Below are 115,343 nucleotides of genomic sequence, written 5' to 3'. Positions count from 1 at the left end.
AAGAATTAGCCAGGTTCCGTACTAATTAAAGTTGGTGTAGAGTGGGCAATGCCCACCCTACTTTTTTCTACTTATGCGCCTCAGAAATTCTGCTAAAATGCTATTCACTCGCTAATTTTTGCGTTATTATCATAAATTATCTAAAAAACAATCATGAAAGCAGAATTGACAGCAATTATTGAAACCGCACAAGAAGGAGGATATTGGGCTATTTGTCCTGAAATTCCTGGTGCCAATGGTCAAGGGGAAACGATTGAAGAAGCCAAAGAAAGCTTAAAAAGTGCGATTCAATTAATTTTTGAAGATCGTTTAGCTGATATTTGATGAAACGAAATAAAGATGATATGTCTAAAACACTTTACGACCAAGATTTTCAAAAGTGGATAGAAACAACTATTTATCAATTACAAAAGGGTGAATTTTCCTCCTTAGATATTGATCACTTAGTTGAGGAATTAACAGACTTGGGAAAATCAGAGAAAAGAGCATTAGAAAGTAATTTGATGATTCTTTTAGCTCATTTACTCAAACTAAAAGTACAACATGATGCACCTTCATCTATGAAAGATAGTTGGTATGGTTCTATTATTGAACATCGTCAACGAGTTCAGAAAAATTTACGGGATACTCCTTCCCTTAAAGCTTATTTTAAAACTGCGATAGAAAATGCTTATTCTGATGCTCGTAAAATTGCCATTAAAGAAGGTAAACTTGCTAAGTTTGGTGTTTCTATTCCTCAAGAAAATGAATATCCTAAAAGTTGTCCTTTTTCTCAAGAACAGATATTAGATGAAGATTTTTATGGTAATTAATAAATTCTGTAGGGGCATGGCATTTTTAAGATTGTGGGTTAACCATTAAATTTGTATTGCTATGGCCATCTAAATCCTTAACTTCATAAATTGTGTCAAATTTACGGTAAGATGATAAATTGTTCTGTGCAGTAACTAACCGCTTAGACAAGACCAGTGAGGAGCCTGTAAACTGGTTGACAGCAACGTTTCCAGACATAAGCAGGAAAAACATCTGCTTATATAGTCTGATTTTATCTAAGTTTTTAGATAAAAGTCGGCAGCTTGTGCCAAAAATCAGCAAGTTGACCAAAAAAATAAGTGATGGCAACATTTCATTGATGACACTGTGTAAAATATTATGACTGATTCGATTCGTATCTTAATGTGCGCTCCCGACCACTATGATGTAGATTATGTGATTAATCCTTGGATGGAGGGGAATATTCATAAATCTTCGAGCGATCGCGCTGTAGAACAATGGAACAAGCTCTATCACACGATTAAAGACCGGGCCATTGTGGAACTCGTGACCCCCCAAAAAGGATGGCCAGACATGGTATTTACAGCCAATGCGGGTCTAGTTTTAGGAGATAATGCGGTGTTAAGTCGCTTTTTCCACAAAGAACGTCAAGGGGAAGAACCCTATTTTAAAGAGTGGTTTGAGGCCAATGGGTTCACGGTTTATGAACTCCCCAAAGATCTTCCCTTTGAAGGGGCCGGAGACGCTTTATTTGATAGAGAAGGCCGCTGGTTATGGGCCGGATATGGGTTTAGATCAGAATTAGATTCCCATCCTTACATCGCTAAATGGTTAGATACAGAGGTTTTATCCTTACGTTTGATCGATGAACGATTCTATCATTTAGATACTTGTTTTTGTCCCCTGACAGGAGGTTATTTACTCTATTATCCCCCTGCTTTTGATTCCTATTCCAACCGCTTAATTGAATTGCGAATTCCCGAAGAAAAACGCATTATTGTAGAAGAACCTGATGCGGTAAAATTTGCTTGTAATGCGGTGAATGTTAACCACACCATCATTATGAACCAGATAAGTGAAAGCTTACAACAACGGTTAACTAATGTTGGATTTGAAGTGGTACAAACCCCCTTATCCGAATTTCTCAAAGCAGGAGGAGCCGCTAAATGTTTAACCCTGCGGGTTAATGAACCTATCTTAGAATCCGTTCATGCAAGTACCCCCGTTGAAAGTCGTACCGTTCAATTACAAGGTCATCTCCTGGATGCAGGGATCATGAATAAGGCCCTGGATATGATCGTTGAGAATGGGGGTAGTTTCAAGGTTCTTAACTTTGAATTAGGGGTTGAAAGACAAAGCACTTCAGCAGCAGAAGTCCGAGTTTCTGCACCTGCTCATGATGTCATGGAAGAAATCATGACACAATTAATTGATATTGGTGCGGTTGCTCCTCCCCAAGAAATCTGTGATATCAATGTAGAATTGGTGCAAAAAGACGGTGTGGCCCCGGATGACTTCTATGTCAGTACCATTTATCCCACAGAAGTACGGGTTAATTGTGAATGGGTATCAGTGCAAAATCAACGCATGGATGCGGCGATTGTGGTTGATCCCAATACTATGACAGCCCATTGTCAGTTATTACGGGATCTTAAAGTCGGCGATCGCGTGATGGTAGGGGTTGATGGTATTCGTACTGTCAGACAAGCAGAAAACCGCGATCAACGCAACGGTAAAAAAGAATTTACCTTTATGGGGTCAGGGGTTTCCAGCGAACGTCGGGTAGAATTGTTGGTGGAACAAATTGCCTGGGAACTTCGCCAAGTAAGGGATCAAGGGGGTAAAGTTATCGTTACCGCAGGCCCTGTGGTCATTCATACGGGTGGGGCCCAACATCTGGCCAAATTAATCCGAGAGGGTTATGTTGATGCCTTATTAGGAGGAAATGCGATCGCGGTTCATGATATTGAACAAGCGATGATGGGGACTTCTTTAGGAGTTGATATGCAACGGGGTATTCCTGTGAGTGGAGGCCACCGTCATCATCTCAAAGTTATTAACACGATTCGTCGTTGTGGTAGCATTGCCCAAGCGGTAGAAGCAGGAATTATTACCAAAGGGGTGATGTATGAATGTGTCAAGAATAATGTTCCCTTTGCCTTAGCGGGTTCTATTCGAGATGATGGCCCCTTACCTGACACGGAAATGGACTTACTTAAGGCTCAAAGTCGCTATTCTGAACTGATACAGGGGACAGACATGATTTTGATGTTGTCTACCATGTTGCACTCTATTGGGGTCGGAAACATGACTCCTGCGGGGGTTAAAATGGTCTGTGTGGACATTAACCCTGCGGTGGTGACGAAATTAAGCGATCGCGGTTCTGTGGAGTCTGTGGGCATTGTAACTGATGTGGGATTATTCCTCAGTTTACTGGTACAACAATTGGATAAATTAACTCATCCTTATCCTTTAGTTGGAGCCGTATAATTTATGTAGGGTGGGCATTGCCCACCTTACTTTTTACCATCTATCATTATTATCCATTTCTTCTTGCAGAAGTCTAACATAACTAATCAGAAATTCCTCAGCATAATAAGGTTGAGGTGTTTTTGTTTGTAAATAGTCAAACCCCCCACTTGCATAGCATTGATTCTATCAATTCCGTAATCAGTTAAATTTGTAATACTACTAGGATCAATTAAGTCTTTTAAAATCTTTTTAGTCTGACTTTTATCATCTAAACTAAGCCCTTTATCTGACAATTCTGCTTGTATTAATAACCCAATAATTAAGTTTTGTTGGCTTTGATAGTCTGAGACAAAATACTCAACAAAATCTGTAGAATTACTAGCAGCTTCCAAGACACCACGACGCACTTCTAAGAACCTTTTAACAGCTTCTTCCTGATGTTGCCAACGGTTATTTTTATTTGATGATTCTGATACTTTGATTATTTTTTGCGGTTTAAATGTATCATCATCAAAAGGATTAAAATTAGGCGCATACGAGCTAATAAAGTTTAGAGATTTTTCAGAAAGATCTACCGTTTTTAACCCGTCTGCTTTCCCTGTCCAAGCATCTTCAAATTCTTCTATTTTATTTACCACTCTCTCTTGATCAGGGATTATCCAATCACGATAGACATCAATTGATTCATAATTAAAATTATCACCGTTTATAGATTCATTAGCTGAACCCGTAAAAGCAATCATGTCTCCCCAAGGAAAATCAAATATCCCAATTTTCTCATGAAATAAACCTATATTGATGACAATATTTTAAACAAGGGCTAAAAAAATCCTTGCCTAAGTGTGCTTTCCCACTGCGATAATGACTGCTGATGTTTCGGATAATTTCCTTTCCTTCAACTGTCAGAGAGGACGGATGATCTATCTCTAGAAGATCTGACATATAATCTGTAATTGTTCTTTTTCCTAGAGTTCCCTAAAATCTCATGATTATTGCAGTGATTAGATAATTTATTTTGTCGTCATTTTTGGGAAAAGTCCTCATAATAAAAAAACAGACCACCACAAGGCAATCAAAAATGGCCACAATTTTAAGACCGTTGAGTTATCGATATCCTTGGTTATACAACACTGTTTCTCGTCTCAGTGCCCTCCCAGTGGGAGGAGAAGAAAAATTCCGTCATTTAGCCCTAGAAGGACTAACTATTACCCCAGACACCAAAATCTTAGATCTCTGCTGCGGTGGGGGGCAAACAACTCGTTTTCTAGTGGAAAAATCCAACGATGTCACGGGACTTGATGCTTCAGCAACCGCTATTAGTCGTGCTAAAAAAAACGTCCCCCAAGCTGACTATGTGGAAGCATTAGCGGAAAAAATGCCCTTTGCCGACCAACAGTTTGATCTGGTTCATACCAGTGTAGCCTTGCATGAAATGGAACCCCAACAGTTAACCCAAATTTTTCAAGAAGTCTATCGTGTCTTGAAACAAGGGGGAATACTTGCTTTAATTGATTTACATCAACCGACTAATTATCTATTTTGGCCGCCTCTAGGGGTTTTTATGTGGTTATTTGAAACAGAAACCGCTTGGCAACTCATAAAAACCGATTTAGTCGCCCAACTCAAGTCAATGGGGTGGACTGAATGTCAACAACGTCTTTATGGCGGAGGAAGTTTGCAAGTAATTCAGGCCAGGAAATAAGATTGATAGTTAGCCCCTCATTATTTAACCAAGTCTATGTCTAAGGCCAAACTCTTACAGCCCGATCTCATTTTAGGTGATACCATCCTCGGTTTAACCCCAAATATCCTGGAATATTATCACATTCAAGGATTAGTCTTAGATGTGGATGAAACCTTAGTCCCCCTTAAAAAAGCCCATGTCTCTGAGGAATTAAGGCTTTGGGTTGACAGTATTCGCCCAAATACCCCGATCTGGTTAGTGAGTAATAATTTAAGTGAAAATCGGATCGGCAGAATTGCTAAGTCTTTAGATTTACCTTACCTATTAGGGGCAGTCAAACCCTCTCGACGTAAGCTTCGTCAGGCAATTCAGGCGATGGAATTGCCTAATTCTCGCGTCGCTATGGTGGGCGATCGCTTGTTTACCGATGTTTTGGCCGGCAACCGTTTAGGAATGTTTACTATCCTGGTTCAACCGATGGTAGATCCGGCGATCGCCACCCGTTCCTATCCTATCCATAATTTTGAAGTCTGGTTGTCCCAAAAGTTAGGGGTGTCCCTGATGTCCCCGAAACATAAGTTCACGAAACATGAAAAACGGAAAAGAAATGAAACATAAAATCTATCTATTTTAGGTAGAAGGGAACAGTTGTAAGATATTATCAACTATCAATCATAGATTTAGCTGAAGCAATGAACGGCGAACCCTTGTTTTGTGTTAACGACTTACGCATTCAATATCCTAATAGTAACCACTGGGCCGTAGATGGGGTATCCTTTACCCTGCAACCAGGGGAGAAATTAGGATTAGTAGGAGAGTCAGGCTGTGGTAAATCGACTTTGGGACGGGCGATCATGAAACTGCTTCCCAACCTAACACAAATTGAAGGAAAGATCCAGTTGGAAGGCCGATCTATTGTTGACCTAAACCCAGAGGCATTGAGACAGTTTCGGGGGGAAGTTGTCGGGTTAGTGTTTCAAGATCCGATGACCCGTCTTGATCCCTTAATGACTATTGGTGATCATTGTATTGAAACCTTGCAAGCTCATCAACCCCAATTATCTCGAAAAGAAGCGAGAAATGTCGCAATTAAGACCTTAGATAAAGTTAAAATCCCCCCGAACCGTTGGGCCCAATATCCCCATGAATTTAGTGGCGGAATGCGTCAACGGGTGGCGATGGCCTTGGCTTTATTATTGAATCCTAAAATGATTATTGCTGATGAACCTACCACCGCTTTAGATGTTACTGTTGCCGCCGAAATTTTGCAAGAATTAACCCGTTTATGTGCGGAAGAAAGTATGGGTTTATTGTTAATTTCCCATGACTTAGCAATGGTAGGAGAATATTGCGATCGCCTGGCGGTTATGAATGAGGGAAAAATTGTGGAAATGGGGAAAATGCAAGACATTTTACACCACCCGCAACACAATTATACCAAATCTTTATTAAAAGCTGCTTTGCACGTTCAAATAGAAGATGAAGAACCCAATTGTCAGGAAATGGGGCAACCTGAGCAAGCAGAGACAACCCCCTTATTAAAAGTTACAAACCTACAACAATATTTTAGTTTAGAAGGAAATTTTATACAACAATTTTTTTCAAAAGAAACAGAAGTTATTAAAGCGGTTGATAAGGTAAGTTTTGAATTATATCGAGGAGAAATTTTAGGTTTAGTGGGGGAGTCCGGTTGTGGAAAGAGTACCCTATCTCGAACCATTTTACAACTTTTAAAAGCCACTGGGGGAAGCATTGAATTTTTAGGGGAAGAATTAACCCAACTTTCGGAAAAAGAAATGCGTCTTAAACGGCGACAAATTCAAATGATTTTTCAAGATCCCCATGCCTGTTTAAACCCGTTAATGACTGTTGGACAAAGCATTGCCGACCCCTTATTTATTCATCAATTAGCAACGACAGAAGAAGCAAAAAATCAAGTTTATCAAATGTTAGAAAGGGTCAAATTAACCCCAGTTGAAGACTATTATCATCGCTATCCAAAACAATTATCAGGGGGACAACAACAGCGAGTTGCTATTGCGCGGGCTTTAATTACCAAACCCAATTTAGTGATTTGTGATGAACCCGTAAGTATGTTAGATGCCAGTGTACAGGCACAAGTTTTAGAATTAATGTCTGAGTTAAAAGATGATTTCCAATTAACCTATTTATTTATTACCCATGATCTTTGGGTTGCCCGCTTTTTCTGTCATCGAATTGCGGTAATGAATCAGGGTAAAATTGTGGAAATTGGAGACACTGAAAGCATTTTTAAACAACCCCAACATCCTTATACTCAAAAATTATTAAATGCTGCCCCTTTATTAGCTATTTAAGCAGTCAGTCGGGGCGAACTTCTGTTCGCCCCGACAACCAATTTGCGGTATAGTTGCCTAATCATGACATAACAACCCCCAAAGCAAAGAACGGGGTTAAAATTGATTAAATCTATTTTGATGGAGCCGGATCAAGCATAATCTCTAATTTTAGCGGTCAATCAGGCTTTAGTATCCGTTATACCATCTAAAAAGTTATCATGAGGAGAATGAACATGAACGCATCAGAAAAAGCCCAAGGCGTAGAAGTGGCGACGAAAATTGCTGTGATCGTCCATTTATTTAAGTCCCATTTTCCTGATGCGAAAGCCGATCTCAAGCCTTGGCGCAATGATCCTGATACCCTAGAGTTAGTTGATCCCCACTCCATCGATATTGGATTTCATTTACCTGGGTGGAGTCCCCGTTTCCAGAGTCGGAGTATGTTAGTACAAATTCGCTTTCATCAAGATCCCCTAGATCAATCTCAACGATTTATCGGGGTAGAAGCCACAGGTTTTAATTATCAGGGACAAGCCTGGCGACTGTCAACCGTAGAAAATTGGCAATTAGAAGGTAATTATCAACCTGCTGCTGATGTTGGGGAAAAGTTAAAATCCTTCTGTCGGCAGGTGTTTGAGGTTTTTAAGTCCCAAACGAATAATCAATTTTCGGCGTAATTCGACTCTTATCGCAATTTTTACCTTTGAATTGCTAAACTTCAGAAAAAGCCAGGACAGTTCCTAGCTTTCTCCAACTTAGGTGTGTTGTGGTCGGAGTTTAATCGTGATGGTAAAGGTTAGCAATCATCTTTATCATCCCCTGGACAGTCTTTGTCATGGACAATAACACTGTCAAGAATTGAGTTAGGGGCGGCAACTGCCATTGTTTCCACACCGAAAACAAGGAGAAGCGCGATCGCCATTCCTGCTGCCAATTTACGTTTCATGGTTAGTTTACGACTCATGGTTAGTTTATCTCCTTTACTCACACCAAAATGAGAAATTTCTCAGTTCCACCGTAATTTGAAATGGTGGAAGTGTAGATCATCCTCTACTCTCAGGATAGGGCCCCTTTCATCGGATGTCAGTCCCATTTTTTAGACCTGATCTGATGTTGTCAGGGGGAGGCGACATGGAAAAAAGTAGAAAAGAGTAGAATGGACAAATAGAATCCATACCCAATCAAATCCTCAAAATCTGTTAACTTAGTCAAGTTTTGTCTTTATCCGTATCATTATTAATGCGATCGCTATGAAACCAAAAGGCTGGGATCAATTCATCAAAGAAGTTGCCAACGAGCAAAATTTAAAAGGGAGACTCAGAGAGATTTTTTTAGTGCGGTTTGCTTACGAAAATTGGCGAAAACCGGATACGGAAGTTTGGGAACTTGCAGAAGCAGCGAGTCACGAAACCTATAAAAAGCAAATGACAGAACTTTATGGTTGTTTTTCGAGTGAACAACCCAATGGCTGTCCCGAATTAGATCCCCGCAGTAAGGGGCCGGGTAAGTTCCAAATCTTACGAGAATGGCTGAAGGATATCAAATATCCTGATTGGAAACAAGCCTCAACCATGCCAACTTTTGGGACGTTTCCTGTCATTGAGACTCAAACCCAGATTAAGGTTGATTCTCCCATTTATATTCCCCGTCCTCCCATTGAATCAGATTGTTGTCAAGGCATTCTCAAACCTGGGGCCCTAATTCGCATTAAAGCTCCTGAAAAAATGGGTAAAACCTCTCTACTAAATACAATTTTAGCTCATGCAGAAGCCAATGATTGTCGCAAAGTTTACCTAAATCTTCGGGCAGCAGAAGGGGCAATGTTTGCGACTTTAGATAAGTTTTTGCGCTGGTTTTGTGCCAATATTAGTCGAGAATTAGGATTAAAACCAGAACTTAATGATTATTGGGATGAGGAATTATTTGGCAGTTTAGTCAGTTGTAAAACCTATTTTCAAAGTTATTTATTAGAAAATATTGATCGCCCTTTGGCTTTAGGATTAGATAATTTAGATCGGGTGTTTGAATATGCTGATATTGCGAAAGATTTTTTACCTATGTTACGCTATTGGCATGAAGAGGCTAACAATTTAGAAATCTGGCAAAATCTACGTTTAGTGATTGCTAATTCAACAGAGGTTTATATAAAATTAGATGCGAATCAATCCCCCTTTAATGTGGGACGACAAGTTAAGTTACCTGGATTTAATTTAGAACAGGTTCTAATTTTAGCTAATTATTATGGATTTGAATGGTCAGAAGATCCGAAAAAACAACAGTTTGCCAAAGATTTAATTGAGATGCTAGGGGGACATCCTTATTTAGTTCGTTTAGCTTTAGATGCCTTGGCTTATAAGAATATTTCCCAAGAAAAATTATTAGAAGAAGCTCCAACTCAAGGGGGAATTTATGGCAGTCATTTACGTCGTCATTGGAATAATTTACAATCTTCTCCTGAGTTAGCAGAAGGGATGAAACAAGTGGTAAAAACTGAAACCGGAGTCCAATTAGAACCCTCTATTGCTTATAAATTAGAGAGCATGGGATTGATCAATTTATTAGGAGATGAAGCTCACCCTAGTTGTGAATTGTATCATCGTTATTTTCAAGATAATCTTTAATCAGTTTATTAATTAATCCTTACTGTTCATCCTCACAAAAACGATAAAACAAATAACTGTCTTTAAAAGCATGTTGATCTAACACATGATGAATAATCCCTCTTTCGACCAAAATTTGACCTAATTCAAGGGCTTCTTCTCTGCTATAGTTTTGATTTTCAACCAGCCAATTAACTGCCTCTGAACCAATAAAACAGGCTGGATAAATATTCAGACGATAACGACGATCTTCAATGCTAACGCCTTCAGGTGAGCGCATGAGTTTAACTAATGTTTGAAGGTCATTATCAGTTAGTCGGTCTTCTAAGGAATCTAATTCATAATTACCCAGGGAATTAACCAAATCTGGCTCAACTTTTTGGTCAGAATTTGATGAAAGTGGAGTGGTCATTTCCGTTGTCGGTAATATTCCTTGAAGCAACTCTTTAAAGTAAGGTGAGCGTAGATTTAGATCTCGTTGGGGAAAGGGAATTTCAATGCCATAATAACGAAGATTCTTTTCAATAGCATAATTAAGTTCACTTTTGATACGAAATTGATGTCTCGGTTCTTGGAGCCATACCCTCAATTCAAAGTTTAAGGCACTCTCTCCAAAGTCTTGAAATAATACCTTGGGGCGAGGGGTTACTAAGATTTCCTGATGCTCCCTAGCGGCTTGTAATAAGGCTAATCTAACTCGTTTAATATCAGAACCATAGGCAACACCAACGGGAATACGAATCGCTGAAGTCGCATCTCCATGAGACCAATTAATGACTTCACTTTCCAAAAAACGGGAATTGGGAATGATAATAGAAACACCATCCCAGGTTTTGATTTGGGTACTTCTAGCCCCCACACTTTGTACTGTTCCTACTAATTCTCCTAACTTAATAAAATCCCCTATCTGAATCGGTCTTTCTAGGATAATAATTAAACCACTAATAAAATTATTGGCAATATTTTGCAGTCCAAATCCAATCCCGACCCCCAACACACTGGCGATAATTGCCACAGCACTGAGGTCAAGTCCCCAAAGTTGTAATAAAATAATGAAGCCTAAAAACAGTAAAATATATTGAACTAAAATAGCCACCATCTCTTGAACGCTTCGATGGGTTCCTAAGCGACTTAAGAGATAGGCTTTTAAGAAAAAAATAACCCCTTTTACAAAAAACCATAAGCCTACTGTTAGGGCCAAAAGTAATAGTAATTGAATCGCCGAATAACTGTTTTTACCTAAACTAAAAATTGGTTGCTCTAACAGCATTCTGATTTGATAGAGTCTACTTCGTGTCATGGGAAATAAATGACATATATAAGTAAAGACACTTAACCAAAGAACGATGGGACTAATTAATAAAAAAATGCGCCAAAAGGGTTGGATCAAGGGTTGTCTTAAATAAACAGTTTCTCTGGGAAGATTCCTCTCACTTTGTTCCTGTCTCTTATTCAACATTCCCAGAAAAATCAACCCAAATTGAATCACACTTGCTCCAAAAACGGCTCCTAAACTCCATAAACCCGCACGACGTAAATAAGAAGATGTTCGCTCAAATTGACCTTGTTTCAAGGCTTTTTCTAGGTGTTTTTTCCAAATAACTGCTTGCTCAAAAGGATTACTCCCGGCAATCACATCCACTTCCGTCACACTGAGTAAATGACGTTTTGTTGTGTGATTGCGAATCACTGTTTGCTGGCGATTTTGAAAAACAATGATATCAACGGGTTCCAGCGATCGCACTTCTTCGGCTAAAATTTCGTTAATTACATTCGCTCGTTGTTGTGCGCTAAAGTTATTGAGAGAGCCAACTTGAAATAATACATGACCATCCACCACAATGGGTGCTTTCTCTGTGGGATTAAGGTTCGGACTTTGGGCGGAAATTGACAGAGGAAGCCAAATAATCATTAAAGTCAATAAAGTCCAGTAAAAATAATTAGTCTTTTTTCTTAAATAAGTAGACATTATCCTTTTCATAAGTTAAAGAAAATTGAGGTATTTGTGCAATTTTTTGTTTAATAGTTTCAATTAATTCTGGGGAACTTGCTCTCCCCGGATGACGTTTATTTAATAAGATATAATCAAATTGGTTTAAATCAAACCCATCTGCCCCATCTTCTGCTAATTTAATCAGAGGACGTTGACTAAGGTGAGGTGCGATATAAGTTGAGGTTAAGACATTCCCTTTGGTCGAAATTTGACTGATAGCTGATTGAGTTGCTTTCCAGGTATCAAGAGACTCTAAATATCGAGAGGTAAAATAGCCAAATTTTGCTAGGGCTAAAAATCCAATGAGTGACCAAATAATTATATATTTTTCTTGTCTAAACCAGGCTTTTTCTGTTGCCATTGTAGCGATTACTGAAACCATTAAAAAGGGAATAATCGGTAAAGAATATTGATGTAATAAATCTTTTTGTAAGAGATCTTGGGATAATAAATTCATGGCTAAAACAGGAATAGCACCCACTAAAGGGGAAAGATGCCTAAAAGATAGACCCCAAATTAAAGGCATTAACAATAAAAGTAAATATTCTAAATTGGCTAAATTAAATAATCCTTGTAATAATAACCAAGGTTTAAAGATAAAGTTGTGAATGATTTCTGCAAAAGAATTGCCTAAATAACTAAATCGAGAAATATGTCGCCCAATATTGGCACTATTATCACTAAAAAAGGGAATAATTACCTGGGTACTAATAATAAACCAAGCAATGCCTAACCCCAAAGCAATAGAACCATATAACTTTTTTTTATTTAAAAATAGTAACCAAATTCCCATAAAAGCAACCGTTAAAGATAAGACCCCTTTACAACTTAAAATAATTATAAGTGCTAAAATGAATATCCCTAATTTATTGGCAAAAGCTGCTAAAATAGCCCACAAAATAGCAGGAATAGCAATTACATCAGGGTGAAAATCAAATAAATTAATATTAAAAAGTAAGGGATACAGTAAATAAACTAAACTAAGGGTTAAAGATTGGTATTTATTTAAACCTTGATGTTTAGCTAAATACCAAATTGGTAAAGCCCCTAAACTTAAAGACAATGCTTGTATAAATAACAACCAATAAACCGACGGATAAAGCTTATAAAATAAGGATAGAGGATAGAAAATCAAAGCCGCATGATCCCCTAAAATATGAATATTTAGAAAAGAAGAAATAGGCGGTTGATTCTGACTAATTAAGTAAATGGCTTGATCAAAAATTGCTAAATCCCAAGCCGTTGACTGAAATAAAATATGTTTTAAAACACTGCAAATAAACAGAATTAATGTATTAATAATAATGAGAAAACTGAGTGGACTAAGGTGGAGTTGAAAAAATTTCATTGAAAAAATCAATATAAAACCGTCATTTTAACCCTTTCAAGTAGCAATTTTCAATTGAGCCACTATCTCTGATGATGGCGATCGCTTACTCGGTGTGTATGGCTTTGGAAAATTTTTAATGATCAACACATAATCATTACATAAACCTTAAACTTAGCATTTTTAACCGAAATTTAACGATATAAAAATCTTTTCTTATTTTAAAGCAAAGATACTAAACATTTGTGAGGATATCTTAGCGATTGTCGTCAAGATAACAAACAAATCTTCATCTGCACACACTGTCCCTAACGAGGAGAAAATGGAAAACTTATTAAAAATTGCTGTTAGCCTAACAACAACAGCTAGTGTGGTTGCTCTGGGGGCAAATGCTGCTCAAGCTCAGTTTACAACCCAATATCCCACTGCTCAAATGCAGGGGTTAAACAGTTGGAATACCGAAGCTATTTTTACGGTAGGCGAAACCATTAATGGTTACACCCCAACCGGGATTTTAGACGGAATTGGAGCCTTTAAAATCAATGATAATACCGTTCGGATTCTGGTTAACAGTGAAATTGCTGCTGGCTTAGGGGCTTCTTACAACCTCAATACCAAAGACGGTAATGCCATCAATGATCTAACCGTTGGCGGTGGTGCTAGAATTCATTATTTTGACATTGATTCTAACACCCGTACCGTTAAAGATGCGGGGTTAGCTTTTGATCAGATTTTTGACCGCGCTGGAAATCTCATTGAAAATGCTAGTCAATTTCCTTCTGGTGCCTCTTTAAACCGTTTTTGCTCTGGTCACAGTTTTGATGCTGGAACTTACGGTTTTGTGGATAATGTGTACTTTGCCGGAGAAGAAACTGGCGGCGGAACCCAGTTTGTCTTAGATGTTGATTCTATTAGCCAAAGTCCCTTGGGTGGAGCCTTATATGCTGCTCCTGCGGTTGGTCGTGGTGCTTGGGAAAATGTCACCGCTCTAGAACCTACCAATGCCAATCAAATCGCCTTACTCTTAGGAGATGATAGATCATCAAGTCCAACGGAAGGGCCAGGCGCACCTCTTTATCTCTATCTTGGAGATAAGAATGCAGTCGGTGATGGTAGTTTCTTAGATCGCAATGGTTTAGCCCAAGGAACCCTCTATGTCTGGGTAGAAGATAGCGGAGATCTTAATCCTTCTACCTTTAATGGAACCGGAAATTCTCGCACTGGCAACTGGGTAGCAGTAGATAATACTGGTACAGATCCTGATGGTTATGCAACACAAGCTGAGTTAGATGCTAACGTCGCTGCTTTAGGTGCTTTCCGCTTCTCTCGCCCTGAAGACCTTTCTACTAACCCCTTCAACGGTTCCCAAGCAGTGTTAGCTTCTACCGGAAGCAGTTCATTTGGCGATCTTTGGGGAACCACCTACACCATTGATAATGACTTAGCTAACCTTACTGCTAGTGTTTCTATTCTTTATGATGGAAACGAGCCAGGAAATCAAGACTTTGGCTTACGTAGTCCTGATAACTTAGACTGGGCTGATGATGGTTATATCTATGTTCAGGAAGACCGCGCATTAGGTGCATTTTGTCAAACCAGTGGAGAAGAAGCTTCTATTTGGCAACTTGACCCCACAACACCTGGAGCAGCAACACGAATTGCTCAAATGGATCGCAGTGTAGTAGCTCCTGCTGGTGTGACTGATCCTTCTCCCAATGATTGTGGTAACTGGGAAAGTTCCGGCATCTTAGATGTTACTAGCCTCTTTAAGACCAAACCTGGAGAAAAACTCTTTATCTTAGACACTCAAGCCCACAGTCTCAGAGATGGAGTTATTGGGTCACAAGGACTTGTAGAAGGTGGTCAATTGGTTTTAGCTTCTCAACAAGTGCCTGAACCGACTGCAACCCTTGGCCTCTTAGCCTTTGGTACTGCTTTGGGTGTTGGTGCTTCTCGTCGCAAACGTAAATAATTGACTGATTACATCAATCTTCTTTAATTGATGATTGTAGGGACGTTGTATACAACGTCTCTACGTTGTTTCTGCCTAAGTTAAGCTTTTTATCATTTTATTCCCCTCAATCTTGATTTTTATTTATAATTTAGAAATACTAAATTTGAAGATTAAGCATTTTTACTGATGAATGAAGAAGCAAATTTGAGTAAAGTGCAAGAACCCATTAATACGGCTCCTCCTCAAGTAAGAGAAATTATTGAACGGGTTTTACAGTTAGAAAAAGAGAAATTATATCAGCGATCGCCTCGTAATATTAATGATGATATCGTCAAAATTGTTAAAGAAGTAATTCAATGAAACTTTTGTCCCTTAAATTATGTAACTTTCGTCAATTTTACGGCAAAACCCCAGAAATATTTTTAGCTTCTGGAACCCACAATACAACAATTATTCATGGCAATAATGGGGCAGGAAAAACCACGTTATTAAATGCCTTTACTTGGGTGTTATATGAAAAATTTACCGCAGCTTTTGCTTCCCCTAACCTGTTAATTAATAAACGGGCGATCATGGAAGCTGAGACAGGTGCATCAGTTGAATGTTGGGCAGAAATTTATTTTGAACATGATCATCAACGCTATCAAGTTAAACGTAAATGTTATGCTTGTTTAGATAAAAATGGCGTAATTCAATACAGTAATAGTCAGTTTTTTATGTTAGTTTCTGGTGAGGATGGTCGCTGGTATCCTCCCCTACAGCAACCGGAAGATATTATTAACCGAATTTTGCCAGAAAGTTTACATCGATATTTCTTTTTTGATGGGGAACATATCGATTATATTTTTCGTGGCAATGATAAAAATAGAATTGCTGAAGATACCAAAGAATTATTAGGCATTAAAGTTTTAGATCGTTCCATTGATCATCTTAAGAAAGTCGAGAAAATCTTTCAAGATGAACTAAAAATTATTGGAGATATCAATATCAAAAAAATACTCAAAGAACAAACAAAATTAGAACAAGAAAAAGAACAACTTATTGAAAAAGAAGACACTATTATCAAGGAAATTGAAGAGCAAGAGTCTCAGCAAAAAGCTGTCTCAACTCGTTTATTAGAATTAAGTGGGGCTGAACAATTAAAACAACTGAAAGAAAAATTAGAAAGACAAGAAAAATTATTAAGAAGTGACTTGTTAGACTCAAAAAAACAGCTTAAACAGTTAATTTCTAGTCAAGGTTATACTATCTTCTTAACTAATATTATCCCGAAATTTAAAGCCATAATTGCTGATTTACGTCAACGGGGAGAATTACCCAGTGGCATTAAACAGCAATTTGTACAACAATTATTAACCAGACAAAGCTGTATTTGTGGTCAAGAATTATTAGAAGGAAGCAGTCATTATGAACTGGTTAAACAATGGATGAATAAAGCGGGAATTGCCGCCGTAGAAGAATCTGCCATTCGCTTAGAATCTCAAGTTTATGATCTAGAACAAAAAGTCATTGATTTTTGGAAAAATGTTGATGATAAACAGACTAAACTTGAACAGTGTCGCTTAGAATTATCTAGGGTAGAGATTGAATTAGATGAGATTAGCCAAAAGTTCCGTAATTATCCTAACGAAGACATCAGAAAATTGCAAGAAAATTTAGATAAAATCAATCAAAAAATTAGAGAATTGCGCTTAGAACAAGGAGGCATTCAACATCAATTAAAAACCTTAGAAAAAAACCTAGAAACCATAGAAAAAGACCTCAGTAAACAGCAGATAAAAGAAGATAAGCAAAGCTTAGCAAAACGGCGCGTTGAAGGAATAAAAGAAGCAAGAGAACGAATTATTGAAGTTAGAAGTCGTTTAGAAAAACAGTTTCGTCTCTCTCTAGAAATACGAGTACAAGAGATTTTTAGTTCGATTTCTTTTACCCCTTATCTTCCTCGTTTAAGTCAAAATTATGAATTAAATTTAATCGAAAATACATCAGGAATAGCAGTTCCTGTGGCAGCATCAACAGGAGAAAATCAAATTTTAAGTCTCTCATTTATTGGGGGAATTATTGATCGGGTTAGAGAATGGAGTCATCGCAATACTTTAATGGGGCCAGATAGTAGTACATTTCCCATTGTTATGGACTCCCCTTTTGGTAGTTTAGATGAAATTTATCGCCGACAAGTTGCAAAATCAATTCCCCAATTAGCGAATCAATTAATTATTTTAGTCACGAAAACCCAATGGCGCGGAGAAGTACAAGAAGAAACTTATAATTATATTGGGAAAGAGTATATTCTAGTCTATTATTCTCCTAAAGTTGACTGTGAAGAAGATACTATTGCTATTAATGGCGTTAATTATGCTTTAGTAAAACAAAGTCCTAACGAATTTGAATACACAGAAATCATTGAAATTTGTAGGGATAATTCATGAATTATCCCTACAGTAAATTAAGTTTTTAATTCAAACTTTTCCGAATATGATTCTCAATTTTTTTCTTCTGATTCTTATCCGTCAGAGAAAAGTCCCCAAAATCCCCACTACTACTGTTAACATGATTCATGATCCGTCGCTTACGATCATCCCCAAGGGGAGTTGGGGTGGGTTGGGGTATGGGAGTCGGGGAAGGAGTCGGAGGGGGTTCGCTAGTCGGTTTTGGTGGAACATATTGCATTCCGTCTGTACTTTGTTTTAAATGTTCGAGAATTCGCTTTTTGCGATCATCAACGGCCATAATTGTTTTGTGTGTGAAGTTTTGTAACTAAATTTGATTGTAAAGGATTTTTCCTGGTGTGACTACTACTGATGATCTTTGCTTACAATAATAAGAGAAGAGCGATCGCCAAAATTAAAACAGCAATATTATGTTGGAAACTATCTTAAAATCAGAAATTATTTATCCGAGTTCAGACGGGGAACCTATGGCAGAAACTTATATCCATTTATACGCTATTTTGACAACTTTGGAGGTATTAAAACAATATTTATCAGGACAAAAAGCAACAGTTTTAGCTAACCAATTTATGTATTATAGTCAAGGGTTTCCTAGAATGCGAGTTGCTCCTGATGTTATGATTATTTTTAATGTGGAACCAGGAGGGAGAGATAATTATAAAATTTGGGAAGAAGGGGAAGTTCCTCAAGTAATTTTTGAGATGACATCCCCAGGAACTCAAGGTCAAGATCAAGAATTTAAAAAGACATTATATGAACAATTAGGGGTCAAAGAATATTGGTTATTTGACCCTAAAGGAGAATGGATCACGGAAAAGTTAAAAGGATATCGTTTGAGAAATGATGTTTATGAAATCATTGAGGATAGTAGCAGCGAACCATTACAATTACAATTAAAAGTTGAAGGTGAATTAATTGGGTTTTATCGAGAAGATACTGGGGAAAAATTATTGATTCCTGAAGAATTAGCCGAAGCATTAACCCAAAAGGAAGCTGAGTTAACCCAAAAAGAAACTGAATTAGAAGAAGAAAGACAAAAGGTTTCCGAAATGGAGTCTATTCTCGAAAAATATCGTCAACAATTTGGCGAACTCCCTGAATAAATTGATCTTGATTATCTGTTATGTTTCCTACAACTGACTATTTTAACGAAATCATCCATCATTGCCAAAATAGTAGCATTGGCAAACAATTACCCAATGCTTTATATGTTCATAGAAGTGCGATTAATTATCTTGAACTGATTTTACAAGAATATGAACAAAAAGCACGAATTACTGATGATATAGAACAAGCAACAATTGTTAAATTTAATACGGATAAACCGAAAATTTCTTATTTGTTTTATCCCAACTTTGATCTTGATCCTCATCCCGAATTAACCTTAAGTATTGTAGTTAATTTAGAGACACAACAAGCAAGTTATTGGGACTATACAGAAACAAATAATCCTCCCATACTCCATCGCAAAGAAACCTTTGTTACTGCTGACTATCCTCACCATGAAATCTTTGAACATCTTACCTATATTGAAGAAAAATTAGGATTATTAAAATTAACCCGTTCCATTGGTACTAAACTAGAATGGGAACAAAGATTAAACCGTTATCGGCTGATTTTTGAAGGTCATTATTTGGCTTGTCTACGTCCTTTAAATTCCAGTGAAATCTTACCCGTAGAAATTGAAAGACATAAAGCAGCAATAGTTAGAAAAAGCTTATCTCGTCCCGTTCGTTTAGCTTTAGAATCATCATTATTTGTCCCAGAAACTAGCTTTTTTGACTATGGATGTGGTCATGGAGGAGATATTGAACGCATTGCAGCAGCAGGATATGAAAGCGCAGGATGGGACCCTTATTATCGTCCAGATGTGCCTAAAAATCCGGCTAATATTGTTAATTTAGGTTATATTATTAATGTTATTGAAGATTTAAAAGAAAGACGAGAAGCATTGATTAAAGCATGGGAACTAACCCGTCGTATTTTAATTGTTTCAGCACAAGTATTAATTGATGATCGAGATCGGGGAGTTGTTGCTTATGGAGATGGGATAATTACCAGTCGTAATACTTTTCAAAAATATTATGAACAAGAAGAATTAAAAGCTTATATTGATCAAGTTTTAAATGTTGATGCTATCCCCGCAGGTTTAGGCATTTATTTTGTATTTAAAGATGAAGCAGAAGCACAAACTTTTAGGGTTTCTCGCTTTCATTCTCGCGCTGCAACCCCTAGAATTATTGTCGAAACTAAACGATTTGAGGACTATGAATTAATTTTACAACCCTTAATGGACTTTCATACAGAAAGGGGTAGACTTCCCATTAATGGAGAATTAGAGTTAGAAAATGAGGTACAATTAAAAGAACACTTTAGAACCTTTAAGCAAGCCTTTAAGGTTATTTTACAAGTAACTAATGAAGAAGACTGGGATATGATTACGCAAAAGCGTCGCCAAGATTTATTATTGTATTTAGCTTTGAGTACCTTTAGTCATCGTCCAAAAATGCGAGAATTATCTCCTAAAGTTAAACAGGATATTAAGTCGTTATTTGGCAGTTATAATAGTGCTTGTCTCTTAGCTGATGCGATGTTGTATCAGGTAGGCAATTTAGAAATTATTGCTGGATTATGTCAAAATAGTTCTGTGGGAAGAAAACTTAAAAATTCCCTACTTATTCATATTAGTGCTTTGGAAAGTTTAGAAACTTTGTTACGTTTATATGAAGGATGTGCAAGTCGAACCGTAGGAAGATTAGAAGAAGCAAATGTTATTCAATTTTCTTGGCGTATTCCTAAGATTACTTATCTATTTTATCCTGATTTTGACACTAATCCTCATCCAACTTTACACACCAAAATGCAAATTGAATTAGGTAATTTACGGGTCAATTATTCCGATTATTCTCAAGATGAAAATCCGCCTATCTTGCATTATAAAGATAGTTTAGTGACTTCTGATTATCCTTTGTATGAAACCTTTGCTAAACTAACACAACAAGAGCAAGATTTAGGGTTATTAGAAGATTATCACAAAATTAATCGGTTACAAGGATGGTTACAATGTTTAGCAGCAAATAGAATAATAATAAATCAGTATGATTTACAACAGCAAAAAGATGATTTAATTGACTAGAAATAATTCATTTTATGGGTTCTAAGGGCGTTTGGTTTAATTCTTCTTTATAAGTTGACCAATGGGGAAGAAATTGATCCATTAATTGTCTAAATTTTTCGTTATGATGTCGCTCAAAAAAATGGGTCATTTCGTGAACAATGACGTATTCTAGGCAATGTTTTGGGGTTTTAATTAATTCTAAGTTTAGCCAAATTCTTTGAGCTTGAATATTACAGGTTCCCCATTTAGTTTTCATCTTTTTAACTCCCCATTCTTTAACCTCAATTTGCATAATTTCTTCCCATTTTCTTATTATAGCAGGAATTTCTGCTTTTAGTTGTTGTCGATACCAATTAATTAAGGTTTGTTCTCGTTGATTTTGTTCGCTTCCTTCTCTTACATAAAGGTCAAGATAAGTATTATTTCTGATTTCTACTTTTGGGATTTTAATATCATAAATTACGTTTAACAAGTAAAGTTTTCCCTGATAATAATGGGTTTCTCCTGATATAAATTTTTTCTTATTTTGACGGGGTTGATTTTTAAATTTTGCTTGATTTTTTTTGATCCAATGAAGTTTAGAAATTGCAAAAAGACGGATGGTTTCATCATTAAGGTGCAATGGTGCTGAAATTCTTACCTCTCCATCAGGGGGATGAACGGTTAAATGGAGGTTTTTGATCTTTTTTCTGGTAACATTGATGATTAGGTCATTTAGGGTTATTTGGTGCATGGGTTTAGGGAATTAATGATTAACTATTAATATTCTGTTTGATTTTTAATAAGTTCAAAAATAAGGTTAATATTGTCTTCGCTTTCTAGATGTTGTTTGATGGCGTTTTTGACTTGACGTTCTTTGATTGTATTGCCTCGCCAACTGTCTTTTTTTGTGGTTATAATGGTGTAATGAATGGCTAAAGCGAGGGCCTCATTTTGTTCTAAATTGTCATATAAGGCTTGTTTAGCAGGGGTGTCAATAATATTAGGATAACGGTTTGAGTGACTGGGTTGGTTAACTTGTTTAGAAAGTTCAATAATCTGTTTTAAATAAGCTTCATAGTCTTGGATAATACCTTGTCTTTCTATGATTATTTGTTCTAAAAGTTGGGACATTTGATCGTAATATTTGGGGTTTGTTGGGTAGGCAGTTGTGATGACTTTTCTTAGGTTATTTTCAATGGTGGCCGCCGTTGTTTGGGGACTGTAACGAATAGTTGGGGGCAACAGATCAATGGCATCTGCTCCCCGTTGTACAATTAATTGAATTAGGGTTAAATCATCAAAAGTGGTGATTTTTTCGCTTTCTTCTGCCCCTATATAGCTGTCTATGAGGTGACGCATGGCGGGTTCATAGGTTTTGAGATCAATATAGTCTCCACTGGCGAGTTTTATGGTTTCTCGTATTTGTTCATATTGTTTGACTTCTGCTTTAATATGGTCTATTTCTTGACTGGTATAGCCCAGGCTTAGCATATCATTGGCTAGGTTAGCATAGGCCCGAACTAAGGAGGCGGTATGTTGATAGAGGGCGTGACGTTTTTGCTCGGTTTCTTGCAATAATTCATAATTTTGGCTATTATCTCCACAAAAATAGTCTATATAGTCATCTATCTCTTTGGGATGGGCTACAGGTTCACATAGGACGTGAATTCTCTCGAATGCTTCTTCTAGCTGTTTTTGTCCTTTTTGAAGGCGATCGCCCATTAACCCGTCGATGTCTTCAGGTTCATAGTCTTCAAAGGCTTCTATTGTATAATCTTTGATGGATTTTTCTAGGCTTTTAAAGAGGTCTTTGTAGTCAATAATATAGCCATATTCTTTGTCTTCTTCATCTAATCTATTGACTCGACAAATGGCTTGAAAAAGTCCATGATCTCTCATACTTTTATCAATATAAAGATAGGTTGCTGAGGGGGCATCAAACCCTGTTAATAGTTTATCTACTACTATTAATAGTTGCATTTGGGCGGGTTCATGAATAAATCTATTTTTAACTTCTTCTTCAAATTTTTCGGGGTCTTTGCCGCCTAACATTTGCCTATAAATTTCGTATTTTCTGAGTTTTTCTGTAAGTTGTTCTTCTCCTGTGGTTTCTCCTTTAATGTCTTTGGGTGATGGTTTATAAGAGGTGATGATTGCACATTTTTTAAAGCCTTTTTGTTGGAATATTTCATAGTATTTACAAGCTTGATAAATGTCGCCAGAGACTAAGATGGCGTTACCATTTCCGCTTTTTAGACGGTCTTTGTTGTTAAAATCAAGAATAATATCAAGAGCAATTTTCTCTAGTCTTGACTGAGAACTTAGCAGGGTTTGTAGGGTTGCCCACCGTTGTTTTAGTTGATTTTTAGCTGTTTCGGTTAATTGGCTAGTTTTGGCTTCAAACCATTCATCAATTTTAGTGGAAGATATTATATATTGTTCTACTTTTCTGGCTTCATATCTGAGGTCAAGAATAACTTTATCTTCGACTGCTTCGTTAAATTTATAGGTATGTATATAAGTTCCAAATATATCAATGCTTTTCTTTTTATCTTTTTTTAATAATGGGGTTCCCGTAAAGCCAATAAATAGGGCATTAGGGAGGATTTTTTTCATGGCTTCATGGAGTTTACCGGACTGGGTTCGATGACATTCATCTACGAATACATAAAACTCTCCTTTGGCATAAAAATCAGGGGGCAAACTATTATTTAATTCTTGGATATAATCATCATAGTCTTGCTCATAGTCTGTTTCTTTTTTAACTTTTTTATTGCCAAATTTATGAATGAGTGAACAAATTAAATTAGGATGAATTTGATTGAGTTTTTTTATTAATTCTCTCCCGTTCTTGGTGCGACAAATTTGTTCATCAACGCCAATAAAATTGCCTTCAATTTGTTTATCTAGTTCGTCTCTATCGGTAATAATTAAAATTCTGGAATTAGGGTTATATTCTTTTATCCATTTACTTAACCAAACCATTGTTAAGCTTTTTCCACTGCCTTGTGTATGCCAAATAATGCCCCCATCTCTATTTTTGATGCGTTGTTGTGCTGCTTTTATTCCAAAATATTGATGATGACGACAAACTTTTTTAATGCCTGTATCAAAAACAATAAAGTTGTAAATTAGTTCAAGAAATCTCTCTTTTTCACAGAGTTGGATGAGATGAGTATCTAATCTATTTCTAACCCCTTGACAAAGGTTAATAATTGTGTTGTTAATTAGTTCTATTTCCTCGGTTTCTTCTTTCCAAGTGAGGTAATATTTTTCTGGGGTTTTGATCGTTCCGTAGCGTATTCCTTGACTATCATTTCCGGCCATTACTAACTGCATTGTGGTAAAAAATGGCTTAATAAAGTGAGATTCTTGGTTATCGAGGTTTTGACGAATACCTTGGGAAACGGAGACGGTACCGCGTTTAAGTTCAATGACTCCTAATGCGATACCATTAATATAAATAACAATATCGGGGCGTTTATTATTCTCTCCTTTGATAGTGACTTCTTCTGCGATCGCAAAGTGATTATTTTCGGGGTTTTCCCAGTCTATTAAGCAAACGGTTTGGGTATTTGTCCCTGCTTCTGGTTTAATTTTAATGCCATAACGCAGCAGACTATAAACATTTTTATTGACATAATATAGGTCAAGACTTTGATCTTTTGCCGTTTTATTTAGTTCGTTAATAGCTTTATCAATTAGGTTATTATCATAGCCTTGTTGTTGTAGAAAAGGACGGAGATAGTCGGGTTCTATATTGCTGTTATTTTGTCTATCTTTCCAGTTACCAAGATAATCATAGTTTAATTTATTTTGGAATAGGTTAATAACACGGTTTTGGGTAACTCGTTCTGTTTCTCCGACCATTTTTTGAGGGGTTGGGTGTTGGGGTAATATTATATCATTGTATCAAATTTCGTAGGCCGATGCACTGCCTACATTATAGTTTATAATTATATTAGGTACAATCAACTATTAAGTCCTATGGGTCAATTTTCACTCTCAGAAGTACAAAAGGATTTTGCTAACATCATAGATAAAGCACAAAAAGAGTCTATTATTGTTAAAAAAAATGATGATAATTATGTTGCTATTATCTCTATGAAAGATTACGAAGATTTAGTTAAACTAAAAAATAGTCGCTTAATAAAACTCGCTCAAGATATGGGCAAAGAAGCACAAGAAAATGGACTAACTCCAGAGATTTTACAGGATATTCTTAATAATGACACTTAATCGTTATGTTCTGGATGCTAATGTCTTAGTCAGTGCTGTGTTATCACCTAATTCTACAAATTTTTCTGGAGGAAGTAATAGAAGCAGTAGAAAAAATTACAATTACAGAGTTTATAACTGACTGTCGAGATGCTAAAGATAATATCTATCTTGATGTCGCAATTAATGGTTTAGCTGATCTCTTAATTACAGGAGATAAAGATTTATTGATTCTTCATCCTTATCGTAAAAAACTACCGATTCTTACCCCATCAAATTTTGTGAAATACGAGTTATAAATCAATTTATTCACGGTCAACTTTGATATTTTTTCCTCTAAAATATTGTCATACTGTAGGGGTTTAACACTGTTAAACCCTTGACTGTTAACCCTGAAATTGACGGGCATAATAGTATTATGCCCCTACAATCAATATGTTAGCATCAATAGGATATTATTTGATTATTGAATTATTTTATCAGTCTAGTCTTTCCTGTTAATAATTCCTGCATCATTCCCTGTTTAATCTGTTTATATTTGTCTCTCTGTTTCTCTATTTTCTCAATCTCTTTATCTATATCACTTAATATATTAGCTATGGCTTTTTGTTCTTTAATAGTAGGAAGCAAGACTATGATTATAGAACAAGCTTTCTTGTTTAATTTTGGCTGTGCTGTTCCTGTATTATACTGTTCATAATTTAAACTTTCTAAATATTCTGTTAAAAATGTTATATCTATATAAGACTTTGGTTTTAACACATGAGCGTGATTATTAACCCATATTTTTCCAGAAACTTGATATACCAATCGACAATTTCTACTTAAAATATTTTCGCCATCTTCTCCTAGTAGTATTAGGTGATCGTCAAAGATATAGTTATTTACATAATCAATTATTCCTGAAGCTCCATAGTAAGGAAAATTACCACGCATTTTTGCTCTATCACTATCTTTTATTGGTCTTCTTTTACCATCAAGAAAATCTACAACATCCCCCAACTTCTTAACCTCCCACTCCCCAGTAAACCCAGGAAGGCGTTTTTTCCCAGTTAGAAGTAGCTGCATTGTCCCCTGTTTAATATTACGCTTCTTGGTTAAAAGTCTCTCTAAAGCTGCTATTCCCTTATCCACATCACTTAATACTTCTGCTATTTTATGCTGTTCAGAAAGTGGTGGGATGGGAATTTTAAATGATTTTATTTGACCAAAATTAAGGCCTTGTCTATTTCCACCTGCTTGAAATGAATCAATTTGTTTCTGCCCTTTTCTTGAAAGTAAAAACAAATTAAGAAAGTGATGATCTAGTTCTTCTTTTATTGTTCTAATTATACAAACGTGCTGATTAACATTTCCATTTTTTACTCTTTTATCTGCTACTGCACTTCTCCCTATAGATGCTCCAGTTATATTTAAAAGGACATCATTTTCCTCAATTTCTGTTCCTGAAAAAGTGGCATGAATTTCATCGTTAATATAGGCAATATCCTCTAATGATAAATATCCCCATCCCACATTTTGACTTCTTACAAAAGGTCTACCACTTTTTTGATAAATTTTTGCTCCACCAGTAGGTGTTATTCCGCTTCCAATTTTACTGGTTTTATCTCCTAAAAATTGAACATCCCAATCATCAGGAATAACCCCAATATCTGTTAACTTATAACCATTTTTAACCCGTTGTTCTTCCATAATAATCAAATAATCGTGTTATAATCAAATCAGTAAAATGCTAAAATTGAAAGAGAGAAGCCATTAATTATGAGATTACAAGTAACCGAACAAGGTCTATTAATTCCCAAAGAAATACTAGGAGAAACGGAAGAAGTAGAAGTTACCCAAGAACAGGAGAAAATCATTATTACTACCATCAAAAAACATAAATCTATTTGGGAATTAGGAACAAATCCCGTAGAATGTGATGTTAAGGATGGGGCAATGAATCATGATCATTCTTGTATAATTAATAATACTACCATGTCTAATAGTAACACAAAACAAGAAGAATTTAACCAAGTACGTCAGGATATGCAAGAAGCTTTTAAACGAGCAGGAATAGAAACCCGTGAGCAGATTTTAGAGTTAATTCATGAGGTAAAATTAGAATTACTTAAAGAACGTAATCAATATTGTAGGGGTCAACGCTTCGACTCCGCTCAGCGTTGACCCCTACGTTTACATCCCATTCTATCAACCATTAATCATCAATTGTAAATGTTTCTCAACCTTATTTGTCAACAAATTAACATCATTTTCTAAGTCATATAATGTTTCCCCATACCTATCAGCTAACTCTATAATACGCTGCGCTAACCGTTGAGAAATACGCTCCATTTCCGAATTAATAGACTCCCATAAACTCGGAAACCATTTATCATCAATAACTAAACTTTTAACCTCATCTGCTGTTAATAACTTATACTGTTTCAAGACCAAATCATTTAACAATTTTTCCCCATCCTTAACCTGTTTATTTAACCCAGACTGTTCATCAATTAACCGTAAATAAACCCTTAACAGCTTCACTTCCTCCTCAAACTCACTATTACCCTTAATCTCCTTTATTCTAGCAGTAATATTCGCCTTAGTAATATTCCCAGAGTCATTAGTCACCTCCTCTAATAACCCCTCTTCACCTCCATATTCCTCCTGTATTTCCTCCATTTCTCTCCCTATTTCATCCCGCTTACTTTCCAACTCCTCTATATTAGCTTTTTCCTCAACAAAATACCGATTAATAATCAACTCCTTGGGAATTAATTCACAAGTATAATCCGTAGCTGTCCCCTTTTTGTTCAAAATAGGAGTTAAGTTTGCAACCCAACCATCCTGAACCAAAATATAGACATCATCCCGCATAGTTTCCAACCAATAAGACATCAAATGCTGATAAACATCATATTTATCTATTAAACTTCTCCCCGCAAACGCTTCTAAAATAGACTCCGATAACTCATCAATAATCTTATTAGGATTATCCCCTTTTTCCAGTCCCCTCAATAACAGTAAATGCTCATTTTTCCAACTATTAAAAATCCCCTCAATCTCCACAGAATAGTGAATAAACTCACCATGATTAAAAATAGTCGGTTTTATCTCATCATTTCCTACCCTTAACCCCAGATAACCCTCCCCAATGACCTCAAATAATTCCCCTTTTAAACCAGGATAAACCTGCCAATATTTCCCCAATGCTTCAATATCATCCTTTGGTATTCCCCCCAACAAATGCGCCCTTATATCCTGTATATCTTCCGACTCCTGAGAATCAATATAACGAGGAATATTGAGATTATAGTCATTATCTTTTATCTCATCAACCGATACAAACCGCGAATATTTAGGAACCTCTAACCCCTTATTAAAGACATCAACAATTTTATGAATATCCTGCTCTCGTAAACGGTTTTTATTGCCATCCTTGACAAACCCCCGACTCCCATCAATCATAAAAATGCCTTGACGTTCCCCAATATTGAACTTGTCTAAAACAATAATACAGGCAGGGATACCTGTCCCATAAAATAGGTTAGCAGGTAAACCAATAATGCCCTTAATAAACCCCTGTTCAATCAAATTTTTTCTGATTTCTGCCTCCGCATTTCCTCGAAACAAAACCCCATGAGGTAAAATTATCGCCCCTTTTCCGTCATTTTTCAAACTACCAATCAAATGTAACAAAAAAGCATAATCACCATTTTTCGCCGGAGGAATACCAAAACCATCAAAACGTTTAAATTCATCATCAAAAGGATTAAAACCATTACTCCAAGCTTTAGCAGAAAAGGGCGGATTAGCTACAGCAAAATCAAACCGTTTTAACCCTTTATTCTCCTCCTTAAATAAGGGATCAGCTAAGGTATTCCCCTGTAAAATAATGCCATCAGCATGACCATGCAGAATCATATTCATCTGGGCTAAGGCACGGGTAGCGTTATCCATTTCCTGACCATAAATACTTAACCCCTTCGGTGCTTGATCCGCCGCTTTTAATAATAAAGAACCACTGCCACAAGTCGGGTCATAAATAGTTTGATCTTGACGCTTTGCTGTATTAATTCCTACCACCTTCGCCATAATACGGGACACCTCCGCAGGGGTATAAAATTGCCCCTTACTTTTGCCTGATTGAGTAGCAAAATTTCGCATTAAATATTCATAAGCATCCCCTAATAAATCATCCCCATCGCTGCGATTTTTCTTAAAATTAAGAGCAGGATTTTCAAAAATAGCAATCAAATTAGTCAATCTTGCTACCATTTCCTTACCCTTTCCTAGCTTATCCTCATCATTAAAATCTGCTACATCAATAACCCCTCTGAGGTCATTTGCTTCCGCTAAATTAGCAATAATATTATTAATTCCTTCCCCAATATTAGGATTACCTTTGAGAGAAATCATAGCCTGAAAACTTCCAGCATCAGGTACTTCAATCGGTGAAAAATCATCCCCTAAATATTTATCAGAGACATATTTAACAAACAATAAAACTAACACATAATCCTTATATTGAGAGGCATCCATTCCCCCCCGTAACTCATCACAACCTTTCCATAAAGAACTATATAACTCACTCTTTTTAATTGCCATATTTGTTAAAATAAACCTACTGAGAAGAATCGCGTCTTAATTATACATCACTAATCTCTAACTTATCAACAACTAGGTTAAATCAACAAAGATCTTCTAGACTAAATATAATAAAAAAGTAATTGTATTAAGAAACAGACAACAGTTTTTTATTGTTTTAACTTATTAATAAGAGAAATGATACAATAATTATTATTCTCTAAAAAAGGAGATTGTAACTTGCTCACTCTTGGTGTTAATATCGATCACGTTGCCACCATTCGCCAAGCCAGACGTACCGTCGAACCCGATCCGATCGCAGCGGCCGTTTTAGCGGAATTAGGGGGAGCAAACGGCATAACTGCCCATTTACGGGAAGATCGCCGCCATATTCAAGATAGAGACGTGCGCTTACTCAGAGAAACCGTCCGCACCCATCTTAACCTGGAAATGGCTGCCACCGACGAAATGGTAGCGATCGCCCTCAACCTCAAACCCGACTATGTTACCCTCGTACCAGAGAAACGGGAAGAAGTAACCACAGAGGGAGGCTTAGACATAGCAGGAAGCCTCGACAAACTCAAAAATGTGGTAGATCGTCTCCAAAGCTCTAATATCCCTGTAAGCCTCTTTATTGATGCAGATGAAGCCCAAATCAAAGCCTCTGCTGCCACCCAAGCCCAATTTATTGAACTCCACACAGGGCAATATGCAGAAGCACATAATGAGTCAGATCGTCAAAAAGAGTTACAAATCTTAAAATTAGGTTGTGAACAAGCCCTAAGCTTAGGATTAAGGGTGAATGCGGGTCATGGGTTAACCTATATTAATGTGTATCCTGTGGCTTGTTTACCAGGCATGGAAGAACTTAATATCGGTCATACTATAGTCAGTCGCGCCGTCTTAGTGGGAATGGAAAGAGCCGTTAAGGAGATGAAACTCGCTATGAGGGGACAACTCTAAAGTTGATAATAATTCTTTAATTGTTGCAAACCCCGATGAGACACATCAAAAACCAGTTGTTTTTCTCCTAAAACAATCTGAGAAAAGGGAATGATTTCAACCACACTATTAGTGTAAGCAATAATTTCCAACTCCTTGACCCATTCTAGAGTCCATTGGCTTTCATTGATCTCAATCTTCTGATTAGATAACCAAGAGATTAACTGCGATCGTCCAATACCTGGTAAGATACCATCTTCTAAGGATGGTGTATACCATTTTCCCGCCTTGTATCCCCATAAATTTCCGGTACTACTTTCTAGCCAATTACCTTGAGAATTCACTAAAATAGCTTCTCTAAAGCCTAAACTTTGCGCTTTTTGTAAAGCCAACCATGGCCCTAAATAATTACCTGTTTTATAGGCATTTAAAGTCCGTTGAAACAGAGAATGATTAGCCACCCATGCCCGAATTCCCTGACGTTGAGAGGCAGCTAAATCTTCCGGTAAAAAACGCCCCATAATCCATTCTCGTCCATCAGGAAAAATCGTCAATCTCAAAACAGGATAATGAGGAATCAGACATTTTGCCCCTTGACGTAATTGAGGCCAAGAAGGTAGAGTCCAAGCAAAGTCCTTAAGACTATGTTCTAAACGATGACAATGAGCTTCCCACTGGGTTAGAGGATGTTCTAGAGACTGCTGATAAACCCGTAAGGTTGTGAATACAGTTGCGCCATAAATCAAACCCGGTTCAGTAAGGGGTAAACAAATCTGATCTTGTTCGATAAGTTGACCATCATACCAATACATTTTAGACAAGAAAGCTAAGATTTTTTTTCTAACTTAAATAAACACACCATCAAGACGACAACCCCCACCTGTAAAGCAAAATTAGGCAAGGCAGTGCTTACATCTCGTCCTGCAGCCAACTGTGCTAAAAATACCACAGCACCAATAAAACCCGATGCACCAAAAGCAACATAAAAAAACTGTCTGAACCCTTTATAGGGGGCTTTAGCCTCTGCTTTTAACCTAGCATATTTTTCAGGATCAAGCTTGGAACGAGACTGAGGAGAGGGGTTAGGAGATTTATTCATTAAAAAATTCTCGGCCGTTGGCTGGTGCTTAGTTTATTTTTTAGGATATACTGAATATTCAGAAAAACCCATCCTACTCTCAAAGTTCCATAGAGCCTTAGGGTTGATTCGGTTTTTCAGGCCACGTTAGCTCAGTTGGTAGAGCACATCACTCGTAATGATGGGGTCGTGAGTTCAAGTCTCATACGTGGCTTAAAAATTAGATATCCTCAAATATAACAGTCTCGTTGGTGTTAAAAACCCTAGGAATATGAATCATTTTTCCCATCAACCGAACCTCGAATGACGGGTTTCACGATAATTTATGACTGTTATCAATTTTACATTTCGTTACAATGTAATTAATGAACAGCAAAAAGATTAAACTTTGCTGATAGCATAGGAGGTTATTCTAATGAATAACAATATAAGAGTTGGTAGTTTATTTGGCATTCCATTTTATATCAATCCCTCTTGGTTTCTCGTTCTTGGATTAGTAACTGTGAGTTATGGGGGACAGCTTGCCTTATTTCCGCAATTAAGTGGTATTGTGCCTTGGATTTTAGGATTAATTGCGGCATTATTATTATTTGCTTCCGTGTTGGCCCATGAATTAGGCCATAGTTTTGTAGCCCTTTCTCAAGGTATTGATGTCAAATCAATTACCCTATTTTTATTTGGGGGATTAGCCAATTTAGAAAAAGAATCTGAGACTCCTTTAGAAGCATTTTTAGTAGCGATCGCCGGGCCGGCTGTTAGCTTATTATTATGTGCTATTCTGTTTTTTATCGTCCTTACTTTTTCCTTTCCTACCCCTATTGAAGCGATTCTTGAGTTACTAGCTTCTATTAACTTATTTCTGGGATTATTTAACTTGATTCCTGGTTTACCTTTAGATGGCGGAAACATTCTTAAATCTCTGGTTTGGAAAATTACAGGCAACCCCAATAAAGGGATTATTTTTGCCAGTCGTGTCGGTCAAGTTTTTGGTTGGTTAGCTGTCGTTATTGGTGGTTTAGCCATCTTAGGAATTAGTCAAGTTGGTAACTTCTGGACTTTATTAATTGGGTTCTTCCTATTACAAAATGCCGGGGTGTCTGCTCAATCTGCTCAAGTGCAAGAAACTCTAAATGGTTATACCGCAGAAGAGGCAGTTATTCCTGATAGTCCGATTGTTTCCGGTGGCTTAACTATTCGTGAATTTGTCAATGATTATATCATCGGTAAGCATCAGTGGAAAAAGTTTCTTGTCATTAATGAAGAAGAAAAATTATCCGGCATTATTGATGTTGACTCCTTGAAAAAGATTGCCACTTCTGCATGGACAGAAATCAAGGTTTCTGACGTGATGCAACCCGTCAAAGATTTGATTACTGTTGAATCTAATAAGTCCTTATTAGAGGTGGCAAAACTTCTGGAAAATGACCCCCTAAAACAACTGACAGTGGTTCGAGAAAATGGCACGGTTGTCGGTTTATTAGAAAAAGGTTCAATCATCAAATTCCTGCAACAAAAAAGTCAAACTCAAACAGCATAACTTTAGGGTGGGCATTGCCCACCTTACTTAATCAATGTTACCCTTTGACACATAAAACCTGCTTCAAAGTAGCCACAACTTCCACTAAATCTGACTGATTATTCATCACTTCTTCAATGGGTTTATATGCCCCAGGAATTTCATCTAATACCCCTGTATCTTTGCGACATTCTACCCCTTGAGTTTGGTCAATTAAATCATCAAGGGTAAAGACTTTTTTCGCTTTACTACGAGACATTAAACGCCCTGCTCCGTGGGAACAAGAACAATAACTATCATGGTTTCCCTTACCTTTTACAATAAAAGATTTCGCTCCCATTGAACCAGGAATAATCCCATAATCTTCTTCTCTTGCTCTCACTGCACCCTTACGAGTTACATAAACTTCTTTATCAAAATGTAACTCTTTTTCAGCATAATTATGATGACAATTAACTGATAACAAAGGTTTTATTTGTTTTCCTCCCACTAAATATTTTTCAACAATCTTTTTAAAGCGATTCATCATCACATCACGGTTAAAACGAGCATAATTTTGGCCCCATTGTAAATCACGCCAGTAAGCTGCAAATTCATCAGTACCCGCTACAAAATAAGCTAAATCTGGATCAGGTAACTTAAGATTTGCTAATTTTGCTAACTCTTTAGCCGTATTAATATGACATTGTGCCAATTGATTACCAATATGACGAGAACCAGAATGTAACATTAACCAAACTTGGTCTTCTGTATCTAAACAAACCTCAATAAAATGATTGCCACCTCCTAAGGAACCCATTTGTCTTAAGGCTTTAGTTTCCAGTCTTTGTACCCCTGGATGTAAGTCTTTAAAATCGCGCCAATTTGACCAATTAGTTACCGCTTTATCAGCTTCTTTATTCTCATTGAAACCCACCGGAATAGCGGCCTCAATTTCTGAGCGAATTTGCTTAAGTTTTCCCTCTAATTGATCAGCCGTAAAAGGGGTTTTTATCGCGGCCATACCACAACCAATATCAACCCCAACAGCCGCCGGAATAATGGCATCTTCAGTCGCAATAACTGACCCTACTAATGCCCCTTTTCCTAAGTGAACATCCGGCATTAAAGCAACGTGTTTATAAACAAAAGGGAGAGAGGCAACATTTTTAGCCATCTGGAGTTCCGCAGAGGCCAAATTGTGATTAGCCCAGGATAAAACTGGCTTAGACGTAGAAACAGGTAAAGGTTCGTAAGGCATAGATTTTTATTTTAAACGCAAACACTACAATTATACTACAAGGTAGAAAAATGAACTTTTCTTGGTGTAAAATTTAGTAAACTTTTTTGGTCAAGACCTCGAATTCTAAAGACTTTTTGATGATTACTAAGCACTTGCCATAAGCTGAGTTATTTTTTAAGGTAGGAACAACCATCTGTGGTTGCTCTGTCACCCCTTCTCACATCTCCTCAACTGTGAACCACCCTACCCCCAACGGCGCGCAACCAAGAAATAATTACCGTCATCCCTTTTTTGAGCGAGCCGATCTCGAACCTTGGCAGCATCCCCCTTTTTACGAACCCCATTTATTATTAGAACCTTGGCAGCAACGACAGGAACAGGGGAGAGCCTTACGTTTAAAGACCCTCAGAGAAGCCCATAGTCACTGGCAACCTGCCTTAAACCGTCCTGATCCCATAGACCTCATTCTGGCAACGAATGAGGGTCGTCAAGCCCATTTAATCCCGATTCGTATGGGTCGGATGTCTGCATCACCCTTCACCTTTCTGCGAGGAGCCGCAGCGATCATGGCTTGGGATCTGGCCCATACCCCAGTCTCAGGGATTCAAGTTTTGGTAGATGGGGATGCTCACCTCAACAACTTTGGGTTATATGGAACGCCACAACGCACCGTAGTCTTTGATTTGGATGACTTTGATGAGGTGACTTATGGCCCCTGGGAATGGGATCTCAAACGGTTGGCCGCTAGTTTTAATGTGGCAGGGAGAGAACAGGGACTTAACCAAAACACGCGCCGTAAAGCGGTGATGGCCTGTGTGGCTGGCTATCGTGCCAATGCGGCCCGGTTGCAAAGTTTACGGGTGTTAGAAGTGTGGTATTTGCATCATTATCCTGGGCAAACAACTCCGGTGTTTAAACCCAATAAAAAAACCCGAAAAATCTTAGAAAAAGCCGTTAAAAAAGCCCAAGCTGCTACCAATATCAACTTACTCAATAAATTAGCTCATCGCACCGTAGGGGGAAATTGGCGTTTTTGCGATGATCCGCCCATCTTAAAACGGACGGACGAAGAAACAGCCCAAAAAGTGATCCAGGGGTTAATATCCTATGCAGAAACCCTATCTCCTGAACGTCGTTTCATGTTTCAGAGGTATCGGGTAGCTGATGTCGCTCATCGCGTTGTGGGAGTTGGTAGTGTGGGGTTACAGGCCTATTTAGTGATGTTGTTTGGCAATGATGATAATGATCCCCTGTTTTTGCAGGTTAAAGAGGCGGTTTCCCCTAGTTTTGCTCCCTATACCCCTCCCTTACCCCCCGCAGCATCTCACCAAGGGCGACGGGTTGTCTTAGGACAACGAGTCCTACAAGCGGCAAGTGATGTATTATTGGGCTGGACTTCTATTGACGGGACTCCTTTTTATGTGCGTCAGATGAAGAATATGAAGGGGTCAATTCCCTTAGAATGGTTGAGTGGCTCAGCTTTTTTGATGTATGCCCGTGCTTGTGGGACTTTATTGGCTCGGGCCCATGCGCGTTCGGGAGATATTGCCAAAATTGCTGGATATTGTGGCAGTTCTTCAATTTTAGATGAGGCGATCGCTGACTTTGCCGAAGCTTACGGTGATCAAAATCAAAAGGACTGGGAAGCGTTGGCTAAAGCGATCAATGAGGGTAAAATTGCCGTAGAAATTGGGATTTAACGATTAATTTTACTCTCAACAAAAATTCTTCCCATTAATCTGTTGATCAAGCAATTCGTGGAAGAGTATGTCAAGCAGCTTGATAAACTAGAAAATAGGAATGTCTCCCTCAAGAGCATAACAACGCCATTTTAAACTGAAACCTTACTCAACCTTGTAAACACCAAGAGAACAGTATTATGGGATTATTTGATCGCCTAAGCCGAGTTGTCCGAGCCAACCTCAACGATCTTGTTAGTAAAGCAGAAGATCCAGAAAAAGTTTTAGAGCAAACCATTATTGACATGGGAGAGGACTTGATTCAACTGAAGCAAGCAGTCGCCCGCACGATGGCCGAGCGCAACCGCTCGGAACAACGCTATAAACAAGATCTCACCGAAGCCAATAAATGGGAACAACGGGCTAAACTTGCCCTCTCAAAAGGAGAAGAAAGCTTAGCCAGAGAAGCGTTAGTGCGGAAAAAATCCCATGGTGATGTCGCCGCTACTCTCAAAGCGCAATTAGAACAACAAAATGCTCAAGTAGAAACCCTGCGCCGTAATTTAGTGGCCTTAGAAAGCAAAATTTCTGAAGCCAAAACCAAGAAAAATATGCTTATTGCCAGAGCTAAAGCAGCAAAAGCTAACGAAGCTCTACAAGGTGCTTTAGGAGGCATCAATACCAGTGGTTCTATGGCAGCCTTTGAGCGCATGGAAGACAAAGTGTTAGAGATGGAAGCTCGCTCTGAAGCAGCTGGGGAATTAACAAGCTCAAGTCTAGATAACCAATTCCTCGAACTCGAAGCAGGTAGTGGCGTTGATGATGAATTAGCCATGCTCAAAGCACAAATTACAGGCTCTGCTCAACCCCAAGGGGCCTTGCCCGAAGCCTCTAGTAACGAGCCATCTTCCCCCAAAGATAAGGTGGTTGATGCTGAATTAGAAGACTTACGTCGTCAGTTAGATAACTTATAAGGTTCAAGTTGGGGTAGGGTATCAGGTGTGGGGACACCTTGGACAACTCTACCCAAAACAAATCTACTGCCATCAAAAGTTAACAAAAACCAGTAGAAGAAATTGAGCAAACTTGTAAGCTAATAACTGAATAACCCATCATTGATAACCAAATTATGAGTAGTGTTCTCGAAATTACCGATCCCAAATTTGAAACCGAAGTATTCGGTGCAGATCAGCCTGTGTTAGTCTATTTTTGGGCAGCTTGGTGTGGCCCCTGTCGTTTGGTATCCCCTTCTATTAGTGCCATTGCTAATACCTATGGCGATCGCCTCAAGGTGGTCAAATTAGAAGTTGATTCTAACCCAGATGCTCGCTCCAAATGCAAAGTTGAAGGGGTTCCTGCTCTGAGACTGTATAAAGATAAGGAGCTTCTCCTCTCCCATGAGGGGGCGATCGGCAAACAACAACTCGAAACGATGCTCTCTGACCATCTTAATTAAACAATGGGGTGATGGGGTAATGGGATCATTAAGACAATTATTCTCCTCACCTCCTCACACCCATAAGGATCATGCACTTTGCCCAACGTCTCCAAGCTTTACAATCTAACGTTTTTGCCGATATGGATCGGGCCAAGTCTCAAGCGGTCCTAAGGGGAAAGACTATTATTGATTTATCTCTGGGATCATCAGATTTACCCTCTGCACCGGAGGCGATCGCCGCCATTGAAACTGCTTTACATGATCCCACCACTCACGGCTATCTGCTTCATCGCGGAACTTTAGAATTTCGGGAGGCAGTGGCTCAATGGTATACCCAACGCTTTAAAATTGCGATCGATCCCCAAACTGAAGTTTTACCCCTCATTGGTTCCCAAGAAGGGACAGCACACCTACCTTTAGCATTACTCGATCCTGGAGATTTTGCCCTATTGCTCGATCCTGGTTATCCTTCTCATGCGGGTGGAGTTTATCTCGCAGGTGGACAAATTTATCCGATGCCGTTGTTAGCTGAAAATGATTTTTTACCGATCTTTACAGATATTCCGAGAAACATTTTAACTCAAGCAAGGTTAATGGTCTTAAGTTATCCCCATAACCCAACAACAGCGACGGCTTCTTTGTCATTTTTTCAGGAAGCAGTGGCATTTTGTCAAGAAAATGGCCTAGTTTTAGTGCATGATTTTCCCTATGTTGATTTGGTTTTTGAGGGAAACACATCACCTCCTTCTATTCTGCAAGCAGATCAAGCAAAATCTATTTCTCTTGAATTATTTACTTTTTCTAAATCCTATAATATGGGGGGTTTTCGGATCGGTTTTGCCATTGGTAATGCTGAACTTATTAAAGCCTTAAAACAGGTGAAAGCAGTCGTCGATTTTAATCAATATCGAGGCATTTTAAACGGTGCGATCGCTGCTTTAAACTCTGCTGATGATACGGTTAAAAAAACTGTCGCTACCTTTCAAAAACGACGAGATGCGTTTATTAATGCTCTGGATAACATTGGTTGGCCGGTGACACCCCCTCAAGCAACTATGTATGTTTGGGCAAAATTACCTGATCCTTGGGCAACCAAATCTATAGAATTTTGTACTGAGTTAGTGGCAGCGACAGGGGTTGCTGTTTCTCCTGGGGCGGGGTTTGGTAAACAGGGAGAAGGTTATGTAAGATTTGCTCTTGTTCATGAACCTGATATTTTAGAATTAGCCGTTAATAAAATAGCCCTCTTTCTTAAGGATACTACTGCCAAATACTAAATTCATAGTAGATATTGCCACGGGTACTATGACGATTTCCTCTTAATTCTTTTAATTTCCGATTCAAATAGTTTTGTGCTTCTTCTGAAGGTAACTGTGTGGCCTGCATAAAGGTTAAAATACTAATCCTTCCCTGACTTTGTTGTAATAATTTATAAAAAATGGTATCGATATCTTTTTTAACTGATTTTAAATAAAAATAAATTGATAAAGCATAAACAAGGGATAAAAATAACCCCAAGAGATGTAAGGGAAAATTGGTAAAAATAGAGTTAATAAAGACATATTCAAAAACCAAAAAGAAAAGCAAAGTAGTCCAAAAAATATAGGCTTCCCTTACCTTTTCTCGTTCAACCTTTCCTCTTAATTTGATCAGGGCTAAAAAATAAACAATAATTGTTAGTCCCAGATAGATGATCCACTTCATTAACAATGCTCTCCCTCTCCTAGAAAAGCAACTATCCCCGACTTTTTTCTGACTGATCTATCTGCTAATCTGCTAGATTAACGAAACGCCCTAACGAGAAACCTTGCTGGCGGAAGTCAATCATCTCCACTAACACTATTATAACCTGATTCCTTGGCTTAACTAGGCAAGAACTGATGTTCTGGTGCTGATGCTGACATAAGCAAGACCAATAACTGATGCCAATTCCAGGTAATTTGTCAAGATATTCTTGACAATCTGTAATATTGTTGTTACATTAGTTTACATCAGGCAGTAAACAAAATCTTAATTTCCAGGGGTATTGTTTGCGATCTAAAATCGTGTGATTATCGGTATCTCCCATTGATATTGAGTTCTCCTAGATTACCTCGGTAGCGCGCCGGGGTTTTTTATTGGGTAAAATACAGGGCAAACCCATCTAATTGTTGTTACGGAAGTCAATGACGATAATTGATAAAAATGCAGAGAATGACTAATAAAACTAGGGGATTTAAGGAAGGCTCATTAATTTTTACCGAAGGAGGAGGTTCGTGAGATTGATTCCCTTCATTATTTTGATCTTCGTTAGATGAAATCAAAAAATCATCTCCAACCTTCAACCAATTATCTTTAAGAGACGAGGAATCAGAATCATCCCCAACCTTCAACCAATTATCTTTAAGAGATAAGGAATTATCTCCAATCTTCAACCAATTATCTTCAAGAGACGAGGAATCATCCCCAACCTTCAACCAATTATCTTCAAGAGATAAGGAATTATCTCCAATCTTCAACCAATTATCTTCAAGAGACGAGGAATCATCTTGAATAACGGAAAAACTCTCATCTGCTATTAAGCTAAGAGGGTTAATTTTTGAAGAGCTACAGCTATCAAGAAAAATTAGAGGAATTAGTGATATTACTAATAATGAAAAAAGTTTGATCATAAAACTTTACAATTAAGAGTGATTATAGCCGTTGAATTGGCACTCTTAAGGTTCCCAATAAAATCATCAAAAATAACATCTTGGGTGATAAATATTTAAAGTCAATGAAAATCCATAAAAATCAATCATCATAGGTAGGCGAAAATTTTTCATTGATGGCCTAGATAATTAATATATATGTTCTATTTTGAATTTGTGATCGTAGATAAGTAAAATGGTTTCATGTTAAGCTAAAATCTCTAATAATTGTGAAACTTATGACCCAATCTTTAAGTGATCCTTCTTCCCTATCTCCCGCAGAAAATGCCATGATTATTGCGGAGGATGTTGAGAAGTGGTATGACAATAACTTTCATGTTTTGCGGGGGGTGAGTCTCAGGGTTCATCAGAGGGAAGTCGTGGTTATTATGGGGCCATCTGGTTCAGGTAAATCTACCTTTATTCGCACCTTTAACGCCCTTGAACCTTATCAAAAAGGCAATATCATCATTGATGGAATTAAGCTTACCCATGACCTCAAAAACATTGACACCATTCGTCGAGAAGTGGGAATGGTTTTTCAACAATTTAATTTATTTCCCCATTTAACAGTATTAAATAATGTTACTTTAGCTCCCATTTGGGTACGTCATTGGAAAAAAGAAAAAGCAGAAGCATTAGCCATGCAATTATTAGAAAAAGTGGGAATTTTGGAACAGGCTTCTAAATATCCAGGTCAATTATCAGGAGGACAACAGCAACGAGTAGCGATCGCCCGTGCATTAGCCATGCAACCCAAAATTATGTTATTTGATGAACCGACATCGGCCCTTGATCCTGAGATGATTAAAGAGGTATTAGATACGATGAGAAGTTTAGCTGATTCTGGGATGACGATGGTTTGTGTGACTCATGAAGTGGGGTTTGCGCGGGAAGTTGCGGATCGGGTGGTATTTATGGACGGGGGTAAAATCATTGAAATTGCCTCACCGGAAGACTTTTTTAATCATCCTCAAGAAGAAAGAACTCAGCAATTTTTATCTCAAATTTTGTAACAAAAAAAAGTTATGCCAAACTAATTTTATATTTTATTCTAGATTGAGTTAATTTCATCAAACTGGCGGCGATCGCTCAAAGAACCCTGTACAGTAATAGAAGTGATTTTTGCCGATCTCATGCCTGATGTAATCTGAATGAGTATATTAACTGCAACCTTGTCTATGACACATTTGTATTCATATTTCCCCCTACTGGCAACAGCCACAGAAGGAGAAACGGCTGACAGTGCCTTGGTGCTGGCCAGCGTTCTCCTAAGTTTAGTCGTGATTTACTTTGCCAGTAAACTAGGGGGTGAAATTTGCTTTCGCATCAATCTTCCTCCCGTATTAGGGGAATTGGTGGGCGGTGTCATCGTTGGGGTATCCGTTTTAGGATTATTAGTCTTTCCTGAAGGGGATTTTCACGCCAATAACTCCCTCTTAATGCAATTTCTACAACTCGGCACAGATACCACCCCAGAAGGCTTAGAAGCGGTATTTGCCGCCCAAGGGGAAGTAATTTCTGTCCTTTCCGAATTAGGGGTTATCATTCTCCTCTTTGAAATTGGGCTAGAATCTGACTTGAAAGAACTAATTCGGGTGGGGCCCCAGGCCGCTGTTGTCGCCGTGGTTGGGGTAGTGACACCCTTTACCTTGGGAACCCTTGGTTTAGTTTATCTATTCCATCTGTCCATTGTTCCCTCCATCTTTGCCGGGGCCGCCTTAACCGCCACCAGTATTGGTATTACTGCCAAAGTGTTAGCAGAAATTGGTCGTCTCAGTTCTTCAGAAGGTCAGATTATTATTGGGGCTGCTGTCTTAGATGATATTTTAGGGATTATTGTTCTGGCCGTGGTGGCCAGTTTAGTGAAAACCGGAGAAATTCAAATTTTCAATATCGTTTACCTGATGATTAGTGCGGCAGCTTTTCTCATTGGTGCAATTTTAATGGGCCGGCTTCTCCGTCCCTTTTACGTCAAATTAGTAGATGAAATGAAGACCAGGGGACAGTTATTATTAGTTTCCCTCTGTTTCGCCTTTGTCCTCTCCTACATTGCCCAAATCATTCAATTAGAAGCCATTCTGGGAGCGTTTGCCGCAGGATTGGTATTAGCAGAAACGGAAAAACGCAAAGAACTCGAAGAACAAATCATCCCGATTGCGGATATTTTCGTTCCCATTTTCTTTGTGTGTGTGGGAGCAAAAACCGACTTAAGCGTCTTAAATCCTGCCATTCCCAGTAACCGAGAGGGCTTAATTGTTGCCGCCTTTTTAGTTATTGTGGCAATTATTGGTAAGGTAGTTACTGGATTCACCGTCTTCGGGAAACCCGAACTCAATAAACTCGCCATTGGGGTAGGGATGATTCCACGGGGAGAAGTGGGGTTAGTCTTTGCCGGAGTCGGTTCAGCCAGTGGGGCCCTTTCCCCATCCACCGATGCCGCTATTATTATCATGGTAATCCTGACAACCTTTATCGCCCCCCCTTGGTTGCGTATTGTTTTTAAAGAACCCACGCCCAAAACTCAAGAACAAGAATCGACCTAAATTCCCTAAAAAATAAAACTTTCTTGACATAACCCAGGATCATCGAAACCTCGGCTTAATTTTTCCGTCTCTTGAAGTTGATGAGTAAGACGGTTGCAATTAACCTTGAATTTGTATCACAACCGTTATTCTCTACAGGAGCAACCATTGTGAGATTTCACTGGCTACTAATCAGTATCCTCAGCACACTATTATTTGCCCTTCCTGCCCAGGCGGGTAAACTTTTATTTTGGCGGTTTGAAACCAATCAAAATCGCCTAACTTTTACCACAGACTCACGGGTTCAACCTCGGGCCCAACTGATTGCCAATCCGACTCGGATTGTTCTAGACTTACCAGGGATTACCCTGGGAAGGCCCAGCGTCGATCAATCGATTGGTGGGGCCATTAGAAGTGTTCGCGCCGGTCAATTTGACTCCCAAACAGCCCGTTTGGTGATTGAATTAGCCCCTGGATACACGGTTGATCCCACACAAGTTAAAGTGCGGGGCCTTTCCCCGACGCAATGGACAGTAGAATTGCCGACTCCCCAACGAATCGGTAGTTCTACCCCAACCCCTAGGACTCCTCCTCCATCTCTACCCTCTCCCAATAACCCAGGGCCCTTACGCCCCCTTGGCCCAACTCCCCCATCAAGTAGGCAATCTAATGACTTTCAAGTCACCCGTAATGGCTTATTTGTTCGCTTAGATAGCATGGGGGAAAATAAGGATATTCAAGCGGAACGGAGTGAGGATCAACAAACCATTGCCTTAACCTTGCCTGGGGCGGTTTTGCCCAAATCCTTAGTGGATCAAACCCTGCCTGTTAATGAATATGGGGTGAGTGATCTCAAATTTGAACAAATCCAAACCTCCCCCCCTGCAGTCCGTTTAACCTTGCGGGTGGCAAAAGATAGTCCAGGTTGGCAAGCTTATTATTCCCGTTTAGGCGGGTTGGTTTTATTGCCCAGAGGCGGCTTATCCCAAGTTGAAGGCTTAAAACCCCCCGCCCCTTCTCCTGAACTCACCGTTAAGCCAACTCAAAACCAAAATCCTACCATATCGGCTATTCAATTAACCAATAACAATGGCCAATTAGTAATTCAGGCTGATGGCCCCATTCAAGGAACGGGAAACTTAGATCGGCGGACAGGAGTCTATGAAATCCGTATTCCTCAAGCCCAACTGGCTGAACCCCTTCAAGGGCCACAATTGGGGAGAAATAGCCCTATCTATAAACTCCAGGTTCGTCAAGCGGATGCGGAAACGGTGGTGATTATGGTTCAGCCTTCTTTGGGCATTCGCTTTGGGGGGTTAAGTCAAACGAGTCAACAAACCTTATCCTTAGAGGTGCGTTCTCTACAGGCTGTTACCCCCCCTGGAAATCCTAGTACCATCCCCGTTCCTCTCCCTTCTAACCCCTCTTTTCCGCCTCCAGATTCTTTTCCCACTAACCCCCCGACGGGGACTCCTAGGGGGCGGGTTTTGGTGGTCATTGATCCGGGCCACGGGGGAAAAGACCCAGGGGCGGTTGGTTTGGGGGGGTTACAGGAAAAAGATGTCATTTTGCCGATTTCCCTTGATGTGACTCAAATGCTGAAACAGCAAGGGATTGAGGTAATGTTGACTCGCAATGCGGATTATTTTGTTAGCCTTCAGGGACGCACTGATATGGCGAACCGGGCCCGAGCGGATATTTTTGTTAGTATTCATGCTAATGCGGTGGGAGGAGGCCGCAGCAATATCAATGGGTTAGAGGTTTTTTATGCAGGGAATCGAGAATTAGCGGATGCCATTCATCGTAGTATCATGCGTAGTATCAATGTCCGCGATCGCGGGGTTAAACAAGCTCGGTTTTATGTGTTAAGAAATTCTCGGATGCCTTCTTCTTTAGTTGAGGTAGGATTTGTTACAGGGGCTGAAGATAATCCCCGTTTGCGAGATCCGGCCTATCGTCGTCAGATGGCTAGTGCGATCGCTCAAGGAATTTTAGATTATATTCAGCAAAAAAGGCTCTAAGTATATTTCTTTCTTTAAAATATATTTACTTCCTTAGTTATTCGTGTTTCAATTGTCAAAAACTTCTTTTACGTGAATTTATTGCAGATGAGAGAGATTCAAAACAGTCCGATTGGTATTTTCGATAGTGGTGTGGGTGGATTGACTGTTTTACGGGAACTTTACCGACAGTTGCCCCAGGAATCCATTCTTTATTTTGCTGATACGGCTAGACTTCCCTATGGTAATCGTCCTTCTGGCGAGATTTTACAATTTGTTCGGGAAATTTTGACTTGGATGGCCCAACAAAATGTTAAAATGGTCATCATGGCCTGCAATACGAGTTCTGCCCTGGCCTTGGAAGCAGTACGTCAAGAGTTTGATTTTCCCATTTTAGGGGTGATTTTACCAGGAGCAAAGGCGGCCGTTAAACAAGGTCAACGCATCGGGGTGATTTCTACACCAGCAACCGCTAAAAGCAATGCTTACCGTCAAGCGATTCAAGAAATTGATCCCAATGCCCAAGTTTGGCAAATCCCTTGTCCTGAGTTTGTGCCACTAATTGAACAAAACCGCATTTGGGAACCCTACACGAAACAGATGGCCCAATTGTATCTTCAACCATTACTGGCTCGGAATATCGATACTTTAGTCTATGGTTGTACCCATTATCGTCATCTGGAAACGGTGATTAAAGGAATTGTTCCCCCCACAGTCAATCTAATCGATCCGGCCCGTTATGTGGTGCAAGCGGCGGAAAAAGAGTTAAAATTAATGGCACTCGGACAAACTCGGCCAGCTTTACCCACTCGCTTCGCTGTCAGTGGTTGCCCCCAAACCTTTTCCCAACTCTCTCAACAATGGTTAGGATATCATCCCACGGTTGAATCCGTGTCTTTGCCGACGATGGTGACGGCGGCGGTCACTTGGGAAGAAGTGGAAATGCTAGAATGAGTTAAGGATTGGCTTTGACGTACACATCCTCACACCTTTACCAATCCTTTAAATTCGTAAATTATTTGCTTATAATGGTTGATCTCAAGGCAAATTGTTTTAGCCAACATCACGGCGGGTGGGGGATAACCACTTACCCGTGCGCTGAGCGAGTATTAACAATCCATAAATCATCAACAGGTAGAGAGCGGCAAGAATCAGAGTGATCAGAGGCATTGTCTTGTCTTCAGGTTTTCATTGCTAAGGTGGACACTAGGTTAAAGTCAACAAATTTAGATTTTTAATAGTTAGCTGAAATCAACAGTCGTTAAAAATAACACTGCTGGAATCTAGCAAGGGAAAAGCTTTCACTCTCCTGAACTTGCCGTTAAACAACCCCGCTTTTAACTGAACCTAAACAGCTTCAGGCTTCTGCTCAATGCCAGCCCCTGCTGTTTACTGTCTACTGCGATCAAAGCTAAGGCACTCCAAATTAAGGCCCTTTGGCGACCCATCAGCAACCAATCATTGCTGACTTTCCCTCTTCTCCTAAAACCGCCTAGATTAAATAGGCATCTGGGGCATTTTAGTTGTGAGGGGGGAAATTCTTAAAACCCTTACTACTAACTTAACATAAGAATTCAGAAATGGAGGATTTTTTTGGGGATTTTACCGAGTTGGTTGGGGGTTGGGGAAAGAAAATAACAAATCAAGTTCCCTTGTCTGGAAAGGTTAGCTTAAAATAAATACAAGGATATGTAAACTTTCGTAACTGAATAACCAGGTTTGGCTAACTGAATGATCTCAACCACCTCTCTATTTTCTCCCGTTGACAACGATTTGCGCCTTCTAACAGAGAACTTAAAACGTTTAGTGGGGGCCCGTCATCCCATTCTAGGAGCGGCTGCTGAACATCTGTTTGATGCTGGGGGTAAGCGGATTCGTCCAGCTATTGTCTTGTTAGTTTCACGGGCCACTATGCTGGAGCGTGAAATTACCCCACGTCATCGTAGATTAGCAGAAATTACGGAAATGATCCATACAGCTAGTCTTGTCCATGATGATGTGGTCGATGAAGCAGAATTACGGCGTAATGTTCCCACAGTCAACAGTTTATTTGATAACCGAATTGCGGTGTTAGCTGGGGATTTTTTATTTGCTCAATCTTCTTGGTATTTAGCTAATTTAGATAATTTAGAAGTAGTGAAACTGCTATCAGAAGTGATTCGAGATTTTGCTGAAGGAGAAATTCTTCAAGGCATTAATCGCTTTGATACCAGTTTAACCTTGGATGCTTATTTAGAAAAAAGCTACTACAAAACTGCTTCTTTAATTGCCAATAGTGCCAAATCAGCAGGGATTTTAAGTGATGTATCCACAGAAGTCATCGATAATCTTTATGCCTACGGACGTTATTTAGGATTAGCATTTCAGATAGTGGATGATATCTTAGATTTTACCTCATCAACTGAGGTTTTAGGCAAACCCGCAGGCTCAGATTTAATCAGTGGAAATATTACTGCCCCTGCTTTATATGCCATGGAGGAAACCCCCTATTTAGAAACATTAATTGAACGAGAATTTAGTGAGCCAGGAGACATTGAAAAGGCGTTATCTATTGTGAAAGAAAGTCACGGCATTGAGCGATCGCGGGAATTAGCCGCTTATCATGCTCAATTGGCTCTCAAACACCTTGATTGTCTGCAACCGTCTGTTTCTGCTCAGTCGTTAACTGATTTAGCGGATTATGCTTTGAGTCGTCTTTATTAAGAGATGGCCAGACGTTCAGTTTAAAAATCCTTGAATAAAATAGGGCAAGGTTGATAATTATCTTGTTCCCATAGTTTACCTTGTCATTTGAGAACATCTTCTGCTATTTTAATAAAATTAGCTATCATTTTGCTGTCTTTTACAACTGTTTAAATCAAAGTGTCCTACGCCATTGACTTCGGTACCAGCAACACCATAATTACCCGTTTAAACCCTGTCACGGCAACCCCAGAAATGGTTAAACTGCCAGGAGTTTGTCAACAATTGGGGAATAATCCCCCTTTAATTCCGAGTTTAGTCTATATTGAAAATGCGGAGCAAGCGCAAATATTAGTGGGTCAAAAAGTACGAGATCGCGGTTTGGATTTATCTAATAATCCGCGATTTTTTCGACAGTTTAAGCGAGGTATTGGGGCAAATATTCAAGGTTTTTTGCCGGAATTAGATGGTCAATCAATTACTTTTGAGCAAGTGGGAGAATGGTTTTTAAGTGATTTAATTAAACAGATAAAGAATGAAAGTGTTACGCCCTTAGATTCTTTGGTTTTAACGGTTCCTGTTGATAGTTTTGAAACCTATCGTCATTGGTTAAGTCAAGTTTGTCTAGGGTGGAATATTGAACAGATTAGACTATTAGATGAACCCACAGCAGCAGCATTAGGCTACGGAAAAACTGAAGAAAGTTTATTATTAGTGGTAGATTTTGGGGGAGGAACAATTGATTTATCTTTGGTGCAGTTAGGGGTAGAAAACAAACAACAAAATCAAGGATTTATTTTAAAGTGGGGGCAAAAATTCTTAGGAGAAAGTTCAGGACAGAAAGCGAAACTTGCCCGTGTTTTAGCGAAAGCTGGCTCAAATTTAGGGGGTTCAGATATTGATGATTGGTTGATTAATTATTTTGCTGATACTCAAAATTTACCCAAATCTTCTTTAACTTTAAGATTAGCAGAACGGCTAAAAGTTAAATTATCTTCTGAAATTGAAGCCAATGAAGTCTATTTTAATGATCAAACCTTTGAGAGTTATGAATTAGCTTTACACCGAGAACAATTTGAAACTATTTTAAAAGAACAGCAATTTTTTGAGAAATTAGATGAATTAATGACTCAAGTTTTGCAACAAGCAAGACGAAATGGTATTGAAAAAACGGATATTGATGGGGTGTTATTAGTGGGGGGAACGGTACAAATTCCCTCAGTACAAACTTGGGTTAAACAATACTTTGAAGAGTCAAAAATTAAATGCGATCGCCCCTTTGAAGCCATTGCCCAAGGAGCCTTACAATTAGCCCAAGGATTTGAGGTCAAAGACTTCTTATATCATAGTTATGGTATCAGATATTGGAACCGTCGTAAAAACTGTCATAGTTGGCATCCTATCATCAAATCAGGGCAAGCTTATCCGATGAGTAACCCCATAGAAATTATGTTAGGAGCATCAATTGAAAATCAACCTAGTATAGAATTAATTATCGGGGAATTAGGGGCAGAAACAGGGGGAACAGAAGTTTATTTTGATGGTGATCGTTTGGTGACTCGTTCTATTAGTAATGGAGAGACAAATGTACAACCGTTAAATGATCGAGATGGGGCGCGAACCATTGCTCAATTAGATCCTTTAGGTTCCCCTGGAAGTGATAGAATTAAGTTACAATTTTGGGTAGATAATCAGGGATTTTTAAGGATTAATGTGGAAGATTTATTGACACAAAATCAGTTAGCCAATAATCAAATTGTTACTCAATTAAGTTAAACAAAAGTGATGCTCAACTCATAAAATTAAGAAACTTTTGGATCACGAAGGAATTGGCAATATCAATAAAAAAGGCTCCCACTAAAGGAAGAATAATAAACGCTTGAGGGGAAGCCCCAAATTGTTCTGTAACAGCAGTCATATTGGCGATCGCCGTTGGGGTTGCACCTAACGTCAATCCAGAATACCCTGCGGAGATAACCGCAGCATTATAATTTTTGCCCATGACAGGAAAGACAATAAAGATGGTATAAAGCGTACTGATCAACAACTGCGCCAACAGTAAGAAGGCGATCGCTCCCCCCATATCTGCTAATGTCCACAACTGCAAACTCATTAATGACATCGCAAGGAACAAACCGAGAGCAAGATCAGAGATTAACGCCAGAGAAGGGGTTTCAGTAGGCCAAGGAAAGCGTTTTAAGATGAGTGGCATGATGTTGGTTAAGATAATTCCCGCCAATAAACAGGCGACGAAATCAGGCAATTTTAACCCTATCAAGGTAGCGAGAACATTGATTTGAAGTCCTAAACCAATAGCGGCAGCAATCACTAAGAAGGAATTCAGCATAGTATTGTAGTCAATTTTGACATTCCTCCGGTTATGCTTGATTCCGATGGCGAGTTCTTGCTCTTGATAATTGGGTCGAAGTCGGTTTCTAATAATCAAAAATTTTGCGGTTGGCCCCCCAATAATTCCCCCCAAGACCAAACCAAAAGTGGCACTAGCAATGCCAATTTCCGAAGCATTGGCAATCCCATAATTGTTCATAAAAATAGGCGACCAAGCGATCGCCGTTCCATGGCCACCACTCAGAGCAACTGAACCCGAAAGCAGGCCAATGGGCAAATCTAGCCCCATTAATGCAGCCATCCCTACCCCAGTAAGATTTTGGATAAATAGATAACTCACCGCAGTTACTAACAAAATTAAGAGGGGTTTTCCTCCTTTTAGAAGGGTTTTCAGCTTGGAGGAAATTCCAATAGTTGTAAAAAAAATAATTAAAAAAGCATCACGGGCATAGAGAGCGAATTCTATTTGAAACTTAAAGACAGCATAAAAAATACCAAAAATTAAGGAGGCTAAAACACCTCCTGACACAGCATCAGGGATGTTGAAATTCCGCAAAAAACTAATCTGTTTTGTTAGATACTTACCAAGATAAAGGACTAAAATAGCTACAATAATGGTTTGGCGTACATCTAATTGAAAGATACTCATCATCTGAAATCATAATTGGTTAGCCAATATTCAAATTGTAGCGCAATTAAGTTAGTTCGTAGTTAGGGGTTTAATCCTATCAATCAGCCTTAAAAGGATTACTAAAACCCTCAAACATAGATAATTATTAATAATTGATATATTTTGCAAATAATTGGGCTTAATAATATTAAGCCCTGGATATGGAATATTTATTTCACCCCGAAGCAATCAACGAATATTTTGAATAATTAACAGCTTACTCATTTATATTTCTCCCAAATATATAAGTCTTCGGGACGATCAATATCGGATAAAACAGGTAAAAGATAATAACTTAAATTGAGTCCATCAGCAATATTTGTCGTCATGGATAAAACTTCAGATGTTCCCCAAAGAATCTCTCTAAATAATTCAGGAATAACTCTTTTTAAGCCAATTAAATAATAACCACCGTCGGCAGCTTCTCCTAACACTAAATCATGATTTTCTAAATAATTAAAAGCATTTTTAAGAATATTTATATTAAGATCAGGACAATCAATACCAATAATGACAGCCTTAGAAAAACCCAATTTGAACGACTCAATAAAAGCCATATTCATGCGATTTCCTAAATCTCCCCTTGCTTGGGAATAGTAACTTAAATTATCCCCTAACCATGCTTGCATTAATTCCTTATTTTTGCCTGTATAATAGATAGAAATTGCAAGATTATTTAACAGTTTTTTGGCTTGTTTTACTGTATGTTCTGTTAATTGTTTTTGTAAATTTGCTGCTCCTTCTGCACCCAAAACAGGAATTAAACGGGTTTTTGTTTTTCCAGGTTCAGGATAGCGAGTAAAGATAATTAGACAATGATTTGATGATAATTTATGCTGAGACATTTTTAAGGATTTTTAACGATAATTATCACACCGTTATAGGGGTCAACGGCCGTTGACCCCTACTTATTTAACTGTGCGGTAGCTAACGGAATTTGTTCCCAAAGGTAAGAAAATTGTAAACACTTCACCTTGTTGCGATCGCTGACGAACAATTAACTTACCACCTAAACGATGAAAGAGATTTTTTGTCACATCTAAATTAAGACTTAGACTGCCTGTTTCTGGTTGAAACATTAACAGTTGTCCTAATGCTTGAAGCGGGTTATTTGGTTGATTAGATTCTGTTTGAAATTGTAACTTTAATTGATGACCAGCAGTGCTAACTTGCACCCGAAGATGTCCCCCACTTGTTAGATTACGAGTACATTTTTCAATCAATCCAGTTAACACTTGATCCAACATTCCTGGATCACTAACCACTTGGGGTAATTTCTTGGGAAGTCCCACATCAAGCACTACATTTCGTCGTTGGGCTAGTTTTTTCCAACGGGGAATACATTGATTTAACAAACCTTCTAAAGACGTTGGTACTAATTCAACCCCTAAGTTGTGATTAGTTTTGCTTTTCAGTTCTGTGGCCCGGAAAATCAATTCCATGCGATTAATTTGTTCCGTACATTCTTGATCAATATTCTCTAATAATTTTCTCATTTTTGGCTCTAATTCTCGACCCCTTAATAATAGCCTTGTCATCGTACGAATACTGGTCAAAGGCGTGCGAATTTCATGGGTTAATGCCTGTAATAAAGCAATATCTGTGGCTTCATCAATTCCTGGAATATGTAAAGGAATATCAGCCACTTTTTTCGCCGTTTTTTTAGATGTTTCTAACTCACAAAAAGAATGAATTTTTCGAGAAGAAAGAGCAGGAAATTGAGGCAAATAATGGAGAAGTAAGCGACTAAATTGGCTAACAATACGATAATTAGGCGCAACTGGGGGAAATTCTTGAAAACACCTATCTAACTGCCGTAATTGAGGATGATGGGTCATGACAAGACGCGATCGCAAGGTTAACCAACCTTCTTCTACCACATCAGGATCAAAGGAAAATTGAAAGGCGGGCAGTCCTAGAGGATCTTCCCCTAAAACCATCATTAAACCAAAATGAGGGGTCAAAACCAGGCAAAATTGTTCAGTAAGCAGAGGATCTTGAGGGGACAAAGGCAGTTCGGTAATTCCTGGGGAATCGGTATTTACACAAGTTGATTGGGCCGCTGGTAACTGAAACCGTTTTCGTACCAAGTTTTGACCCATTTGTAAAGTAAAAATTCCCGTCTGAAGTTGGTTGGTGAGGGTGGTATGACAAAGGATGGGGGTAGGGGCTGATAAAATCAGTCCTTGAGAGGTAAATCCTACCTCCGTTGTCTTCTCAATTTCAGATAACAGTAAGGTTTCTAAAGCGGCGATCGCACTAAACCATTGTCCTTGGGCCTTAAGTCGAAGTTGGTCAATTTCCTCGGTGGTTTGTTGAGACACACAAGGTTGAATCACCGTCTCTTCGTGACGATTAATAATATCGCTTAGTTTCCCTAATACTCCCTCAGACACAATCATGAATTTCTCTCAGTGCAAACAATTGACCTCTAACATCTCTGATGGTAATGGAATCAAGGGATTAAGAATAGTGGTAGAACCGAACCGAATTAGGGGCAATTTCCCCAGGAAGGATTGATGGGTGGTTTCAGTTGAAAAGAAGTCACAACCTGTCAGTGATCTGATTGCCAAAATTCTACTTCAGCATCCCTTAACATTTCATCAATTAATGGTTTTTATAAGGTGACTTGGCTGAGAATATATTGTAAACGATCATAATCATCTTTTAATAAAATGCTTAACGTTCGTCCGACTCTAACTAACCAATCTCTGTCAGCTTTTCGTAACAAGTAAATTTCTCTAATTGCCGCCGCGATTAATGCTTCTGATGGAGCTTCTTTAACTTGCAAAAGAATCCGTAAAAATTCCACTTGCTCACTAAAATAAACGATTTCGATGGGTTGACACCGATGTACAGCTTGATGAATTTGAGGGGGACGAGGAGGCAAAAATTGATAAACTTTTCCTAAATTTTGTCCATTGCCATTGCCCATATTTTGAGGAGATTCAAAGCCAACAATTGCGGCCCGAAACTCAGTTTTGAGCATAGCAAAAATTTGGGGTTGTTGTTCCCGTAAATCGGCTAAAGATAATCCTAATGCTCTCGCACGATGGACGGAATCAATGGGGGTTGTCGTCGCATAGGTAACAATTCCCAAAATCTTATTGCCTGATTCTTCATCTAAGGATTTTACCCAACTGCCAAAAGGTGGCATAATAGGAAAACTTAAGGTTTCTGGTTCCAAACATTGGGCTAAAAATTGCGTGGTTGATGTTTCAATCACTTCCGCAATATGATCGGGATGACGACTATCTGTGGCAAATTGGGGTAAGGGAAGACGCATAATTAAATCAACAACTATAGAGACGCAAAATTTTGCGTCTATCAAAAAATAAAATAATTTAATTCAATCCAATAATCTTACTTTTTCTTGCCTGAAGTTAGATCAACAGCTTCTATTTCAGATAACAGAAAAGTAACGAGTTTATCCCAATTTCCACCTTCAAATAATACAGCAGCTTTTCCGTCACTTACTCGCTGTACCAGTCCTTCAAAACGGTAGTAAGTATCATTAGGATTAGTGATGCGTACTGTTGTGCCTGGTAAAATTAACATGGTCTTGATCTGGATTCAAAAAGTTTCTCCCTCTAGCTTAGCAGTATAATCCCTATTTGTGGACAATGATGTTAAGGATATTTTTTCAAGAATTGCTGACTTTTTGCGTCTTGGTTATTTCAAGATGATTGTAAGAGTTTTTGATAAAAAATTAATAATTGTTGTGCGAGGGCTTTATTGGTATATTTTTCTAAGACTCTTTGATAGCCTTTCTCTGCTAATTCTTGGGCTAACTGTGGCTTTTCTATGAGTTGAGTTAAACAAACTTGTAAGGCGTGATCATCTCCTTCAGGAAAAATCAATCCAGCGTCTTCAATAACATTAGGAATTTCCCCAGAATTAGAGCCAATAACGGGAACTTTACAGGCCATAGCTTCAATTAAAACATGACCAAATTGTTCTTTCCAACCTACAGCAGTTAAGGTTTTAAATTCATAGGTTGTTTCTGAGGGTAAAACTAAAACATTCATCAAGTTAATATAACGAGGGACTTGAGCGTGGGGAACACTTTCAATAATAATTAATCTATCTTTAAGTCCAAGTTCTTGAGCTTGATTAAGAATTGTTTCTTTTAATTCTCCCCTACCCAATAAGAGGAGTTTCCAAGAATAATGAGATAACTTAGCCACGGATTTTAATAAAGTTAAAATTCCTTTCTCTGTTACAAATCTTCCCACAAATCCAATCACGAATTCTTCTGGTTTAATACCTAGTTCATTGGCTAATTCAGGCTGTTTTTGGGGAGAAAACAAAGTTTCGTCTACTCCCAATTGCGGCATTACTTGAACAGCTTTATTATAACCATGATCTTGTAAAATATCAGCCGCATCTTGATTTCCAGCGACTAACCCATCAGTATTTTTGAGGTTATATTGTTCTAACAAAGCAATGGGGAATTTGGAAGCATAGGGAAGATTCCACCAAGTAAAAAATAGATTTTTTGCCTTGAGATTTAACCCGCGATTAAGGGTGATTAATTGAGCATAAGCAAAGGATTTAACTCCTTGTTCAACTTGAATAATTTGGGGCTTAAACTCTTGTAATAAAGAAATAATCTCTAATCCAAATGTTAATAATCCTTGATTATTTTTACTAAAATTAGAAAGCGGAATTACCTTAAAATTTCCCTCAGTGCGAGGTTTTGTCTCAATTAGTTTATTTTGTACCCCACCTGGCCGCCATTGTTTCGGGACAACAATTATGACCTCAATATTCGGTTCAAGATTGGCTAGAGTCCTGAATTTTTCACAGTTGAGATCAACAATATAGGTGTGACTAGCAACTAAAATTTTCATATTAGTGTTAATTAACAATCAAGTTTATTTAAGCTATCTGAGAGAGTTGATTCTGATTCAATTGAGAGTTGTTTAAATCTTCTTGACTATAAATTTGTCCATCACTACCCTTGGCAAGAATAACTGTTTTCATAGCATCCAATAAACCCAAACTATAAAAAAACAAACGTACCAGAATTTTAAGGGGTGAACCACCTTTATTGCAGGGGGGATTTCCTAATACATGACAGTCAAAAAGTTTAGCATATAAACGTAATTGTTGATTAAGGTTTAGATTTTTCAGGGCCATTAAAAAATGATTATGATAGAAAGTGAGTTGATAATTAAAAGAACGGGTACTAATGTCGTGACATCCTCCTGTTTCTTCTCCTAAATGCACTAAATAAGCATCAGGTTCATACCAAATTTTATAACCTGTTTGTCTTAGCCTTAAGCAAAAATCAGACTCTTCTCTAACGGCACTCCCTCGAAATCTTTCATCGAACCAAATATTATATTTAGTAAAAATTTCCTTTCTAAAAGACATATTACAACCACGGGTTGAAATAACTTGTTGTGGTTTCGTTGTATGAACCAAATCAATATGATACCAAGCAATACCAGGATCCATTGCTTCTGGTGGTAAAATCTCAATAGTATAGGGAGATTCAGGGTTAGCAACCTTTTCAGAATCAGCCAATTTCATTCGGTCTAAAACCCGTCCCGCAATAGCTCCAATCCTTGGATCTTTCTGATAAGCTTCTACGTGAGCATATAGATAGTTTGGGGGTAATTGAACATCATCATCAATAAAGAGAATGATCTCCCCTTTAGCCCGTCGAACACCATAATTTCTAGCCCCTGGTAAACTAGCCCAATTAACGCGAAACCACTGGATTTTATGGGTGTTAACTAGCTGTTCTAAATAAGCTTGAATGCTTGGTTCATGGGTAAGAGTTTGATCAACGACGATAATTTCAAGATGGGGATAATCTTGCTTCAGAACATCTTCAAGGGTATCCTTTAAGATTTGTTCTCGGCGGTAGGTAGGAATAATTAAAGAAATCAAGGGATAGGTCATAATTTTAGGTGGCTGATGGAACTTTTTTAGTGGTTTTAACTCTCTTTTTCTTAGCGTCTTCTGCGTCTTTTTGGGCTTTTAACTTCGCTTGTTCCTCTTTATCAATAAGGGGCAATTTTAAAATAATACCAGCAAATAGCCAATAATAGACACAAACTGGATCAGTGTCCAAGGGATACCAATAGGGGAAATAGCTAATAATTAAGATAAACACCCAAAACCCAGAAGCAAAACTTTTTAGGGCTTTATCTTTTAAGGGTTTCATCGCCTTAAAAGTAAGAAAGGATAAATGACTGACAAAAATCATAAAGGCTCCTAAACCTAAAAACCCAATTTCAAATAAAAGTTTAGGATGATAGGTTTCTACTAAAGAAACAGAACCAAAAATTCGAGTAGAGTTTGTTGCTTTACCCAGACCCCTCCCTAAAATTCCTTTTTGGTTATCTAGGGCATATAGGAATTGGTCTTGCATAAAAACATAGGGAGGAGCCGCATTCCACCGAGCCACAAAACTGTCAATTCTTTCTTGAATAAAATCCGGATTTATAAAAGAAAATCCAACAAATAGAACAAAAGCAAGACCAATTCCAATGGGAATAAATCGCTTCAGGTTAGCAACTTGTCCCGTGAGAAATAGTAAAATAACAATTAATGCTGGCACCATCGCTAAGGCTATTCTTTGTCCACAGACAATCGCATTAATAAAAACTAGGGCCATACCCACTAAACCAGTATTGCGCCAAAAGAAAGATGTATCACTAAAAGCAACAGCAAAAGTAATAGCCGCATTTCCTATTAAAAACCATGCCCAGTGCCAAGGAGAGACAAAAGTTCCAGGTAGTCGAATTTGTCCTTGACTGGGACTATAAAGTAAAGAACCTCCTACTAAACATTTAGCCGTTAATTGGGGCTGGAATAATTTGAGTCCTGTTAGGTAATCTGTTCCCCGACATCGACCTGTTTTCAACATCCAATATTGAGCCAAGCCTAACAAACAACAAATAATCGCTAAAACAACCAGCAAGCGACCAAAAAAAAGTAACTTTTTTTTATCTTCAATTAAGTAATAAGCACAAAAAATCAAGGGAACATAACCAAGTAATACTTTTAATCCTATTACCCCTTGTAGAAAGGGAATTCCACTTCGACATGGGGTTCGTATAATGATTCCGTTGCTATCTAAAATAAAGTTTCCATTGGCATCCCGCAAAAATTCTTCATAGTCACTGAGAGAATCACAAGTAGGCAAAAAATGTTGCAATCCATTGACTAAAAATAGTGTGAGCAGGCTACAGGTTAAGATCAAAAGTAAAGTAGGAAGCAATTGTTTGGCCACGATAATGGGTTTTCTTTTGCGGCGACACTCTGTTATGAAGCCAAGTAAAGCAGGAATATAAAACCCATCTTTGGATATTTGAAAAAGGGCATTTCCCCCACCAATCCAGTAGGTTGCCGTACCACTGAATGGCATATAAATGAGAAAGGCCCACATAGCCGTTCGGGGATAATTGTAACAAATAACCATGGTTGGCACTAAAACGCCAACGCTAATACCGACTTTCGGGCTAATACTGAAACTCAAAGTCACTCCCACAATAATCGCAAAGAATAAAGAGAATCCGATCAAACTCATGAGTTTTCTCCTTTTTTCTCTCCCTTGGCGTTTTTGGGCCAGTTTTTCTTTGATATCAATGACTGAAGTCCCTTTTTGACCTTTGGTTGCTTTTCTTTTGCTCTTAGAGCGTACCATTATCTTTAAGCTGTTGTGACTGCCTGTGTAAATTATACATAATATACAAAAATTATTAAATTTTTAGGGCAATTGTTATAAATAACTCTGATATTTCTCTTGAATTAAGTTTTTTTATTAACTGATTATGATATAATATTGTGAATTTTATGTTTAAAATTTTTACTGATGTCTATTCCTCCTATTGCCTTAACATTAGGGATTTTGCTCTTAGCCTTAATTAGCTTTATTTTTGAGTTTTTACCTGTGGATACCACAGCGATAGGGATTGCCATATTATTAATTCTATGTGGTTTAGTGACTCCCGAAGAAGGTATTTCTGGATTTAGTAATTCTGCCACAATTACCGTCATGGCTATGTTTATTTTAAGTGCCGGAATTACCCGAACGGGAGTTTTACAAATTGTTAGAGATTTGTTATTTCAATTAGGGGGAAGAAGTCTCAGTAAACAAATTGTTTCTATGGGATTAATTGTGGGTTTTATCAGTGCTTTTATTAATAACACAGCTGTCGTCGCTGTTTTTCTTCCCATTGTAGAAGCTTGGGGAAAAAAACGCAAAATTTCTCTCTCAAAATTACTCATTCCTCTGTCCTACACCGCTATTTTAGGTGGCGTAATTACTATCATTGGTACATCAACTAATATCCTAGCCAGTGGATTATCAAAAAAGTTGGGTTATGGTGAATTTAGTATTTTTTTAATTACCCCTGTTGGTATTCCTACTTTCTTCATTGGGCTAACTTATTTGACTTTTATTGCTCCTCGATTATTACCGGAACGTAAGTCGACTAATAATCAGGGAGTTAATGTAGATTATGGCATGAAAGATTACGTTAGTGAAATCATTATTACCCCTCGTTCTAATCTCATTGGGCAAACATTGCGTCAAAGTGGAATTCAACGAAAATTTGACATTGATGTCTTAGAAATCATCCATAATGATCTTCATTTTCCTCAACCTTTGGCAGATAAAGTTTTATCATTAGGTGATATTTTATTAGTCAGGGGAAGCAAAGATGATTTACTGCAAATTCGAGATGAAAGAGGAGTAGATATCTTAGCTGATGTTCAATTTGACAAAAATACAATTGAAGAAGAACTCAGTTTTGGAGAAGATAAAGTGGCTGAAGTTTTGATTCTTTCTAATTCCCGTTTAATTGGTTCTACCCTCAAAGATTTACGCTTTCGACAACGGTATAATGCCACAGTTATCGCTATTCGTCGAGGGGAAGAATTACTGCGAGAAAGACTCGGTAAAGTTCGGCTACGCTTTGGGGATTTATTATTAGTTCAAGGGCCTAAAGAAAGTTTTATTGGGTTACAAACAACGAGAGAATTATTAGTGCTTGAAGAAAGAGATATAGAAACCCTACGCCAAGATAAAGCTTATATTTCTCTTGCCATTATTTGTGGTGTTGTTCTGACTGCTGCTTTTAATTTACTCCCGATTTTAGTCAGTAGTTTAGTGGGAGTAATGCTCATGATATTTACCGGATGTCTAAAACCTGGTGAAATTTATGGGGCCGTTCGTTGGGATATTATTTTCCTATTAGCTGGATTAATTCCTCTAGGAATTGCCATGGAAAACTCAGGAGCCAATCAACTTATCGCTCAATATATTGTTGTTTTGGGTAGTCATTTATCCAGTTACTGGGTGTTGGTTCTATTTTATTTAGCCACTGCTTTACTGACGGAAATTCTCTCTAATAATGCCTCGGTTCTTTTGATGTTACCTGTGGCCGCTGAAGTGGCTAAAAATCTCGGTCTTAACCCCTTGGCCTTTATGTTAGCTGTTATGTTTGCTGCTTCTAATAGCTATATGACTCCCATTGGTTATCAAACAAATACCATGGTCTACGGGCCAGGAGGATACCGATTTTTGGATTTTACCCGTGTCGGACTTCCTCTTACTTTGACCTTAACTTTGATTGTTCCCTTACTCATTGCCAAAATTTATGGACTGTCTTAGGAATCAATCATAACCGGGATAATTATTGCCTGGCGAAATATTAGATCGGTTAGGATTATAATATCTTTGATAGCCGCGATTATATTGAGACGGATAAGAATGGTTAGGATAATCACAATTACCGCAATATCCTCGTTGATTCCGTTCAATAATAATCCTTTCTCTCGAATAGGAATTGCCTCCCCCACCATAGTAGGAATTACCTCGATAATAAGATCGACTAGGTTGAGTATTAGGTGCGATGATTGTGCGATGAATGCCTGAATAGGGATTGGTTCTAATCTGGACGGGATAGGCTAAGATATCTTTAGGAAACCCACTCATCAAGAGGGTTATGCCTAACATTAGGCTAAAAGACTTATTGAACATAAGACCACCTCAATTCTGCCGAGAAGCGTCTGAGTCTTTTCTCAGTAGATTCTCCTATCTCCATTGTAAACTTTTCTCTAAGAGTCTCAGATTAAGTTATGTAGCATTAAAATTGAGAATAATGATTATGATGGTTAATATAAGGTACAAGTTTAATCACTAACTGATTAATTTTAGGATCGAGAAGATGAGTGATCGCAAACAAAATTCTATCTCCCGTGAGATGAAAAACCACGCTATGATTCTAGGCGGTTTTGTCGCAATTTTCTGGGTAACAGAATTATTAGATACATTTATGTTGAGGGGAAGCTTAGATCGCTTTGGTATTGTTCCTCACAGTCTTATTGGGTTGAGAGGCATTTTATTTGCCCCTTTTTTACATGGAAATTTTGCCCATTTAATTAGTAATACCATTCCTTTTCTAGTATTAGGATGGTTAGTCATGTTACAAGAAACCAGTGATTTTTGGATTGTTACTTTCTTAACCATGATTATCGGTGGTTTAGGGGTATGGTTTTTTGGCGCACCAGGATCAGTACATATTGGGGCAAGTATTCTGATTTTTGGCTATTTAGGCTTTTTGTTATTGAGAGGCTATTTTCAGCGAAATTTTGCTTCAATTTTTCTCTCAGTTATTGTCGGAGTTCTCTATGGAGGACTAATATTTGGCGTTTTACCGGGTCGTCCTGGAATTTCTTGGCAAGGTCATCTTTTTGGCTTTTTAGGAGGAGTTTTAGCGGCTAAATTGATTGCTAATGAAAAACGATTTTATTCTTAAAAGAAAGCGTGTACCTTCCTGGTTTGCTCTGGAATTAGTGGTACACGCACCATGACTTAATTTAGCATATTTTTTAGATGAACGTTTGATTAAGCTAGGCTTAAGGTAAGAAATAAGGAAAAAAGAGAAGTAATCAATGTAATCCAGATAACTTGCAAGTCTTCAGGCTTCATAAAAATCAACTCAATTTAAAAGTTCAGTATAGGTATTCTTTTTCAGTGTAACCCAAAGCTCTCAAAATAGCATGGGAAAATTTACTCTCTTCAATACGGGGTTTCCCGTACCTAGTTGTCACTGAAAATTTTACCATCATTAACCTTTAAACACCATTGATTTTTTTAATCATTATCATTAGAAAATCTTAGGATTTTTCAGCCATTAATTAACGGCTCTTAACTCAGGCAGTTTGGCTTGACAAAGAGCAATAATCTTATCAGTAACTTCTTGAATCGTTAACCCATCTGTGTTCAGTTCAATGGCATCGATCGCTTGACGAAGGGGGGCAATTAAACGGTGACTATCTCGATAATCTCTTTGTTCAATCTCTTGTTCAAGTTGCGCTAAATTAATCTCGGCTTGTCCTTGAGCCTGAAAATCTAATAAACGTCGTCTGGCCCTTTCCTGTACTGAGGCCGTTAAGAAAATTTTCACCTCTGCATCAGGAAACACATGAGTCCCAATATCTCGCCCTTCGGCCACAATACCGCCTCGTTTTCCCATTTCTTGTTGATACTTAAGCAACTGATTACGCACAGCCCCTTGAGCCGAAATTTGAGAGACGAGAGCCGTCACTTCCGGGGTACGAATGGCCTGGGTAACATCTTCCCCATTAATTATAATTTGGGGGGGATTATGAAATTCTAACCGTGCTTGAGCCACCAATTCGGCGATCGCACTTTCATCTTCTAAGGCAATACCAGACTGTAACAGCAGCCAAGCGATCGCCCGATACATAGCCCCTGTATCTAAATAAGTTAAATTAAGGGCTTGAGCTACCCGACGGGTTACGGTTGATTTCCCTGCTCCGGCGGGCCCATCAATAGCGATAATCGGTTGACGTACCTTAAGCATAACATTATCAATTAAACGGGTTGATCCCACATAAGCGGCGATCGCCAATAACCCTACTTCTTCAACAGTCTCTAAGGAATTCAGGGTTTCAGGGTGAACTAATGACACATACTGCACCTTAAGGAATGGAGTAAACGCCAATTTTTGCTGAACTAAATCAATTAATATTGGCCCTTGTCTTTCTCCTTGCTGAAAAGCTTGTTTTGCTTGCTGAAGACTATGATATAAAACTAAGGCTTGATCTCGTTCTTGAGCCGAAAGATATTGATTGCGAGAACTATAAGCGAGGCCCGATGGTTCCCGAATAATTGGACAACTTTTAATTAAAATTGGTAACTTTAAATCAGTGACTAACTGACGAATGATCGCCAACTGTTGAGCATCTTTTTCCCCAAAATAAGCCACCTGGGGACTGACAATATTCAAAAGTTTGGTGACAATGGTTGCTACCCCTTGAAAATGTCCTGGCCGTAAGGGGCCACACAATTGAGAGAGCATTGAAGGGGGAGGAATTACTCTCGTTGTCATCTCATCAATGCCCATTTCTTCAGGGGTTGGGGCAAAAACAGCCTTTACGCCTAATTCTTCGCAATATTGACAATCTTGAGCCAATTGACGGGGATATTTGTCTAAATCTTCCTGGGGAGCGAATTGCAGGGGGTTAACAAAAATACTAACCACCACCAGATCCATTTCTGTCATAGCCCGACGAATTAAACTAATATGGCCTTCATGTAAAGCCCCCATGGTGGGGACTAGGCCGATGCTTTGGGTGTTTCGTCGGGAAGCTAAATAAGCCCGTAACCCTGCCACAGTTTTAAACAAACGCATTTTTTTATCGATTAAATCAAACAATAAGAGCAATTAGCCCAAATATGATCATAATCAATATATGCTGTTGTTTGTCGGGGTAATTCATCAATTCCCCCTACCTATAGGGTCGATCAGACAGACAACAATGATAAGATCAAGCCTGGTAAGCAAGTTGAATATGATTAATGAGTAAAACAGTTATCCGTACAGAAAATGCACCGGCCCCTGTTGGCCCCTATAATCAAGCGATCGCCGTCCAGGGACAACTCTTATTTATTGCTGGCCAAATTCCCTTAGATCCCCAAACATCACAAATTGTTGGATCGGAAGACATTACGCAACAAACCCAACAAGTTATGAAAAATATCGGAGCCATTTTAGAAGCCGCAGGCACGACTTGGGAAAATGTGATCAAAACAACGGTTTTTCTGAAAAATTTAGCGCATTTTGTCCCAATGAATCAAGTTTATGCCCAATATTTTGACGAAGCAACTGCCCCGGCTCGTGCTTGCGTTGAAGTTTCCCGCTTACCCAAAGATGTGTTAGTAGAAATTGAATGTATTGCTGTGATTAAATAATATCAAATTGATGAAAGATCACCCCACAAATGGCAGCGATCGCAGTGATTCCTAATGCCAGTAAAGGATCTTGTCCTTGTCCAACGGCAAAAGATGTCACAATTCCGGCACCCAAGGCAGCGGTTAAGCCAGCAGCCACTAAGTCTTTATCTGTATTTTTATTGTACATATACCCTTTCCGATAGCAATTTTGAGACGCATTAATTAAGCGTTGCTCAAAAATAACATTCTGTTGGGGTTCTCTGTCAGCAAATCAAGCAAACTGCAATCAAGCTTTAAGTTTAGCTATATTTCTTAACAATAGCCAGGGGTTGCCCAATAAAGATACATTAGATCAAGGAAAGCTTATCGAGTTTTACGGGACTTATGTCAAATATTTATACTGTTGAAATTCATCACGAAGGGGAAACCTACACCATTGAAGTTCCCGACGATAAAACGGTGCTTACTGCTGCCCAAGAGGCTAACATTGACTTGCCCTTTTCTTGTAGTGCGGGAGTTTGTACCACTTGCGCCGCACAATTGTTAGAGGGAGAGGTTGATCAAAGTGAAGGGATGGGGTTATCTCCTGAGTTACAAGGAGAAGGTTATGCCCTATTATGTGTCTCCTATCCTCGTTCTAACCTAAAAGTGGAAACGAAAAAAGAAGACATGGTTTATAATCGACAGTTTCCCCAACCTTAACCTGATTGTAGTAAGTAAGGTGGGCATTGCCCACCCTACTTGATAAGATTAAAAAAGAGACGTTTTATGAAACGTCTCTACACAAAATTGATAAAATTCACTCAATTACAAATATATCTTTTATATCCGTAACCATCAATATAAGGATGGTTTTTGACATCAACAGTACAATTTTTCAAGTCAATAGGTGCTATAAAATTAACTGTCCAAACTTCTAGGGGATGAGACAGCTTTTCTACGGTTTGTTGTAGTTTATCTGTTGTTTCAGGGGAATTATCTTGCTCTTGATGAATTAACAAAAATGAAATATTTTCTAATTCAGATTGTCGATGTAATTCTAAACCTATACCCATCATTTCTCCGGTTTGGACTAAACTTTTATGAGTCGTAGCGATTAAAACAGGTTGAGATGCGGTTTCTTTAATCACAGAAATAAATTGTTCTGGGCGATAATATTTTTGATAACCCAAATTAACCATAACTGTAATTGCCCCTAAAAATCCCATTACCCAAACAGCCGTACAAGCTAACTTCCCATTAGAGTTTAATTTGTCATAAAGTTTGCGGAGTAAAATTAGGGGATTTAATGTTTTTTGCTGTTGTAAAATGATATTTTCCGGTTTAACTTCATTCCACAAAATCCCTAAACTTGCCCCAACTAAAACCATAACAGCAGGGAAGTAAGTAAAACTATAGCGAGCAGCACGAGTTAAATCTTGTCCGATGACATAAGTAATGATGAGAAATAAACTAATTACACCCCCAATAAATGTCATCAAAATCAGCAAAGGTAAGCGAAATTGATTTAACTGCATTCCTGTTTTAATTCCTCTGTTGATATAAGGAATAAACCAAATAAAAAACAACAGTAAGATTAAACCAGACAGAATAACAATGGGAATAGAATCCGATTCTACAGGTAACAAAGAAATCATCGGAACCCATACCGCTAACAATTGGAATGGGGGACTAATGGCGTATAAAATATGACTTAAAGGATGAATCCAAGTAATCATATTATTACCGTATCCTTGGGGAATTACCACAAACATCCAGATTAAACCGGTGGTAGTCGTTCCCACAATTACCAAGAGAATACGGATTAAATTACGTTGTAATGAAGCAGATACATTTTGTTGAAATTTGAAATAACTTAAAATCCCTAATGTAATGGCTTCTGCCACCAGGGTTAAACAAAAAAAGTAATGAACTGATAAACCCAAACTATTGATCAAAATCCAAGAAAAAACCAACCATAATGGGATTAATGTTTGCTGATAAAGATGTCTCAAAGAGACAACTAAACAGCTTAAAGAAAAAATGACAAACAAAATAGCTAAGGTGTAATGACGCGCTTCTTGGGCCAAGAAAATACCATAGGAAGAAACCGCCATTAAAGCCGCACTAATTTGGGCAATGAGACGAGAACGAAAAGCGATTTTTGCTAGAAAATAAACAGCAGGAATCGATAAAACTCCCAATAAAGCAGGCAGCGATCGCATGACCCAAACATCAACATACTCCCCGGAAGAAGGAAACAATTTCACCCATAAATGAACCAAAACAAAATAAAGAGGCGGATGATTATCTTCTCGTAATAATAAAGAAACAACATCCCCGATATTTGCGTCAGGGTTCAAACTAAGTGGTTGCAAAAGGGTATCTAATGAAATAACCTGATTCAGAGGAACGGAGGTAAAATTGTTCCCTAAGCTAAATACCATGGTGGCAAATTCATCTGTCCAAGGGGGTTTAGCTGTCAAATTTGCAAAGCGGAGAATACTACCAAGAAACACCCATAAACACAAAAGTACCCAGTCATTGACTTGAGATACCTGACTCACCCACTGTTTAGACGACTGAAGTTTTAACACTGACTATCCTCACAACCAAACTTTAAATAAAATAACTTAAAATTCAAACTATGCAACCGATTGATTGGATTATTATCGTAATTTATCTCATCGCCACAATGGTGTTAGGGTTATTTTTATCTCACAAAGAAAGCAAACCCTCAACAACAGGGGAGGAAAAAGAACCCAAAAGTCTGGTTGATAACCTCTTGGCCGGAAGAAACCTTCCTTGGTGGTTAGCGGGAACCAGTATGGCCGCCACAACTTTTTCGATTGATACTCCCTTGTACATCTGTGGTGTGGTGGCAACCAGAGGTATTGCAGGGAACTGGGAATGGTGGAGTTTTGGTATTGCCCATATTGTCTTAATTTACATCTTTGCGGGGCTGTGGCGACGTTCTGAAGTGGTAACTGATGCTGAATTAACAGAACTGCGTTATGGTGGGTCAACGGCAGCTATTTTACGGGCAACGAAGGCCTTTTTATTTGCAGTTCCCATCAACTGTATTGGTATTGGATACGCCATGTTAGCGATGGTAAAAGTCGTGGATGCTTTGCAACTATGGCAAAGTTTAGGCCTTAATCCGGGAGAATCAGGCAAACTTTGGACAGTGATTTTTTTGAGTATCTTTGTTCTCATTTACACGGGAGTTTCGGGGCTTTGGGGTGTGGTGATTACAGATTTCTTTCAATTTTTTCTCGGTTTATTAGGGGCAATGATTGTCGCAGGTATTGCCCTTCATGATGTGGGAGGAATCCATCAATTAATTCCCAAAGTGCAAGGGGTAACAGAGTTTGATGTTTTATCTTTTATTCCTATTACCAGTAATGGGGGGTTTGGGTTTACTTGGAATGATGCAGCAGGGATTACAGCGACGACATTTTCAGCTTATTTATTTGTGCAATGGTGGTCATTTCGTCGGAGTGATGGGGGTGGTGAATTTGTGCAAAGATTATTAGCTGTGAAAGGAAATACGGAGGCAGCAGCTAAGAAAGAAGCGGAAAAAGCAACTTGGTTTTTTAATATTTTGCACTATATTGTGAGAACTTGGCCTTGGATTATTACGGCTTTAGCTGCAATAGTTTTATTACCTAATTTAGAAGACCCTGAATTAGCTTATCCAACCCTGATGTTAAAGTATTTACCTTCCGCTTTATTGGGGTTAGTGGTGGCTTCATTAATTGCTGCCTTTATGAGTACCATTTCCACTTCTATTAACTGGGGTGCTTCTTATTTAACTAATGACCTTTATCGTCGTTTTTTCCGTCCTCAAGCCTCTGATTTTGAGTTAACCAATGCTGTGAGAATATCATCAGTTTTGGTGACGGTTTTCGGGTCAATTGCTGCTTTTTATGCAACGGATATTACGACAGTGTTTCGTTTAGTGATTGCCATTGGTACGGGGCCAGGATTAGTCTTAATTTTACGTTGGTTTTGGTGGCGAATCAATGCCGCAGCCGAGTTATCAGCAATGATTGCCGGGTTTATAATTGGTTTAGTTACCACGATCAATCCTGCAATTAATAATATTTTTCCTGACTTTGGTTGGCGATTATTAGGCATTTCTGTAATGACTGCAGTGGTGTGGATAACGGTTATGTTTTTAACGCCCCCTGAAGATGAAGAAACCCTCTTAAATTTTTATACTCTGGTTCGTCCAGGGGGAATCGGTTGGCAATATCAACAATATAAAACGGGGTTAAAATCAGCCCAAGATTTAAGAACAGATATCCTAAGAGTTGTGGCGGCTACTTTATTAATGTTTGGCAGTATGTTTGCGATTGGTGGCTTTTTACTATTACAATCTATGACCGGATTTCTATCATTAACAATTGCAGTTATTGGAGGAATTTGGTTACGTCAATTGAACAAAAAAACTATTGTACCTATGCCTAGACCTGGATTAGATGATGGGTTTTAGGTTAAACTAATAGTAGGTAGGGTGAGCAATACTCACCTGATTCTTAACCATATATATTTTAGAGAATATGGACAATATCACCATTCTAGAAACCTTGTATAATAATATCGTATTTGGCTATTAAAACTAGGATTTCAGCATCACCTGAACAGGAAAAGAAATCAATAGAGGATAACGTTTCTGGACAAATTCACCATAATCAGCTAGATTATCTAATCCTAAACAGTTGAGGATAATTTCAATCATTATCCAAACCGCTAATTTACTAATAAGAATTTTCCATTTAATAGTCATTTTCCTTACCCTTCTCACAGCAGTATTCTTTAATTGTCTTCATGCTGAAGGGTGAAGATTTCGGAAAAATCCTCTTGATTGGTTAACTTAGGATAGAATTTAAGGCTCTACAGCCTTTTTTATTAATTTAAACAATACGCAGTTTAAATGCACAACAGCTTACCCAGGCTTAAAATTAGGCTGTGTAGACAGCCTTTGTGCTTATAGAATAAGGCTTTAGTCTGTATTCATTTATTAATTTTACATGGCAAGTTCAGTTCTACCGAACTTAAGGGATCAATTTATCAACATCTAATAAAAATAAAGGCTCTTGATTAGGAATTTGAATCATGGTAGAACTAATACAATGAATATTCCCTTGGGTTAAATAATTTTCGGGTAATGCCATAAATGCTGATTCAGGAACACGACGAAGAGAGGGGGGAGAATCTATGGGTAATCCGACAATTTTATGGACTTTATTGTGAATAATTAATAAAAAACGTTGTTCAGTAATTTCTTGCTCGGATGGCATTGATGTGATACCAAAGATACAACGATCAACATCAATCACTAATAATTTTTGGTCTTGATAATGGGTTAAACTAATACCTTTCTCTTGAGGATCACCATAGATTTTGCCCATGGGGACTACTTTTTGAACTGCATCAATAGGTAAAGCAAACCCTTCTTTACCCAAGATAAAAGCAATCATTTGTTGAGTTTTTTCTATTTTATTAGCGGCGAGAAGACGAGAACGACGGGGAGAGTAGAGAGTCATGATTTTTACCTTTTAACTTCTTACTTAACTAAAGATGCTTTAATTAACTGTTCTAATGTGGCTAATAATTCAGTTTCCTTAAACGGTTTAGAAAAATAAGCAGACGCGCCTAAATTCATGGCTAGTTGACGATGTTTATCCCCACTACGAGAAGTTAACATCACCACAGGAAGATATTTAAGCATGGAGTCAGATTTTAGATGAGATAATAAGCCATAACCATCCAGACGGGGCATTTCAAGATCACTGATAATTAATTGAATCTTAGATAATAAGCCCCCTTGCAGCTTTTCTAGGGCATCTTGACCATCTTTGGCCTGTTCCACCTGATAACCCGCTTTTTCGAGGGTTAAGGCCAAGAAACGACGCACATTAATCGAATCATCCACAATCATGATGGTAGGGGCGATCGCCTTAGTCTCAGTAAATCTCAGATCTAAATCTGCTAAGGTTGGAGGTTGCGATCGCAATAAGGGACGATTTTCCTCATTGATCCAACGTAACAAAGCAGTTGCATCTATCAAAGGAACCACGCGACCATCTCCTAAAATAGTACAACCAGAAAACCCAGAAGGCATTCCTAAGTTTCCTTCCACCTGACGAATAGTGACTTCTTGTTCGCCCCAATAGCGATCCACCTGAATCCCCACAAAATCATGACCTTGAGCTATCATTAAAACGGTGGGTTGATCAATGACAGCCATTGCTTCTATGGGGGTGATCGGATGAGGACGAGCAAAATCCAATTGTTGCCCTAAAGCAATCAGGGGAACTAACTGACCATCCCAATTAAGTACATTTTGTCCTGTTCCCATCATCATCATTTCAGGGTCAAGACTAATCATTTCTTCAATCACACTATTAGGAAAAGCCAACAGCATTCCGCCACTTTCCACCAATAATACCCGTATCACTGACAAAGTAAAGGGAACTGTCAGGATAAAGCTTGTTCCTTGGCCTGGTTTGGTGGCCACGGCAATTTCTCCCCGAATTTGACGCAGGTTAGTGCGTACCACATCCATACCCACACCCCGGCCTGATAAGTCTGTCACGGCCTCAGCAGTAGTAAACCCTGGCTCAAAAATAAGATCTAATAACTCTTTATTAGTTGCTTCTGCGAGATCAGACTGATTTAACCCCATTTGTAAGGCCTTAACTCTGATTTTATCTAAATTAATCCCCGCCCCATCATCTTGAACCGTAATAATAGTTTTATTTCCCCGATAAGTGGCACTAATTTCAATAGTTCCAGTTTCAGGTTTTCCGGCTGCTTGACGGACTTCGGGGGTTTCAATACCATGATCAAACGCATTGCGTAAAAGATGTAATAAGGGGTCATTTAACGCCTCTAAAATGGTTCGATCCACCAAAGTAGATCCCCCTTTAATCTTCAAATCCACCTGTTTACCGTATTGGAGTTCCATTTGTCGTAACCCCATGGGAAAACGCCCCACCAAATCAGCAATGGGACGCATTCGCAATTGGGTGATGGTGGTTTGCATTAATTTAAAGGTGCGGGAAAAAGCCCGTGAAGATCCTTCTGTTTCGTCTAAGTTGGTCTGAAGATCCCTAGTTACTTCCTGAAGTTGTACCATGGTATCCATCATTTCTTGGGACGCGACATGAAGATCACTATAACGATCCATTTCCAACAGATCGAAGTCTTGAAGGCTTAATTGCCCTGATTTAAGGGTTGAATCTTTGTCAGGCGATCGCTCTCCCACTTGATCATAAGTGTTTTTCAGATGAGCGTTAGATTGTTCTAATGTTTGTACCCTGTCACTTAATAATTCAACGAGATTTCTTAAACGTTTCAGTTGTAAATTTAAGCCATTACGTTCAATGGTAAGTTCCCCAAACAGATCACTGAGGGCTTCTAATTGCTTGATAGGGACACGAATTGTCTCTTGTTCTTCCCCTGTGTCAATATCTTCTGTACTCCTAGGAGAAGGGGAAACAATAAAGTCATTGGCCGTTTCAATTTTATCGGCGTTTAACTGGGCCAAAAATTCCTGGGCCTCTTCTGTAAATTCCTTCGTGGTGACATAGGATTTTAAGGCATCTGGGGTCATGAGAATGTTTAATTCTTCCGTTTCCTGTTCCAATTCCCAAGGTAGAGGTAAAGTCGTCTCTCCTGGAAGTTGTGACGACTCATCGGGAAACAAAGGTTGGGGAGTACCAGAGGAGAGAAAACCAGAAGAAGGAAACCCAAAGGATAAGGGCGTATCTTCTAAATCTACAAAGCTATTATCCCAGATTTCTGATTCTGCATCAGCGAGAGAGAGTGACAGATTATCTTCAATAGCTGGCATAGAGGAAAGATGGGACAAATCGAGTTCTGTGGGCATCATTTCCCTCTGTCCAATGATCACCATGGCCTGCGATCGCCGCCAAGCTTGCAACCCTAAAGGGGCAATAGTTTGAATTTGCTCTTGATAAGTTTCTAACCCCTGGATAATGGATTGACAGAGGGCGGAAAATGCCTCTAATTGTAGCATTTGCCCCAACCCTTCTAATTCTTGGGCCGCAATCACAAATTCTTCCAGTAAACAAGGCTGTTGGGGGTTGTCTAACACTGATTCTAAGCGTTGCAAACAGCCTTCTACTTCCGTTTGAAACATCAACAAGACCATATCTTCCCCTGCTTCTTCTGATAACAGGGTGGTGGCATCTTCCGGTTGAGGATCGCCCAAACGTTCATAAAGAGCAGCCATCAAAGGGTTAACCTGGGTTTCTAACCAAGATCGGTCAATATCTATCCCTTGACGATTCCATTGAGCCACCTGACGCAGATGGTCAATACTCGTTAATAATAGGCTTTCTAAGCTCCGATCAACCGAATGAGAACCCCCCACCTTAAGGACTTTCAAAAAGTCTTCTAAACGGTGGGCTAACTCCGATAGGGTTTGAAATCCCATCATGGCCGCCCCACCTTTGATCGAATGGGCGGCCCGTAATGCTCCGTCCATCTGTTGACGATCAACCCCATGGGTAGCTAACCCTAATAAACCCGATTCTAAAGCATTTAAGTATTCCTGAGCTTCTCCCAGAAATTGCCACCTAATCTCTTGTTCCTTATCCTTAGCCATGATTTTCTCCCTATTGGTAGGGTCAATTCATGAATTGACCCTACAATTAATTTTGTCTAGGTACTTAAGTGTTGCCTCCTAACTCACCTTAAATGTCCCCACAGAGGCTTGTAATTGATTTGCGATCGCAACAGTTTCTTGTAGGGAACCGGAAACTTGACGGGAAGAATCAGAGGTTTTTTGGGACACTTTAGCCACTTCTTCCATTAATTGCGTCACAGACTGGGAGGTGTTGGCCTGGGATACGGTAGCTTGGGAGATGGACTCTAATAATTGATCGATTTGGCGGGAAACTTCCACAATTTGCCCTAAACTTGCCTTGGTTTTCTCTGCCAAACGGGTTCCTTCAACCACCTGGGTTGTCCCTAATTCCATGGCTTCCACCACGGCTGAGGTTTCTTGTCGAATGGTTTCCACAATTTTCTCAATTTCTTTGGTCGCGGCGGCTGACTGGGCCGCTAATTGTCCCACTTCTTCCGCAACCACTGCAAAGCCTCGGCCTTCCTCTCCAGCGCGGGCTGCCTCAATACTGGCATTAATAGCGAGTAAGTTGGTTTGTAGGGCAATTTGGTTAATTAAAGAAACAACTTTAGAAATCTGTTGGGAAGATTCCCCTAACCGCTTCACTTTCTTGGTCGTTTCAGCTACGGTATCCCGTAATTGGAAGATATTGGCTACGGTTTGTTCCATGTCGGCCCCGCCCATTTCTGCGGTAGTTGAGGCGGTTTTTGCTACTGCGGCGGCGGCTTTGGCGTTATCTGCCACCACTTGAATTGATTGGGTCATTTCTTCCACAGAATTCAAGGTTTGGGTGATTTGAGACGCTTGGGCGATCGCTTCAGAGGCTAATTGACGAATTGACCCCTCATTGGTGGTAATAGAACTATTTACCTGGGTTGCTGTCTGTTTTACCTGACTCACAACGTCCCGTAAACTTTCCACAATGGAGTTAAAGAAATCCGCAACAATACCAATTTCCCCTGCACTAATTTCGGCCCGTACTGTTAAATCACCTTCTGAAGCACCTTCTACTTCTGTCAAGAGTTTAATCAGTTCCCGTTGTAGTTTTTCACTCCTTTCTCTTTCTTGTTCTGCTAATTCACCTTGTTGACGGGCAAATGCGGCTTGATCTTCTTTTTCCCGTTGGGCCGCTGCTTGTTGTTCGATTAATAATTCTTGGATCTGTTGCGCCATAGTATTAATATCAGACCCCAGTTGAGCAATTTCATCATCCCCAACTACTTGAACCCGTTGTGCAAAGTCCCCTTCTCCTAATCGTTTAACCACCTGACTTGATTGTAAAATGGGACGGGTGGCACGATTGGCAACAATTACGGCAATTATGCCCACAATTAACGACGTGGCTGCTGTTCCTAACAATAACAACCATCGTAACTGTCTTTGAGAGGCAAACACAATATCCGCATCGGTGGCAATGATAGCACGCCAATTAAGATCCGGTAAGCCTTCAAATTTAATCGGTGGGGCATAGGCCAACAGTTGTTCTGTCTGGGCTTTCAGATTTTGACCAGGGATAACATTAGCCTTGTTTTGTTGTTCAAGTTGTTCAATAATTGGGAAAATTTGGGCAGCGTCAATGGCTTTATATTCATCGGTGCGGTTAGTCATTGCTTTTCCACTGGACAGAGTTTGAACCACATATTCCCCTTCTGGCCCTAAAAAGATTTGTCTATCACCATTAATTAAATAAAAGGTTTGTCCTTCGGTTTTATAGTTATCAATGATTTTTTCTAAGAATTTTACAGGCATACGGGCGCGAATAAAGCCAATGGGTTCGCCTGTGGTGGGATCTTTTAAGGTAGAGGCCGCATAAACATTAAAGGTTCCTTCTGTGGTGGAAATAGAAGGTTGACTTAAGACGGGGCCATTAATTTTTAGGGCCGCTTGAATATAGGTTCGGTCAATATGATTTTTTAAGGGAGTTCCTGCCGTTTGAGCAATGACATTTCCTTTGATATCAAAAACCGCAATACTATCATAAATACCGTAAGCTTTTAACATCTTAGTCAGGGCTGCATCTTTTTCTTCTCTGGTTGCAGTTTCTCGCCATTTCGGGTTCGTAAAAATATCCAAACTAGCCATGGCTTGGATATCTGAAAAACGATCCTTCATATAAACGTGAATCTTATCTTGTAATTGCGTAACATTTGTTTTTTCAAAGGTATCAATTTGTCGATTAATTGACTGATTGGCTAAAGTATAAGCAATTCCCCCAACGGCCATAACGGGTAAGGTTCCTATGGCCATGGCTAACAGGGTTGCTTTGGCCCTAATGCCCCATTTTTTGTGCCTCATCTTGGCATTTGATTCAGCTATCCTAGGCAAACTATTGGGGGTTTCTACACTATTGAAGGTGACTTCTTTTTCGATAATAATCGGTTGGTTATTATCATTGACAGGGGTTAGGTTTCCGTTATTATTATTCGTGGCAGTCATGGGTTAATTCCTTTAATTTAAGAGAGATTGTGCTGTAAAATAGGAGCGTTAAGAATGGCTTCAGGAGATAAAATTAGTAAAATTTGTCTTTCTTGAGCAATACATCCCTGTAAATAAGGGGTTAACTCTGGTTCAACAGTTCCAATGGGAGACTGTATGACTTCTTTGGGAAAACGAATGACCCCTTTAACGGCTTCTACTGCTAATCCTAGGGCATTGTTTCTTGAGCGAATAATGGCGATAGAATACTGTTGAAGTTCCAACCCTAATGGCTGTAAACCGAGTAACAAAGCTAAGTCAATTACCCAAAAAATACGACTTCTTTGATTCAATAATCCCAACAAACAAGGGGGCATATTTGGCATTATTGTTAAACGACTAGCTGAAGTAATTAATACCTCTTGCGTCATGTTCATGGGTAAGGCAACTTGGGTTTGACTGTTGATTTGCAGTTGAAGATAGGGATCGCCAACTGCTTTTTTTGAGCGCAAGGTTTGAGTTTCAAAACTTGGAAGATTCATATAAACTTTCGGGAGGCTTACGATAATCTTAATTGGCTTTATTGGCTTCAATATTATTAGCCAATTAAACCAGAAAAGAGATAGTAAAGTTAGGATAATTTACTCTATTTCTACTCTCTTTTCTTAGGAAAAAATAATGGAAAATTTGTCCTAGCACATAAATTCAATAGGATTGCTAGATTACTTGTTGCATCAGGGATAGGATTATTTATTCAACAGATTTTACAGCCCTAACTAATTGTTCTTTGGTAAAGGGTTTAGTAATATAAACATCTGCCCCTTGTTTCATGGCCCACATTCGATCTAAATCTTGATTTTTTGAAGTACAAACCACAATCGATAAATTCTTTGTCTCAGGATTTTTCTTCAAACTACGGCACAATTCTAAACCACTCATCCCTGGCATCACTAAGTCAGTTACCACAATATCAGGTTTGTGTTGTTCGACTTTTCCTAGGGCATCTTTGGCATCGTTGGTACTGATGACAGTATAACCACTATCCCGCAAGTAATCACTAATTAACTCCATTTCCGAGATGGTATCTTCTACAACTAAAACTTTAGACATCGGTATATATCCTCAAAATATAAAGGTTGAAAAGCGTGGGCTAAATCAGTTGCTTACTCTTAATATTCCCAAGATTTACCGAAAAACTAACAGGTTGGCTAATTTTCTTTTTTCTCTTTAGTTATTTAAGTCAAATAACGAAAAACCATTTTTAATAAATCAGCTTGAGTAAAGGGCTTTGTCAAGTAGTCTGATGCTCCGGCAACTCTTGCTTTTGCCCGATCAATTAAGCTACGATTTCCTGTAACCATGACAATGGGTGTATTTTTAAATAAAGGATGATTTCTAATTAATTGACAAAGCTTATATCCATCGATTCCAGGCATTCCTACATCTAATAAAATAATATCTGGTTTAAATCTAATAATCTCTAATAATGCTTTCTGAGAATCATTAATTGCTTGAATTGATAGGTTTTGATTCTCAAGAAATCGACTAATTTCTCTCAGAATTGTGGGACTATCATCAACACAAAGCAGTTTAGAGGTTTTTTGAGAATCGGAGAAAGATGGTGGGTTATTAAAAGTTATTTGCTCGGTTATGGAAGTCGGTTTTTCTATAGATTTATTAGGGAGTAAAAATTTAGTTTCGCCAATTTGGGGAAGTTTATCAAAGGGAGATTGAGGTTCCCGTAAAACAACAATTTTATCAATAATTAATTGATGAAGATATTGAGCAATCTTGAGGTCATCTTGATTGGTTAAAACTGCTAGTTGTCTAAAACTAAACCCCCTTAAAAATTTGCTGAGCTTTTGAATTCTTTCAGGAGAAATTTGTTTTTTTCCTTGATTTTGACTGAAAAAATAAGGTCTTTGATCTGGGGAAGTAATCACAGGAGCTAAAGCTGCCCAACCCTTTAATCTTTGCTTACATTCTTCAATCAAATCTTTTAAATCAAGCTTCACAAACGGCGGGATTATTTCAGTATTTTTGATAAATTTATATTGACCTTTTTTCAGTAATAAGAATGAATCAAATACCTCTATGCTCAAAGTTTTTACAAGACTAGCAGCTTGATTAGCCTGAAGATATTTTTCGTTAACTAACCAACTAATTGCTTGATATTCAGGGGGACAATCTTCAAGATTTTTGCTATCATGATCAAAGTTTAATCTGGCTTGATTACGCACTATGCCCGTCAGAGAAGAAACTTGATAACTTAACCGACGTAAATGACGTTCTAAGCGATCAAAAGAGTCTAGGGAATGGTTGGCATAAATGAGTTTTCCTCCTTGCACATAAATACGCCAAGTTACTGAATTATCGGACACAATTAAACATCCACTGGCTTGAACTTGGGCAATTCTTCCTAAAAAATTGATCCCAGAGAAACTTGGAGTTTCTTCTATCTGATTTAGAGAAATCTTGTTCACAATTTCTAGATTCATAATGTTGGTTGATTAATGACAAAAAACGAAAATCTTGATCCTGATAAACCTTGTTTATTACATCTAATCAAATAGAGATTTTTAAACTTAAATCTTTTCAGCAACTTATCAGTCAACTAATGTACTTATTTTTTCTATTCTACTATTTTTTATCAGAAAATAAATCTCGTGTTCTTACTGATATTTCTTGTTTTTTTGGAAAATCTTCTTCCTGTCTTTATATTATGCTTTCAATAAATTTATATTTCTGTGAGTGAATCCCTATAGAATCAGTGATATCAATCACAGGTTTTTGGTATAATAAAATGAACAGTCTAAGTATTTTTTGTCAAAATAACCAGTGAATAATTATGGAATTTTAGAAAAATTGGTTTTGTTAATTACTGTATTTATGCTGATTAATCATGATTTGAGTTGGACATACATAAGTAGTCGGACAAAATTAAAGTTAACTGTATAGCATTCTCATACCCTAATTTAATGGTGTCCGACTGCTTAAGGTAGGATAGGCTGCCTCTAAATTTTTATCCGCCCTTCTGCCCTCTGCCTCCTGCCTCCTTCAATAGCAAGGGTTTTAGGCATTTTAAGCGCACCATATAAATTTTTGTGAAAAGTTAGTAAAATTACGGTAAAATCTTGGCAATGGCTTGATAATATATGCTCATATATGAGTTAAAGCTAGTTAAGCGTTCTTCAGGGAAAATCCCTAGGTTTCTTATGCAATTAGGTCAAATCTTACTTCAGAAAAACTGGATTTCTTCCCATCAACTCGAAGAAACCATCAATCTGCAAACGGCTCACAAAGCCAAATTGGGAGAGTTGCTGATTCAAAAAGGTTTAATTATGAATGATCAGCTAGAAATTGCCCTCAAAGAACAATATTGGCGCAAAAATGGCTTCTGGGTTATTGATTAAGACTCAATTTTATTTTTTAATATTTTTCTCGGCAAAACAAGTGATCCCCTATGACACCATAGGGGATCTTCTAATGCTAACTGGTTTTTCCAGCTAAAGTACGACGTTTCGTCACCATTTCGTAGGCTTCGATTAGATCGCCCTCTTGCCAGTTACTGAACTTATCAATGCCAATACCGCATTCGTATCCAGCATTAACTTCTCGTGCATCTTCTTTCATCCGCTTGAGAGAATCAAGGATACCTTGATAAATCACATTGCCACCACGACGCACTCTGATGAAACGGTTACGCACCACTTTGCCCGATTGTACATAACAACCAGCCACAGCCCCCCGTCCCACAGGGAAGACGGCACGGACTTGGGCTTGTCCTAGGGCAGACTCGACTTCTTCGGGTTCCAGTAACCCTTCCATCGCGCCTTGGATATCATCTAGGAGCTTGTAAATAATATCGTACTCCCGAATATCCACCCCTTCTTGATCTGCCGCTGCCCTTGAACCACTGGCCAAGGTCGTATTAAAGCCAACAATCACCGCGCCACTAGCAGCGGCCAAATCAACATCCGTTTCAGTAATTTCCCCGGCTGAAGCCAAGAGAATGCGGATTTGTACCTCATTTTGTGGCAACTGTTCTAAGGCCCCTAAAATCGCCTCAACAGACCCTTGAACATCGGCTTTGAGGATTAAGTTGAGTTCTTTGAGTTCTCCCTCTTGGGCTTGGGCTGATAGGGTACTGAGGGTGATACGACGGGAAGACATGGCCTGTTGTAATCGCGTCTGACGATGGTTTTCAGCATTTTGTTCCGCGATGACACGGGCTTCTCTTTCGTTGGAATAGACATCAAACTCGTCCCCAGCCTCTGGCACGCTGTTGAGTCCTAAAATCTCCACCGCAAAGGATGGAGAAGCAGCCTCAACTTTGTCACCTCGGTCATCAATCATGGCGCGAATCTTGCCAAACACGGAGCCAGCGACGATCGCATCTCCCACCCTTAAGGTGCCATTTTGCACCAGGAGGGTAGCCACAGGGCCGCGGGTCCGATCTAAATTCGCCTCGATCACTGTTCCTTTTGCAAGGCGATCAGGGTTAGCCACTAATTCTTCTACTTCTGAGACGAGCAGTAGCATTTCCAACAAAGTATCCAGATTTTCTCCTTTGAGCGCACTCACGGGAACCATAATGGTGTCTCCGCCCCATTCTTCAGGAACTAAGGCCAAGTCAGAGAGTTCTTGTTTAATGCGATCGGGGTTTGCTTCTGGCTTATCAACTTTATTGATAGCAACCACAATTGGCACTCCAGCCGCTTTGGCGTGACTGATAGCTTCTCTGGTTTGAGGTTGTACCCCATCATCCGCAGCTACGACGAGAATGGCCATATCGGTGACTCTTGCTCCTCTCGCCCGCATAGCAGTGAAGGCTTCGTGACCAGGGGTGTCTAAAAAGACAATTTGCTCTGGGACACCATTATGCTCAATATCCACGTGGTAGGCCCCGATATGTTGGGTAATGCCTCCGGCTTCTCCTTGAGCCACTTTCGTTTTACGGATAGAATCAAGCAAGGTGGTTTTCCCGTGGTCAACGTGACCCATAATAGTCACCACAGGGGGACGACGTTGGAGATATTCCAAGTCTTTCGTCTCGATCATTTCCGTATTCTTGGTTGCGGCGGATTGTACTTGGGGAACTTCCACCAAAACCCCTAATTCCTCTGCCACCATGGTAGCGGTTTCTTGATCAAGGGTTTGGGTAATATTGACCGCAATACCTTTGGAAAAGAGACTCTTAATAATTTCCGTTTCTGCAATTTGCAACCTTTCAGCCAGTTCTCTCAGGGTTAAGTTGCTATCAAGGATAATTTGCTCAGGTCGTTGGCTAACCTCTTGACGTTCCCGACGGTCAGATTTGGTTCGTTCTCCCCCTGTCTCAGCCGTTTTTAGGGTGGGTTTTTTGGGTTTATAGACTGCAGTAACGGGTTGATTCTGAGACTTCGGTTTCGGCGGACGGGCCATCGATAAACTGACACTCAGAGAGACGGGACTGGTGTCTAATTCGGACTCAAAATCTTCGTCCTCTTGATCGAGGCGTTGGGAACGTCGCTTTCCTTTCGCGGCAGCCCCTTTCGCGGCTTTAGCTTTGGTTTCTTGTTCTTCTTCCTCTTCGTCCCAAGTTTTCCGTTTGGAGATTCGTGGGGGGGCCGGACGTTTTAATTGGGGTTTTGGCTTGAGTTCAGTGTCAATGGTGTCATCATCCACATCCGTTTCTTCTGGAGCTTCGGAAACGGGTTTAATGGAAGGTGCTACTAATTTGAGGGTTTCTTCTTCCTCGGACTTCAGAGATAAGGGCCGCTGTAGTTCCGGTTTGGCTTTGCGAGTAATTGATTTGGTTAGGGGTTTTTTCCCGTCAGAAACAGCAACTTTCTCCCCATTGTCAACTTTTTCCCCTCGATCTTTGGGTTTGGGCAGATTCACCTTCACCGGTTTTTGGGGCAGTTGAACCTTACTCGGCCCCTCAGAAGACGGTTTCGGCTGAAGATCTTTGGCTTTTGGACTGTCTGCTTCTGAAGATTTCACCGGAGGCTTAAGCATTTGCGGTGGTTCTGACAAAGTCGCCTCTGGTTCTGGAGGGACTTCTGTTGGGGGGGTTGGCCGCACTGACTGAGGGGTAGGCTGGGGTTTTTCAGCCACAGCACCAACCTGGGGTTTCACTAGGGCAGGGGGAATTGGCTTTTGGGGGGGAGTAATGGTAGCAGATGGCCGAGGCTTAACAGGAGGTCTAGGCGGAGTCACTAAGGCAGAGGAAGATTCTGTCCGGGAATCTTGGTCATTCTGGGTGGGACGAGAGTTAGGTTGCTTATGATGAATGGCCAATATCTGTTGTTTCCGTTCTCCTAATGAGGACGCTTCCTCTGGTTGATGAGTTCCTTGAGTGGCGACATATTTTTCCGCCATTGCCTTAATCCGTTCTGCTTGAGATTCAGTAATAGTGCTACTGTGGCTCTTAACAGCAATGTTAAGCTGTGAGCAAATTTCCAAGATGTCTTTGTTCTCTAAATTCAATTCTTTCGATAAATCGTAAATTCTAACTTTTTGTGCGTTGTTCATCCACTATCCCCCTGACTAGGTTGTTGCTACATTGATTGTTGAGACTCCCGATGGAAGGCACGGGTAAGCTCTTGGTTTGAGCCGTTCCATTTAACTTTTATCATAATGATTTGGAAAACAAGGTTCTCTCCTATGCTAACGATTAAAAGTCTCCTGGGATCTACTTTTTTTGAGAAAGTTATCTGAGGATTCTAACTTGAGGAAGTCTCTGTTTCTATTTTCTCTAAACGCCCCCACAATTGCTGATAAATACTATCGGGGGGCGAGGCTTTGAGGGCCCGTCCTAAGCGATTTTTTTTGCTGGCAAGCCGCAAACAACTTTCTTGAGGACACAAATAGGCAGATCTTCCCATTCCCTGATCTAATTGTACCTGCCGAGATGGATAGACTCGCACAATTCGCCAAAATGCTTCTTTGGGAGCAACTTTACGGCAACTGATACAACGTCGATAATTGGGCTTCATCAGGGACTATTCGGCTTCACTGAGAGATGAGGTTAAGATTTCTGACATTTCTTCGGGTTGTTCCCACTCATCAGTTAATTCCTCCTCTTCCTCTAGGACGCGCTGTTTTTGTTTTTCGAGTTCAGCTTGATAGGCAACGACATCTTTGATATCAATTTTCCATCCGGTTAAACGGGCGGCTAATCTGACGTTTTGTCCTTCTTTACCAATGGCTAAGCTTAACTGATCTTCTGCTACCAACACAATGGCATGACGCTCATCAGGATTAATTAACACGACTTGATCAACTCTGGCGGGACTGAGGGCATTGGCGATGTAGGTGGCTGGATCGGGTGACCAACGAATGACATCGATTTTTTCTCCCCTGAGTTCATTGACTACGGCTTGAATGCGTGATCCCCTAGCCCCAATACAAGCCCCAACCGGATCAACATCTCTCTCTAGGGTATCAACCGCAATTTTGGTTCTGGGGCCGACATGACGAGAGGGGGGGTTTGCTTCACGAGAAACGGCGACTATCCGCACGATTTCTTCTTCTATTTCGGGGACTTCCACGGTGAACATATCCACCACTAACCCCGCCGCCGCGCGGGAGACAATTAATTGTGGCCCACGATGGGAACCTTCTCGAACTTTTTTGAGTAGGACTTTAAAGGCGGCATTGGCCCGATAGTTGTCGTTGGGTAACTGTTCCCTTTTGGGTAAGGCGGCTTCTACTTCGGGTTGACCAAAGGCACTTTGAACGGCGACGATCACGTCTTGTCGTTCAAATCGCAACACTCTGGCATTGAGAACCGTGCCTTCAAGTTCATTGAATTCCTCTTGAATCAGTTTTCGCTGTTGATCTCTGAGTTTTTGTAGGAGGACTTGTTTGGTTTGAATGGCGGCCATGCGCCCAAAGTCCCTTTGTTCAGGGGTGACATCTAAGACGACTTCATCCCCAAGTTGGGCCTCAGCCGCGACTTCTTGGACTTCTTCTAGGGAAATATGATGATCGGTGTTATCAACGGCTTCGACAATTTTTTTGGTTGATAAAATGCGAAACCCTTCTTCTTCGGTATCTAGTTCGACTTCAAAGTTATCAAAGTAGTCGTCATGGAATTGTTGACGATCTAGGCTTTGGGAACGGCGAAACCTTTCATATCCTTTTAAAAGAGCTTCTCGTAAGGCTTCTTGAACGGCGGGTTTGGGTAAATTGTGCCGTTGGCTAATTTCTTCAATCATACGAGTTAAGCCGGGTAAACTAACGAGAGACATAAATAGACACCTCCTTGGCGATTAAATTGAAGATGACTGGGTTTTAGTCATCGAGTTGGACATGGGCGATTAAGGAACGGGGAATGGCGATCGCTCGCCCTTTTTGGTTGATATAAATGGCTTCTGAGTCTCGCCCCCGGAGTTGACCTCGCCATTCTGTTTGCTCTAAGTAGGGGGCGTTGGTTTTGACAATAACGGCAAATCCTTTAAAGGCAATGAAGTCCCGATCGCTGTTCAGTTGTCGAGAAATTCCTGGACTCGAAATCTCTAGTACATAAGCCCACGGAATGACCTCAGCTTCATCTAGCATGGTTTCTAAGACCCGACTGACTTTTACGCAGTCGTCTAAGCTAGTATCACTGGTTAGGTTGCGAATATCAATCCGTAGAACGGGGGGGCGTTTGTTGGTTTGAAAAACCGCGTCCACCACTTCTAACCCCATTTCTTGGACGATGGGGGTGGCTAAATCGATAATTTGGGGAATCAAAGGATGGGTCATTGCTCAGACAATAAAAAAAGCGGGTTCTGACCCACTTCGTTTTAACTTCGTTAATGTGCCTTAGCCTTTTAGTCTAGCAAATCTTGTCTCAAAAGCGATCGTCTATGGATGAGGTCGAGAATTGTCGGTTTTAGGGAATAGGTAATATGGATATAATCATCAGTAAAGCGGTCAATTTTCAAGAATATTTGTTGATTGATCAGGATACAATCCATCTGGAACATTATCTTAAAACTGCACCCAATCACTGGTTATTTATTGAATATAATAACCCTCAAGATGTGATTTCTTTATCCTCAATTAACTTTAAGTTTGAACTTGAAGATCTCTATGACAAAGTTGATTTTTCAGTTACAGAAGAATAAAAAAGTGATCAGCTATTAACCAATCACTATCAACAATTAGGGATTAACTCTTTACTGAGTTTGTATATCTCCTAAATTAAATAGGAAAGGAATACTACTCTTATTATCCCCGCTCATAACTAACACTTTAGGCATTTGTGCGCCTCCTTGTTTCCACGCTTCAATGGCTTCTTTTTGTAGCACTAATTCCCCTCCTTGCGCTTTCAAGGTTTCTGCTAATAAACGTTGTGCTTCTGCTCTACCTTTGGCTCGGTTAATATCCGCTTGTGCTTCCTGTTCTGCTTCTTGGGCAATATAAACAGCACGTTGCGCCCTCTGTTCAGCAATTTGTTTTTCTTCTACTGCACGAGAAAATTCAGGAGAAAAGTTCAAATCAATAACGCTAGTGTCAAGCACAATAATTCCGTACTTTTCTAACCGAGAATTTAAGGCATTGTCAAAGTCTTCTTTGAGTTCACTCCTTTGGGTAATTGCCTGTTCTACTGTACGCCTTGCTGCGGCAATTTTAAAGGATTCTTGGGTTTGGGGAGCGACAATTTTAGAAACGATATTCTGTAGGGTTCCTTGGGTTCGACGAATATCAACAACTTGCAAGGGATCAAGACGAAAATTAATGGCAAAACTTGCACTAAGATTTTGTAAATCTTTGGTGGAACTTTCGGCCGGAACTTCAAATTTCTGTACAGTAAGATCATACACGTCTACCGTAGAAATAATCGGCGGTTTAAAGTGTATGCCTTCCAATAATACTCCGTCTTGCGCTTTGCCTAAAATGCTTAATACTCCTGCCTGTCCAGGGTTAACCACAATAAATGAGTTAAAACTGATGACAACCAATAAGGCAGCAATGATACCACCGATTAACGGTTGTAAGCTAGGGGGTGATTGACGATTCACAAATATCTCTCCTTAATCCTATCTGGTTTCAATCTTAGCGGTTATTGCGACTCTTCGATGTTACAGAAGACTAACCAGAAATAAGGAGTATTTAGAAATATAGTTTTGGCCTATCCTACCGTTACTATCGTCCATTAGCATAGCAAAAAGTAGTATGGGTTGTCAACCCCATTCTTTCGTTGCTTAATGAGAATTCTTTTGATTAATTTTGCTTGGAGTGAACATTTTTAATGTTTTTTTGGGATGTTTTGTATTGAATGTTACAGTTTTTGTCAAAAATATAAACATAAAAAATACAAATATATTACATTGTGTTAGATGAGTTAAGATTAATTAATTGCGAGAAGATCTTCTGACAGCAGTTTTCCTAGACAAAATGGCTTTAAAATAACATTTTAATTTAAGTGTGGGCAAGGCAAAATAAAGAGATTTTGCGCGAATCAATATAATTTACTGATGCCTTGCCCCTACCTAAAACTAAGGATTAATGGAGGGACGACTAACAAGAGTGGGGAAAATCTGTTTAAACATAAATTGTCGTTCTTTGGGAGATTTAGGGCCAAAGTTCCATAAACTTTCATAGAAGAAAAAAGAAACCCCTGCCAACTTTTGTTTACGGCTTGCAGCGACTTGCTCAGAAATTTTATTCATGGAAACCGGACGACCTTTTAACCCAGAAAGAACCCCAACGCCAAAGGGAATATTAGCTTTTGCTTGCTGCACTTCAGGACTATTAATTTCTCGTTGAAAATCCCTTAAGTTTTCCCGATATACTTGTAATACTAACTCTTCAATCAGTCCTTTTTGCTGCCAAGTCTGCCAGTCTAAAAGAAAACAATTAGCGGAGAAAGTCTGAGGGTTAGGAGAAACCGAAACAATTACTTTAGGATTAGCTGCTTTAATCGCTGTAAATAATTCTCCCATATAATCAGTAATTTTATTAGCTCTCCATTGTGTCCATTCTGTCCAAGCAGCATCATTGACCATACAATTATTACTGCCCATTTTTAAATTTGCTGGCGGTTTAGGAGGCAACTGACCATTATGTTCTTGTTGATAGAGTTTTACGGTGAAATCATCGTAACCAAAATCAAAGGGGATACCAAAATGATCATCAACTTGGATACCATCGATATCATAATTAGTAACCAGTTCTGTAATTAACTGAGTAATAAATCCTTGAACTTCGGGATGAAATGGATTTAACCAGACTCGTTGATGGACATTCCCTTCTAACCAAATTTTGCTACCATCTTGACGGTTGGTTAACCATTGATCATGGCGTTTGGCTAATTCTGAATCAGCAGGAGCCATAAACCCAAATTCAAACCAAGGGATTACAGCCATACCTTTTTTATGACCTTGTTCTATCGTTTCTTGCAGAATATCCCGTCCTTGTAATCCTTCTGTGGGATCTAATTTTTGTCCAATGACAGATTCAGCAACAGTAGAAGGATAAAGTGTGTAACCCCAATTCCAAACCGTGGGATAAAGCGTATTAAAATTTAACTGAGAGAGGGTATTGATGCCTTCAGTTAGACTATTTTTATCAAACAGAACATCACTATCAATATTGGTTAGCCAGACCCCACGAATTTCTGTGGGTTGATTGCGAGCTTGGGCAATATTGGGCCAGGTAAAGGGAATTAAGGTTAAATATAAGCCAAAGAGAATCAGAAAAATAAACCAAGTTTGACGACCCCAGAGACGACTGAAAATAACGAGGGCATCAGCACCCCGATCAAAAAGATTTTGTGCCATGATTAATCATTAAGTATTCAGGTTTTCTATGTTAGAGGATAGCGTAGAATGTTGTCCGATCGCTTGACTGATATGATGAAAGACGATTGTTAAGTTGGAAGGTTGAACTATGGGAGAATTTTTTGACAACGTTTCACGCTACCCCCGTTATCTGATTAGCTTTTCTTTGGGGGTCTTTTGGTCATTTTTTGAATGGATTAGACCCTTATTTAAAAATCCGGTTACTGCGATCGCTATGAGTGGCATTGTAGTCGGGGTCTTTTCTCTGCTTTATTTTACCTTAAAGGCAATGTTGGGATTATCAACAGTTTAGGCAAGACTTGGATAGTGAAAGCCATCGCTATTTGTCGGGGTTTAATACTATTAAACCCTATGCTTTGCTGTTGCAATTGTTCTTGACAACCTTGACTTGACATGATATTCTATAGATAATGGGAAATCCGTGCGCTTGCAGACCCCTGCCGGAAAAAGAAAATCCTGACAATTGAAACAGGGAATTAGGAAAGCTAAAGGGCGATCAGTGTCTGTCGGGGTTTAACCTCTTTTTGGCGAGAAATCCCCGATTGAGGAACGAAAATCGAGGGATTTCTCGCCAAAGCAACAGTTTTGTGACATAATAGATGTGGCCGCCAGGTAAAAAACCTAAATTGAGCCAGAGTTGGGGTGTACCCATCCAAGATGAGAGTGAAAGGTAGTCAATTGACGGAACCGACCGAGCTTGGGAAATACGACAAAAAATTGAACAAATCGACAAGTATCCAGGGACTCTGGAAAACGAAAACGCCTGATTAGTCGTTCTGTCGGGGAACCAACGGTGGGAGATGTTTATCATCATTTGTACCAACGAGTTTTAGATAAGTGGCGAAACCTCGCATGAGCGAGAATAACCAGGAATGCCCTATCGTGAGTTAGGGAGGTTCCCCGCACAAAACGTAGTGGCGTGCGTGGGAGGATGTCACTATCATTCAACCCGATACTTTGATGTTTCTTGGGCTTAATATTATTACCAAGGGGACATCTCGAAAAAATGATTCTCCACCGGAGTTTAACCCATGAGCCAGACAATATCGAAATTGACTTACGAGAGAGATTACCATCAATGGTCAATAGAACAAGCCAAGGCGTTACGAGAGCTTGTGAATACCCATCAGGAATTGAAACATTTAGAGAACGTAGACTGGGACAATATTATTGAGGAGATCGAAGCTTTGGGACGTAGTGAATATAATGCAGTGGTCAGCTTGCTCATCAGACAAATTGAACACCGTTTAAAGATTGACTATGTTCCTTTACCTGAATGCCGTAACAAGTGGAAGTCTGAGGTTGTCGCTTTTAAAAAGAATATGAAGCGTAAAATAGCACCCAGTATGAAACCCAAGCTTCAAAAAGAGTTTTCAGAAATTTATCAAGATGCCGTTGAAATTGTCGAGTCCGAATATGAAATCAGCTTACCTAGCCAATGCCCTTATACTTTAGAGGATCTACTCCCCTAAACTGAATTTATTTATTATTATTCCCGAAGCGGCAATTTATCAGAGAATTGGGTTGAAAACCCCGTCTTTCTACTATTCTTTAATGTAGGGGCATAGCAATACTAAGATTTCGGATAGAATGGAAAGTCTTACTGATGCCATAACCCTACGAAAATAATGAATCAATGAGTCGAACCTATCAAGCGACAGGAATTATATTAAAAGGAATGCCTCTCGGAGAAGCCGATCGTCTGGTGACGATTTTATCTCCTGAATGGGGATTAATTCGGGCGGTGGTTCCTGGGGCGAGAAAGCCAAAATCTCAGTTAAGGGGACGCTGTGAATTATTTATGGTCAATCAGTTACTAATTGCCAAAGGGCGATCGCTGGATAAAGTTACCCAAGCAGACACGATTGAATCCTATCCGGGGTTAAGTAAGGATTTAGGAAAACTGGCCGCAGGTCAATATTTAGCGGAATTAGTGTTAAGTTTAGCCTTAATTGATCAACCCCAAGGAGAATTATATGGACTGTTAAATGAACATCTCCGTCGTTTAGAAAAGATGTCTACCTCGGAAAGTTTACATGGTTATTTAGCCCAAGCAGTCTTTCATTTATTGGCGATCGCAGGGATTGCCCCTCAAGTCCATCGCTGTTGTCTAACCCAAAACACCCTTAATCCCAATTTTAGCGATCCTAATTGGCGAGTCGGGTTTAGTTTTGAGGCAGGAGGAGTGATCGATTTAGCCCTTCGAGACAGCCTAAAAGCCACCTTAAAGATGCCTGTAAACCAAAATAGTCCTTATGTGTTACCAACCCTTAATAATCAAGTCAGAGCAACAGAATTAAGCCTCTTACAACAGTTAAATTATTCTTCATTGCCCCATCCAGGCAAACTGTTTCCCCCAGAAATCCTAAACAGTCTTTTTATTGTTCCCTGGGTAGAAGTGGAACATCTCCTCAGAGACTATGCCCAATATCAGTTAGGGCGATCATTTCGGTCAGCAACTTTAGTGGATAGCGTATCTTCGATGGAGTTTTAAGGTTTAATAAACATTGTGAGATTGCTTACTTAATGAACCCCTAACCATGCCAGTTTCTAATTCTGAAACCACTTCCACCACAGAAAGCCCTATGGATCGCCCCCCCATCCCCAAAAAATCCCCCCGTCAAGGATTTGCCCCTGTATTGGATAATCCTCGATTTTTAACTCTTTGGGTTGGTCAAGTCTTTTCCCAACTTGCGGATAAAATATATTTGGTGTTGATGATTGCCTTAATTGCGGGTAACTTTCAAGGGGAAAATCAACCCATCAGTGGTTGGGTATCAGCCATTATGATTGCCTTTACCATTCCTGCTGTTTTATTTGGTTCTTTGGCCGGGGTTTATGTAGATCGTTGGTCAAAAAAAGGGGTTTTAGTCATTTCTAACCTAATTCGGGCCGCCTTTGTGTTTATTATTCCCCCGTTATTATGGTTATGCCAAGATGATACCGTAGCGATTACGGTGGCTTGGTTGCCTGACTGGTTGCGACGTTGGCAACATCAAACCCAAGATGTGTTTTTCTTGCCCCTGGGTTTCTTAGTTTTATTAGTAATGACTTTTATTGATTCCACGATTACTCAATTTTTTGCCCCTGCTGAACAGGCTACCATTTCCCTTATTGTTAAACGTCGTCATCTACTATCAGCTAATTCTCTATTTACTACAACCATGATGGCCATGACCATTATTGGTTTTGCAATTGGAGAACCTTTGTTAGAATTAGCAGCAAATATGGCTAACACGATTAATCTTTCTTGGGAAGAAGGCAAAGCTTCCGTGGTGGGATTTTCCTATTTAATCGCGGGGTTAATTTTATCTTTCTTGAGAACAGGAGAAAAGCGGGAACATTACGAAAAAGAACGTCCCCATGTTTTTGATGATATTAAAGATGGGATTAGTTATTTAAGCAATAATTATCGGGTACGCAATGCCTTAATTCAGTTGGTCATTCTGTTTTCCATTTTTGCTGCCTTATCGGTTTTAGCTGTCCGTATGGCTGAAACAATTCCGGGAATGAAAGCGGAACAATTTGGCTTTTTACTGGCAACGGGTGGCTTAGGAATGGCCTTTGGGGCGGCAATTTTAGGGAATTGGGGGCAACGTTTTCGGAATCATCAATTAGGATTATGGGGATCAATTGGGATGGCTGTGTCTTTGGTAGGATTATCCTTGGGGACTTCGAGTCTCTGGATAACCTTACTGATGACCACTTTTTTAGGGCTATTTGCGGCGTTTGTCGGGGTTCCCATGCAAACTATCATTCAATCAGAAACTCCCGTCGATATGCGGGGTAAAGTCTTTGGGTTACAAAATAATGCGGTTAATATTGCGTTGTCTTTACCCTTAGCTTTAGCAGGGATTGCCGAAACTTTGGTCGGGTTGCCACCTGTATTATTGGGGTTGGGGGTAATGGCGATCGCAGGTGGGGTATTAACTTGGTTTATTGGGTTAAAAGATTGAACAATTATTCGTTTTGATGATGCTGGTTAAGGTGATTAGGTTAACAGTAAGTTAAGGTCAGTCCTCGTAGTAAAATTGGTAGAAATTCGTTTATCAATTTATCATTGACACAAAAAGCGTGTTATAAAAGTGGCGCAATGGATTAGGGCATTTCCATGCTTCAGGCTAAAGATAAAACCATTACCCAAGTCGCAGTATTACTGTCTCGCTATGGGTTTGAATTAAAACGGATTACCATTCCTGAATTACTTGAGGGCTGGTTAGATTCCTATTCAGTTTACTGGATTCGTTTGGCCATTGTAGAAGCTCTTTATCAAGGTCGTTATAAAGCGATTTCGGTTGAACATATTTTGACCCTTTGGAAACGACTAGGACAACCCACTTATCACTTTACCCAAGATTTTGAACGTTTAATCAATCGTAATCTTGTGTGGGATGACTTAACTCCTGATTCTATGGAGTCTGATGATGTCGCAATTAATCATCAAGAAATAGAGACGGTTACTGAAGAAATTACGACCCAATCTATTACCTTAACCCCTGTTCAAGAATTGCTAAAAAAGTTAGCACCTGATCACCAAATTTCCTCAGAATCTTCTTTATCAACTTCTCAAGAAAAGGTCTTTTTCTTGTCTGAAGCTTCCCCAGATAATTTAGATGATAACCAGGATGAAACTGATTTAACTATTCTCAAAAATGACCCAAGTATTGTTAATAAATCAACTTTATCAGTTCAGGTTAATGGTTATGTTAATGGGCAAATTCATCAATTTGTTCCCCATGGTGATTCTTCAGAGTTTTATGGAAAATTGAGGGCGGTTGTTCACCAAGAATTAGCGGAAAATAATGAAGTTTTTTGATACCTTTATCTCCTATAAACCTGCGGATAGTAAAGGTATGGATTTACAACTTAATCAAAGTTACGGCAATATTTCCGGCAAAACAAACATCGACATCTGTACCTTCTGTTCGCTGTCTTTTGGCATATTCTCCATAATAATAAAAATAATCATCTTCAACACGATAATTAACTGGTAAGGGATGGGTACTGCCTTCACAAAATACAATTTCTGGGTCAGGAGAACCTATTTCTAAATGAGGCAGATTAACATTCCAAAAACTACCAGGTTTCAGGGGAATATTCCAAAGAGTTTCTAACACCTTTTCTGTCCATTTTGTGGCTAATCCCCAATCAATTATTAAGGGTTGTTTAATCCAATGAGAAATGGCAATTCCTGGAACCCCGTGCATTGCTGCTTCTCTGACTGCTGCAACGGTTCCCGAAATATAAACATCAACCCCTAAATTCCCCCCTGCATTAATGCCCGATAAAACCCATTTTGTTTCTGTTTCAATATGTTTTAAAGCAATACGAGTACAGTCTGCAGGTGTGCCATCGACTGCATATTCTGTCGGGGAACGCTTATCTAAATGAATGGGTTTATGAGTGGTGACACGATGACCACAACCGGAATGAGGTTCTTTCGGGGCCACAATAATTCCTTGACCCCCTAAAGCATTGGATAAAGCACGAATTCCAGGGGCATCAATGCCATCATCATTTGTTAAAATAAAGGTCATAATTTTGATGCTCTGCTTAATTCTTTTTATCGTAGGGACGATTCATCAATTGTCCCTACAGTTGTCAAAATTAATCATTAAAATGATCAATAATTGCTTGAGCAAACTCCGAACATTTCAAAGGCGGATCAACGGGAGGTTCCATTAACCGGGCCAAATCATAAGTAACTTGACGGTTGGCGATCGCATTTCCTAGACCTTTTTTAATCAAATCGGCGGCTTCTTGCCATCCCATATATTCTAACATCATCACCCCAGAAAGAATGACCGATCCAGGATTAATTCTATCTAATCCTGCGTGTTTAGGGGCAGTTCCATGGGTTGCTTCAAAAATAGCGCAAGTATCCCCAATATTAGCACCTGGCCCCATTCCTAAACCACCCACAACAGCGGCCGCAGCATCCGATAAATAATCCCCGTTTAAGTTCATAGTTGCAAGAATGGAATATTCATCAGGACGGGTTTGAATTTGTTGGAAAATACTATCAGCAATACGGTCATTGACCATAATTTTATCTTTCCATTTTCCATTACCATGACTATCCCAAATAGCAGCAAGAACAGTCTTGACTTCTTCACAAGCTTCCTGTTTCTTATCTGGGGTTAGAGCATCATAACCAGGTTCAACTTGACGAGCATTATCTTCAATGCTGAGGTCAGCTTTTTTTTCTTTATTACTCAAAATCCAAGATTCTCGTTCCGTCACACAAACATCTCTAAATTCTGAGGTTGCGAGTTCGTATCCCCAATCACGAAAGGCTCCTTCAGTGTATTTCATAATATTGCCTTTATGCACTAAAGTGACCATTTGCTTCGCTTTAGGTAGCTTTAAAGCGTGTTCCATGGCCCGACGCACTAACAATTGCGAGCCAGTTTTACTAATGGGTTTAATGCCAATTCCTGAGTCTAAACGAATTTGTTTCTTTCCATGTTCAGGGGTAGCAGGAATCAGTTCATTGTTCAAATAATTGATCAGTTTTTTCCCAATTTCTGAACCTTCTCGCCATTCAATTCCTAAATAAATATCTTCGGTGTTTTCCCGATAAACAATGACATCTAATTTTTCAGGGAACTTATGGGGAGAAGGAGTCCCAGGATAATAGCGACAGGGACGCACACAAGCATATAAATTAAAAATTTGCCGTAATGCGACGTTTAGGGAGCGAATACCCCCACCAATGGGCGTTGTTAAGGGGCCTTTGATAGCAACACCATACTCTTTGATGGCGGTTAAGGTATCTTCAGGTAAGTATTGATAGGTTCCATAAAGCTCACAAGCTTCATCCCCTGCATAGACCTTAAACCAATTGATTTTTTTGCTGCCTCCATAAGCAGTTGCGATCGCAGCATCGATCACTTTTTCGGTAGCAGGCCAAATATCAACCCCTGTTCCATCGCCACGGATGAAGGGAATAATGGGATCATTAGGAACAATGGGTTTACCGTCTTTAAAGGTGATTGTAGAGCCAGTGGTAGGGGGTGTCAGTTTTTCGTACATAGAATGTATTGATAATTCAGGTGTCGTCTTTTCATTACACCCCCCAATGGGGTCAACTCCCCCATCTCTTAAGGAAATCTATGTAACTTGGTGGCGTGGGTTGTGATTTTTTAAACTTGTATGTTATATTAGAAACTTGTGCGGACGTATAGCTCAGTTGGTTAGAGTACATCGTTGACATCGATGGGGTCACTGGTTCGAGTCCAGTTACGTCCATATTTTTTGAAGGATCTGTATAATATAATTATAGTACATAATCTTACATTTAACTCTTTATGGTCTTGTCTGGTCATAAGTTAATATAACTGCCATTTAATCATACATTTTATTCGCTTTTTACTCCACTATATGATGCTAAAAAAGATACTTATGGGAGTTTTTGACTATATTATTAAAGATAAAAAAATTATCACAAAATCAAGACTAAGTTATGGCTTAGGTTTTATTCTGGGGATAAGAATAGTTTATTGGTTAAAATTTTTTACTCCAAGCACAGTATTTTTGTCAGATATTATTGCTGTTCAAGCTGCTGTTATTTCCATTGCAATACCGATTAGTTTTGATGTTATTTCTAGAATTTCTGAGAGATATAAGTCATCGGCCATTATTAATAAATTTAATCAGCAGTGGCAAGTTCAAATTTTACCTTTGCTACTAATCGTTAATATTGGTTTATCAGTTTGCTTAAAATTTTTTATAACAAATGAGCCAAAATTTTTCTGGGAAATCTTTTTTTTATGGCTTGCTTTTGTTTGCTTTCTGATAGTTTTAGTCGTTTTAGCCTTATTCTTTAACATTGTCAAAAATTATTCGGTTAATACATCATATTTACTTAATCAGATTTATCAGGATATAGATAAAAATCTTAGTATTGATAAATTACTTAAAATCAAAGACAAGAAAAAACTAGAAATAATACAAAATAATTTGATTGAATCTTTTGAAGCAATTGGAGATATTTTGGTTTTTGAAGTTAGTGATAAAAAAGCCAATAAAACGATTAAAAATGGTTTTCTAAAAATTAAAGATTCAATTATTATTCTTTTTCAAATCAAGGAAATAAATACAGAACTTTTTGAACGTTTGCTTGTTTCGTCTGATTTTTATAACTTATCTCAGGAAAATCCTCAAGAAGCTTCATTTAGATTATCATTTAATTCAGATGAAACATTAATAACTTTGACAACAGCAGTAAATCAAATCACAAGAATACATGAGACTGCTATTAATTTCAAGAATGATGAAATTAGTAATTATAGTGTTTATAACATTATTTTTCTTCTTAAAGAAATAAGTTTAAATTCTGGTAATAATTTAGTGGTCAAAAAACTTCTAAATGATTTAACTGATATGGGCAGAATTTCGATTAAAAATCAAAATAGTTCTGCTCATGTTGCCTTTATAAGATGGTACACAAATATAGTATTTAGTGACTATAATCAATTTGATTTGTCATATTTGGATATTTTTGATCAATACTTATGGTCAAGTATTAAATATATAATAGCCCAAGACAAAATACAAATTTTTAACGGTTTAGTTTCTACAGTAACGGAAGGAATAACTATCTCTATCAGTTCACCAGATAAAAATATATATAATTATTTTCAGAGGTATACCCATTACTCAAAAACCTATGATAATGAAATTGCAGATAATCTTTTAAACTTACACTTAAAAAGGCATCATATCTATACACAAGATGAACTAAATAATTGGATTAATCAATTTTATAAGTTAAAGAACATTGTTGATATAGAGCTTAAGCAGATAGCAAACAAGCCTAATATTCAATCTGATGTAGAATCAGTTCAAACTATTATTAGAGATGTGACTGATGAGTTTAAATACAAAAATTTGAAAGTTATTATTTTTTATACAGCAGCTTATTGTCTTTTTAAAGAACAATTTTACTATATTAAATATCTATGGAATTTTAATCAACCTTCCGATGCAGATGCAAGCTTTGTGAATCGTAATATTGTACCATCAGGACTTGGAAACATAATTTATTTTTACTTTAAAAGTAACCTAATTCAACGAAGATATTGGTGGGATGATCATCATGGAAGTGAAATCTATGTCAAAAAATATTTTTTACTATTGTTAATAAAAGAATTTTCTAAGATTGATCCAAATAATTATCAATTAACGATTGATAATTTTAAGCTTGCTGAGCAGTTAGATCATAATAACTTATTTTTGATTAAATGTTATATCGATGAACATATTAAAGTATCTGAAGAAATTAAACAAGATGATAACTTACTTAGAAACTTAGATTTTGACTTAACTAAGGTTTCTAAATCTATCGAACAAGGTGTTATTCCTTTTTTACAAGCGTTGAAAATTAAAGCAGAAGAAAAAATCATTATCCTGAAAAGAAAGCAGAAAATTAGCACAAAAAAAGTTCAAGATTTTAAAGATGGATTTCTTAAAAGTTTTTCTGAGTTATCTCATGCGAGAGAAATATTTGAAAATTTTGGTTTATATGAAGAAAAAGTTAATAACAATAAAGTGGAAAAAGACTACGGATATATTACAAGTCTAGATAAAACTTTCCTGCTTGAAAACTGGTCTAATTTTTCAACTTCTGGTGAAAACATGGGTGAAAGTTTCGCCAGAGAATTAGCAATCAGTGAAAACAAGAAAATTATTCAAGACATTTCAGAATCTTGTGAAATAGTAGATAAAAATTCATTAGAAAATATCCTCGATAACCTTAAGGAGATCATACAAGATATATTTATAATTGCTTCTTTTGAAGTTATGGAGAATTGGCGTAATCTTCAAAAATTCAAAGATAAATGTTATCCCGATATTAAACGACTTAACTTAAAAAGTTTTAAAGGATATTATCTCTATAAACAATCTCAAATACCTGTCTTATTTATAGACTCTCAAATCACTGAGAACAATATATTAATTTTAAATAAATCCCGATTGGGAAATTTAATACAATACTTGTATGATAATGAAAATACGGAAAAACCTCAACAGTTTAATATAGATATAAAAGCCTTTTCAGAAGACGCTGAATTACTAACTAATTTTCTAGATAACCCTTCTGAATTGTTATTAGAAAAAGGAGGTAGAAAGCAACAGCAAGAATATTTAGAAGAACAGGTTTCGATCAAAATCATTGAAAACTTTAAATTTAGAAAGCATCCTGAATTTCAAGGATATATTATACCCTTAGAAAATTAGTGAAAATCCTAAAATACTATAATAAAATTGTTAACTTTCGAGTCTGCTTCTTGGGTGTTGCAAACGAATCGGTTGATGCTTCATTCCCACTCCTTTTGGGGTAAACATTTGCCATAAACTCTCCACCTCTACCTGTACCACCTCAAATAACACTGTTAACTCCTCCTCAGTGGGAGTAGGAATAAAACAAAACTTCTCCCAACGTCCAATAGTTCCCCCCTAACCCCGTTATCTTCCCCATCATCGTTACCGTTAATTCATTTTCTCGCCGAAACCGTCCTAAAAAATTTTTAGCCGTCTAACATACCCTACTTGAATCAAATTATTAGTTATTATTGACCTCGATATTTTTCTAAAATTTTCGGTAATTCATCATAACCATCTACTCCAATAAACTTAATAATTTGTGGTCGATTTTGTTCTAAGATTTTCTGAAATTCTTCTGCTGTCATTTGTCCTTTAATAACCATCAGCAACCCCGCAGACTGTCGCCACTCACTTGACTTTATTTGTTCTAAAAGATACATTGCCAAACAACTATAATAAACAGATGTTGAGAGATTTCCTAATGTATAGTAAGCTTCAGCTAAATAAGTGAAATTTAACCCTTGAAGATAAACATCTCCAGAATTTAAAGCCATTTGATTGCCCTTTTCTAAAGCAGTAATTGCTGCCGCCGGTTGGGACAATACTACATAAGCAATGCCTAAACTATTATAAGCTAATGCCTGACTTTGATACTCCCCTAATCTTTCTGCTAAGGTTAATCCTTGTTCGAGATAATTAATGGCAGATTCATAGATTTCTGGTTCTATTTGTTCAATTTCTCGCGCCCGAAATACTTCACTATAACCTACATTAATTAATCCATTGGCTTCCCCTAATTTATCACCAACTTGACGAGAAAATACTAAAGCTCGTTGACTATGACTAATCGCTTCACTATAATTTTTCTCATAGATATAAATACGACTCAGATGATTAAGATTGGCAATTTCACAGGGTTTATCTAAGGCTTCACGGGCAATTCCCAAGGCTTCTAAATGAAAGGATTTTGCGCGTTCATAATTCCCTAATGTGCGTTGAGAATAGGCTAACAAAGTAAGAATACGGGCTTTTTCTTGGGTTCTTTCTACTTCTTTTAAGGGATCATCAAAATAACTTAAAGTCTCCCGTAAGTTATCCCCAGAAAAAGAGGCAAAAATCCCCCCATACAAAGGAAAATCCTTTCGTCTGGAAAACTGACGTAATAATTGTAACATCATCAAAAAACAGCCTTCTTTTAAGTTGCTATTTATCCCTTCAAATCCTTGGGAGAGTTGAGCAAAAATGACGGCAAAGGTTAACAAGGTACTATAGGATAATCGTTGACCAAATTTAGCATTATAAGGCTGTTGATCAAACCATTTAACTAACCCTTGTTGTAAGTATTGTAAGAGAATAATTAGTTCAACCCAAGCCCTTAATTCAACTTGATAACTTTTTTCAGCTAATAATCTAATTGATTCATTTCTCCCTAAACTTTGAAATAACATTTTGGCTAAAGGTCGATCAATCTTTTTCTCCCACCAAGGCCAAGGGCCTTGTTTTTCTTCCCCAAACCCTAAAGCACTTTTATTTTGTTCATAAATCCAACTAATTAAATCCGGTTCTAAGAGGACAAAGGCATTTAGACCATCTATAATACCATTAGCTAATTCTAGGGTTTCTTGAGAGTTACTTGATGATTTGAGGGACTGAGATAATTTTTGCAATTGCTCTCTAGTTAAATTTTGGGCGTTACTACTATCAAGAAGTTTTAAAAAAGAAGCCAAAGAATGGTTAGATTCAGCATTTTTAATCTGTTCCGTTGCTGTGGCGATCGCGGCATCAGTTTGATTTTCTTTTTGCCATCTTTTCCATTCTCCCTCAATGGTTTCTAAGGCCCGTAAAACTCTAGTTGCTTTTAATTTGGTTTCTAATTGTGCCTTGGTTTTATTAATATGTTCATCGAGAATGCGCTCAAAAATTTCTCCCGTTCCCGACTCAATCTCTTTCACCAGCATTCGATAAACTTGTTCTTTAGAACGAATTTTTCCCTCAAGGGTAATCTCAACAATAGAATCAATTAAGCCATGATAACGATTAGCAAGAGAATTAGTATCAGACATGATAGTGAATATATGACTCCTAAAATAGTTATAATAACTAACATCATCTCTGCAATCATAGCCTAAGCCTGAATGAACCCTGACGCGCTTCAAACTCTCCTCAATGCGATCGCCAGAGGAGAAATTACCCCCAATACTGCCCTAGACAAGCTTAAACATCTTAGTTTTGAACCCGTCGCAGACTTTGCCAAAATAGATCATCATCGTCACCTTAGGACAGGATTTCCCGAAGTGATTTGGGGGCCAGGGAAAACCCCCGAACAAATTGTGCAAATTATGACCACGATGGCCCATCATAGTCCCGTTGTCATGGCCACCCGCATTGAAACCGCGATCGCCGAACAACTCGAAGCCGAGATCCCCTCTTTAATTTACTATCCTACTGCTCGTATTTGCGCCCTGAAGACGGGTGAATTGCCATCTCAGGGGTTGGGAGTCATTTCCGTATTAACGGCAGGTACAGCCGATTTACCCGTCGCTGAGGAAGCCGCCATCACTGCCCAGTTATGTGGGTTTGAGGTACAACGTCTCTGGGATGTGGGGGTTGCGGGTATTCACAGGTTATTGAGTCATCGAGAATTAATTAGTCAAGCAGATGTGTTAATTGTGGTAGCAGGAATGGAAGGGGCCTTACCCAGTGTCGTCGCAGGGATGGTAGACTGTCCCGTGATTGGCGTGCCTACCAGTGTGGGTTATGGCACAAGTTTTGGCGGCGTGGCCCCTCTATTAACCATGTTGAATTCTTGTGCTAGTGGGATCGGTGTGGTGAACATTGATAATGGGTTTGGGGCGGCAATTTTAGCGGGTCAAATTTTGCGTACAGGACAGCGTTTACAGCGAAAAAAACCCTAAACCTTGGTTGAAAGGGTGATAGAGTTAGGGGGTGATGAGATGATCCAAAGGAGTTTGTAATAAATTGTTAAATACGAAAGGCGAACATCGCAGTATTCTGATAGCAGAGACAGCTAAATCATGGTTAATTCATAGAGTTTCAATCTATGCTGGACAAAATATTATACGCGGACTCAGGAACAGGTACGACTCAAGAAATGCTCAAAGTTTTGATGGATCTTCCCGCCATTAAAAAAGCATCCCTCAATATTCTGCACGTTGTCCCCCCCCAAATTACCACCGATGCGATCGCCGCTAAATGGGAAGAGGGAGGAAAAATGATCGCAGGTATCCTCGAAAACTTACAACTAGATCCCAGTCGTGTCTCTACCATGCTACGTCAGGGAGAACCCAAAGACACCGTTTGTCAAGTGGCCGATGAGATCAACGCCGATTTAATTATTATGGGATCACGGGGACTAAAACGCCTCGAAGCGATCCTCGAAAACTCCGTCAGTCAGTACGTTTTTCAACTCACCAACCACCCAATGTTGTTGGTAAAAGACGATATTTACGTCAAAAAGATCAAACGGGTAATGGTGGCCCTTGATAAGTCTTCCCCCGCAGACTATGCCCTAGAATTAGCCCTTTACTTATTACGGGACTACGGGGAAGCTGAATTGATCTTAGCGCGGGTTAATCCAGATATTAAACCCGAACTCCTGCCCCTCTCTAAAGCGGAAATGGATAATAACCCTATTGTAGCTGAAGCCGCAGCCAAAGCTAAACGAATGGGGGTTTCCTATCGTTGTGTGGTAACAGGGGGTCGTCCTGGGGAAAGCATTTGCCAGTTAGCAGAAGAGTATAACGCCGATCTCCTAATATTAGGATCACCTGATCGCCGTCCTTCTGTCGCTAAAGGGTTGCCTGATCTCGATCGCCTCCTCGGAACCTCCCTTTCTGATTATGTCAGGGTTAATGCCAATTGTCCCGTCTTATTAGCCCGCAAAGAGGGTATTTAGGTGATGGGGTGATGGGGTGATGGGATCATTAAGACAATTTTTCTCCTCACTCCCTCAAAGTTAAATCTTTGTAACAAGATGTTTCACAAAACGTCAGTTATGACGCAAAGTAATGGTTGAATCAGTCACATTCAAGGAGTTTATGACCCATGTTATCTGATACCCAAGTTCTCGTTGCCTTAGTTATTGCTTTAATTCCTGGCATTCTTGCTTTTCGCTTAGCCACGGAACTTTATAAGTAAACCGTTCGTTTAATAAAACAGATCCCTGCTCATCTCGACAACAAACCCCAGAGAAAATGATTTCTTAAGGTTTTTGTCCGAGATGAGTAGTCTATTATTAATCTGTGGTTTGTTTAGCTATGGTAATGTCTCGTCAACGTCGTTCCCGTCGTCAACCTCACCAAGGTTCCAACCCTGATCACCAATGGGTTGCCACTGAAATTACGGTAAAATTGGCTGTTAATGGGATTTTATCAGCCATTGCTGTGGTGACTTTGTTCAAATTAATTCCTTACCAGTGGTCACAACAGGCTAAACTCAAAGAAGTAGAAGTAGAAGTTCAAGAAACGGAAAGACGGGTTTCAGAATTAAGACAAGATTTTCGTCACAATTTTGATCCTTACCAAATTAAAAAGGTTATGCAAGAACAAAGTCCCCGTCTTCAGCCTACTCAACGGCGCATTTTTTGGTCAAATTAGCCCATGCTCCTCCAGAAATCGCCTTTGAGCTACAGGCAATGGATAGATAAGGGAAAGTTTATTTAAGTTTTTCCAAGATAGCCTGTAAAGGATTCGGTTTCAAGGTTTCGGGTTTGCTGACAGGAACAATATTCACAGAAGGTTGTAATAAACTATCATCAACCCAGGCAGAATAATGTTTTACCTCTGTTAAATTTTTGGTCAATTTAATTAAATCTAAATTGCCGCGCATAGCATAAATTTCTGGCCGTTGTTGTTGAGGCATATTCCAGGTACTAATTCCCCCTGGCCCACCCCCAAAACTATTGAGAGGAACACTATCAAAGGGACGTACAAAGCGATCACCTTTCCACACCCAATCTCTCCCCGGCCAATATAAAATAGCTTGCCAAGAATGGGGTTTTTGGGAGTCTTGATAAATTTCTGACCAAAGAATAGCCCCATTCTCTTTTAAAGTTGCCTTAAAACCGGACTGATAGACGATTTCATAGCGTCCTTTAGGAATTTGATAATCTTGAGGCGACCACCATAACACCTCAAGGGTTTTCCCTGTCTCAGCAGGTTTCAGGGTAGCATCTGGAGTCCCATCTAACAAACTAGAATATAACTTAATTTCCTCTTTTGGGATCTTGGCTTGTAACTTAAACTGCCAACATTGCCAACTCTCAGCAACCTGGACTTTTTGCCATTTTACCTGACAAACACCATTCCCCGTAGCAACCCATAATTTGTCTTGATACAAGGCTAATTTCTGGGGAATGACCCCAATAAGAGGACTATTTCGCGGATTATAGGATTTAATAACCTGAGACTTAGGATCATAGGAAACCAGTCCCATTCCCCCTAAGTAGGGGTTTCCCTCACCACTAATTTGTGTCCCTAACCAAAAAATTAGTCCAGTTGAGGTTTTGGCGATCGCTAGATCATTAATTTGTGCTTTGGCTAATTCTGGGGGTTGAATCAGGCTAATTTTCTGCAATTTAGGGTCATAAGTCACAAGGGTAGCAATTCCCCCGTTGCCTTCCCCTTGTTCTGGGGAAATAGCCCAATAAAAGCGATCTTGGTCAATAATACTAGCTGTAATGGCGGGGATACCCAATTGAATTCCGGTTTTTTTCGCTTTAACTTGGTCTAGGGTGTATAAAATCTGACGCTGAGGCTGATTATTATCCGGTTGAATCAGTTCTAAAATAACTTGTTTGGGTTCAACTTTAAAATCGGGAAAAGGATTAGGATCAAGAAACACCCGATATTGATAGGATTTTCCTTGCCATTCCAGGGTTTTATAGGGAGGATCACCTAATTGTGCGATCGCATCTTCATAGGTTTTCGGCGGAGTTTCAGCCGGTTTATAGGTTCCTTTCTTCACGATCCAACTTTGATTTCCCTGACAAAAAATAAAGTCATAGTAAGCACTTTTAAAAGTAATTGTCTCCTCAGTTTCAATAATATCTAGGCTTTGCCAATGACGATAAATTTCTTCCTCTCCCTTGATTTTAAACATCGGAGGAGATGAAGGAGGAGAAGGACAGTTTTGCTCGGAATTAACCCCTGATTGTTTGGGGTCGCTACAACTATTGAGTAACCAAGCAAGACTGAAAAGAGCGATGAACAGTTTCATGATAAAAATGTTATCTTACCAAATCGACTTGGGAATTTGTCAAGGTAATCTTTACATTTAGAAAAATAGTTCACCCCTTCAATTCCTCTAAATACACAGTCCATTTAGCTGCCAAGGGAATTTCCGTAAAAAGAATTTTAATGGATGGGGTATTTTGCTCGAAAAAACTAAATTGTATTGCGGCTTTTCCTTTGGTTGGTAACTCCGTTAATTCAACGATTCGATCATTGATTAACAGTTGAATATTGTCAATATCATTTAAAGAAAAATTAGGTAAATTATCAGGAATAAAACGACCAGGTTTACCCCAAGTTATTTGTTTTCCTTTTACCCCAATAATGGCATATATATCATATTTAGCTTGGTCGAATTTTTCCGCCCATCGACCATAAGCTTCTAATTTTTGATATTCATTCCAGCCACTCCAAGCTAACCCAAAGAAAACCATGAGTAAAGGCAACCATAAAAGACCTCGTTCCATTGTTAAATTTCCTAGACTAAGAAGATGATTAGAGACTGTTGATCAATAAAATTTTAAGCCAAAAACCTCTCAATTACTTCTCTAAAATTTCAAAAACCCTCTTCAGGGGGTATCAATGTCCCCTCAAATTATGGTAAATAGAAACAGTGAAAGCGGTATGGTCGTTCATAAGAACCCTTAGGTTAATGAAACTAAAACAAAGTTTTTGGCCCCAAATCTTGAGAAAAGTTGGGCATTTGTGGAAAACAAGTATAGTCATGAGCATAATCATGACCCTGTCTATTAGTTTGTGTGGAGCAACCTGGAGCCAACCTAACACAAATTCGATGTTAATTAGCGTTTTAGCCCAGGGGAACGCTATTACTGACCCCAAGGCTATCTTACGCTATGCCTTACCCATTGATAGCGAACCCATTCGTAAAGTACAAGAGGCGATCGAAGATATTTCCAATCATCTTCGGGGGAAGCGTTGGCCCCCCATTGCTAAAGATGTAAAGACAGCTTCGTTTTTGTTAACTTTACGGAGTGAGCAAATTGTGGCAAGCGTTCCTAGCGATCGCCAACCCCAAGCAAAAACTCTCCTCGAAGACATTAAAACAGGGGTTACAGAACTTCAAGAGGCGGTAGATAATAAGGACAGGGCAGAGGTTGGGTCAAAACGACGGGCCATCCTTAATCAAATTACCGATCTTGAAGATTTGATGGTGGAAGGGTTCCCCTTTGAAGTGCCTGGGGAATATGCTGACTTACCTCAGTTGAAAGGACGGGCTACGGTAGAAATTGAAACCACCAAAGGTAATCTTACCCTAGTGCTAGATGGTTACAGTGCGCCTGTCAATGCGGGAAACTTTGTGGACTTAGTTCAACGGGGTTTCTACGATGATTTACCGTTTATTCGCTCAGGGGATGATTTTGTCGTACAAGCGGGGGATCCCCCAGGGGCAGATGCTGGGTTTATTGACCCAAAAACGGGAGAATATCGAGCAATTCCTTTAGAAATTTTAGTAAGAGGCGATCAATCACCGATCTATGGGACGACTCTTGAAGAGTTAGGGATTTATTTACCTGATTTAGTCCTTCCTTTTAATGCTTATGGGGCTGTGGCTTTAGCCCGTCCCAGTCTCGATCCTAATGGGGGATCATCACAATTTTTCTTCTTTAAGTTTGATAATGAATTAACGCCTCCTGGCTTTAATTTAATGGATGGTCGTTATTCTGTGTTTGGCTATGTGGTTGATGGCAAAGAGGTGTTAGAAACTATCACAGACAAGGATAAAATTGTTTCCGCTAAAGTGATCGATGGGTTAGATAATTTAGTCGAACCCCAAGCTAGTTAAAACTGTTACAAAATTACTAAATAGAGACATGATATTTGTTCGTGTCTCTATTTTTTTCTTTCCTGTTTCCTTATTTCACAGTTAACTTTAAATTAATATTATTGAGGTTATTTAATACCTCCTCAAATTTTTTCTTCCGTTGAAATTTTCGGCAACATTAAAACATAGCGATAGCCCGATTCAGGAGAACCTTGAACAATGATTTTACCGCCATGACTCTCGGTTAAGTAACAACTCAATAATAAACCGAGCAACTCTTGAGAACTCTTACCAGGGAGTTGGTTAGTTTGTTCTCCATAAATCATTTTTTCGAGAGACGAGGCACTTAAAACATGGTCTCCGACAGGGTTTGCCACCGTATCACCTTGATGTAAAGCAGCCAAAGAATTATGGAGTTGAGTTAATTCATGCTGGTTAGATGAAGGATATAAATTAACTTGGGGTAAACCATCCCCCAACCAGGGATGAGACACCCAAACCGCAATATTCAGGGTTTTACTGCGACGGGAAACATGAACGCGAATTTCTCCCCCCACTTCCGAAGATTCTAAAACACTAATCATCAAATAATATAAGGCTTGTCGTAGGATTTCTTTGTCTAACAACCAAATCCGTTTACCTGGTTCTACAGATAAACGCAGGGTTTGCCGTTTCTGATTAGCCACTTCGCAAAGACTATTAATCGCTTGCTGAGAGAGCATTTCAATATTAACGGGATTGAGGTGTAATTGGGACAGGTTATCATTGGTCATCCCTAATTTGAAAATTTCCTTGACCAATGAGTTCATCTGTTGACCACTATTATGAATAATCTCTAGGTATTCTTTTTGTTTGTGACTTAAACTGCCAAATATGCCACCCTGCAAAACACTAGACATTCCAATCACAGAGGTTAAGGGGGTTCGTAGTTCTTCTATTAACTGTCGTAATAACTTTAGTTTAATACTACTGATAGAAGCTGCGGCCGTTGATGATAAGATTCCTTCATTGTCGGGAGTTACTTTGAGGTTTGGTTGTGCTAAGGTCAGCCATTCATCATCTTGAGGGGACTCACGTTTGAGAAGATGATTCCGCTCAAATTCCCGTAAACACCAACGGGCAGTTAAGGTTAAAAATTCTAAGTCTCTAGGGGTAAACTGGCGAGGGACTAAATCCATCACCCCTAAAGCTCCGATACATTCCCCTTCTGCTGTGATTAAGGGAGTGCCTAAAAATGCCCGAATTCCATAATGTTGCACTAAGGCACTACGAGCAAAAATCGGATCTTGTAAGGTATCATTGATGACTAAGGGTTGTTCACTGTCAACAATATAGGTGCTAAAAGCTTCTTGGCGAGGAATGCGTCGAGATGATGCCAATTGATTCATCAAGCCTAATCTTGATAACCCGACGGCTGACTTTAGCCAGAGGTCATCCTTAACCATTGTCCCTAAAATACAGATAGGGGCTTCTATGAAGCGAGCAGCAGTTTGGGTGGCTTCCTCAAAGATGGGAATGGTTTCAGTGTCCAATAGTCCTAACTGTTTTAAGGTGTTGACTCGCTTTTGTTCTCGCACTGCGGGACTCAAGCCATCCAAACGACAAAAAAGACGATTGGTTGCGCTGAGCATACTGACATTTACCCCTAAATTTACTGCTTGCACTTGCATCACAAAATCCCACTTAATCGAGGTTTAGAGAAACTACGGAAATATAATCTGAACGGGAGGCAAATGATAATTTACCCCTTGCTCAGAACAGATTGAGAGCGTTATCTTGTCTTTCTCTCTGCTAGTTTTAAAGTTCCCCAAAATCTTCCTTAACAAACATATTGGTCAAAAATTTCCCAGAATAATCCATGAATTCGTAAAAATACGGCGGGTTATTTCAGGGAAATAGATGATTTGATTGGCTTAACAGCTAGATTTACTTAAGTAATTTGCGGAGTTCACACAATCTTTAATAAGAATTTCGGATAATACCTTATTTCCTCCTTTCCACCAGTAATATAGAGGCAATTCATGAATTGCCTCTACAGTGTTTTGTCTCTAAACTAATCTCAAATTTGGATAATGGGCCAAAATATCGTCGGTGGTTAAGGTGTCGGCTTCTGCTTGGGGAGTCCAGAGAATTTCCATGGCCAATAAACTATCGCCTCCCATACCTGCAATTTTTTGCAGTGCTGAACGTAAATCTTCTGCTTCATTAATGGTCGGCAGTTCTAATTTTCCGGCAACTCCCACAATTAAAGACACCACAATATACTCACGGGACTCCGTTAATAAGGATGACTCTTGTGTCCCTTCTAATAAGTTGCTTGGCGCACTCTGTCTCAATTGGTTATTGACATTAGATAGGGTTTCTGCGGTGAATTTACTCCTTTCTGTCAAGGCCATTTGATTGAACTTGCTTTCTGCTGCATTCATAGAAGCTGTTTGTGCTTCGCTCAACCCATAAACCCAATATTCGGGGTGACGGAGTAACGCAAGACTGGCTTCTTGCAGTACCATAGCGCGTCCGACTGCGGTATCGGTATCTGCTGTTTCGGCTAGTTCATTGAGTTCTTTTTGAAGATAACGTCCACTGGCTAATAATCCTACTTGAACTTTAGCCACAGAGACTTGAAGATAGTTATCCTCGTTTCCGTTCCCTTGTCCACTTAGATTGCCTACAGTTTTAATTAAAAAGTTAGCCAAAGCAATGAAAATGAGAATGGTGAATAAACTCCCAAAACCGCCAAACCCAAAGAAGGGGATTAAGAAGGGAAAGCCAAACCCTCCCCCACCATAACCATAACCTCCTCCACGATAACTCCCACCAGGAGAGCTATAGCTACGACTAGGACTTCTAAATGATCCCCCGCCTATTCGACCCCCACTACGGGCGGCTAAGGCACTGCTAATGTCCCCTAGAGACAAGATTAGGACTAGGCTAAGAATGAGTAAGGATTTCAAAAAAGGCTTGAGTTTGTTAAACATACAACAATAGAGATGATTTCGATACTAATGGGTTACAATTCCTTTGAACCCTATTTATAGTGTAACGAGATTCTTATTCTTGAGGCCCAAGCTGCCTAAACTGCAATTGTTCCATAGTTCCCTAAAAATGTGAAAGATGACGATTCGTTTATTAGTTCTTGATATTGATGGAACCATTGCTGGCAAATCTAACACTGTCAGTCAATCGGTTAAAGATGCGATTAAATTGGCTCAAACTCAAGGAATTCAAGTGGCTTTGGCAACGGGGAGAATGTATTATTCTGCTCTACGGTTTCATGGGTTAATTGCCTCTGAATTACCGATTATTGCTTATAATGGGGCCTGGATTCAATGTCCCTTGACGGGTATTCGTCATCATCATTTTCCCGTTTCTCCTGATATTGCTTTACAGTTATTGGACTATTTTGAACAACCTCATTGGCTGAAAAAATTAGAGGTTCATTGTTATATTGATGATCGTTTATATGTTCGAGAGTTTACTGCTAGAACGGAAGTTTATCGGAAACGCTCAGGCATTGAGCCAATTGTAGTAGAAGATTTACGCTCCATTGTTGCTTTGGAAACCACAAAGGTTTTAGCCATTGGGAAGTCTCAATTAATGGGTAAGTTATTATCTGATTTACGACAGCGTTATTCCCGTGATCAGCTTTATGTTACTCAATCAACCCCAATTTATTTTGAAGCGACTCATCCCAACGCAAATAAGGGGTTTGGTGTGAAGTTTTTGGCTGAAGAATTATTACAATTAACCTCTGATCAAGTGATGGCGATCGGCGATAATTTTAATGATTTGGAAATGTTACAATATGTGGGGCTAGGTATTGCTATGGGTGATGCACCGAAAGAGGTGAAACAGGTTGCTAAATGGGTTGCTCCTGATGTAGAATTTGATGGCGTGGCTAAGGCTATTCATAAATTTTTATTAAGTTGAAAAAAATCTTAAATTTTTCGTTTCAATGATCCACAGGGTTGCGGTTTGTGGTATTATGTTTCATAATGGAAATTGTTTGCTTTTATGGTTACATCGTAATATTCCCATTATGAAGCATTAAATTTAATTAACTCACACTTTTCGGGATAATGCAACCCCTTGGCAAAATTTTTTGATTAGAAAATGTCAGAAACTAGGCGCGATAATTATTAGATTTGCTAAAGTTGATAAAGTTTATTAATATGTTTATTGACGCTAGAGAATGGAAAGATATATAATTCAAGCTAGTCGAAATGTTTTTAAACCAAAATAATCAAAGGAAAATGAGCATGATGTTTTACACAGTAATTCTCAGAGAAAGTTCAGGTTATTGGGTTTCATTATGTCTCGAAAATGGATTAGTTGGACAAGGAGAAACACCAGAACAAGCTATTGATAAACTTAAAGAAGCGATAGAATCTTTTTTAGAAGTTTATCGCAGCGAAGACAATGTTTATTCCAGTCCAATTCATATTGATGAACTTCATGAATTCTTAACCATCGAAGATCCTGAATCTTCTGAAACCTACGAACTGAGAAAAGTTTATGCCTAAAAATATTCCTTCTCTCAAACCTAAAGCACTAATTAAAATTCTAGAAAAAGGAGGCTGTAAATTTCATCGAGAAGGAAAAGGAGATCATCGTTTATATCTTCGAGAAGTTGATCAAAAGCGTCGAATCGTTCCCATAGATATAGGTGCAAAAGAAATGTCTCCTGCTTATGTTTTGCGTATTTTTAGACAATTTGGTTTTACAGATGAAGAAATTGAAAATTTGTTAAAACAATTGATTTATAAACACTCTTTAAGACTCAGGAAATTGACCCTCTCGGACTTCTTTGGCAAATTCCCCAACCGCCTCAGTAATAATCTCTCTTAAATTAACATAAGACTTAGCAAAAGGAGGTTTTTTAGGGGACAATCCTAATAAATCTGCGGTAACTAATACTTGACCATCACAGTCCGGCCCTGCACCAATCCCAATGGTAGGAATCGGAATTTTTGCGGTAATTGCTCTTGACAATTGGGACGGAATATGCTCTAATACTATGGCAAAGGCTCCCGCTTCAGATAATGCGATCGCCTCTGAAAGAATGCGCTCGGCTTCTGCTTCAGTTTTGCCCTGTTGACGATAGCCCAAACGATGGACAGATTGAGGCGTTAACCCGACATGGGCCATGACAGGAATACCAATATCAGTTAATCGGGCCACGGTTTCTACTGCGGCAGGGTGTCCCCCTTCTAATTTAACCCCTTGCACCCCTGTTTCTTTCAAAACCCTTCCTGCGGCATGAATGGCTTGACTGACGCTTTCCTGATAGCTTAAAAAGGGTAAATCGCAGACAACTAAAGCCCGTTTGACCCCACGACGCACAGCGGCCGCATGGTGTAACATTTCATCAAGAGTAACGGGTAAGGTTGTGTCATGGCCGAGGGCAACCATGGCCAAAGAATCCCCCACTAAAATAATATCAATTCCGGCCATATCTAACAGTTGAGCAAAGGCATAATCCCAAGCCGTTAAAACTACCAGGGGACGGCCTTGCTGTTTCCATTCAATCAGTTGTTGCGTTGTAAGTGGCATGGAATTAAGTACCGTGACAACAATATTTTAACAGAAGGGTAAGGGTCAACGGCCGTTGACCCCTACATTTATTCTTTAACGGCTTCGAGAATTCGAGAATAATAAAAATTGGTGCTTGTCATACCTTCACGTTTAATTTTAAAGCCATTACTTTCTAAGATTGCAATGATATCTTTTTCTTTGTGTTGATAGGCGCGAGTGGTTTTACTAGGGCCAGGAAAAAATTCACCAATCTTTTTAAGAAGGGTTAAACAAAGGGTTTTGGGTGCAAAACTTAGGATTAAACGAGATTCAGCTAAAGAGGCTAAATGAGTGATCATTTTAGCTGCATCTTCTTGAGGATAATGAATTAAAACATCTAAACAAATAACGGTGTGATATTTACCTGTTAACCCTTCTAAATCCTGCACCGAAAAAGTTACATTATTCGCATTTTCTAAGGTGCTTTTTGCTCTTTCTGTTGCCTCTTGTACCATTTTTTCGGAAATATCACTGGCAAAAATTTTCGCCCCAGATTTTGCTAGAGGAATGCTTAAACTTCCTACCCCACATCCAGCATCACAAATCGATAAATCTGCCAAGTTTCCATCAGTTTCTAACCAGTCGATTACTGTATCAATGGTTTGTTGATGTCCTAGGCGAATATTTTTTTGAACTTTGTTAACTTCCCCATCGCCATAAATTCTGCGCCAACGGTCGAATCCTGTGGCGTTAAAGTAATCTTTGACAATGGTTTTGTCGTCGGTGGTGGTATTCATAGATGTAAAAGTAGTTGAGATAATTTAGGACAACTTTCTATTGTATCGTTCCTTCGTCCTCACCTAAGTAATGACACAAATTCGTGCCAAACTTTGTTATGTTAGATCAAAAAAGACATTAAGAAATGTAAGGATTTTCATGGCGGATCAACTGATACGAGCAATGGCAGCAGATGGCGGTATTCGGGCAGTCGGTATCATTTCTACCCGACTCACAGAAGACGCAAGACAACGACACAAGCTTTCCTATGTGGCGACTGCTGCTTTGGGACGGGCGATGACTGCGGGCCTCTTATTAGCGTCTAATATGAAACGAGAAGGCTCCCGTGTTAACCTCAGAATCAAAGGTAATGGCCCCTTGGGGGGGTTGTTAGTGGATGCGGGGTTAGATGGGACGGTAAGGGGTTATGTCGCTCATCCTGATGTGGAATTACCCCCTAACCCTTTGGGTAAATTGGATGTGGGAAGGGCGATCGGCAACGAGGGTTTTCTCTATGTGGTACGAGATATTGGTTATGGTTATCCCTATTCCAGTACAGTTGAATTAGTATCTGGGGAAGTGGGGGACGATGTGACTCATTATTTAGCGACTTCTGAGCAGACTCCTTCGGCCTTATTATTAGGGGTATTTGTGGGGTCAGAAGGGGTGACAGCAGCCGGGGGCTTGCTATTACAAGTTATGCCTAAAGCGGCTAGAGATGAAGAATTAGTGACTGTCTTAGAGTCCCGTGTGGGCAAACTTTCAGGGTTTACGCCACTGTTAAGAGCAGGGAAAACTTTACCGGATATTTTCGAGGAATTATTGGGGGATTTAGGGTTAGTTATTTTCCCAGAAGTTCAGATGTTGCGCTTTGATTGTCGTTGTTCTTTTAGTCGAGTTTTAGGGGCTTTAAAATTACTGGGAGAAGTGGAATTACAGGATATGATTGAAAAGGATGATGGGGCAGAGGCAACTTGTGAATTTTGTGGAGAAATTTATCAAGCTAGTCGTCATCATTTAGCCCAATTAATTGAGGATTTACAGGCGGAATCTGTTTGATTAATTAGGTTTTGCTGAACCTAGGATGTTAAACTATTGGCAATTATACACTTGAACCCTAAAGGGTTAAGCTATATAGACAAAGCCCGTCTGCACGGGCTTATAATTAGGCTGTTTATACAGCCTTTGTTCTTTTTTGTAGAATCAGCCTTGAGGCTGTATTTCGGTGTTAATTTTAGACTTACCAAGTAACTTTCCCATCTAATTTTTTACTCTTATTTTTACCGATTCCTTTGACTTTTTTTAAGTCTTCTAGAGAAGTGAATTTTTGAGTTTGACGGGCTTCAATAATTCTAATTGCTAATTGTTCTCCCACTCCTGGTAAGGTTTCTAATTCTGCTTGTGTGGCTGTGTTTAAATTGATAATTTTTGTTTCATTATCTTGTTTTTCTGTTTCTAATAGATTAGGGCAGTTTTGATCATCTTTTTTGATTTTATTATTGATAAATTCAGGAATACCCAAGGTGGAATTATTATATAATTTCTCAAATTCTTTCAGATAATGAGCAGTAATTGTCGGATTTTTAATTATTATTAATGTCTCATCATTTTGAAAGTTAGCTGAGGCTGACCAATTATGAGAACCTGTAATTATCATATTATCATCAATAATACCAAATTTATGATGGAGTTTATCTCCTTTGGGAAGGTTAGAAATGCCAACGGTATTAATGTTTTGTGTCCAAGGTTTATTATCTTTTTCATATTGACAGTTATTACTGACAGCAACCCCTAACATATCTAACCCTTCGCTGTAACTCCGAAAGGCAAATTCTGGATCAATTAATGCTTTAATTTCTACAGCTTGATTATGTTTGTTTTCGAGAATATTAGCAAGTTGTTGTTCACTAAATACAAATAGGGCTAAATTAACTGAGTTTTGTGCCTTATTTAAGGTTTCGCCAATTAATCCATTGGTTGTAATTTCCCAATTGTCTTTTGATGAATTGGGGGAAAATTTAACCGTAACTTGTGATGTGCCAATGGTTAATTTTTTGGGTGATCGTGGGGGTTTATTGATGCCAAATTTACTATCTTTTTTTCCTCCCATTCCATCGCCCCACATCAGATTAAATTCTTCGGTAAAAATTTGAGCTAATTCTGAGGATTGAATCTTAAGTAAATTGTTAGCATTGCCTCTGGTTTCTGGGGCATCAAAATCACCATGAACCCCGCTTAAGGTAAAATTAGCAGAACTTATAATTACTATTTTCCCATCAACAATCATGAATTTATGGTGCATTAAACCAGTTCCTTTTGAACCATCTTCTGTATCATCAATAATTGGTATATTACCTTGATTTAAAATAGTTAAGGCATCCCGTTTATTCAGTTCTTCATCAGTAATTAGTTTGTTGTTATCAAGGTCAATAAATTCAAAATATTGGTCATATCTTTGTTTCTCCCTTGCTTCCATTTGAGCAACTATTTCTGGAGTAAACTGACTAATAGACTGGTTATAGCTATTTTCTAAAATAACACGAACTTTAACCCCTTTTTTAGCTTGTTTAACTAGGGCTTTTGCTAGGTTTGGCAACCGAAATTCTTGAACGGCCATATCAACGCTTGACTGGGCAGAATTCAGAGTATTAATGAGAATATCTTCTAAATTATCCCCAGGACGGTTAATTTGACGATAGGGATCGGTATAATCAGCCCCTTTAGCTTGATTTTGGTTAAAATAAACTTGAATTAAGGAATCTTGGGGTAAAGGTTGAGGTCGCTCAATTTTAAGGGAAGGATTACACGCAATTAATCCCCAGAATCCCAGGATAAATGATAAGATAAATAGGACTGTTTTTTGATAAAATCGTTTCATTATCCCTTTCTTCCCAAGCAAATTAACTCATCTCATGAACTAAAAAATACAATAAATGCTAACTCCTTTACCTATTGTATCGAACATTGTGAGATAATAAGATTAGTCAAAACTAAAAATAATTCTTAAGTTTCTAAGCCTAACTAATTGAAGATAAGGGCGGGTTAGTTTGACTTATTTGTAGAAATCATAGATTTTAACAAAAACCCGCCCCTACAAACAAAACCCAGGTTTATTAATTTTCAATTGTCAGAGAAATCGACTCAATAATCAACTATGGATTTACTGCGATCGCTTCCCATTGGACTCTATCTTGAAAAACCCCTAACTTGGTTACATAAACTCGATCCTAGGGTCAAATTAATTTGGTTAATGTCCTTTTTACTTGCCCCTATTTTATGCAATTCCGAGTGGCGATTAGTATTAGTAGGATTATTGATAATCTTAACCTTAATTGCGCGAATTCCTTTAAGAGTTTGGCGACAACAAATGGGCTGGTTAATCATGTTATCTATCCTAGTTTTTCTTATTACAGCTTTAGCACCTGATGGTTTAGCTGTTACCTCTCAACCTAGACTTTTAGAGAGTAATTTATCTCTCCCTCAACCAACCTCATATAGTTATGTTTTATTAGACAAAAAACCCTTATTTATTACCCGTCATTCCCTCGACTTGGGCATTAGAATTAGCACCTTGATTTTTATTCTAATTTATAGCACTAATCTTTATTTATTAACCACAGCACCAGAAGAAATTACCGCCGGATTAGAAGATTTACTGGAACCCTTACGCCGTTTCAAAATTCCGATTACAGAAATTATATTAACCTTAACCCTTTCTTTGCGATTTATTCCCTTAGTCTTAGAGGAAGTTCAAAACCTAATTAGATCGATTCGGACTAGGGCAATTAATTGGCAAAAATTGGGGATTAAACGCAGTTTACAAGTTTGGTTAGTTGTCGTTGAAAAACTCTTAGAAAACTTATTAATGCGGGCCGAAGAAATTGCAATTGCCATGGAAATTCGGGGGTTTACGAGTCCGAATGAACATCGAGTACAATGGCATCAATTACGCTTAATTCAAGGAGATTGGATCGCTTTAGGAATGTTAATTCCTTTTTGGTATGCGCGGTTTATTTGGGGATAAATGTAAATTTAGAAAATGTTCAAGTCTTTAATTTACTTTATCTTAGCGGGGCTTTGTGAAATCGGCGGCGGTTATTTGGTTTGGTTATGGTTGAGAGAAGGAAAAAGTATTAAATTCGCCTTGGTTGGCTGGCTAATTTTAATGATTTATCTCTTAATGTCGGGGTGAAGACCCCCGTTACACGGATGTTAGCGGTGGGATGAAACCCCGACCAGTAAACAAACCGCGCAGCGTCCATACTTTCCCTCTTGACATCTTGTGCTACAGGACTTAGCATAATAATATAGTTGTTTGAGGTCGAAAAACAATGATTGTCTTAGAGATGAAAGGGGTAATCAAGCCCAATCAAGCTAATGCTATTGACGATGCTATTAG

At 38.8% G+C, this 115,343-nt stretch carries 102 protein-coding genes, 2 tRNA genes and 2 pseudogenes (1 of these 106 running past the window's edge); 55 read left to right on the top strand and 51 right to left on the bottom strand.

Annotated features, from left to right (window positions below; genetic code table 11):
- From VB715_RS17200 to VB715_RS17185, 4 genes are all read left to right on the top strand, one after another.
- Positions 1–29: the 3' portion of a nickel-dependent hydrogenase large subunit gene (locus VB715_RS17200; protein ID WP_323302442.1), read on the top strand. 1,567 nt of this gene lie to the left of the window's left edge; 29 of the gene's 1,596 nt are visible here — the last part of the coding sequence; its start codon lies off the left edge, out of view; it ends in the stop codon at positions 27–29.
- A 124-nt stretch (positions 30–153) separates the two neighbouring features.
- Positions 154–324 carry a type II toxin-antitoxin system HicB family antitoxin gene (locus VB715_RS17195; protein WP_323302441.1) on the top strand — a complete coding sequence of 57 codons (171 nt, stop codon included), beginning with the start codon at positions 154–156 and terminating at the stop codon, positions 322–324.
- A 20-nt stretch (positions 325–344) separates the two neighbouring features.
- Positions 345–812: a DUF29 domain-containing protein gene (locus VB715_RS17190; RefSeq protein ID WP_323302457.1), complete on the top strand. Its 468-nt coding sequence runs from the start codon at positions 345–347 to the stop codon at positions 810–812.
- Positions 813–1,152: 340 nt separating this feature from the next.
- Complete coding sequence (locus VB715_RS17185; RefSeq protein WP_323302440.1) at positions 1,153–3,264, top strand: TIGR00300 family protein; 2,112 nt, start codon at positions 1,153–1,155, stop codon at positions 3,262–3,264.
- An 86-nt stretch (positions 3,265–3,350) separates the two neighbouring features.
- Here VB715_RS17185 and VB715_RS17180 read toward each other — a convergent pair whose 3' ends face one another.
- A complete protein-coding gene (locus VB715_RS17180; RefSeq protein WP_323302439.1) occupies positions 3,351–3,989 on the bottom strand; it encodes a hypothetical protein in 639 nt (212 codons plus the stop codon).
- Positions 3,990–4,324: 335 nt separating this feature from the next.
- Here VB715_RS17180 and VB715_RS17175 point away from each other — a divergent pair, with 335 nt between their 5' ends.
- The 4 genes from VB715_RS17175 to VB715_RS17160 all read left to right on the top strand — a co-directional run bounded on the left by VB715_RS17175 (position 4,325) and on the right by VB715_RS17160 (position 7,925).
- On the top strand, positions 4,325–4,948 hold the full coding sequence (locus VB715_RS17175) for a class I SAM-dependent methyltransferase (RefSeq protein ID WP_323302438.1): 624 nt from the start codon (positions 4,325–4,327) through the stop codon (positions 4,946–4,948).
- 36 nt (positions 4,949–4,984) lie between these two features.
- Entirely contained in the window at positions 4,985–5,548 is a 564-nt protein-coding gene (locus VB715_RS17170) for a YqeG family HAD IIIA-type phosphatase (protein WP_323302437.1), read from the top strand.
- 74 nt (positions 5,549–5,622) lie between these two features.
- On the top strand, positions 5,623–7,266 hold the full coding sequence (locus tag VB715_RS17165; protein ID WP_323302436.1) for an ABC transporter ATP-binding protein: 1,644 nt from the start codon (positions 5,623–5,625) through the stop codon (positions 7,264–7,266).
- 215 nt (positions 7,267–7,481) lie between these two features.
- Positions 7,482–7,925, top strand: a complete 444-nt coding sequence (locus VB715_RS17160) for a hypothetical protein (protein ID WP_323302435.1) — start codon at positions 7,482–7,484, stop codon at positions 7,923–7,925.
- 119 nt (positions 7,926–8,044) lie between these two features.
- Here VB715_RS17160 and VB715_RS17155 read toward each other — a convergent pair whose 3' ends face one another.
- Positions 8,045–8,212: a hypothetical protein gene (locus VB715_RS17155; RefSeq protein WP_323302434.1), complete on the bottom strand. Its 168-nt coding sequence runs from the start codon at positions 8,210–8,212 to the stop codon at positions 8,045–8,047.
- A gap of 286 nt (positions 8,213–8,498) precedes the next feature.
- Here VB715_RS17155 and VB715_RS17150 point away from each other — a divergent pair, with 286 nt between their 5' ends.
- The gene (locus VB715_RS17150) at positions 8,499–9,869 is read left to right on the top strand and encodes an AAA-like domain-containing protein (protein ID WP_323302433.1); all 1,371 of its coding nucleotides are present in this window, start codon (positions 8,499–8,501) and stop codon (positions 9,867–9,869) included.
- A 19-nt stretch (positions 9,870–9,888) separates the two neighbouring features.
- On the opposite strand, the gene VB715_RS17145 is transcribed toward VB715_RS17150, so the two are convergent.
- Entirely contained in the window at positions 9,889–11,817 is a 1,929-nt protein-coding gene (locus VB715_RS17145) for a mechanosensitive ion channel domain-containing protein (protein ID WP_323302432.1), read from the bottom strand.
- The gene (locus tag VB715_RS17140; RefSeq protein WP_323302431.1) at positions 11,789–13,189 is read right to left on the bottom strand and encodes a DUF2079 domain-containing protein; all 1,401 of its coding nucleotides are present in this window, start codon (positions 13,187–13,189) and stop codon (positions 11,789–11,791) included. The genes VB715_RS17145 and VB715_RS17140 overlap by 29 nt, the downstream gene beginning before the upstream one ends.
- Positions 13,190–13,490: 301 nt before the next feature.
- Here VB715_RS17140 and VB715_RS17135 point away from each other — a divergent pair, with 301 nt between their 5' ends.
- The 3 genes from VB715_RS17135 (at position 13,491) to VB715_RS17125 (ending at position 17,551) form a co-directional block, all read left to right on the top strand.
- Entirely contained in the window at positions 13,491–15,140 is a 1,650-nt protein-coding gene (locus VB715_RS17135) for an alkaline phosphatase PhoX (protein ID WP_323302430.1), read from the top strand.
- Between the two features lie 168 nt (positions 15,141–15,308).
- Positions 15,309–15,482 carry a hypothetical protein gene (locus VB715_RS17130; protein ID WP_323302429.1) on the top strand — a complete coding sequence of 58 codons (174 nt, stop codon included), beginning with the start codon at positions 15,309–15,311 and terminating at the stop codon, positions 15,480–15,482.
- Positions 15,479–17,551, top strand: a complete 2,073-nt coding sequence (locus tag VB715_RS17125; protein ID WP_323302428.1) for an AAA family ATPase — start codon at positions 15,479–15,481, stop codon at positions 17,549–17,551. Before VB715_RS17130 ends, VB715_RS17125 begins: the two co-directional genes overlap by 4 nt.
- Positions 17,552–17,576: 25 nt before the next feature.
- Here the strand turns inward: VB715_RS17125 and VB715_RS17120 are convergent, their stop codons facing one another.
- Entirely contained in the window at positions 17,577–17,852 is a 276-nt protein-coding gene (locus tag VB715_RS17120) for a hypothetical protein (protein WP_323302427.1), read from the bottom strand.
- A 130-nt stretch (positions 17,853–17,982) separates the two neighbouring features.
- On the opposite strand from VB715_RS17120, the gene VB715_RS17115 reads away from it, so the two are divergent.
- Positions 17,983–18,675: a Uma2 family endonuclease gene (locus VB715_RS17115; RefSeq protein ID WP_323302426.1), complete on the top strand. Its 693-nt coding sequence runs from the start codon at positions 17,983–17,985 to the stop codon at positions 18,673–18,675.
- Between the two features lie 20 nt (positions 18,676–18,695).
- Complete coding sequence (locus VB715_RS17110) at positions 18,696–20,708, top strand: DNA phosphorothioation-associated putative methyltransferase (protein WP_323302425.1); 2,013 nt, start codon at positions 18,696–18,698, stop codon at positions 20,706–20,708.
- A gap of 7 nt (positions 20,709–20,715) precedes the next feature.
- Here VB715_RS17110 and VB715_RS17105 read toward each other — a convergent pair whose 3' ends face one another.
- Positions 20,716–21,423 (bottom strand): SprT family zinc-dependent metalloprotease, encoded by a 708-nt coding sequence (locus VB715_RS17105; RefSeq protein WP_323302424.1) that lies wholly within the window; start codon positions 21,421–21,423, stop codon positions 20,716–20,718.
- Between the two features lie 26 nt (positions 21,424–21,449).
- Complete coding sequence (locus VB715_RS17100) at positions 21,450–24,542, bottom strand: HsdR family type I site-specific deoxyribonuclease (protein ID WP_323302423.1); 3,093 nt, start codon at positions 24,540–24,542, stop codon at positions 21,450–21,452.
- A 117-nt stretch (positions 24,543–24,659) separates the two neighbouring features.
- Here VB715_RS17100 and VB715_RS17095 point away from each other — a divergent pair, with 117 nt between their 5' ends.
- Complete coding sequence (locus VB715_RS17095) at positions 24,660–24,911, top strand: type II toxin-antitoxin system prevent-host-death family antitoxin (protein ID WP_323302422.1); 252 nt, start codon at positions 24,660–24,662, stop codon at positions 24,909–24,911.
- 32 nt (positions 24,912–24,943) lie between these two features.
- Positions 24,944–25,189, top strand: a complete 246-nt coding sequence (locus VB715_RS17090; RefSeq protein ID WP_323302421.1) for a putative toxin-antitoxin system toxin component, PIN family — start codon at positions 24,944–24,946, stop codon at positions 25,187–25,189.
- Positions 25,190–25,361: 172 nt separating this feature from the next.
- Here the strand turns inward: VB715_RS17090 and VB715_RS17085 are convergent, their stop codons facing one another.
- On the bottom strand, positions 25,362–26,582 hold the full coding sequence (locus VB715_RS17085; protein WP_323302420.1) for a restriction endonuclease subunit S: 1,221 nt from the start codon (positions 26,580–26,582) through the stop codon (positions 25,362–25,364).
- Positions 26,583–26,651: 69 nt separating this feature from the next.
- Here VB715_RS17085 and VB715_RS17080 point away from each other — a divergent pair, with 69 nt between their 5' ends.
- A complete protein-coding gene (locus VB715_RS17080) occupies positions 26,652–27,056 on the top strand; it encodes a hypothetical protein (RefSeq protein WP_323302419.1) in 405 nt (134 codons plus the stop codon).
- A gap of 24 nt (positions 27,057–27,080) precedes the next feature.
- Here VB715_RS17080 and VB715_RS17075 read toward each other — a convergent pair whose 3' ends face one another.
- Entirely contained in the window at positions 27,081–29,480 is a 2,400-nt protein-coding gene (locus VB715_RS17075; RefSeq protein WP_323302418.1) for a type I restriction-modification system subunit M, read from the bottom strand.
- Between the two features lie 219 nt (positions 29,481–29,699).
- On the opposite strand from VB715_RS17075, the gene VB715_RS17070 reads away from it, so the two are divergent.
- Positions 29,700–30,422 (top strand): pyridoxine 5'-phosphate synthase, encoded by a 723-nt coding sequence (locus VB715_RS17070; protein WP_323302417.1) that lies wholly within the window; start codon positions 29,700–29,702, stop codon positions 30,420–30,422.
- Here the strand turns inward: VB715_RS17070 and VB715_RS17065 are convergent.
- Positions 30,419–31,213 carry an aminotransferase class IV gene (locus tag VB715_RS17065; protein WP_323302456.1) on the bottom strand — a complete coding sequence of 265 codons (795 nt, stop codon included), beginning with the start codon at positions 31,211–31,213 and terminating at the stop codon, positions 30,419–30,421. The genes VB715_RS17070 and VB715_RS17065 overlap by 4 nt on opposite strands.
- A 14-nt stretch (positions 31,214–31,227) precedes the next feature.
- Positions 31,228–31,500 carry a DUF3493 domain-containing protein gene (locus VB715_RS17060; protein ID WP_323302416.1) on the bottom strand — a complete coding sequence of 91 codons (273 nt, stop codon included), beginning with the start codon at positions 31,498–31,500 and terminating at the stop codon, positions 31,228–31,230.
- A gap of 120 nt (positions 31,501–31,620) precedes the next feature.
- On the opposite strand from VB715_RS17060, the gene VB715_RS17055 reads away from it, so the two are divergent.
- Positions 31,621–31,693, top strand: a tRNA-Thr gene (locus VB715_RS17055).
- 201 nt (positions 31,694–31,894) lie between these two features.
- Positions 31,895–33,016, top strand: coding sequence for a site-2 protease family protein (locus tag VB715_RS17050; protein WP_323302415.1), 1,122 nt, complete (start codon positions 31,895–31,897; stop codon positions 33,014–33,016).
- A 37-nt stretch (positions 33,017–33,053) separates the two neighbouring features.
- On the opposite strand, the gene VB715_RS17045 is transcribed toward VB715_RS17050, so the two are convergent.
- A complete protein-coding gene (locus VB715_RS17045; protein ID WP_323302414.1) occupies positions 33,054–34,235 on the bottom strand; it encodes an RtcB family protein in 1,182 nt (393 codons plus the stop codon).
- A 215-nt stretch (positions 34,236–34,450) separates the two neighbouring features.
- Between VB715_RS17045 and VB715_RS17040 the strand changes: the two genes are divergently transcribed.
- From VB715_RS17040 to VB715_RS17025, 4 genes are all read left to right on the top strand, one after another.
- Positions 34,451–35,917: a DUF2252 domain-containing protein gene (locus tag VB715_RS17040; protein ID WP_323302413.1), complete on the top strand. Its 1,467-nt coding sequence runs from the start codon at positions 34,451–34,453 to the stop codon at positions 35,915–35,917.
- Positions 35,918–36,096: 179 nt separating this feature from the next.
- Positions 36,097–36,870, top strand: a complete 774-nt coding sequence (locus VB715_RS17035; protein WP_323302412.1) for a PspA/IM30 family protein — start codon at positions 36,097–36,099, stop codon at positions 36,868–36,870.
- A 155-nt stretch (positions 36,871–37,025) separates the two neighbouring features.
- Positions 37,026–37,352, top strand: coding sequence for a thioredoxin family protein (locus VB715_RS17030; RefSeq protein ID WP_323302411.1), 327 nt, complete (start codon positions 37,026–37,028; stop codon positions 37,350–37,352).
- A 71-nt stretch (positions 37,353–37,423) separates the two neighbouring features.
- Positions 37,424–38,611 (top strand): LL-diaminopimelate aminotransferase, encoded by a 1,188-nt coding sequence (locus VB715_RS17025; protein WP_323302410.1) that lies wholly within the window; start codon positions 37,424–37,426, stop codon positions 38,609–38,611.
- Here VB715_RS17025 and VB715_RS17020 read toward each other — a convergent pair.
- The gene (locus VB715_RS17020; protein WP_323302409.1) at positions 38,595–39,038 is read right to left on the bottom strand and encodes a hypothetical protein; all 444 of its coding nucleotides are present in this window, start codon (positions 39,036–39,038) and stop codon (positions 38,595–38,597) included. The genes VB715_RS17025 and VB715_RS17020 overlap by 17 nt on opposite strands.
- A gap of 458 nt (positions 39,039–39,496) precedes the next feature.
- Positions 39,497–39,985: a hypothetical protein gene (locus VB715_RS17015; RefSeq protein WP_323302408.1), complete on the bottom strand. Its 489-nt coding sequence runs from the start codon at positions 39,983–39,985 to the stop codon at positions 39,497–39,499.
- A 257-nt stretch (positions 39,986–40,242) separates the two neighbouring features.
- Here VB715_RS17015 and VB715_RS17010 point away from each other — a divergent pair, with 257 nt between their 5' ends.
- The 6 genes from VB715_RS17010 to VB715_RS16985 all read left to right on the top strand — a co-directional run bounded on the left by VB715_RS17010 (position 40,243) and on the right by VB715_RS16985 (position 48,986).
- Positions 40,243–41,019: an amino acid ABC transporter ATP-binding protein gene (locus VB715_RS17010; RefSeq protein WP_323302407.1), complete on the top strand. Its 777-nt coding sequence runs from the start codon at positions 40,243–40,245 to the stop codon at positions 41,017–41,019.
- A gap of 138 nt (positions 41,020–41,157) precedes the next feature.
- A complete protein-coding gene (locus VB715_RS17005) occupies positions 41,158–42,549 on the top strand; it encodes a cation:proton antiporter (RefSeq protein WP_416336951.1) in 1,392 nt (463 codons plus the stop codon).
- Between the two features lie 149 nt (positions 42,550–42,698).
- Positions 42,699–44,549, top strand: coding sequence for an N-acetylmuramoyl-L-alanine amidase (locus VB715_RS17000; protein ID WP_323302406.1), 1,851 nt, complete (start codon positions 42,699–42,701; stop codon positions 44,547–44,549).
- An 87-nt stretch (positions 44,550–44,636) separates the two neighbouring features.
- Complete coding sequence (murI, locus tag VB715_RS16995) at positions 44,637–45,482, top strand: glutamate racemase (RefSeq protein WP_323302405.1); 846 nt, start codon at positions 44,637–44,639, stop codon at positions 45,480–45,482.
- 777 nt (positions 45,483–46,259) lie between these two features.
- Positions 46,260–47,231, top strand: a complete 972-nt coding sequence (sds, locus tag VB715_RS16990) for a solanesyl diphosphate synthase (protein WP_323302404.1) — start codon at positions 46,260–46,262, stop codon at positions 47,229–47,231.
- 159 nt (positions 47,232–47,390) lie between these two features.
- Positions 47,391–48,986 (top strand): Hsp70 family protein, encoded by a 1,596-nt coding sequence (locus VB715_RS16985; protein ID WP_323302403.1) that lies wholly within the window; start codon positions 47,391–47,393, stop codon positions 48,984–48,986.
- 13 nt (positions 48,987–48,999) lie between these two features.
- On the opposite strand, the gene gltS is transcribed toward VB715_RS16985, so the two are convergent.
- From gltS to hpsL, 8 genes are all read right to left on the bottom strand, one after another.
- On the bottom strand, positions 49,000–50,208 hold the full coding sequence (gene gltS, locus VB715_RS16980) for a sodium/glutamate symporter (protein WP_323302454.1): 1,209 nt from the start codon (positions 50,206–50,208) through the stop codon (positions 49,000–49,002).
- A gap of 242 nt (positions 50,209–50,450) precedes the next feature.
- The gene (locus tag VB715_RS16975; RefSeq protein WP_323302402.1) at positions 50,451–51,074 is read right to left on the bottom strand and encodes a TIGR04282 family arsenosugar biosynthesis glycosyltransferase; all 624 of its coding nucleotides are present in this window, start codon (positions 51,072–51,074) and stop codon (positions 50,451–50,453) included.
- A 63-nt stretch (positions 51,075–51,137) separates the two neighbouring features.
- Positions 51,138–52,631, bottom strand: a complete 1,494-nt coding sequence (locus tag VB715_RS16970) for a HAMP domain-containing sensor histidine kinase (protein WP_323302401.1) — start codon at positions 52,629–52,631, stop codon at positions 51,138–51,140.
- 215 nt (positions 52,632–52,846) lie between these two features.
- Positions 52,847–53,515 carry an HAS-barrel domain-containing protein gene (locus tag VB715_RS16965; RefSeq protein WP_323302400.1) on the bottom strand — a complete coding sequence of 223 codons (669 nt, stop codon included), beginning with the start codon at positions 53,513–53,515 and terminating at the stop codon, positions 52,847–52,849.
- Between the two features lie 77 nt (positions 53,516–53,592).
- Positions 53,593–53,787, bottom strand: a complete 195-nt coding sequence (locus VB715_RS16960; protein WP_323302399.1) for an NAD(P)H dehydrogenase subunit NdhS — start codon at positions 53,785–53,787, stop codon at positions 53,593–53,595.
- Between the two features lie 119 nt (positions 53,788–53,906).
- Positions 53,907–55,082 (bottom strand): hormogonium polysaccharide biosynthesis glycosyltransferase HpsO, encoded by a 1,176-nt coding sequence (gene hpsO, locus VB715_RS16955; RefSeq protein WP_323302398.1) that lies wholly within the window; start codon positions 55,080–55,082, stop codon positions 53,907–53,909.
- A gap of 28 nt (positions 55,083–55,110) precedes the next feature.
- The gene (gene hpsN, locus VB715_RS16950) at positions 55,111–56,142 is read right to left on the bottom strand and encodes a hormogonium polysaccharide biosynthesis glycosyltransferase HpsN (protein WP_323302397.1); all 1,032 of its coding nucleotides are present in this window, start codon (positions 56,140–56,142) and stop codon (positions 55,111–55,113) included.
- A 4-nt stretch (positions 56,143–56,146) separates the two neighbouring features.
- Entirely contained in the window at positions 56,147–57,892 is a 1,746-nt protein-coding gene (gene hpsL / locus VB715_RS16945; RefSeq protein ID WP_323302396.1) for a hormogonium polysaccharide biosynthesis protein HpsL, read from the bottom strand.
- Positions 57,893–58,060: 168 nt separating this feature from the next.
- Between hpsL and VB715_RS16940 the strand changes: the two genes are divergently transcribed.
- On the top strand, positions 58,061–59,863 hold the full coding sequence (locus VB715_RS16940) for an SLC13 family permease (RefSeq protein WP_323302395.1): 1,803 nt from the start codon (positions 58,061–58,063) through the stop codon (positions 59,861–59,863).
- Between the two features lie 3 nt (positions 59,864–59,866).
- On the opposite strand, the gene VB715_RS16935 is transcribed toward VB715_RS16940, so the two are convergent.
- Positions 59,867–60,232, bottom strand: coding sequence for a hypothetical protein (locus tag VB715_RS16935; protein WP_323302394.1), 366 nt, complete (start codon positions 60,230–60,232; stop codon positions 59,867–59,869).
- A 187-nt stretch (positions 60,233–60,419) separates the two neighbouring features.
- Between VB715_RS16935 and VB715_RS16930 the strand changes: the two genes are divergently transcribed.
- Positions 60,420–61,010, top strand: a complete 591-nt coding sequence (locus VB715_RS16930) for a rhomboid family intramembrane serine protease (protein ID WP_323302393.1) — start codon at positions 60,420–60,422, stop codon at positions 61,008–61,010.
- Between the two features lie 378 nt (positions 61,011–61,388).
- Here VB715_RS16930 and VB715_RS16925 read toward each other — a convergent pair whose 3' ends face one another.
- Positions 61,389–62,912, bottom strand: coding sequence for a bifunctional pantoate--beta-alanine ligase/(d)CMP kinase (locus VB715_RS16925; protein WP_323302392.1), 1,524 nt, complete (start codon positions 62,910–62,912; stop codon positions 61,389–61,391).
- A gap of 167 nt (positions 62,913–63,079) precedes the next feature.
- Between VB715_RS16925 and VB715_RS16920 the strand changes: the two genes are divergently transcribed.
- Positions 63,080–63,472, top strand: a complete 393-nt coding sequence (locus VB715_RS16920; protein ID WP_323302391.1) for a RidA family protein — start codon at positions 63,080–63,082, stop codon at positions 63,470–63,472.
- On the opposite strand, the gene VB715_RS16915 is transcribed toward VB715_RS16920, so the two are convergent.
- A complete protein-coding gene (locus tag VB715_RS16915) occupies positions 63,465–63,641 on the bottom strand; it encodes a hypothetical protein (RefSeq protein WP_323302390.1) in 177 nt (58 codons plus the stop codon). The two genes, VB715_RS16920 and VB715_RS16915, sit on opposite strands and share 8 nt — an antisense overlap.
- Positions 63,642–63,838: 197 nt before the next feature.
- On the opposite strand from VB715_RS16915, the gene VB715_RS16910 reads away from it, so the two are divergent.
- Positions 63,839–64,156: a 2Fe-2S iron-sulfur cluster-binding protein gene (locus tag VB715_RS16910; RefSeq protein WP_323302389.1), complete on the top strand. Its 318-nt coding sequence runs from the start codon at positions 63,839–63,841 to the stop codon at positions 64,154–64,156.
- A gap of 101 nt (positions 64,157–64,257) precedes the next feature.
- Here the strand turns inward: VB715_RS16910 and VB715_RS16905 are convergent, their stop codons facing one another.
- Positions 64,258–66,030: a glycosyltransferase family 39 protein gene (locus VB715_RS16905; protein WP_323302388.1), complete on the bottom strand. Its 1,773-nt coding sequence runs from the start codon at positions 66,028–66,030 to the stop codon at positions 64,258–64,260.
- A 50-nt stretch (positions 66,031–66,080) separates the two neighbouring features.
- Between VB715_RS16905 and VB715_RS16900 the strand changes: the two genes are divergently transcribed.
- Positions 66,081–67,931, top strand: coding sequence for a sodium:solute symporter family protein (locus tag VB715_RS16900; RefSeq protein ID WP_323302387.1), 1,851 nt, complete (start codon positions 66,081–66,083; stop codon positions 67,929–67,931).
- Between the two features lie 126 nt (positions 67,932–68,057).
- Here VB715_RS16900 and VB715_RS16895 read toward each other — a convergent pair whose 3' ends face one another.
- The 7 genes from VB715_RS16895 to VB715_RS16865 all read right to left on the bottom strand — a co-directional run bounded on the left by VB715_RS16895 (position 68,058) and on the right by VB715_RS16865 (position 77,008).
- Positions 68,058–68,225: a hypothetical protein gene (locus VB715_RS16895; protein ID WP_323302386.1), complete on the bottom strand. Its 168-nt coding sequence runs from the start codon at positions 68,223–68,225 to the stop codon at positions 68,058–68,060.
- A gap of 268 nt (positions 68,226–68,493) precedes the next feature.
- A complete protein-coding gene (locus tag VB715_RS16890; RefSeq protein WP_323302385.1) occupies positions 68,494–68,985 on the bottom strand; it encodes a chemotaxis protein CheW in 492 nt (163 codons plus the stop codon).
- Positions 68,986–69,005: 20 nt separating this feature from the next.
- Positions 69,006–72,074, bottom strand: coding sequence for a hybrid sensor histidine kinase/response regulator (locus tag VB715_RS16885; protein ID WP_323302384.1), 3,069 nt, complete (start codon positions 72,072–72,074; stop codon positions 69,006–69,008).
- A gap of 78 nt (positions 72,075–72,152) precedes the next feature.
- Positions 72,153–74,531 carry a methyl-accepting chemotaxis protein gene (locus VB715_RS16880; RefSeq protein WP_323302383.1) on the bottom strand — a complete coding sequence of 793 codons (2,379 nt, stop codon included), beginning with the start codon at positions 74,529–74,531 and terminating at the stop codon, positions 72,153–72,155.
- A 17-nt stretch (positions 74,532–74,548) separates the two neighbouring features.
- Positions 74,549–75,052, bottom strand: coding sequence for a chemotaxis protein CheW (locus VB715_RS16875; RefSeq protein ID WP_323302382.1), 504 nt, complete (start codon positions 75,050–75,052; stop codon positions 74,549–74,551).
- Positions 75,053–75,260: 208 nt separating this feature from the next.
- Positions 75,261–75,620: a response regulator gene (locus VB715_RS16870; protein WP_323302381.1), complete on the bottom strand. Its 360-nt coding sequence runs from the start codon at positions 75,618–75,620 to the stop codon at positions 75,261–75,263.
- A gap of 125 nt (positions 75,621–75,745) precedes the next feature.
- Positions 75,746–77,008: a response regulator gene (locus VB715_RS16865; protein ID WP_323302380.1), complete on the bottom strand. Its 1,263-nt coding sequence runs from the start codon at positions 77,006–77,008 to the stop codon at positions 75,746–75,748.
- A 717-nt stretch (positions 77,009–77,725) separates the two neighbouring features.
- On the opposite strand from VB715_RS16865, the gene VB715_RS16860 reads away from it, so the two are divergent.
- Positions 77,726–77,923 (top strand): hypothetical protein, encoded by a 198-nt coding sequence (locus VB715_RS16860; RefSeq protein ID WP_323302379.1) that lies wholly within the window; start codon positions 77,726–77,728, stop codon positions 77,921–77,923.
- A gap of 76 nt (positions 77,924–77,999) precedes the next feature.
- On the opposite strand, the gene infB is transcribed toward VB715_RS16860, so the two are convergent.
- The 4 genes from infB to rimP form a co-directional block, all read right to left on the bottom strand.
- Complete coding sequence (gene infB, locus VB715_RS16855) at positions 78,000–81,026, bottom strand: translation initiation factor IF-2 (RefSeq protein ID WP_323302378.1); 3,027 nt, start codon at positions 81,024–81,026, stop codon at positions 78,000–78,002.
- Positions 81,027–81,217: 191 nt separating this feature from the next.
- Positions 81,218–81,490: a YlxR family protein gene (locus VB715_RS16850; protein WP_323302377.1), complete on the bottom strand. Its 273-nt coding sequence runs from the start codon at positions 81,488–81,490 to the stop codon at positions 81,218–81,220.
- Positions 81,491–81,496: 6 nt separating this feature from the next.
- Positions 81,497–82,747, bottom strand: a complete 1,251-nt coding sequence (nusA, locus tag VB715_RS16845; protein WP_323302376.1) for a transcription termination factor NusA — start codon at positions 82,745–82,747, stop codon at positions 81,497–81,499.
- Between the two features lie 43 nt (positions 82,748–82,790).
- A complete protein-coding gene (gene rimP / locus VB715_RS16840) occupies positions 82,791–83,246 on the bottom strand; it encodes a ribosome maturation factor RimP (RefSeq protein ID WP_323302375.1) in 456 nt (151 codons plus the stop codon).
- Positions 83,247–83,392: 146 nt separating this feature from the next.
- Here rimP and VB715_RS16835 point away from each other — a divergent pair, with 146 nt between their 5' ends.
- Positions 83,393–83,611 (top strand): Uma2 family endonuclease, encoded by a 219-nt coding sequence (locus VB715_RS16835; protein ID WP_323302374.1) that lies wholly within the window; start codon positions 83,393–83,395, stop codon positions 83,609–83,611.
- A 51-nt stretch (positions 83,612–83,662) separates the two neighbouring features.
- Here VB715_RS16835 and VB715_RS16830 read toward each other — a convergent pair whose 3' ends face one another.
- Both VB715_RS16830 and VB715_RS16825 read right to left on the bottom strand, forming a co-directional pair.
- Positions 83,663–84,508: a prohibitin family protein gene (locus VB715_RS16830; protein ID WP_323302373.1), complete on the bottom strand. Its 846-nt coding sequence runs from the start codon at positions 84,506–84,508 to the stop codon at positions 83,663–83,665.
- A gap of 477 nt (positions 84,509–84,985) precedes the next feature.
- The gene (locus VB715_RS16825) at positions 84,986–86,269 is read right to left on the bottom strand and encodes a glycoside hydrolase family 10 protein (RefSeq protein ID WP_323302372.1); all 1,284 of its coding nucleotides are present in this window, start codon (positions 86,267–86,269) and stop codon (positions 84,986–84,988) included.
- Positions 86,270–86,378: 109 nt separating this feature from the next.
- Here VB715_RS16825 and VB715_RS16820 point away from each other — a divergent pair, with 109 nt between their 5' ends.
- The 5 genes from VB715_RS16820 (at position 86,379) to VB715_RS16800 (ending at position 91,106) form a co-directional block, all read left to right on the top strand.
- Positions 86,379–86,582, top strand: a complete 204-nt coding sequence (locus VB715_RS16820; protein ID WP_323292864.1) for a DUF751 family protein — start codon at positions 86,379–86,381, stop codon at positions 86,580–86,582.
- A gap of 739 nt (positions 86,583–87,321) precedes the next feature.
- Complete coding sequence (locus VB715_RS16815) at positions 87,322–87,762, top strand: DUF29 domain-containing protein (protein WP_323292863.1); 441 nt, start codon at positions 87,322–87,324, stop codon at positions 87,760–87,762.
- A gap of 164 nt (positions 87,763–87,926) precedes the next feature.
- Positions 87,927–88,784 carry a DNA repair protein RecO gene (gene recO, locus VB715_RS16810; RefSeq protein ID WP_323302371.1) on the top strand — a complete coding sequence of 286 codons (858 nt, stop codon included), beginning with the start codon at positions 87,927–87,929 and terminating at the stop codon, positions 88,782–88,784.
- A gap of 46 nt (positions 88,785–88,830) precedes the next feature.
- Positions 88,831–90,246, top strand: a complete 1,416-nt coding sequence (locus VB715_RS16805; RefSeq protein ID WP_323302370.1) for an MFS transporter — start codon at positions 88,831–88,833, stop codon at positions 90,244–90,246.
- A gap of 155 nt (positions 90,247–90,401) precedes the next feature.
- Complete coding sequence (locus tag VB715_RS16800) at positions 90,402–91,106, top strand: hypothetical protein (protein ID WP_323302369.1); 705 nt, start codon at positions 90,402–90,404, stop codon at positions 91,104–91,106.
- Positions 91,107–91,149: 43 nt separating this feature from the next.
- Here the strand turns inward: VB715_RS16800 and surE are convergent, their stop codons facing one another.
- Together surE and VB715_RS16790 are read right to left on the bottom strand one after the other, a co-directional pair.
- The gene (surE, locus tag VB715_RS16795; protein WP_323302368.1) at positions 91,150–91,827 is read right to left on the bottom strand and encodes a 5'/3'-nucleotidase SurE; all 678 of its coding nucleotides are present in this window, start codon (positions 91,825–91,827) and stop codon (positions 91,150–91,152) included.
- Positions 91,828–91,897: 70 nt separating this feature from the next.
- Positions 91,898–93,325 carry an NADP-dependent isocitrate dehydrogenase gene (locus VB715_RS16790; protein WP_323302367.1) on the bottom strand — a complete coding sequence of 476 codons (1,428 nt, stop codon included), beginning with the start codon at positions 93,323–93,325 and terminating at the stop codon, positions 91,898–91,900.
- Between the two features lie 142 nt (positions 93,326–93,467).
- On the opposite strand from VB715_RS16790, the gene VB715_RS16785 reads away from it, so the two are divergent.
- Positions 93,468–93,541, top strand: a tRNA-Val gene (locus tag VB715_RS16785).
- Between the two features lie 153 nt (positions 93,542–93,694).
- A complete protein-coding gene (locus VB715_RS16780; RefSeq protein WP_323302366.1) occupies positions 93,695–96,532 on the top strand; it encodes a hypothetical protein in 2,838 nt (945 codons plus the stop codon).
- A 30-nt stretch (positions 96,533–96,562) separates the two neighbouring features.
- On the opposite strand, the gene VB715_RS16775 is transcribed toward VB715_RS16780, so the two are convergent.
- Together VB715_RS16775 and VB715_RS16770 are read right to left on the bottom strand one after the other, a co-directional pair.
- Positions 96,563–96,685 carry a hypothetical protein gene (locus tag VB715_RS16775; RefSeq protein ID WP_323302365.1) on the bottom strand — a complete coding sequence of 41 codons (123 nt, stop codon included), beginning with the start codon at positions 96,683–96,685 and terminating at the stop codon, positions 96,563–96,565.
- Between the two features lie 179 nt (positions 96,686–96,864).
- Positions 96,865–98,682 (bottom strand): tetratricopeptide repeat protein, encoded by a 1,818-nt coding sequence (locus VB715_RS16770; protein WP_323302364.1) that lies wholly within the window; start codon positions 98,680–98,682, stop codon positions 96,865–96,867.
- Positions 98,683–98,754: 72 nt separating this feature from the next.
- Between VB715_RS16770 and larB the strand changes: the two genes are divergently transcribed.
- From larB to VB715_RS16750, 4 genes are all read left to right on the top strand, one after another.
- Positions 98,755–99,534 (top strand): nickel pincer cofactor biosynthesis protein LarB, encoded by a 780-nt coding sequence (larB, locus tag VB715_RS16765; RefSeq protein ID WP_323302363.1) that lies wholly within the window; start codon positions 98,755–98,757, stop codon positions 99,532–99,534.
- Between the two features lie 146 nt (positions 99,535–99,680).
- Positions 99,681–100,535 (top strand): universal stress protein, encoded by an 855-nt coding sequence (locus VB715_RS16760; protein WP_323302362.1) that lies wholly within the window; start codon positions 99,681–99,683, stop codon positions 100,533–100,535.
- A gap of 149 nt (positions 100,536–100,684) precedes the next feature.
- Positions 100,685–100,777 (top strand): photosystem I reaction center subunit XII, encoded by a 93-nt coding sequence (gene psaM, locus VB715_RS16755; protein WP_012264462.1) that lies wholly within the window; start codon positions 100,685–100,687, stop codon positions 100,775–100,777.
- A gap of 125 nt (positions 100,778–100,902) precedes the next feature.
- Positions 100,903–101,235 (top strand): hypothetical protein, encoded by a 333-nt coding sequence (locus tag VB715_RS16750; RefSeq protein WP_416336952.1) that lies wholly within the window; start codon positions 100,903–100,905, stop codon positions 101,233–101,235.
- 58 nt (positions 101,236–101,293) lie between these two features.
- Here the strand turns inward: VB715_RS16750 and VB715_RS16745 are convergent, their stop codons facing one another.
- Positions 101,294–102,856: a hypothetical protein gene (locus VB715_RS16745; protein ID WP_323302360.1), complete on the bottom strand. Its 1,563-nt coding sequence runs from the start codon at positions 102,854–102,856 to the stop codon at positions 101,294–101,296.
- A 70-nt stretch (positions 102,857–102,926) separates the two neighbouring features.
- Complete coding sequence (locus VB715_RS16740) at positions 102,927–103,337, bottom strand: hypothetical protein (RefSeq protein ID WP_323302359.1); 411 nt, start codon at positions 103,335–103,337, stop codon at positions 102,927–102,929.
- A gap of 326 nt (positions 103,338–103,663) precedes the next feature.
- Between VB715_RS16740 and VB715_RS16735 the strand changes: the two genes are divergently transcribed.
- Entirely contained in the window at positions 103,664–104,674 is a 1,011-nt protein-coding gene (locus tag VB715_RS16735) for a peptidylprolyl isomerase (protein ID WP_323302453.1), read from the top strand.
- 122 nt (positions 104,675–104,796) lie between these two features.
- Here the strand turns inward: VB715_RS16735 and VB715_RS16730 are convergent, their stop codons facing one another.
- Both VB715_RS16730 and VB715_RS16725 read right to left on the bottom strand, forming a co-directional pair.
- Positions 104,797–106,323 carry a GAF domain-containing sensor histidine kinase gene (locus VB715_RS16730; protein ID WP_323302358.1) on the bottom strand — a complete coding sequence of 509 codons (1,527 nt, stop codon included), beginning with the start codon at positions 106,321–106,323 and terminating at the stop codon, positions 104,797–104,799.
- Between the two features lie 378 nt (positions 106,324–106,701).
- Positions 106,702–107,631 (bottom strand): DUF1517 domain-containing protein, encoded by a 930-nt coding sequence (locus VB715_RS16725; protein ID WP_323302357.1) that lies wholly within the window; start codon positions 107,629–107,631, stop codon positions 106,702–106,704.
- Between the two features lie 136 nt (positions 107,632–107,767).
- On the opposite strand from VB715_RS16725, the gene VB715_RS16720 reads away from it, so the two are divergent.
- The 3 genes and pseudogenes from VB715_RS16720 to VB715_RS16710 all read left to right on the top strand — a co-directional run.
- Positions 107,768–108,583 (top strand): Cof-type HAD-IIB family hydrolase, encoded by an 816-nt coding sequence (locus VB715_RS16720; RefSeq protein ID WP_323302356.1) that lies wholly within the window; start codon positions 107,768–107,770, stop codon positions 108,581–108,583.
- Positions 108,584–108,912: 329 nt separating this feature from the next.
- A complete protein-coding gene (locus VB715_RS16715) occupies positions 108,913–109,176 on the top strand; it encodes a type II toxin-antitoxin system HicB family antitoxin (RefSeq protein WP_323302355.1) in 264 nt (87 codons plus the stop codon).
- Positions 109,169–109,405, top strand: a pseudogene (locus VB715_RS16710) (type II toxin-antitoxin system HicA family toxin); the annotation flags it as partial. The gene VB715_RS16715 and the pseudogene VB715_RS16710, both read left to right, overlap by 8 nt.
- Positions 109,406–109,426: 21 nt before the next feature.
- Here the strand turns inward: VB715_RS16710 and panB are convergent.
- Positions 109,427–110,206, bottom strand: a complete 780-nt coding sequence (gene panB, locus VB715_RS16705; RefSeq protein WP_323302354.1) for a 3-methyl-2-oxobutanoate hydroxymethyltransferase — start codon at positions 110,204–110,206, stop codon at positions 109,427–109,429.
- A gap of 68 nt (positions 110,207–110,274) precedes the next feature.
- Positions 110,275–110,964: a magnesium protoporphyrin IX methyltransferase gene (bchM, locus tag VB715_RS16700; RefSeq protein ID WP_323302353.1), complete on the bottom strand. Its 690-nt coding sequence runs from the start codon at positions 110,962–110,964 to the stop codon at positions 110,275–110,277.
- Positions 110,965–111,103: 139 nt separating this feature from the next.
- Between bchM and hslO the strand changes: the two genes are divergently transcribed.
- Complete coding sequence (gene hslO / locus VB715_RS16695) at positions 111,104–112,003, top strand: Hsp33 family molecular chaperone HslO (protein ID WP_323302352.1); 900 nt, start codon at positions 111,104–111,106, stop codon at positions 112,001–112,003.
- Between the two features lie 181 nt (positions 112,004–112,184).
- On the opposite strand, the gene VB715_RS16690 is transcribed toward hslO, so the two are convergent.
- Positions 112,185–113,822 (bottom strand): DUF655 domain-containing protein, encoded by a 1,638-nt coding sequence (locus VB715_RS16690; RefSeq protein ID WP_323302351.1) that lies wholly within the window; start codon positions 113,820–113,822, stop codon positions 112,185–112,187.
- A 276-nt stretch (positions 113,823–114,098) separates the two neighbouring features.
- On the opposite strand from VB715_RS16690, the gene VB715_RS16685 reads away from it, so the two are divergent.
- Positions 114,099–114,968, top strand: a complete 870-nt coding sequence (locus tag VB715_RS16685) for an energy-coupling factor transporter transmembrane component T family protein (protein WP_323302350.1) — start codon at positions 114,099–114,101, stop codon at positions 114,966–114,968.
- Between the two features lie 15 nt (positions 114,969–114,983).
- Positions 114,984–115,118: pseudogene (locus VB715_RS16680) on the top strand (hypothetical protein); the annotation flags it as partial.
- On the opposite strand, the gene VB715_RS16675 reads toward VB715_RS16680, so the two are convergent.
- Positions 115,078–115,245 (bottom strand): hypothetical protein, encoded by a 168-nt coding sequence (locus VB715_RS16675; protein WP_323302458.1) that lies wholly within the window; start codon positions 115,243–115,245, stop codon positions 115,078–115,080. The pseudogene VB715_RS16680 and the gene VB715_RS16675 overlap by 41 nt on opposite strands.
- Between the last annotated feature and the right edge of the window lie 98 nt (positions 115,246–115,343).

Origin of the sequence: Crocosphaera sp. UHCC 0190 (assembly GCF_034932065.1) — a bacterium.
Taxonomy (GTDB): domain Bacteria; phylum Cyanobacteriota; class Cyanobacteriia; order Cyanobacteriales; family Microcystaceae; genus UHCC-0190.
Note: the sequence above shows the minus strand (reverse complement) of the source record. Positions and strands in the feature narration are given on the sequence as shown.

What these genes read in the sequence shown, in the direction of transcription:
- VB715_RS16860 (WP_323302379.1), top strand. Translation starts at nt 77,726, where the DNA reads ATGCAATTAGGTCAAATCTTACTTCAGAAAAACTGGATTTCTTCCCAT.
- VB715_RS16745 (WP_323302360.1), bottom strand. Translation starts at nt 102,856, where the DNA reads ATGAAACTGTTCATCGCTCTTTTCAGTCTTGCTTGGTTACTCAATAGT.
- VB715_RS16940 (WP_323302395.1), top strand. Translation starts at nt 58,061, where the DNA reads ATGTCTATTCCTCCTATTGCCTTAACATTAGGGATTTTGCTCTTAGCC.
- VB715_RS16725 (WP_323302357.1), bottom strand. Translation starts at nt 107,631, where the DNA reads ATGTTTAACAAACTCAAGCCTTTTTTGAAATCCTTACTCATTCTTAGC.
- VB715_RS16740 (WP_323302359.1), bottom strand. Translation starts at nt 103,337, where the DNA reads ATGGAACGAGGTCTTTTATGGTTGCCTTTACTCATGGTTTTCTTTGGG.
- VB715_RS16930 (WP_323302393.1), top strand. Translation starts at nt 60,420, where the DNA reads ATGAGTGATCGCAAACAAAATTCTATCTCCCGTGAGATGAAAAACCAC.
- VB715_RS17050 (WP_323302415.1), top strand. Translation starts at nt 31,895, where the DNA reads ATGAATAACAATATAAGAGTTGGTAGTTTATTTGGCATTCCATTTTAT.
- larB (WP_323302363.1), top strand. Translation starts at nt 98,755, where the DNA reads ATGAACCCTGACGCGCTTCAAACTCTCCTCAATGCGATCGCCAGAGGA.
- nusA (WP_323302376.1), bottom strand. Translation starts at nt 82,747, where the DNA reads ATGTCTCTCGTTAGTTTACCCGGCTTAACTCGTATGATTGAAGAAATT.
- VB715_RS16790 (WP_323302367.1), bottom strand. Translation starts at nt 93,325, where the DNA reads ATGTACGAAAAACTGACACCCCCTACCACTGGCTCTACAATCACCTTT.
- VB715_RS17125 (WP_323302428.1), top strand. Translation starts at nt 15,479, where the DNA reads ATGAAACTTTTGTCCCTTAAATTATGTAACTTTCGTCAATTTTACGGC.
- infB (WP_323302378.1), bottom strand. Translation starts at nt 81,026, where the DNA reads ATGAACAACGCACAAAAAGTTAGAATTTACGATTTATCGAAAGAATTG.
- VB715_RS16970 (WP_323302401.1), bottom strand. Translation starts at nt 52,631, where the DNA reads ATGATTGTGTCTGAGGGAGTATTAGGGAAACTAAGCGATATTATTAAT.
- VB715_RS16960 (WP_323302399.1), bottom strand. Translation starts at nt 53,787, where the DNA reads ATGTTAATTTTACCAGGCACAACAGTACGCATCACTAATCCTAATGAT.
- VB715_RS17165 (WP_323302436.1), top strand. Translation starts at nt 5,623, where the DNA reads ATGAACGGCGAACCCTTGTTTTGTGTTAACGACTTACGCATTCAATAT.
- VB715_RS17150 (WP_323302433.1), top strand. Translation starts at nt 8,499, where the DNA reads ATGAAACCAAAAGGCTGGGATCAATTCATCAAAGAAGTTGCCAACGAG.
- VB715_RS17060 (WP_323302416.1), bottom strand. Translation starts at nt 31,500, where the DNA reads ATGAATAAATCTCCTAACCCCTCTCCTCAGTCTCGTTCCAAGCTTGAT.
- VB715_RS16850 (WP_323302377.1), bottom strand. Translation starts at nt 81,490, where the DNA reads ATGAAGCCCAATTATCGACGTTGTATCAGTTGCCGTAAAGTTGCTCCC.
- VB715_RS17100 (WP_323302423.1), bottom strand. Translation starts at nt 24,542, where the DNA reads ATGGTCGGAGAAACAGAACGAGTTACCCAAAACCGTGTTATTAACCTA.
- VB715_RS16900 (WP_323302387.1), top strand. Translation starts at nt 66,081, where the DNA reads ATGCAACCGATTGATTGGATTATTATCGTAATTTATCTCATCGCCACA.
- VB715_RS16815 (WP_323292863.1), top strand. Translation starts at nt 87,322, where the DNA reads ATGAGCCAGACAATATCGAAATTGACTTACGAGAGAGATTACCATCAA.
- VB715_RS17175 (WP_323302438.1), top strand. Translation starts at nt 4,325, where the DNA reads ATGGCCACAATTTTAAGACCGTTGAGTTATCGATATCCTTGGTTATAC.
- hpsN (WP_323302397.1), bottom strand. Translation starts at nt 56,142, where the DNA reads ATGACCTATCCCTTGATTTCTTTAATTATTCCTACCTACCGCCGAGAA.
- bchM (WP_323302353.1), bottom strand. Translation starts at nt 110,964, where the DNA reads ATGAATACCACCACCGACGACAAAACCATTGTCAAAGATTACTTTAAC.
- VB715_RS16965 (WP_323302400.1), bottom strand. Translation starts at nt 53,515, where the DNA reads ATGCGTCTTCCCTTACCCCAATTTGCCACAGATAGTCGTCATCCCGAT.
- VB715_RS16805 (WP_323302370.1), top strand. Translation starts at nt 88,831, where the DNA reads ATGCCAGTTTCTAATTCTGAAACCACTTCCACCACAGAAAGCCCTATG.
- VB715_RS16730 (WP_323302358.1), bottom strand. Translation starts at nt 106,323, where the DNA reads ATGCAAGTGCAAGCAGTAAATTTAGGGGTAAATGTCAGTATGCTCAGC.
- VB715_RS16770 (WP_323302364.1), bottom strand. Translation starts at nt 98,682, where the DNA reads ATGTCTGATACTAATTCTCTTGCTAATCGTTATCATGGCTTAATTGAT.
- VB715_RS17085 (WP_323302420.1), bottom strand. Translation starts at nt 26,582, where the DNA reads ATGGAAGAACAACGGGTTAAAAATGGTTATAAGTTAACAGATATTGGG.
- VB715_RS17080 (WP_323302419.1), top strand. Translation starts at nt 26,652, where the DNA reads ATGAGATTACAAGTAACCGAACAAGGTCTATTAATTCCCAAAGAAATA.
- VB715_RS16915 (WP_323302390.1), bottom strand. Translation starts at nt 63,641, where the DNA reads ATGTACAATAAAAATACAGATAAAGACTTAGTGGCTGCTGGCTTAACC.
- VB715_RS17075 (WP_323302418.1), bottom strand. Translation starts at nt 29,480, where the DNA reads ATGGCAATTAAAAAGAGTGAGTTATATAGTTCTTTATGGAAAGGTTGT.
- VB715_RS17120 (WP_323302427.1), bottom strand. Translation starts at nt 17,852, where the DNA reads ATGGCCGTTGATGATCGCAAAAAGCGAATTCTCGAACATTTAAAACAA.
- VB715_RS16750 (WP_416336952.1), top strand. Translation starts at nt 100,903, where the DNA reads ATGTCTCGTCAACGTCGTTCCCGTCGTCAACCTCACCAAGGTTCCAAC.
- VB715_RS17195 (WP_323302441.1), top strand. Translation starts at nt 154, where the DNA reads ATGAAAGCAGAATTGACAGCAATTATTGAAACCGCACAAGAAGGAGGA.
- hpsO (WP_323302398.1), bottom strand. Translation starts at nt 55,082, where the DNA reads ATGAAAATTTTAGTTGCTAGTCACACCTATATTGTTGATCTCAACTGT.
- hslO (WP_323302352.1), top strand. Translation starts at nt 111,104, where the DNA reads ATGGCGGATCAACTGATACGAGCAATGGCAGCAGATGGCGGTATTCGG.
- VB715_RS16885 (WP_323302384.1), bottom strand. Translation starts at nt 72,074, where the DNA reads ATGGCTAAGGATAAGGAACAAGAGATTAGGTGGCAATTTCTGGGAGAA.
- VB715_RS17105 (WP_323302424.1), bottom strand. Translation starts at nt 21,423, where the DNA reads ATGCACCAAATAACCCTAAATGACCTAATCATCAATGTTACCAGAAAA.
- VB715_RS17095 (WP_323302422.1), top strand. Translation starts at nt 24,660, where the DNA reads ATGGGTCAATTTTCACTCTCAGAAGTACAAAAGGATTTTGCTAACATC.
- VB715_RS17110 (WP_323302425.1), top strand. Translation starts at nt 18,696, where the DNA reads ATGTTTCCTACAACTGACTATTTTAACGAAATCATCCATCATTGCCAA.
- VB715_RS17135 (WP_323302430.1), top strand. Translation starts at nt 13,491, where the DNA reads ATGGAAAACTTATTAAAAATTGCTGTTAGCCTAACAACAACAGCTAGT.
- VB715_RS16920 (WP_323302391.1), top strand. Translation starts at nt 63,080, where the DNA reads ATGAGTAAAACAGTTATCCGTACAGAAAATGCACCGGCCCCTGTTGGC.
- VB715_RS16820 (WP_323292864.1), top strand. Translation starts at nt 86,379, where the DNA reads ATGGGAGAATTTTTTGACAACGTTTCACGCTACCCCCGTTATCTGATT.
- VB715_RS17185 (WP_323302440.1), top strand. Translation starts at nt 1,153, where the DNA reads ATGACTGATTCGATTCGTATCTTAATGTGCGCTCCCGACCACTATGAT.
- VB715_RS17030 (WP_323302411.1), top strand. Translation starts at nt 37,026, where the DNA reads ATGAGTAGTGTTCTCGAAATTACCGATCCCAAATTTGAAACCGAAGTA.
- VB715_RS17015 (WP_323302408.1), bottom strand. Translation starts at nt 39,985, where the DNA reads ATGATCAAACTTTTTTCATTATTAGTAATATCACTAATTCCTCTAATT.
- VB715_RS16825 (WP_323302372.1), bottom strand. Translation starts at nt 86,269, where the DNA reads ATGGCACAAAATCTTTTTGATCGGGGTGCTGATGCCCTCGTTATTTTC.
- VB715_RS16835 (WP_323302374.1), top strand. Translation starts at nt 83,393, where the DNA reads ATGGATATAATCATCAGTAAAGCGGTCAATTTTCAAGAATATTTGTTG.
- VB715_RS16675 (WP_323302458.1), bottom strand. Translation starts at nt 115,245, where the DNA reads ATGCTAAGTCCTGTAGCACAAGATGTCAAGAGGGAAAGTATGGACGCT.
- VB715_RS17190 (WP_323302457.1), top strand. Translation starts at nt 345, where the DNA reads ATGTCTAAAACACTTTACGACCAAGATTTTCAAAAGTGGATAGAAACA.
- VB715_RS16760 (WP_323302362.1), top strand. Translation starts at nt 99,681, where the DNA reads ATGCTGGACAAAATATTATACGCGGACTCAGGAACAGGTACGACTCAA.
- VB715_RS16685 (WP_323302350.1), top strand. Translation starts at nt 114,099, where the DNA reads ATGGATTTACTGCGATCGCTTCCCATTGGACTCTATCTTGAAAAACCC.
- VB715_RS16800 (WP_323302369.1), top strand. Translation starts at nt 90,402, where the DNA reads ATGCTTCAGGCTAAAGATAAAACCATTACCCAAGTCGCAGTATTACTG.
- VB715_RS16890 (WP_323302385.1), bottom strand. Translation starts at nt 68,985, where the DNA reads ATGACTCTCTACTCTCCCCGTCGTTCTCGTCTTCTCGCCGCTAATAAA.
- VB715_RS17005 (WP_416336951.1), top strand. Translation starts at nt 41,158, where the DNA reads ATGAGTATATTAACTGCAACCTTGTCTATGACACATTTGTATTCATAT.
- VB715_RS16895 (WP_323302386.1), bottom strand. Translation starts at nt 68,225, where the DNA reads ATGACTATTAAATGGAAAATTCTTATTAGTAAATTAGCGGTTTGGATA.
- VB715_RS17065 (WP_323302456.1), bottom strand. Translation starts at nt 31,213, where the DNA reads ATGTATTGGTATGATGGTCAACTTATCGAACAAGATCAGATTTGTTTA.
- VB715_RS17130 (WP_323302429.1), top strand. Translation starts at nt 15,309, where the DNA reads ATGAATGAAGAAGCAAATTTGAGTAAAGTGCAAGAACCCATTAATACG.
- VB715_RS16880 (WP_323302383.1), bottom strand. Translation starts at nt 74,531, where the DNA reads ATGACTGCCACGAATAATAATAACGGAAACCTAACCCCTGTCAATGAT.
- VB715_RS16910 (WP_323302389.1), top strand. Translation starts at nt 63,839, where the DNA reads ATGTCAAATATTTATACTGTTGAAATTCATCACGAAGGGGAAACCTAC.
- VB715_RS17115 (WP_323302426.1), top strand. Translation starts at nt 17,983, where the DNA reads ATGTTGGAAACTATCTTAAAATCAGAAATTATTTATCCGAGTTCAGAC.
- psaM (WP_012264462.1), top strand. Translation starts at nt 100,685, where the DNA reads ATGTTATCTGATACCCAAGTTCTCGTTGCCTTAGTTATTGCTTTAATT.
- surE (WP_323302368.1), bottom strand. Translation starts at nt 91,827, where the DNA reads ATGACCTTTATTTTAACAAATGATGATGGCATTGATGCCCCTGGAATT.
- VB715_RS17045 (WP_323302414.1), bottom strand. Translation starts at nt 34,235, where the DNA reads ATGCCTTACGAACCTTTACCTGTTTCTACGTCTAAGCCAGTTTTATCC.
- rimP (WP_323302375.1), bottom strand. Translation starts at nt 83,246, where the DNA reads ATGACCCATCCTTTGATTCCCCAAATTATCGATTTAGCCACCCCCATC.
- VB715_RS16870 (WP_323302381.1), bottom strand. Translation starts at nt 75,620, where the DNA reads ATGTCTAAAGTTTTAGTTGTAGAAGATACCATCTCGGAAATGGAGTTA.
- VB715_RS17025 (WP_323302410.1), top strand. Translation starts at nt 37,424, where the DNA reads ATGCACTTTGCCCAACGTCTCCAAGCTTTACAATCTAACGTTTTTGCC.
- hpsL (WP_323302396.1), bottom strand. Translation starts at nt 57,892, where the DNA reads ATGGTACGCTCTAAGAGCAAAAGAAAAGCAACCAAAGGTCAAAAAGGG.
- VB715_RS17020 (WP_323302409.1), bottom strand. Translation starts at nt 39,038, where the DNA reads ATGAAGTGGATCATCTATCTGGGACTAACAATTATTGTTTATTTTTTA.
- VB715_RS16865 (WP_323302380.1), bottom strand. Translation starts at nt 77,008, where the DNA reads ATGAATCTAGAAATTGTGAACAAGATTTCTCTAAATCAGATAGAAGAA.
- VB715_RS16875 (WP_323302382.1), bottom strand. Translation starts at nt 75,052, where the DNA reads ATGAATCTTCCAAGTTTTGAAACTCAAACCTTGCGCTCAAAAAAAGCA.
- VB715_RS17140 (WP_323302431.1), bottom strand. Translation starts at nt 13,189, where the DNA reads ATGAAATTTTTTCAACTCCACCTTAGTCCACTCAGTTTTCTCATTATT.
- VB715_RS17010 (WP_323302407.1), top strand. Translation starts at nt 40,243, where the DNA reads ATGACCCAATCTTTAAGTGATCCTTCTTCCCTATCTCCCGCAGAAAAT.
- VB715_RS17155 (WP_323302434.1), bottom strand. Translation starts at nt 8,212, where the DNA reads ATGAGTCGTAAACTAACCATGAAACGTAAATTGGCAGCAGGAATGGCG.
- VB715_RS16975 (WP_323302402.1), bottom strand. Translation starts at nt 51,074, where the DNA reads ATGTCTCAGCATAAATTATCATCAAATCATTGTCTAATTATCTTTACT.
- VB715_RS17145 (WP_323302432.1), bottom strand. Translation starts at nt 11,817, where the DNA reads ATGTCTACTTATTTAAGAAAAAAGACTAATTATTTTTACTGGACTTTA.
- VB715_RS16925 (WP_323302392.1), bottom strand. Translation starts at nt 62,912, where the DNA reads ATGCGTTTGTTTAAAACTGTGGCAGGGTTACGGGCTTATTTAGCTTCC.
- VB715_RS16715 (WP_323302355.1), top strand. Translation starts at nt 108,913, where the DNA reads ATGATGTTTTACACAGTAATTCTCAGAGAAAGTTCAGGTTATTGGGTT.
- VB715_RS17170 (WP_323302437.1), top strand. Translation starts at nt 4,985, where the DNA reads ATGTCTAAGGCCAAACTCTTACAGCCCGATCTCATTTTAGGTGATACC.
- VB715_RS17160 (WP_323302435.1), top strand. Translation starts at nt 7,482, where the DNA reads ATGAACGCATCAGAAAAAGCCCAAGGCGTAGAAGTGGCGACGAAAATT.
- VB715_RS16735 (WP_323302453.1), top strand. Translation starts at nt 103,664, where the DNA reads ATGTTAATTAGCGTTTTAGCCCAGGGGAACGCTATTACTGACCCCAAG.
- VB715_RS16935 (WP_323302394.1), bottom strand. Translation starts at nt 60,232, where the DNA reads ATGTTCAATAAGTCTTTTAGCCTAATGTTAGGCATAACCCTCTTGATG.
- gltS (WP_323302454.1), bottom strand. Translation starts at nt 50,208, where the DNA reads ATGAGTATCTTTCAATTAGATGTACGCCAAACCATTATTGTAGCTATT.
- VB715_RS16690 (WP_323302351.1), bottom strand. Translation starts at nt 113,822, where the DNA reads ATGAAACGATTTTATCAAAAAACAGTCCTATTTATCTTATCATTTATC.
- VB715_RS17180 (WP_323302439.1), bottom strand. Translation starts at nt 3,989, where the DNA reads ATGATTGCTTTTACGGGTTCAGCTAATGAATCTATAAACGGTGATAAT.
- panB (WP_323302354.1), bottom strand. Translation starts at nt 110,206, where the DNA reads ATGCCACTTACAACGCAACAACTGATTGAATGGAAACAGCAAGGCCGT.
- VB715_RS16720 (WP_323302356.1), top strand. Translation starts at nt 107,768, where the DNA reads ATGACGATTCGTTTATTAGTTCTTGATATTGATGGAACCATTGCTGGC.
- VB715_RS16780 (WP_323302366.1), top strand. Translation starts at nt 93,695, where the DNA reads ATGGGAGTTTTTGACTATATTATTAAAGATAAAAAAATTATCACAAAA.
- VB715_RS17035 (WP_323302412.1), top strand. Translation starts at nt 36,097, where the DNA reads ATGGGATTATTTGATCGCCTAAGCCGAGTTGTCCGAGCCAACCTCAAC.
- recO (WP_323302371.1), top strand. Translation starts at nt 87,927, where the DNA reads ATGAGTCGAACCTATCAAGCGACAGGAATTATATTAAAAGGAATGCCT.
- sds (WP_323302404.1), top strand. Translation starts at nt 46,260, where the DNA reads ATGATCTCAACCACCTCTCTATTTTCTCCCGTTGACAACGATTTGCGC.
- murI (WP_323302405.1), top strand. Translation starts at nt 44,637, where the DNA reads ATGAGAGAGATTCAAAACAGTCCGATTGGTATTTTCGATAGTGGTGTG.